101 protein-coding genes and 4 pseudogenes (2 of these 105 cut by a window edge) are annotated in these 115,343 nt (G+C 41.5%); 55 read left to right on the top strand and 50 right to left on the bottom strand.

Going from position 1 to position 115,343, the window contains the following annotated elements:
* The 4 genes and pseudogenes from FN961_RS01070 to FN961_RS01085 form a co-directional block, all read left to right on the top strand.
* On the top strand, positions 1 to 8,359 hold the 3' portion of the coding sequence (locus tag FN961_RS01070; RefSeq protein ID WP_185972679.1) for a DNA/RNA non-specific endonuclease. The gene continues 7,352 nt to the left of window position 1, outside the view; 8,359 of the gene's 15,711 nt are visible here — the last part of the coding sequence; the start codon falls outside the window, past its left edge; it ends in the stop codon at positions 8,357 to 8,359.
* Positions 8,356 to 8,745 carry a hypothetical protein gene (locus FN961_RS01075; RefSeq protein WP_143562698.1) on the top strand — a complete coding sequence of 130 codons (390 nt, stop codon included), beginning with the start codon at positions 8,356 to 8,358 and terminating at the stop codon, positions 8,743 to 8,745. Before FN961_RS01070 ends, FN961_RS01075 begins: the two co-directional genes overlap by 4 nt.
* Positions 8,746 to 8,848: 103 nt before the next feature.
* Positions 8,849 to 8,965, top strand: a pseudogene (locus tag FN961_RS26000) (transposase); the annotation flags it as partial.
* A gap of 224 nt (positions 8,966 to 9,189) precedes the next feature.
* A complete protein-coding gene (locus FN961_RS01085; protein ID WP_143562699.1) occupies positions 9,190 to 10,164 on the top strand; it encodes a transposase in 975 nt (324 codons plus the stop codon).
* Between the two features lie 469 nt (positions 10,165 to 10,633).
* On the opposite strand, the gene FN961_RS01090 is transcribed toward FN961_RS01085, so the two are convergent.
* On the bottom strand, positions 10,634 to 12,376 hold the full coding sequence (locus FN961_RS01090) for a S8 family peptidase (RefSeq protein WP_143562700.1): 1,743 nt from the start codon (positions 12,374 to 12,376) through the stop codon (positions 10,634 to 10,636).
* A 550-nt stretch (positions 12,377 to 12,926) separates the two neighbouring features.
* Here FN961_RS01090 and FN961_RS26005 point away from each other — a divergent pair.
* Positions 12,927 to 13,617, top strand: a pseudogene (locus tag FN961_RS26005) (hypothetical protein); the annotation flags it as partial.
* Between the two features lie 151 nt (positions 13,618 to 13,768).
* Here the strand turns inward: FN961_RS26005 and FN961_RS01100 are convergent.
* On the bottom strand, positions 13,769 to 15,097 hold the full coding sequence (locus tag FN961_RS01100) for an esterase/lipase family protein (protein WP_143562701.1): 1,329 nt from the start codon (positions 15,095 to 15,097) through the stop codon (positions 13,769 to 13,771).
* 542 nt (positions 15,098 to 15,639) lie between these two features.
* Here FN961_RS01100 and FN961_RS01105 point away from each other — a divergent pair.
* The 25 genes from FN961_RS01105 to FN961_RS01225 all read left to right on the top strand — a co-directional run bounded on the left by FN961_RS01105 (position 15,640) and on the right by FN961_RS01225 (position 33,684).
* Positions 15,640 to 15,903 carry a flagellar biosynthetic protein FliQ gene (locus FN961_RS01105; RefSeq protein ID WP_229814589.1) on the top strand — a complete coding sequence of 88 codons (264 nt, stop codon included), beginning with the start codon at positions 15,640 to 15,642 and terminating at the stop codon, positions 15,901 to 15,903.
* A gap of 6 nt (positions 15,904 to 15,909) precedes the next feature.
* Positions 15,910 to 16,653: a flagellar biosynthetic protein FliR gene (locus FN961_RS01110; protein ID WP_143562702.1), complete on the top strand. Its 744-nt coding sequence runs from the start codon at positions 15,910 to 15,912 to the stop codon at positions 16,651 to 16,653.
* Positions 16,654 to 16,655: 2 nt separating this feature from the next.
* Complete coding sequence (locus FN961_RS01115) at positions 16,656 to 17,714, top strand: EscU/YscU/HrcU family type III secretion system export apparatus switch protein (RefSeq protein WP_143562703.1); 1,059 nt, start codon at positions 16,656 to 16,658, stop codon at positions 17,712 to 17,714.
* Entirely contained in the window at positions 17,711 to 19,753 is a 2,043-nt protein-coding gene (locus tag FN961_RS01120) for a flagellar biosynthesis protein FlhA (RefSeq protein ID WP_143562704.1), read from the top strand. The genes FN961_RS01115 and FN961_RS01120 overlap by 4 nt, the downstream gene beginning before the upstream one ends.
* A gap of 1 nt (position 19,754) precedes the next feature.
* Positions 19,755 to 20,402, top strand: a complete 648-nt coding sequence (locus FN961_RS01125; protein WP_143562705.1) for a flagellar hook-basal body complex protein — start codon at positions 19,755 to 19,757, stop codon at positions 20,400 to 20,402.
* Positions 20,403 to 21,164 (top strand): flagellar hook-basal body protein, encoded by a 762-nt coding sequence (locus FN961_RS01130; protein ID WP_143562706.1) that lies wholly within the window; start codon positions 20,403 to 20,405, stop codon positions 21,162 to 21,164.
* Positions 21,165 to 22,022 carry a flagellar basal body P-ring formation chaperone FlgA gene (gene flgA, locus FN961_RS01135; RefSeq protein ID WP_143562707.1) on the top strand — a complete coding sequence of 286 codons (858 nt, stop codon included), beginning with the start codon at positions 21,165 to 21,167 and terminating at the stop codon, positions 22,020 to 22,022.
* Position 22,023: 1 nt separating this feature from the next.
* Complete coding sequence (locus tag FN961_RS01140; protein ID WP_143562708.1) at positions 22,024 to 22,572, top strand: flagellar basal body L-ring protein FlgH; 549 nt, start codon at positions 22,024 to 22,026, stop codon at positions 22,570 to 22,572.
* Positions 22,572 to 23,678, top strand: coding sequence for a flagellar basal body P-ring protein FlgI (locus FN961_RS01145; RefSeq protein ID WP_143562709.1), 1,107 nt, complete (start codon positions 22,572 to 22,574; stop codon positions 23,676 to 23,678). The genes FN961_RS01140 and FN961_RS01145 overlap by 1 nt, the downstream gene beginning before the upstream one ends.
* A gap of 10 nt (positions 23,679 to 23,688) precedes the next feature.
* Positions 23,689 to 24,024, top strand: a complete 336-nt coding sequence (locus FN961_RS01150; RefSeq protein WP_143562710.1) for a hypothetical protein — start codon at positions 23,689 to 23,691, stop codon at positions 24,022 to 24,024.
* A complete protein-coding gene (locus tag FN961_RS01155) occupies positions 24,024 to 24,407 on the top strand; it encodes a flagellar basal body rod protein FlgC (protein WP_143562711.1) in 384 nt (127 codons plus the stop codon). Before FN961_RS01150 ends, FN961_RS01155 begins: the two co-directional genes overlap by 1 nt.
* 2 nt (positions 24,408 to 24,409) lie before the next feature.
* Entirely contained in the window at positions 24,410 to 24,703 is a 294-nt protein-coding gene (fliE, locus tag FN961_RS01160; RefSeq protein WP_143562712.1) for a flagellar hook-basal body complex protein FliE, read from the top strand.
* Positions 24,704 to 24,726: 23 nt separating this feature from the next.
* On the top strand, positions 24,727 to 26,031 hold the full coding sequence (locus FN961_RS01165; protein ID WP_185972680.1) for a flagellar M-ring protein FliF C-terminal domain-containing protein: 1,305 nt from the start codon (positions 24,727 to 24,729) through the stop codon (positions 26,029 to 26,031).
* A gap of 61 nt (positions 26,032 to 26,092) precedes the next feature.
* Positions 26,093 to 26,338, top strand: a complete 246-nt coding sequence (locus tag FN961_RS01170) for a hypothetical protein (RefSeq protein ID WP_143562714.1) — start codon at positions 26,093 to 26,095, stop codon at positions 26,336 to 26,338.
* A complete protein-coding gene (locus tag FN961_RS01175; RefSeq protein ID WP_143562715.1) occupies positions 26,338 to 27,057 on the top strand; it encodes a hypothetical protein in 720 nt (239 codons plus the stop codon). The genes FN961_RS01170 and FN961_RS01175 overlap by 1 nt, the downstream gene beginning before the upstream one ends.
* Positions 27,032 to 28,369, top strand: a complete 1,338-nt coding sequence (locus tag FN961_RS01180) for a FliI/YscN family ATPase (RefSeq protein ID WP_143562716.1) — start codon at positions 27,032 to 27,034, stop codon at positions 28,367 to 28,369. Before FN961_RS01175 ends, FN961_RS01180 begins: the two co-directional genes overlap by 26 nt.
* The gene (locus tag FN961_RS01185) at positions 28,366 to 28,797 is read left to right on the top strand and encodes a hypothetical protein (protein WP_143562717.1); all 432 of its coding nucleotides are present in this window, start codon (positions 28,366 to 28,368) and stop codon (positions 28,795 to 28,797) included. Before FN961_RS01180 ends, FN961_RS01185 begins: the two co-directional genes overlap by 4 nt.
* Positions 28,790 to 29,566, top strand: coding sequence for a hypothetical protein (locus tag FN961_RS01190; RefSeq protein ID WP_143562718.1), 777 nt, complete (start codon positions 28,790 to 28,792; stop codon positions 29,564 to 29,566). Before FN961_RS01185 ends, FN961_RS01190 begins: the two co-directional genes overlap by 8 nt.
* The gene (locus FN961_RS01195) at positions 29,567 to 29,974 is read left to right on the top strand and encodes a flagellar hook assembly protein FlgD (protein WP_143562719.1); all 408 of its coding nucleotides are present in this window, start codon (positions 29,567 to 29,569) and stop codon (positions 29,972 to 29,974) included.
* A 12-nt stretch (positions 29,975 to 29,986) separates the two neighbouring features.
* A complete protein-coding gene (gene flgF, locus FN961_RS01200) occupies positions 29,987 to 31,165 on the top strand; it encodes a flagellar basal-body rod protein FlgF (RefSeq protein WP_143562720.1) in 1,179 nt (392 codons plus the stop codon).
* A complete protein-coding gene (locus FN961_RS01205; RefSeq protein WP_143562721.1) occupies positions 31,165 to 31,830 on the top strand; it encodes a hypothetical protein in 666 nt (221 codons plus the stop codon). The genes flgF and FN961_RS01205 overlap by 1 nt, the downstream gene beginning before the upstream one ends.
* 10 nt (positions 31,831 to 31,840) lie before the next feature.
* A complete protein-coding gene (locus FN961_RS01210) occupies positions 31,841 to 32,152 on the top strand; it encodes a FliM/FliN family flagellar motor C-terminal domain-containing protein (RefSeq protein ID WP_143562722.1) in 312 nt (103 codons plus the stop codon).
* Complete coding sequence (locus FN961_RS01215) at positions 32,142 to 32,426, top strand: hypothetical protein (protein WP_143562723.1); 285 nt, start codon at positions 32,142 to 32,144, stop codon at positions 32,424 to 32,426. Before FN961_RS01210 ends, FN961_RS01215 begins: the two co-directional genes overlap by 11 nt.
* Positions 32,427 to 33,116, top strand: coding sequence for a flagellar type III secretion system pore protein FliP (gene fliP, locus FN961_RS01220; RefSeq protein ID WP_143562724.1), 690 nt, complete (start codon positions 32,427 to 32,429; stop codon positions 33,114 to 33,116).
* 13 nt (positions 33,117 to 33,129) lie between these two features.
* Positions 33,130 to 33,684, top strand: coding sequence for a hypothetical protein (locus FN961_RS01225; protein WP_143562725.1), 555 nt, complete (start codon positions 33,130 to 33,132; stop codon positions 33,682 to 33,684).
* A 130-nt stretch (positions 33,685 to 33,814) separates the two neighbouring features.
* On the opposite strand, the gene FN961_RS01230 is transcribed toward FN961_RS01225, so the two are convergent.
* The 7 genes from FN961_RS01230 to FN961_RS01260 form a co-directional block, all read right to left on the bottom strand.
* Positions 33,815 to 34,153: a hypothetical protein gene (locus FN961_RS01230; protein ID WP_143562726.1), complete on the bottom strand. Its 339-nt coding sequence runs from the start codon at positions 34,151 to 34,153 to the stop codon at positions 33,815 to 33,817.
* 107 nt (positions 34,154 to 34,260) lie between these two features.
* Positions 34,261 to 34,914 carry a DUF4178 domain-containing protein gene (locus FN961_RS01235; RefSeq protein WP_143562844.1) on the bottom strand — a complete coding sequence of 218 codons (654 nt, stop codon included), beginning with the start codon at positions 34,912 to 34,914 and terminating at the stop codon, positions 34,261 to 34,263.
* A 395-nt stretch (positions 34,915 to 35,309) separates the two neighbouring features.
* A complete protein-coding gene (locus FN961_RS01240; protein ID WP_143562727.1) occupies positions 35,310 to 35,996 on the bottom strand; it encodes a PspA/IM30 family protein in 687 nt (228 codons plus the stop codon).
* 70 nt (positions 35,997 to 36,066) lie between these two features.
* The gene (locus FN961_RS01245) at positions 36,067 to 36,480 is read right to left on the bottom strand and encodes a YjfI family protein (protein WP_143562728.1); all 414 of its coding nucleotides are present in this window, start codon (positions 36,478 to 36,480) and stop codon (positions 36,067 to 36,069) included.
* Positions 36,481 to 36,607: 127 nt separating this feature from the next.
* The gene (locus FN961_RS01250; protein WP_143562729.1) at positions 36,608 to 38,338 is read right to left on the bottom strand and encodes a polyamine aminopropyltransferase; all 1,731 of its coding nucleotides are present in this window, start codon (positions 38,336 to 38,338) and stop codon (positions 36,608 to 36,610) included.
* Positions 38,339 to 38,443: 105 nt separating this feature from the next.
* Positions 38,444 to 39,343, bottom strand: a complete 900-nt coding sequence (locus FN961_RS01255; protein WP_143562730.1) for a DUF350 domain-containing protein — start codon at positions 39,341 to 39,343, stop codon at positions 38,444 to 38,446.
* Positions 39,344 to 39,356: 13 nt separating this feature from the next.
* Complete coding sequence (locus tag FN961_RS01260) at positions 39,357 to 40,316, bottom strand: hypothetical protein (RefSeq protein ID WP_143562731.1); 960 nt, start codon at positions 40,314 to 40,316, stop codon at positions 39,357 to 39,359.
* Between the two features lie 243 nt (positions 40,317 to 40,559).
* On the opposite strand from FN961_RS01260, the gene glnE reads away from it, so the two are divergent.
* The 4 genes from glnE (at position 40,560) to FN961_RS01280 (ending at position 45,710) form a co-directional block, all read left to right on the top strand.
* Entirely contained in the window at positions 40,560 to 43,427 is a 2,868-nt protein-coding gene (gene glnE, locus FN961_RS01265; protein WP_185972682.1) for a bifunctional [glutamate--ammonia ligase]-adenylyl-L-tyrosine phosphorylase/[glutamate--ammonia-ligase] adenylyltransferase, read from the top strand.
* Positions 43,428 to 43,609: 182 nt separating this feature from the next.
* Complete coding sequence (locus FN961_RS01270; protein ID WP_143562732.1) at positions 43,610 to 44,302, top strand: porin family protein; 693 nt, start codon at positions 43,610 to 43,612, stop codon at positions 44,300 to 44,302.
* 160 nt (positions 44,303 to 44,462) lie between these two features.
* Entirely contained in the window at positions 44,463 to 44,828 is a 366-nt protein-coding gene (locus tag FN961_RS01275) for a hypothetical protein (protein ID WP_221936083.1), read from the top strand.
* Positions 44,829 to 44,978: 150 nt separating this feature from the next.
* A complete protein-coding gene (locus tag FN961_RS01280; RefSeq protein ID WP_143562733.1) occupies positions 44,979 to 45,710 on the top strand; it encodes a hypothetical protein in 732 nt (243 codons plus the stop codon).
* A gap of 5 nt (positions 45,711 to 45,715) precedes the next feature.
* Here the strand turns inward: FN961_RS01280 and FN961_RS01285 are convergent, their stop codons facing one another.
* From FN961_RS01285 to zapE, 3 genes are all read right to left on the bottom strand, one after another.
* Complete coding sequence (locus FN961_RS01285) at positions 45,716 to 46,507, bottom strand: ABC transporter permease (protein ID WP_143562847.1); 792 nt, start codon at positions 46,505 to 46,507, stop codon at positions 45,716 to 45,718.
* Positions 46,508 to 46,615: 108 nt separating this feature from the next.
* The gene (locus tag FN961_RS01290) at positions 46,616 to 48,283 is read right to left on the bottom strand and encodes a methyl-accepting chemotaxis protein (protein ID WP_143562734.1); all 1,668 of its coding nucleotides are present in this window, start codon (positions 48,281 to 48,283) and stop codon (positions 46,616 to 46,618) included.
* A gap of 311 nt (positions 48,284 to 48,594) precedes the next feature.
* Complete coding sequence (gene zapE, locus FN961_RS01295) at positions 48,595 to 49,746, bottom strand: cell division protein ZapE (protein ID WP_143562735.1); 1,152 nt, start codon at positions 49,744 to 49,746, stop codon at positions 48,595 to 48,597.
* A 153-nt stretch (positions 49,747 to 49,899) separates the two neighbouring features.
* Here zapE and FN961_RS01300 point away from each other — a divergent pair, with 153 nt between their 5' ends.
* A complete protein-coding gene (locus tag FN961_RS01300) occupies positions 49,900 to 50,937 on the top strand; it encodes a hypothetical protein (protein ID WP_143562736.1) in 1,038 nt (345 codons plus the stop codon).
* Between the two features lie 44 nt (positions 50,938 to 50,981).
* Here FN961_RS01300 and FN961_RS01305 read toward each other — a convergent pair whose 3' ends face one another.
* From FN961_RS01305 to FN961_RS01430, 25 genes are all read right to left on the bottom strand, one after another.
* The gene (locus tag FN961_RS01305) at positions 50,982 to 52,421 is read right to left on the bottom strand and encodes an OmpA family protein (protein WP_143562737.1); all 1,440 of its coding nucleotides are present in this window, start codon (positions 52,419 to 52,421) and stop codon (positions 50,982 to 50,984) included.
* A gap of 61 nt (positions 52,422 to 52,482) precedes the next feature.
* Positions 52,483 to 54,318 carry a hypothetical protein gene (locus tag FN961_RS01310; protein WP_143562738.1) on the bottom strand — a complete coding sequence of 612 codons (1,836 nt, stop codon included), beginning with the start codon at positions 54,316 to 54,318 and terminating at the stop codon, positions 52,483 to 52,485.
* Between the two features lie 221 nt (positions 54,319 to 54,539).
* A complete protein-coding gene (locus FN961_RS01315) occupies positions 54,540 to 55,859 on the bottom strand; it encodes a hypothetical protein (protein ID WP_143562739.1) in 1,320 nt (439 codons plus the stop codon).
* A 196-nt stretch (positions 55,860 to 56,055) separates the two neighbouring features.
* The gene (locus FN961_RS01320) at positions 56,056 to 56,517 is read right to left on the bottom strand and encodes a hypothetical protein (protein ID WP_143562740.1); all 462 of its coding nucleotides are present in this window, start codon (positions 56,515 to 56,517) and stop codon (positions 56,056 to 56,058) included.
* Positions 56,517 to 57,224 (bottom strand): hypothetical protein, encoded by a 708-nt coding sequence (locus tag FN961_RS01325; RefSeq protein WP_143562741.1) that lies wholly within the window; start codon positions 57,222 to 57,224, stop codon positions 56,517 to 56,519. The genes FN961_RS01320 and FN961_RS01325 overlap by 1 nt, the downstream gene beginning before the upstream one ends.
* 745 nt (positions 57,225 to 57,969) lie before the next feature.
* Positions 57,970 to 58,443 (bottom strand): hypothetical protein, encoded by a 474-nt coding sequence (locus tag FN961_RS01330; protein ID WP_143562742.1) that lies wholly within the window; start codon positions 58,441 to 58,443, stop codon positions 57,970 to 57,972.
* Complete coding sequence (locus FN961_RS01335; protein ID WP_143562743.1) at positions 58,443 to 59,138, bottom strand: hypothetical protein; 696 nt, start codon at positions 59,136 to 59,138, stop codon at positions 58,443 to 58,445. The genes FN961_RS01330 and FN961_RS01335 overlap by 1 nt, the downstream gene beginning before the upstream one ends.
* Before the next feature lie 167 nt (positions 59,139 to 59,305).
* A complete protein-coding gene (locus FN961_RS01340) occupies positions 59,306 to 59,725 on the bottom strand; it encodes a hypothetical protein (protein ID WP_143562744.1) in 420 nt (139 codons plus the stop codon).
* A 55-nt stretch (positions 59,726 to 59,780) separates the two neighbouring features.
* A complete protein-coding gene (locus tag FN961_RS01345; RefSeq protein ID WP_143562745.1) occupies positions 59,781 to 63,842 on the bottom strand; it encodes a hypothetical protein in 4,062 nt (1,353 codons plus the stop codon).
* Between the two features lie 81 nt (positions 63,843 to 63,923).
* Entirely contained in the window at positions 63,924 to 64,613 is a 690-nt protein-coding gene (locus tag FN961_RS01350; RefSeq protein ID WP_229814590.1) for a TadE family protein, read from the bottom strand.
* Positions 64,610 to 65,104: a tetratricopeptide repeat protein gene (locus FN961_RS01355; RefSeq protein WP_143562746.1), complete on the bottom strand. Its 495-nt coding sequence runs from the start codon at positions 65,102 to 65,104 to the stop codon at positions 64,610 to 64,612. Before FN961_RS01355 ends, FN961_RS01350 begins: the two co-directional genes overlap by 4 nt.
* Complete coding sequence (locus FN961_RS01360; RefSeq protein ID WP_143562747.1) at positions 65,092 to 65,436, bottom strand: DUF192 domain-containing protein; 345 nt, start codon at positions 65,434 to 65,436, stop codon at positions 65,092 to 65,094. The genes FN961_RS01355 and FN961_RS01360 overlap by 13 nt, the downstream gene beginning before the upstream one ends.
* 1 nt (position 65,437) lies before the next feature.
* A complete protein-coding gene (locus FN961_RS01365; protein ID WP_143562748.1) occupies positions 65,438 to 66,301 on the bottom strand; it encodes a type II secretion system F family protein in 864 nt (287 codons plus the stop codon).
* Between the two features lie 9 nt (positions 66,302 to 66,310).
* Complete coding sequence (locus FN961_RS01370; RefSeq protein ID WP_143562749.1) at positions 66,311 to 67,162, bottom strand: type II secretion system F family protein; 852 nt, start codon at positions 67,160 to 67,162, stop codon at positions 66,311 to 66,313.
* Positions 67,155 to 68,894: a TadA family conjugal transfer-associated ATPase gene (locus tag FN961_RS01375; RefSeq protein ID WP_143562750.1), complete on the bottom strand. Its 1,740-nt coding sequence runs from the start codon at positions 68,892 to 68,894 to the stop codon at positions 67,155 to 67,157. Before FN961_RS01375 ends, FN961_RS01370 begins: the two co-directional genes overlap by 8 nt.
* Positions 68,895 to 68,903: 9 nt before the next feature.
* Positions 68,904 to 70,133 (bottom strand): type II and III secretion system protein family protein, encoded by a 1,230-nt coding sequence (locus tag FN961_RS01380; RefSeq protein ID WP_229814591.1) that lies wholly within the window; start codon positions 70,131 to 70,133, stop codon positions 68,904 to 68,906.
* 77 nt (positions 70,134 to 70,210) lie between these two features.
* The gene (gene cpaB, locus FN961_RS01385) at positions 70,211 to 71,107 is read right to left on the bottom strand and encodes a Flp pilus assembly protein CpaB (RefSeq protein ID WP_143562752.1); all 897 of its coding nucleotides are present in this window, start codon (positions 71,105 to 71,107) and stop codon (positions 70,211 to 70,213) included.
* 214 nt (positions 71,108 to 71,321) lie between these two features.
* The gene (locus tag FN961_RS01395) at positions 71,322 to 71,996 is read right to left on the bottom strand and encodes a hypothetical protein (protein WP_143562754.1); all 675 of its coding nucleotides are present in this window, start codon (positions 71,994 to 71,996) and stop codon (positions 71,322 to 71,324) included.
* Positions 71,997 to 72,000: 4 nt separating this feature from the next.
* Entirely contained in the window at positions 72,001 to 72,873 is an 873-nt protein-coding gene (locus tag FN961_RS01400) for a hypothetical protein (protein WP_143562755.1), read from the bottom strand.
* On the bottom strand, positions 72,873 to 74,285 hold the full coding sequence (locus FN961_RS01405; RefSeq protein WP_229814592.1) for a Tad domain-containing protein: 1,413 nt from the start codon (positions 74,283 to 74,285) through the stop codon (positions 72,873 to 72,875). The genes FN961_RS01400 and FN961_RS01405 overlap by 1 nt, the downstream gene beginning before the upstream one ends.
* 120 nt (positions 74,286 to 74,405) lie before the next feature.
* Positions 74,406 to 74,699, bottom strand: coding sequence for a Flp family type IVb pilin (locus FN961_RS01410; protein ID WP_143562756.1), 294 nt, complete (start codon positions 74,697 to 74,699; stop codon positions 74,406 to 74,408).
* Positions 74,700 to 74,764: 65 nt separating this feature from the next.
* Complete coding sequence (locus FN961_RS01415; RefSeq protein WP_143562757.1) at positions 74,765 to 75,037, bottom strand: Flp family type IVb pilin; 273 nt, start codon at positions 75,035 to 75,037, stop codon at positions 74,765 to 74,767.
* Positions 75,038 to 75,153: 116 nt separating this feature from the next.
* Positions 75,154 to 75,786 carry a response regulator transcription factor gene (locus FN961_RS01420; RefSeq protein ID WP_143562758.1) on the bottom strand — a complete coding sequence of 211 codons (633 nt, stop codon included), beginning with the start codon at positions 75,784 to 75,786 and terminating at the stop codon, positions 75,154 to 75,156.
* A 320-nt stretch (positions 75,787 to 76,106) separates the two neighbouring features.
* On the bottom strand, positions 76,107 to 77,624 hold the full coding sequence (locus FN961_RS01425) for a M16 family metallopeptidase (protein ID WP_143562759.1): 1,518 nt from the start codon (positions 77,622 to 77,624) through the stop codon (positions 76,107 to 76,109).
* A complete protein-coding gene (locus tag FN961_RS01430) occupies positions 77,621 to 78,970 on the bottom strand; it encodes a M16 family metallopeptidase (protein WP_143562760.1) in 1,350 nt (449 codons plus the stop codon). The genes FN961_RS01425 and FN961_RS01430 overlap by 4 nt, the downstream gene beginning before the upstream one ends.
* 684 nt (positions 78,971 to 79,654) lie before the next feature.
* On the opposite strand from FN961_RS01430, the gene FN961_RS01435 reads away from it, so the two are divergent.
* The 3 genes and pseudogenes from FN961_RS01435 to FN961_RS01445 all read left to right on the top strand — a co-directional run.
* Entirely contained in the window at positions 79,655 to 81,388 is a 1,734-nt protein-coding gene (locus tag FN961_RS01435; RefSeq protein WP_143562761.1) for a potassium/proton antiporter, read from the top strand.
* Between the two features lie 181 nt (positions 81,389 to 81,569).
* The gene (gene fliB, locus FN961_RS01440) at positions 81,570 to 82,751 is read left to right on the top strand and encodes a flagellin lysine-N-methylase (protein ID WP_143562762.1); all 1,182 of its coding nucleotides are present in this window, start codon (positions 81,570 to 81,572) and stop codon (positions 82,749 to 82,751) included.
* A 597-nt stretch (positions 82,752 to 83,348) separates the two neighbouring features.
* Positions 83,349 to 83,636: pseudogene (locus FN961_RS01445) on the top strand (IS4 family transposase); the annotation flags it as partial.
* An 81-nt stretch (positions 83,637 to 83,717) separates the two neighbouring features.
* Here FN961_RS01445 and FN961_RS01450 read toward each other — a convergent pair.
* Positions 83,718 to 85,037 carry a hypothetical protein gene (locus tag FN961_RS01450; protein ID WP_143562763.1) on the bottom strand — a complete coding sequence of 440 codons (1,320 nt, stop codon included), beginning with the start codon at positions 85,035 to 85,037 and terminating at the stop codon, positions 83,718 to 83,720.
* A 114-nt stretch (positions 85,038 to 85,151) separates the two neighbouring features.
* Here FN961_RS01450 and FN961_RS01455 point away from each other — a divergent pair.
* Positions 85,152 to 85,371: pseudogene (locus tag FN961_RS01455) on the top strand (transposase domain-containing protein); the annotation flags it as partial.
* Between the two features lie 392 nt (positions 85,372 to 85,763).
* Here the strand turns inward: FN961_RS01455 and FN961_RS01460 are convergent.
* A complete protein-coding gene (locus FN961_RS01460; protein ID WP_143562764.1) occupies positions 85,764 to 86,810 on the bottom strand; it encodes a DUF4917 family protein in 1,047 nt (348 codons plus the stop codon).
* Positions 86,811 to 86,852: 42 nt separating this feature from the next.
* Positions 86,853 to 86,984 (bottom strand): hypothetical protein, encoded by a 132-nt coding sequence (locus FN961_RS26115; RefSeq protein WP_268241145.1) that lies wholly within the window; start codon positions 86,982 to 86,984, stop codon positions 86,853 to 86,855.
* Positions 86,985 to 87,563: 579 nt separating this feature from the next.
* On the opposite strand from FN961_RS26115, the gene FN961_RS25715 reads away from it, so the two are divergent.
* Positions 87,564 to 87,716 (top strand): hypothetical protein, encoded by a 153-nt coding sequence (locus tag FN961_RS25715; RefSeq protein WP_185972683.1) that lies wholly within the window; start codon positions 87,564 to 87,566, stop codon positions 87,714 to 87,716.
* 462 nt (positions 87,717 to 88,178) lie between these two features.
* Here FN961_RS25715 and FN961_RS01465 read toward each other — a convergent pair whose 3' ends face one another.
* The gene (locus FN961_RS01465) at positions 88,179 to 89,102 is read right to left on the bottom strand and encodes an LpxL/LpxP family Kdo(2)-lipid IV(A) lauroyl/palmitoleoyl acyltransferase (protein ID WP_143562765.1); all 924 of its coding nucleotides are present in this window, start codon (positions 89,100 to 89,102) and stop codon (positions 88,179 to 88,181) included.
* Positions 89,103 to 89,248: 146 nt separating this feature from the next.
* Between FN961_RS01465 and hldE the strand changes: the two genes are divergently transcribed.
* From hldE to FN961_RS01480, 3 genes are all read left to right on the top strand, one after another.
* A complete protein-coding gene (hldE, locus tag FN961_RS01470; RefSeq protein ID WP_143562850.1) occupies positions 89,249 to 90,679 on the top strand; it encodes a bifunctional D-glycero-beta-D-manno-heptose-7-phosphate kinase/D-glycero-beta-D-manno-heptose 1-phosphate adenylyltransferase HldE in 1,431 nt (476 codons plus the stop codon).
* A complete protein-coding gene (locus FN961_RS01475) occupies positions 90,676 to 91,521 on the top strand; it encodes a hypothetical protein (RefSeq protein WP_143562766.1) in 846 nt (281 codons plus the stop codon). Before hldE ends, FN961_RS01475 begins: the two co-directional genes overlap by 4 nt.
* A 140-nt stretch (positions 91,522 to 91,661) precedes the next feature.
* Entirely contained in the window at positions 91,662 to 92,141 is a 480-nt protein-coding gene (locus tag FN961_RS01480; RefSeq protein ID WP_143562767.1) for a TetR/AcrR family transcriptional regulator, read from the top strand.
* Positions 92,142 to 92,170: 29 nt separating this feature from the next.
* Here FN961_RS01480 and FN961_RS01485 read toward each other — a convergent pair whose 3' ends face one another.
* Positions 92,171 to 92,437 carry a hypothetical protein gene (locus FN961_RS01485; protein WP_143562768.1) on the bottom strand — a complete coding sequence of 89 codons (267 nt, stop codon included), beginning with the start codon at positions 92,435 to 92,437 and terminating at the stop codon, positions 92,171 to 92,173.
* A 324-nt stretch (positions 92,438 to 92,761) separates the two neighbouring features.
* On the opposite strand from FN961_RS01485, the gene FN961_RS01490 reads away from it, so the two are divergent.
* Positions 92,762 to 93,349, top strand: a complete 588-nt coding sequence (locus FN961_RS01490; protein WP_143562769.1) for a hypothetical protein — start codon at positions 92,762 to 92,764, stop codon at positions 93,347 to 93,349.
* Between the two features lie 11 nt (positions 93,350 to 93,360).
* Positions 93,361 to 94,443 (top strand): rhomboid family intramembrane serine protease, encoded by a 1,083-nt coding sequence (locus FN961_RS01495; protein ID WP_143562770.1) that lies wholly within the window; start codon positions 93,361 to 93,363, stop codon positions 94,441 to 94,443.
* A 69-nt stretch (positions 94,444 to 94,512) separates the two neighbouring features.
* On the opposite strand, the gene FN961_RS01500 is transcribed toward FN961_RS01495, so the two are convergent.
* Positions 94,513 to 95,877: a MipA/OmpV family protein gene (locus FN961_RS01500; RefSeq protein ID WP_143562771.1), complete on the bottom strand. Its 1,365-nt coding sequence runs from the start codon at positions 95,875 to 95,877 to the stop codon at positions 94,513 to 94,515.
* Positions 95,878 to 96,220: 343 nt separating this feature from the next.
* Here FN961_RS01500 and FN961_RS01505 point away from each other — a divergent pair, with 343 nt between their 5' ends.
* The 6 genes from FN961_RS01505 (at position 96,221) to FN961_RS01530 (ending at position 104,648) form a co-directional block, all read left to right on the top strand.
* A complete protein-coding gene (locus tag FN961_RS01505) occupies positions 96,221 to 98,008 on the top strand; it encodes an assimilatory sulfite reductase (NADPH) flavoprotein subunit (RefSeq protein WP_143562772.1) in 1,788 nt (595 codons plus the stop codon).
* A gap of 81 nt (positions 98,009 to 98,089) precedes the next feature.
* Complete coding sequence (cysI, locus tag FN961_RS01510) at positions 98,090 to 99,823, top strand: assimilatory sulfite reductase (NADPH) hemoprotein subunit (protein ID WP_143562773.1); 1,734 nt, start codon at positions 98,090 to 98,092, stop codon at positions 99,821 to 99,823.
* A complete protein-coding gene (locus tag FN961_RS01515) occupies positions 99,801 to 100,583 on the top strand; it encodes a phosphoadenylyl-sulfate reductase (RefSeq protein ID WP_143562774.1) in 783 nt (260 codons plus the stop codon). Before cysI ends, FN961_RS01515 begins: the two co-directional genes overlap by 23 nt.
* A gap of 881 nt (positions 100,584 to 101,464) precedes the next feature.
* Complete coding sequence (locus FN961_RS01520) at positions 101,465 to 103,195, top strand: hypothetical protein (protein WP_143562775.1); 1,731 nt, start codon at positions 101,465 to 101,467, stop codon at positions 103,193 to 103,195.
* Between the two features lie 56 nt (positions 103,196 to 103,251).
* Positions 103,252 to 103,665 (top strand): DUF3010 family protein, encoded by a 414-nt coding sequence (locus tag FN961_RS01525; RefSeq protein WP_143562776.1) that lies wholly within the window; start codon positions 103,252 to 103,254, stop codon positions 103,663 to 103,665.
* A gap of 125 nt (positions 103,666 to 103,790) precedes the next feature.
* Entirely contained in the window at positions 103,791 to 104,648 is an 858-nt protein-coding gene (locus FN961_RS01530) for a PA4780 family RIO1-like protein kinase (protein ID WP_143562777.1), read from the top strand.
* Between the two features lie 47 nt (positions 104,649 to 104,695).
* Here FN961_RS01530 and FN961_RS01535 read toward each other — a convergent pair whose 3' ends face one another.
* The 5 genes from FN961_RS01535 to FN961_RS01555 form a co-directional block, all read right to left on the bottom strand.
* A complete protein-coding gene (locus tag FN961_RS01535) occupies positions 104,696 to 105,226 on the bottom strand; it encodes a peroxiredoxin family protein (protein ID WP_143562778.1) in 531 nt (176 codons plus the stop codon).
* Between the two features lie 67 nt (positions 105,227 to 105,293).
* Positions 105,294 to 105,668: a hypothetical protein gene (locus FN961_RS01540; protein ID WP_143562779.1), complete on the bottom strand. Its 375-nt coding sequence runs from the start codon at positions 105,666 to 105,668 to the stop codon at positions 105,294 to 105,296.
* An 80-nt stretch (positions 105,669 to 105,748) separates the two neighbouring features.
* Entirely contained in the window at positions 105,749 to 106,096 is a 348-nt protein-coding gene (locus FN961_RS01545; protein WP_143562780.1) for a hypothetical protein, read from the bottom strand.
* A gap of 64 nt (positions 106,097 to 106,160) precedes the next feature.
* Positions 106,161 to 107,636 (bottom strand): S41 family peptidase, encoded by a 1,476-nt coding sequence (locus tag FN961_RS01550; protein WP_143562781.1) that lies wholly within the window; start codon positions 107,634 to 107,636, stop codon positions 106,161 to 106,163.
* Positions 107,637 to 107,857: 221 nt separating this feature from the next.
* Positions 107,858 to 108,883, bottom strand: a complete 1,026-nt coding sequence (locus FN961_RS01555; protein WP_373293336.1) for a phospholipase A — start codon at positions 108,881 to 108,883, stop codon at positions 107,858 to 107,860.
* 280 nt (positions 108,884 to 109,163) lie between these two features.
* On the opposite strand from FN961_RS01555, the gene cobA reads away from it, so the two are divergent.
* Positions 109,164 to 109,985, top strand: a complete 822-nt coding sequence (gene cobA, locus FN961_RS01560; protein WP_143562782.1) for a uroporphyrinogen-III C-methyltransferase — start codon at positions 109,164 to 109,166, stop codon at positions 109,983 to 109,985.
* Positions 109,986 to 109,989: 4 nt separating this feature from the next.
* On the opposite strand, the gene FN961_RS01565 is transcribed toward cobA, so the two are convergent.
* Together FN961_RS01565 and FN961_RS01570 are read right to left on the bottom strand one after the other, a co-directional pair.
* Positions 109,990 to 110,823 carry a TIGR03899 family protein gene (locus FN961_RS01565; protein ID WP_143562783.1) on the bottom strand — a complete coding sequence of 278 codons (834 nt, stop codon included), beginning with the start codon at positions 110,821 to 110,823 and terminating at the stop codon, positions 109,990 to 109,992.
* Between the two features lie 42 nt (positions 110,824 to 110,865).
* Positions 110,866 to 112,032: an MFS transporter gene (locus tag FN961_RS01570; protein ID WP_373293339.1), complete on the bottom strand. Its 1,167-nt coding sequence runs from the start codon at positions 112,030 to 112,032 to the stop codon at positions 110,866 to 110,868.
* A 230-nt stretch (positions 112,033 to 112,262) separates the two neighbouring features.
* Between FN961_RS01570 and FN961_RS01575 the strand changes: the two genes are divergently transcribed.
* The 3 genes from FN961_RS01575 to FN961_RS01585 form a co-directional block, all read left to right on the top strand.
* Positions 112,263 to 113,648: a hypothetical protein gene (locus tag FN961_RS01575; protein WP_143562785.1), complete on the top strand. Its 1,386-nt coding sequence runs from the start codon at positions 112,263 to 112,265 to the stop codon at positions 113,646 to 113,648.
* Between the two features lie 50 nt (positions 113,649 to 113,698).
* The gene (locus tag FN961_RS01580; RefSeq protein WP_143562786.1) at positions 113,699 to 114,850 is read left to right on the top strand and encodes an imelysin family protein; all 1,152 of its coding nucleotides are present in this window, start codon (positions 113,699 to 113,701) and stop codon (positions 114,848 to 114,850) included.
* A 179-nt stretch (positions 114,851 to 115,029) separates the two neighbouring features.
* Positions 115,030 to 115,343, top strand: partial view of a di-heme oxidoredictase family protein gene (locus FN961_RS01585; protein ID WP_229814593.1) — the 5' end (the start) only. The gene runs 1,336 nt beyond the window's last position; 314 of the gene's 1,650 nt are visible here — the first part of the coding sequence; it begins with the start codon at positions 115,030 to 115,032; its stop codon lies beyond the right edge, outside the window.

Here is a 115,343-nt window from a genome sequence, read left to right on the forward strand (position 1 = left end):
TGGGAACAAGCTTTATTCACAAGATACCCGAGGTTTACGGACTTACTTCAGTTATGACATTAGTGGAAGAGTTAACCGTAAACTTGTGCCTGTCAGTGATACTCAAGGTAAAGTGATTGAGTATCACTATAACGACAGAGGTATGCTAGTAAGTGAAACTCACTACTCTACAGCTGTAAATCGTTTTGATGCTCAAGGTGCTCATTTGAGTGCAGATCAAGTGACTCCGATTACCAATACTAGTAATGGGGGAGATAGTCATCTTCGTTATGAGTATGATTCGGAAGACCGTCTGATAAGTAAAACTCATGTCGTTGCTTATTTGGACAACGTGACAGCACAAGCCAAGTTAGTGACAGAGTTCAGCTATAACCATTTAAATCAGATCACAGAGCAAGTGAGTTACAGTGGTACTTCACAAGAGCGTCGAACTCAGTTCGTGTACGACGGTGCAGGGCAACTTGTTAGAGAGGTGAAAGCGGCTGGTTCACTTGCTCAGAGTGTTATGGAATATCGTTATGATGGTGTTGGTAATCAAACTCATATTATCAGTGCTAAAGGTGTTGCATTAGCTGAGTCTGACAGTCAATGGGCGTTAGAAACTCGTCAGAGCTTAGGTTGGGTTGTAAATAGCCAACAGGGTGTTCGTCCTAAGTTTGCCAGTGAGTTAACGGAAGCCCAAAGAGAACAAGCTCGGTTAGAATATGCAGAAATAAGTACTTATGATGAACTAGGGCGAATAATTCGTGTTACTGATGCGAATGGTGCCCAAGTCAATACTGATTATAATGCTCAAGGCAGTATCATTCGTCATGTTAACCCTGCGGGTCAGCAGAGTGTCATGATATACGATGAGTTGGATCGAGTTCGTTTTGCCATCGATGCACTTGGGGTTGTTAGTGAATATGAATATACATCTCTTGGTGATATTGCAACACAGACTCGTTACCAAGTCGCTTTGGATGGAGGCTATAGTGCCCAATCAAGTGTTGATGAGATAGCAGCTTTAGTCGAACAACGCCTAAATCAAACCGGATTAACAACAAGCTATGTTTATGACAACCTAGGTCGTGTGAAAGAAGAGCGCGATCCCATGGGGAACAGCCAGTTTTATGAATATGATATTGCTGGTAATGTGACTGCGCAAGTTGATAAAAATGGCAATAGAACTGAAAAACTCTACGATACGATGAATCGTCTAGTGGAGGTTAAAAGCCCACAAGTAAGTATTATTAGTAACGCAACGACCAGAGAGTCTGTCGTCACCTCTATTGTGACTCGTTATGAATATAATATATTGGGTCAACGAATTAGTGAGACCAAGGCGGTAGGTACAAATCAAGAAAGCACGACTCAATACGAATTTGATGCTTTAGGCCGTGAAGTTAAAGTGAGTTACCCTTCTCGATTAGTTGCAAACGGTAATAATGGCGGCAAAAAGCGAGTATTCCCAACTGAAACTCGCCAGTACGACCTACATGGAAACCTGGTCCGTGTTAGTGATAACTTAGGCCGAACCCAAGTAAAACTCTATGATAATGGAAACCGGTTAACTCACTGGATTGACGCTGATAAAGTGCTTCATACCATAAGGTATGACGCATCTGGCGTTAAAATAGCTGAGCGAGTTTACGCAGACAAAATTACCAATACAGACAGTGATAGTTATATTCGTAATATGGCTAATATTGGCAATTATAAAGAAACGCGTTATCACTATGATAGCGCTGGGCGTCTCGTCGGAGAATCCAGAACTGATACACTTTATTATGATGCATCCTCAGGATTCAATCAAAGTAATGGCCTGACACAGATTATCTATAATGCAGTGGGCAAAGAAGCGATCAGTATCGATGGTCGTGGCATCTCACAATTCACATATTATGATGCCGCTGGCCATCCCGTATTGACCATTAATGGTGACGGTTTCGTTTCGACCAGAGAGTACGATGCCAATGGTAATAACCTTAAAGAAGTGGTTTATAACAATGCATTGACTGCAGTGCAAATTGCGAGCTTAACTGCGGACACTCCTGTCGCCGATATTATGGCTCTATTACAAACGAGTAATGCCAATCGAACCACTGAGTTTAGTTACGATGCCATTAATCGAGTCGTTGAGCAGCGAGTTAAAAATGTTCGCTACAGTACGCCGTCTGGCAGTAATGTTACCAATGGCTTAGCTGACTTTACAACCCGCTACCAATATGATGCGAATGGAAATGTATTACTGACTGAAGTCGGTGGAGTTAAAAACGATGTTTGGGTAGGAGAAAAGACTCAAATTGGATTTGAGTATGACGCCCTAAATCGCCAGATAAAGTCCAGTGACTCAAGCTATACCGATCATAGCAATGCCTTAGTGACACCAACACGCTTTATGTCATTTGATGCCTTGGGGAATCAAGTGCTGGATGTTCAAGATAACAGCCAAGGTGTGGTGGGTGGAATTGATAGTGCTGATAAAATTACCACCCGTTATTATGATGACTCAGGTCGTTTAGTTCGCATCACTGCGCCTGGTGATATTGATATTCACTATATCTATGATCAATATGGGAATGTGATATTTAAGCGCGAAAAACAGACATATTTAGCTTATCAGAGTACAACGCTTGGTGCCCATACTCGAACTCGTTGGTTAGTTGATAAATATAGCTACGATGATGCAAACCGTCAGGTGTGGCATCAAAACGCAGAAAACATAAGTGATACAACACGCTATAACAGTTTCGGACAAGTGGTTGCTAAAGGAACCATGGACAGAGAGCATACTTTTTATGAGTATGATGACAATGGCCGGATGATTTTTAGTAACGAAGGAGGGAAACATCGCCGTTTCTTTTATGATGAGAATGGTAATGCCACTTTAGTTGTAACGTCTACAGGTACACGTCTAGATGACAAGTCTATGGCATGGATGCTGTCAGCGAATAAACAAGATCAAAATTTCCATTTCACCGTTAATCGATTCGATGGTCGAAATAACACCATAGAAAGAATAGACCCTGAACTTGAATATCTGCGTGCACAGGCCAATGCAGCTCCACCAGTTGGCAACTCACCTAGTGCTAACTTCTCTGAAGGTGCTGCACAAGTAGCAATGGGCGGGGAGATTGATGTCAAATTTCATTTAATGGCATCAGGTTCAGATCGTAAGCCTGAACAATTCTTAAAGCAGTACGGTATGACATTCAGCTTCGATGGCATGGACGACTACGCTGGGAGATTACGCTTAGAATGGGATACAGGTTTTACTGGTTATGGCTCTCAAGGAGTCAGTGAAATTGATATCAGTAACACACCAGTATACTTTCAGGGAATTAACAGCCCCAAAAGTTATATCTCTGGTAAGGATGAGTTTAACCGCTATGGTGTAAGGGCTCATGGCAGGACCACAACAAGCAATATTAAAGAACGTGGCTTTGTATATAGTGTTAAAACGTATAAGCAAGACGCCCAAGGAGAATGGGTGTTTTATAAAAACTTAACAGGGAGCTACGGCTGGGAAGGAGAAGCTCCAGAAGTCAATCAGTATTCAGCACGTTCAAATCCTAACGATACGCATAATGTTCCCTCTTTGGTTAACTTTTCTGGTCAACCAGCAGAGGCAACACGTGTTAGCTTCTATTACCGCCCAGTAGGGAGCAGTCAGGCTTTCAGTAAGTTACTCGCTAATTTTGGTGGTAATGGACGTTTTGCTGTTGATGTCAGTGGTCTAGGCCAAGGTGAGTTTGAGTATTATTATCAGGCTACAGATTCAATTGGAAAAGTGATCAATGGTGCTACGGGTAATGTGACGCTTGGCACACAAACCCAAATCACGCATACCAATACAGCTAAACCCGATCTCTCTTTACAAAGCTTAGAGCTGTTATCACAACAGGGAGTTGAGGGGCTCAAGCAATATGCCAGCAGTAAATCTCAGGGTTACAATGCTTTCGGTCAAATAGAGAGCACGACGGACGGTAGAGGTAACACGACTAACTACCATTATGATAACCGTGGTCAACTGACTCGGCGTGCAGATCCTAGGACGTCAGTGACGACTGAAAGTGGTGTGACTCGTAGCCAGAGTGCAAGCACACGTTATGCCTATGATATTCAAGGTAACCAAATTGCTGAAATTGATGCGAATGGCAAACGCCAAGTGCGTGAGTTTCAAGCTGGCAGATTAATGTCCCAAACGTTTGCTGATGGTTCGACTCAAAGTTATGGCTATGATATCTACGGACAGATGCGTACAGAGCGTACAAAAGATAGTCGCTTTGTTAATTACAGTTACAATGATACGGGTAAGATTATAAAGGTTAACCGTGCTGGACGTAACGATGATATGTATGTTTATAACCAGCAAGAGCAACAGCTTAGACACGAAACTGGTTTTAAGAATGTAGCGACGCGTGGCGATAACGTTAGCTATTTTGAATATGATCGCCAAGGCCGTTTAATACGTGGAATTGACCCTGCTGGCAACGAAACAGAATATAACTACAGCTATCGAGGAGATATTGGAACCTTTGGGGGGTGGGAAAAACAAACCGTACATGCGACAGGAGACGTAACGTTAGATCACAGCGACCATTTAGGTCGCATGGTGTGGAAGCAAGATATGGGGGGGGAAACCTCCCATTATTACTACGGTTCAGCCACAGGGCTTTTAGATTTACAAGTGAGTAGCCGTGGTCAAGATATTCGTTATAGCTATTACGATAACGGACTGCGAAAGCAGATCGATGATATCGGCGCAAATAACTTCTCAACCTTTAACTATGACGCTAATGGTAACACCATTGGAGAGGAGTATTTTTACCTCGATGCGGGTGGTTCTGCAGTTTATAGCCAACAAACAGTGGCCGAATTTGATGAATTGAATCGCATCAGCCGCATTCACGATTCAGGTGTCGATATCCGCTATGATTATGATGCTGTAGGTAATCGTCGTCGGATCCGTAGTGACTATACTCAAGTCAATAACATCAGTGCCAACGTTGATCACTGGTACACCTATGATGCAATGAACCGAGTGGAGATCTCCAAAGGCGATTTAGAAAATGGTCAGGTGGTTCGTGGTGACGGCGTTAAAATAACGTATGACGCAGCAGGGCGTCGTAAGACGGTTGAAAATGGTGCTGGTTCGGTAGAAAGCTACACCTATAATGCCTTTGGTTGGTTAATGAAAGTTGACGTCGATGGCGATAGGCGAGTCGTGCGGAGCTATTATGACGGTGGTTACCTAAAGTCTGTTCAAGAGTATCGACCTATATCAACTCCAATTCTACGCTGGCGCACTTATGACCGCGAAAATGGCCGTTTTGAGGAGTACGGTGAACCATATATTACTTATGCTGGTAATAACCAAGGGCAAATTGCGTCAAATAGTAATTATGCCTATAACGCTTCGGGCCAAAAGATCAGTGAAAATGTTAACCGTTATGATAGAAATAGCGTTAATACAGAGAAAACGAATTCGAGCTTTACTTTAGACAAACTTGGCAATCAATTAAGTAGTCATGTAAGCACTTCAAACTGGAGTGACAGCCAGTGGCATACAACCAGTCAACATACCCGTTATACCTATGAAAAATGGGACAGTTATAAACAAGTCAAAATTGAGGTGGCAGGGCAAACCAATGGTGAGCTCAGGTATGACTGGGGGAATGGTTTATCTAAGTTGCAATACGATGTTAATGGCAACTTAGTCACAGCAACAGACACTTATGCTGGCCGTTTACTTAATTATGTCAACAGTTTCGATGGTAAAGTGCTTGTTCGCACCGAAGAAACTCCCCGATACACTAAGCAGCACAGTTACTTTTATTTCAATGGTGTAGGTGTTGGAGATATTGGTGATGATGGCCCTAGTTATCGTGATTACGCCACGGTATTAGCCGACGCACAGCGTAAAAAATCCTCCAGTAATGAACAAGAATACCGCCCTGTGATGTCCGCTGATTTCGACGCAAACTATGTGCCTGTAGGCCGTCAAAGTGGTGTTAGTAGCGGTCGTTATGCGGTTCAGGCTGGTGACTCTTTAATGAGTATTGCTGGTCAGTTGTGGGGGGATAAATCGCTTTGGTATTTAATCGCAGACGCCAATGGTCTACGTGGTACCGAGCGCCTTGCGCCGGGTACAACGCTGACGCTACCGAATGTGACTAGTACCAACTTACATCACAGTACAGAAACCTTTAGGCCTTATAACCCAGGGGCTGCGATGGGGGATGTCAATCCAACATTGCCGGAAATTCCACCACCACCAATTCCCCCACAGAAAAATGATGGTTGTGGCGGAATAGCCATGATCGTCATGGTCGTGGTAGCTGTAGTTGCAACAGTATTTACCGCTGGCGCGGCGGCAGTGGCCATGGGAGGAGTAGTCAGTGCAAGTACGGCAGCGGCAGGGACTTGGGCTGCAGGTATGGCAGTTATGTCAGGTGCTGCAGGCTTTGGTTTGGGGGTGGCGGCAGCTGCCTTTGCTGGTGGCTTTGTTGGTAGTGTCGCAAGTCAGTTAGTGGGTAAAGCCATGGGGGTGGTCGACAGTTTTTCACTACGAAAGGCGGTCGCAGGTGGTTTGACGTCTGTTGCTACAGCAGGGATAGGTGCAGGTCTTAGAGAATTTTCAACGCTAACTGAAGCGGGCAATAAGTTGTCCAAAGCGGGCAAAATTTGGCAAGCGGGCTTAAGCGTACCTGCTAATGTGGGAACGAATCAATTAGCAGGCATTGATACCTCTTTTAGTTGGGGCAATGTCGCTGTATCCGTGTTGTCGACAGCCGCCATGACCACTGATGTCATGTCTGATTTGATGAGCGGTATGTCATTGGCTGGCAGTGATACAGGCAGTTTTGATTGGAGTAATACCATCAATGCTACTACTGCTGGGGTTGTCGGTGCTGGAGTGAGCTATGGCCTAGGCAAGGCACTGCTCAAAGGGGCTGATGCGCCATCCTGGAACTTCAGGCAAGTGGCCATGAGTGCTTTTGGTAATGCGGTAGGTGGAGAGATTAACCGCAGCCAAGCGAAAGTCGGAGTCGCTAGAGTTGCGCGTCAAAAATCCCTCGATGCACAGTTAACTAAATTAAACCAAAATGTTAGCCGTAAATTGAATGACACTGTAGCAGCTCAAATACAAGCGTCATCGGCCATTGCACAAGGGCGAATGACACAAGAGTTGTCAGCAAATGCTGATAGCAAGGTCGCTGCAATGAATGATGTCATAGCAGCAAGTAATGATGCCTCTCTTGAGGCGATGCAGAGTAAGCGTCAGAGCCTAGCAGAGCAAGCCAATGCGATAAGTGCGAGCTATGCAGAGAAAGGTGCCGCTCTACAAGCCCGCTTTGATACTCAAATCTCAGGGATAAAAACCAGAGTTGCCGATTCATGGAATGCAGGTATCGCACGTGGTGAAAGTATGTATGCAGCGGGTGTAAGAGACCGCGTTTCCATAGGAAATGACTTTACTGATTTTAATCGCCAAGCAGAGAGCTATATTCAATTTAGGGAAGGGCAACGGGCAAATATGCTTAGTGACCTAGGACTAAGTTCTGGGGCTGAAAATGGTAACTTTACCGATGCTGCATTATGGTATGGAGCATCGGTAGTGAATGAATCATGGCAAGGTGTTCAGTTCTTCGGTAAGGCTGCTATGAATGGATTAACTCTTGGCACGATGAACGATACCTTTAGCCCATTAAGTAGTGGCTATCATTCCCTAATTGGTGATGGTAATGTATTTGGGTTCCCTATGACGGTAGCGGGCGCGGTAGGGCGTGATGCTGGAGTTGTAGGTAGTTACATTATTGATCCTCTTGCTGCGGCAGGGGCAGTGAGTAAAATGAGGCATGTTTCAGGGGCGGGGAGAGTTGTTCCAAACAATCCAAACGTAATTAGCTCTACAGTTGGGAAAAATAATGTGCAGTGGGTCACTGACTCTAACGGCCTGCCATTAGAATCTTCAGGCACCTTAAAAGAATATTTTAAGGGAGCTAAAAGAAGTTCGGCTGAAGTTAAAGCTCAGGCCGCAGCAGGCCAGAGAGGTTTAACTGATGATCATGGTGGGCATTTGGCAGCTCACAGATTTGTTCTTGATCAAGGAGATAAGAACCTTTTCCCTCAAAACAAGAATTTTAATAATTCAGCGTTTAAGACTCTAGAAAACGACTATGCTCGATTCATCGAGCAAGGTCATAGTGTTGAGTTTAAACATGTTCTGGGTGATTTTAATTCTGTGACGGGAAGACCTGAAACGCTTCGTGTTAATTATAAGGTATTTGATAGTAATGAGGATTTGGTCTACAAATACTTTAACAAGTTTAATAATCAACACGGCGAAGTATATAAGAGAGCAAGTCAATGAATGAAGAAGCTAGTGCATTAGTAATTAGCATTGCCAAAAAATTTATAGAGTATGCATCAACCGCAGCATCTAGCTGGGATGAAGCATTCTTAAGGTTTGAAGGCAATAATGAAGCAACGGGTTTGACTAGTATTTATAGATTCGGAGAAAAGTCATCGTATTTTGATTATGACGATGAACTTGAATTTGATTTTTATTCAGATGTTGAAAAAGATTTCGTTAAACTACAAAGTCTTATTTTGAGTGATAATGGTAAAGAGTTCTGTGTTTGCCTAGCTCGAATAGATTCTGATTACAATTACAAGCTCTACTATGAATATGAAGACAGTAAAAAATGGTTCATAACAAAAATGGGTGGTGAGTCCGGAATACCTGTTTTAGATTAACCTCTTTATTGATTGTTAATAAGAAAATAACTAAGACACCCACAATTGTGGATACAGACTTCCTCTACTAGGCTTTAGTTAAGGCTGAAGAGAGGAGTTTGTTATGCCGACACCAAGAAAGGCGCTTGTCAGTTTAGAGGATACGCCGTTTTATCATTGTATCTCACGTTGTGTTAGAAAGGCTTTTCTGTGCGGAGTTGATAAGCACACTGGTCAATCTTAATAACTAAGACACCCATAATTGTGGATGCAGACTTCCTCTACTAGGCTTTAGTTAAGGCTGAAGAGAGGAGTTTGTTATGCCGACACCAGAAAAAATAACTAAGAGAAAAATAACTAAGACACCCATAATTCTGGATGCATAAAAATAACTAAGACACCCATAATTGTGGATGCAGACTTCCTCTACTAGGCTTTCGTTAAGGCTGAAGAGAGGAGTTTGTTATGCCGACACCAAGAAAGGCACTTGTCAGTTTAGAGGATACGCCGTTTTATCATTGTATCTCACGTTGTGTTAGAAAGGCTTTTCTGTGCGGAGTTGATAAGCACACTGGTCAATCTTATGAGCATAGGCGTGACTGGGTTGAAAGTCGATTGTTGCACCTTGCTGAGGTGTTTGCGATTGATATCTGTGCGTTTGCGGTGATGAGTAATCACCTGCACCTAGTATTGCGGGTCGATGCGGAATTAGTGAAGAGCTGGTCGGATATCGAGGTTGTCATGCAATGGCAAAAACTGTTCAAAGGTGACAGCTTGAATCACGATTTTGTTAAAGGTCAGCCACTTGAATCCTATCAGCAAGCCATCATCAATAAACGGGTTAAAGAGTATCGTATAAGGTTGATGGATATTTCCTGGTTTATGCGGGCATTGAATGAACCTATTGCTCGAAAGGCTAATGCAGAGGACAAGTGTAAAGGTCGCTTTTGGGAGGGGAGGTTTAAGTCTCAAGCTCTGCTTGATGAGGCTGCAGTCTTGGCTTGTATGGCCTATGTCGATTTAAACCCTATAAGGGCTAAAATGGCTGATACGCCAGAACATTCGGACCATACGAGTATCCAACTTAGAATCAAGTCAGCGATTAAAGGTGAGCAGCCTACTGCGTTACTGCCTTTTGTGGGGAGCGAACATCAAGATATGCCCAAAGGACTGATGTTTAATGCTAAAGATTACCTTCAACTGATTGATGATACTAGTCGTATCCAGCGTCATGATAAAAGAGGGGCAATCAGTCACTCCTCAGAGCAACTGTTGTATCGTTTGAATATTCCCGCAGAAAACTGGCTTAAAATGACTGCTGAGTTTACTAAAATTTTCAAAGGTGCGGTGGGCAATACACAGGAGTTAACGACTTACTGTGAGCACCTTGAACGTAAACGACGTCAAGGTGCAGCTAATTGTCACCGATGGCTAGATTGAAATTAGTCTAATTTAAACCTCTCCATTGTTTTTCTCGCCACCAAACAGATGTTTGGTGTTTCTGTTGTTTGATTTCTACTTCAGTTGCCGATAGTTTACTCATAAATCATGTTTAACTCGTGATAGTGGTGCTGATACCAAAGCTGTAGGTATTTGAGTTGAGATAGAAGATGCGAAGTTCAACGTCATATTCAACCTCGCTGTGCAACAAATTATTATGGATGTCTTAGTTATTACCTCGCTGTGCAACAAATTATTATGGATGTCTTAGTTATCTTTAATGGATGTCTTAGTTATCTTCTTAGTTATCTTAGTTATCCTTTTTTAGTTATCACTTTTACAGTGACTAAAGTTTAGCTATGGATTTTATAATTAGAATAGGGGTGTTAGTTGATGTTCTACTTAGCCCATCTAGGCTATCAATATTGAATGATAAAGTGAGGCGAAGCCTCACTTTTAAATAATTTAGTTAGTAACACTCAGATGCAGATGAATATCGTAACGTGACGTTATTTGAATAATCACTACAGGATGAGGCATTACAAGCTTTTACTGTCGCAGTGCCATTTGAGGTTACGTTTAAAAATGAATTACTAGATGAGGTTGATTTTAAATAATTACCATTAAGGTAAATTTTGTAGAATGTTGCACTGGAAACAATGTTCCAAAAGACAGAGTTTGCTCCATAACATCCTTCCCAAAGAGATGATAACCTTGGCGCAGAAATAAAGTCCTCTGAGTTGTCTAGTAATTGAATCGCATTTTTCAAATTAGGTCTAACACCTACCTCGACTCCTGCAGGCTCTTGAACACCAGTAGAAGTCAAAATGCTTTTTATAGTGTGTGCATTAAGTGTCAAATTCTTACTGTTCTTGCTATAGCCTTGTAATGCAGCTACCGCGCCAGCTACAATTGGGCTTGCAGATGAAGTACCCGAAAATCCATCACCATACCTTTGATTGATCCCACCGTTAAAAAGAGTATTTCCATATAACCCTGCTGCTGTAACATTATTTCCCCAACCATTAAAATCAATGCGCGTTCCATGATTCGAAAATAACGAACGAGAAATTGAAGAGGAAGGAGTTGTTGCTGCAATTAAGAAGGCTCCAGAATCTCTAGTATTTCTATTGAAGCTATTTTGGTATATTGAATTGTCTAGGTTTTCATTACCATTTCCCGCGGCTTCGATTACAATAATACCTTCATTAGTAATCGATAAAATCGCATCAAATACCGACCTACTCCATTCAACAGGCACACATTCACTTTGATTTTGTGAGCTACAGGTATCACCATTATTGATGTTTCTATTTATTTGAGCTTCCAATAGAATAATGTCGCCAGTTGTAAGGTAATCAGCTGAGTTGAGTATTGCTTGAGCGATATTCGGTGACCAACCATGAAAGCCTAATTGTGCCCCGTGAGCTATACCTGTGACACCTTTATTATCTCTTTTCGCACCGATAATACTCATTACAGCAGTACCGTGGTCACTATTATTTGCATCAGCTCTGAGAACGAAAGTATTGGGCAAGTCTTCATGATTTGAATTGAAACCATTTTCCATATCAATAATTTTAACACCTAGTCCATTACCACCAGTTCTTGTCCATGCATATAAGGCATCAATACCGAGTGGGCTTTGTCCTAGGTATGTTTGGTAGCTTTGTAGATCAGGTGTATTACCTGAAGAACCACCTCCCGGTGGGAGATCTGGCTCACAATTTAGAGCTGGGCAATGTTGGAAACCAGTACTGATTGGTGGCGTTTCTAGTTCTACGATGGAAATAATGGAGATATCTATAAGTGAATTGTAAATATCTAATATATCCTGATGGGTCATTTCCTTAGTAATATCAATTCGATACCAGTTTTCTAATTGAGGGGCGGGATTATTCGGTTGCTTAAATTTTTCCGTCCTTTCTCTAAGCTCCTTATAAGACTTATTATGTAGCCGTTTTATTTTTTTTAGAAACCTATTGGTATTTATTTGGTAAGCGAACTGATTGGAAACTGTACGGCGTGACGTAAAAACTCCCTCAGCAAGTTCGAAATCAGTGATCGATTCATCTATTTTAAAATTGATACCCGTATATTTAATATCGTTTATAAAGCTTTTTTTTGCAGTTTTTGCAGCGACTTCCATTGAAGTTGTACTGAGTGAGAGTAACAAGTATGCTGAGATAATTAATGTGATTTTTAAATTCATCAAAATATGTCCTTATTTTTTATGCATTATATATTTCAAGTTGATTAGAATGTTAACTTCCTTCCTTTAGCTAACTGCTTGATGGTAACAAAAAATCGTGAATGTGTTTAAACTATATTCCAGTGTATAAAATTAAAGATTGCTAATGGTACGATTTGGTCAATGTGTCAGTTTTATTTTAGAGGGTTTTACGAAGAGAGCACAGGTTGCAACGAAATATCTTGTTGTTAGAGTTTAAGTAAGGTTGACTGTGAGTTTTATAGAAAGCTTATATGATATTATATATATATTTATTTTATAGATATTATATTGTAATATTGGTTGGTAGACTTTTACATTGATGATTTTGTTATTTTATCTGTTTTTCTAATTCAACGTGGATTTTTAATATGGAATATAAATATTTAATACTGTGTTCTAATCATAATTATAGATTTTTTGATTAAGGCGGTGCTTTTCTGTATCGCTAGGGGGCGACTAAGCTTACCTTATTATCTGAGTTTTGTAATCGGTGAGTTGTTATGCCAACCCCGAGTACTCTTAATCCAGAATAGGGAAAGTTAGTATCGAAGACGCGCCCGCGCACCATTGTTGCAGTAGGGTTTCTAGACGTGCATTTCTCTTTGGAGATGACAGATATACTGGCAAAAACTATGCCCACAGACAAGGTCGGGTAGAGTCACAGTTATTTAATCTAGGTAGTTTTTTACAATAGACCAAGCGGCTAAGCTGTAATGTCTAATCACCTACATGTCGTACTTCTAGCCGATATCTATCAAGCAAATAGCTGGACTGATATAGGTGTCGTGATTCGCTGGCATCGATTGTTTAATGGCACTGACATCACTCAGAAGTTTGCTAGAGGGTGAAGTGGCCGCAGACCATGGCGTCACTGAACTGAAAAACTCAATCGTAATATATCGAAGTCGACTGAGCTATATCTCTTGCTAACGCCTTCAAAAGAGTTGCGTTGCCTCAATGAGCCAATCGCGCGCATGGCAAACAAAGAAGATAAATGTACTGGTCGCTTTATTCGCTACAATCCATGGCGCTCACCCTTCGAGTCAGCTAAAGCTATTCTAATTCATTCCAGATGAATTGGTGGGGGCAAGTCACAGGCCTTGCTTGATGAGATAGTCCTATTAGTGTGTATGGCTTAAGCCGACCCAAACCCCATTCGCGCCAAGATGGCCAAAACGCCAGAAGGTTCTGCACACATGAGCATCACAGTTTTCATTAAACACTACATTCAGGTTGGGCAAGTTTGCATGGCTGGTTTTTAATAAAGATATTGTTTTTGAAGGTACTGTAAACTTTTCTAATTTAAAGACAACATGTCTGGGAAGACTACAAACTTCCCCAGCATGATATAGTAAAATATTGAGCCGTTATTTAGTGCTGATAGGTATCCAGCCACTGTCTAATTTTGTACCTCTTGGGATATGACAGTGTCATATGTGCCTCATTGGAGTCAGCAAAAAGGACTTCGCTAAAATTATTCTCATTGCCGTCTATTGCAGAACTGCTTGGGACAAATGCGTGTCGTTGTCCGGTGAATACGTAAGGGGTGATAGGATGTGGTTGGTCCATAATCATATTGGAGAAGGTTTGATAAAAATCAGCATAACCACCATTTACATTATCTAAACTTGGCTTTGTATTGATTCGGAAATACTTGCTTCCCCCGTTATACCAAGCTCTGTAGAGCTTGAAGTATGTCGTTTGCTTTTGAGTCGGATATCCTTGAGTTAAGTTTCTTGAACCATTGGCAAGTGCAAGTGTTGGAATTGAATCCACATGTCCAACAGAATTTAATTGTGATTTAAGGTAGTCATGCCTACTCGAACCGATTGTGAATACCAATTCTTTAAAAGTTAACGTATTCATTTTGGAAATGATTGATTTCAGCTCACGTCTTGCTTGTCTACAATCAGCGCTTAAACCACATAATGTAGTGTCAACTTTATCTAACAGAGAATGAGTCGTATCCAGAATAGTTTTAGGGAAGTTAATACCTCGATAAGGGGCGTCGAAAGAAATGAAAGTCGATATTTTGTAGTCATTTAATTCGTTAGTATTTTCTAACTTGGCAAGTGCATAACGTGATACAACGCCTCCCATAGACAGCCCTACAACCGATGTAGATGTTACGGTATTTACATCCTTAAGCATTTCAAGGAGACGCCTAAGGCCTTTGGCGTTGTATGTTACACCAGAGTCTTGCTTATCGTATCTGTATAGTATGACATCGTACCCAGCTGTTCGAAGGCTACTTAATAGACCACCATTATTTACGTCAGAATAATAATCGGATGCACTGTAGTTAGTATCTGATAGTGAGAATTTATAGGGCTGCACTACGACTACAGGTTTATCAAGTATATTATCTCCACTGCGATAGATGTTTGCTGTGCCATATTTAGTCGTATATTCTATCTCCTCCCAACTTGCACACCACCCTCCCCTAGAGTTTATCCTGGGACTACCTCCTTCTGGCACCCATTCAGTGCATACCGTTTCGCTTCTTGTTATCGAGATATTCCAAATATTGCTATGGTTGGACCTTGTCGTTAGCTCGTTACTTTCTGGCAATGAATTGTGAAATAAATTAATGGCCGAGTTTGATTCTTTATCTAAATGGTACTCATCCAATATTGTAGTAGCAGTTGCGAATTGAGATAAAAATAATGAAGTTAATAGTAAACTTTTCCCTGAACTCATATATTCCCCTTGGTTTTATTTTAAATTTATCTATTGTTGTTTTTAAATGTCTTGTCAAGATTTACTATATTGGCATTTTTTACACTTTGATAGGGCAGTGGTTAATATATGTAATCTTATTTAATTTATATATTTATAATGTTATTTTTGCAAAAAAAAACAAATGTTTAATGAAGGGAATAATATTTAGGAGCGAGAGGGGGGGGGCTAAGGGAGACTACTCTATTGATAATTATGCATTATTAGAGCTGGTGATAATCTATAAGTAGTTAATGTTAGGGAAAGGATTGCCTGAACTAGGTTAAGCATTAAAGCTTATCATAATCACTATAATAAATGGAGGTGTACCTTCATAACTGATTATTTTTATTGTGTTTGTTGTTTTTTTTAATTTAATGCTGGAGTAATTTACTTATTTTTGATATTAATAGGTTTCAGAGTGTTCCATTTCTGTTAAGTTGCAGTTGTTTTAAAGCGTGGTAAATGTAAATGGATGTTATGTTGTGTCTCAATGGAAGCAATTCAAAAAGGGAGATCCGTTAATGGAAAACTCCTCTATGTTAGCTTATCTATCTGAATTTTTTTGGGTTTTATCTAAGCTAGCTATGCCAATACTCGCCACCGCTTTGGTGGTAGGCCTTTTAATAAGTATTTTTCAAGTTGTTACACAAATCCAAGAAATGACACTGACATTTGTACCTAAGCTGATTGTTGTATTACTGGTTGTAGGCGTATTATCAGGTTGGTTGTTAGAAACTATAAAAATCTACGCTATATCAACGATTAGCCAAATTTCTGAGTTTTAAAAAGTAATGGAATATTATTTTAAAGTATTCTTTTTGTTTTACTTCCGAGTAGGCGTTATTTTTTGGTTGCCATTGGTTGGCCCTATGTCGAGAATACCTAAAACTGTCAGGTTTATCGTTGTTAATGTGTTGGTTATTGCTGTTTTTCTTCTACAAGGGAGTCAAGGAGTAAGAAACCCAATTTTAGATACTCATCCTTATATTTTGTTACTTGGGATGGAGTTTGTGACTGGGTTAGTATTCACCTTGATATTAACGGTACCAGCAGTCGTATTATTGTTTTTAGGTCGAACTGTTGATATGCAAATAGGCCTAGGTGCTGCAGGTATATTTAATCCGACAAGTAAAACGCAAGATTCACTTTTAGGGGCATTGTTTTCTTTTTCTGCTCTTACATTGTTTTGGGCACTAGGGCTACATCTAGATGTCATTGAAATACTTATAGAAAGTACAAAGGTGTTACCGTTAGGTCAGGTATATAATGTAAGTTATAAGGTTTTTATGGAATATTTTTCAACATCTTTTGTTTTGGGCCTTATGCTCTTCTTTCCTGTTATTACTTCATTATTTATTGTCGATGTTTGCTCGGGGATTGTATCTAAAAGCATGCCACAAATGAGTATCTATTTTGTCATAATGCCTTTGAAAATATTGATAGGTTTTATTGTATTAGCTATAACGTTGACAAATTTATCGTCGCATTTTGAAATGCTAGTTAGGTCACCTGTTAAATTTCTGGTAGGACAGTAAGTATGTCAGATGAACATAAATCAGAGGAAGCTTCTCAATATAAACTTAAGGAAGCACAGAAACGCGGGCAGATCCCTAAGAGTATAGAGCTGAATGGTTGGCTTTTAGTTTTGATTTCTTTGGCTTACTTTTTCCTATTTGCGGAACAATTAGGTACAGAGTTAATGTCTAATATTAGTCATTACTTACAAATACTTAGTTATATGGATATTAGTAATGATTACTTGTTAATCGCTAAAGAGATATTTTATTCTCTAGCTGTGTTACTTGTGCCATTTTTTTTAATTCTTATTCTTTCCACTGTAATCATAAATGTTTTGTTTAACGGATTTATTTTTAGTTTTGAGCCTCTTACACCTAAATTTGAAAAGATGAATCCCATAAAAGGTTTGAAAAAAATATTTTCGAAGAAAAACTTATTTGAGTTAGTAAAACAAACGGTTAAGTTAAGTTCAGTGGCAGCCTGTTGTTATTTATTATCTTTTGGTGTGATAGAAAAATTACTCTTTGCTAGCCAGACACTTGTATCGTCAATGCTTGGTCTGACTTTATCACAGGAGGCACTAAGGCTTGGTTTCTATATCTTAGCGGTTACCTTGCCGCTTGTTCTACTTGATGTGTTGTTTACTCGATGGGATTTCAAGAAACAAATGATGATGAGCTCAAGAGAGGTCAAGGATGAATACAAAAAGAAAGAGGGTGATCCTCAAATTAAATCCAAGCGTAAAGAAGTTCAGAAGGAACTGGCAAAAAAATTAATTGCTCTAGGCAAAGTTAAAGATGCTGATATCGTTATTAATAATCCAACTCATATTGCAGTTGCGATAAAATTCGATCCAAAAACGATGATAGCACCAATTGTTGTTGCCTCAGGTCGTGGCATTTTAGGTAAGTTTATTCGCCGTATTGCTGTTAAGCATTCTTTAATGCAGATAACTAATATTTCTCTTGCTCGGCGCTTGTATAAACAAGTCGGAATTGGCCAGCCTTTACCTGCAGAGTATTTTGATGAGTTTGCACCTATATATCGAAAAATCCTTGGAATGGATGAAACTAAATGAAGATTAAACTGAGGGATTACGGCTTTAGAGGTGATGTGTTTTTTGCCATAGGCGTCATTGCAATTTTGATGCTTCTGTTTGTACCCATTCCTGCAGTAGTGCTTGATGTTTTGATTATTCTTAATATTAGCTTTGCTTTGTTAATATTACTTTTGACCTTTTACTCTGAACGCCCATTAGATTTCTCAACTCTGCCTTCTGTTTTACTGCTAGTGACCCTCTTTAGGTTAGGGTTAAATATATCATCTACGCGACTTATTCTTACTGATGGTAATGCAGGTAAAGTTATATCTTCTGTCGGTTCATATGTTGTTGCAGGGAACTATGTAATTGGTTTGGTAATATTTTTTATTTTGGTTGTGGTGCAGTTTATTGTCGTTACTAATGGTGCTCAGCGAGTCGCCGAAGTGACAGCTCGTTTTACTCTTGATTCTATGCCTGGTAAGCAAATGAGTATCGATGCTGATTTAAATATGGGAATTATTGACGAGAAGCAGGCTCAGGAGCGTAGAGCTTATATTGAAAAAGAAGCTAACTTTTATGGTGCAATGGATGGTGCTACAAAGTTTGTAAAAGGAGATGCCATTGCCAGCATTATAATTATTTTAATTAATATTATAGGAGGGCTTGCTATTGGAGTAGCGCAAGCTGGACTGTCATGGCAACAAGCGTTACATATATATACTTTGCAAACAGTTGGAGATGGCATTGTAACTCAAATTCCCTCATTAATTATAGCTGTGGGAACGGGCATTATTATTACTAGAGCCGCAACTCAAGGTAATCTCTCCGAACAATTATTTAGCCAGATCATGACTCATCCACTTACGTTGTTTATTGTTGCCGTAGTGATTGGCTCTGCTGCTTTGCTCCCAGGCCTACCAGCTCTGACATTAGTATTTGTGGCGTTAACTTTTTCTGTTCTTGGATATTTTGCACATCAAAAAAACAAACTGAAATCCAGTAGTTTAAATGAAACTGATGCTAAGGACGAAATTAATAATAGAAATCAAGATAGTATGCTTGAAGTTTCATTTGAGTCTAAGATATGGGAGCAGTTACAGCCAATTCAAGATGAATTACTGCGGCAGTTTGTACGATTTAAGTCTGAGTTTGAAAGTAAGTATGGTTTATTTTTACCTGAATTAAGAATGACCGAAGATAATAAATTGAAGAGTCATGAGTACTCTATTCGGATTTCCAATATAGAGCTTGCTTCAGGTTCCTTGCACCCAGATAGAATGATGGTGATAGATTCGCAGAATAAGCTCGATAAAAATATGGGAATTGAAGCAAAGGAGCCGGCATACGGTCTAAGTGCATTATGGATTTCACCGGACAAAGCTAAGGACGTTAAGCAAGGGGGAATGACTGTAGTAGAGCCAATCACTGTGCTGATGACGCATGTTTCCGAGTTTGTAAAGTCTCATGCTGAGGAGTTTGTGACTCGCAGTTTTGTTGATCAACTTGTAACTGAACAACGGGAGTTGAATGAAGCACTCGTTTCTGAAGTTATCCCTACTCAGTTAGCTATTGCTGATATCCAGCAGATTTTCACTAAATTAGTTCAAGAAAAAGTGTGTTTACATAATGTTGCTCATATCTTTGAGGTTCTAGCCGACAAAGCTCGTCATGAAAAAGATGTTTTAGCATTAACTGAGTGGGTAAGGCATAGATTAAGAAATCAAATAACGAGCCTGTTATTAGATGATAATAGAACACTGAATATTATTTCAATTGCACCATTGTTGGAACGTTCTTTATTGAATGGCACAAATAATTTGGTTGAAAAAGGGCTTCAGATAGCTCCAGCTGACTTAGAGAATTTAGTACAGCAGACCGTATTCTTTGTGGAGAAAGCAATATCTATTGGAGCCGAACCAGTATTATTGGTTAACCCTGTTATTAGACGCCCATTATGGCAGTTATTAAGTCGAACAGTCCCTTTGTTACATATTATCTCTGTAAGTGAAATACCCCACCATATAAAACTTAATAGTCTTGGTATTATCCAAGCCAATAATCAGCAGGCGGCTTAGTATGATAGAAGCTGTAGTTATTGATGGAATAAATTCACAGTTACAAAGTCTTAAGGCTACCGGCAATAATGTAGCCAATGCCGGTACTCCTGGATATTTGAGGCAAACTAGCTTTAGTCAGGTTTTAACTGGCCAAATAGAAACAAAGTCTCAAGTCAGTAGTGAACAATTGGTAGGGTCTATTAGACAGACTGGCAATTTATATGATTTTGCCATTTTGGGAAAAGGTTTGTTTGTTGTTGAGCAGCAAGGGGAACTAAGACTAACTCAGGACGGTCGTTTCAAGTTAAACGATATCGGAGAGCTAGTACATATCTCTGGAGCTAAAGCTATGACGCCTGATGGATCTCTCGGGATTAATATTGAATCAAATCAAATAGCACAAAGCCTTTGGACTGTGTCAACTTCAAAAGCATATGTTGATCTACAGCCGATGGAGATGGGCCTTTATCTTGCGAATTGGAGTGATTGGGAGACTAATGATGGCAGTAAGGTTTTGGCACAAGCAATAAATTATACCGAACATAATGCGACTGCAGATGTGCTTGAAATGATGCGAATTCAACGCGCAGTTGAATCCTTACAAAAAGCTTATCAAACCTATGATGCAGCGATTGGTTATGGAATTTCTGAATTAGGGAGAAGGTAAATGATAGACGCTTTATACATTGCAGAATCAGGGCTGGATGCAAAACAGAAACAACTCGATGCGATAGCTCATAATATCGCAAATGTCACTACGCCTGGTTATAAGGCTAGCCAAATTAATTTCTTAACTGTTGTCCAGGAAGAGCGGAATAACGCTGGGGATATACAGAGTTCGCAAGGTTTGGGTGTCATGGGGCGTCAATCTGCTCTTGATATGACTGCTGGAAAAATGGAACAAACTGGTAGAGCTCTTGATATTGCAATTAATGGTGCGGGTTTTATTGAAGTTGAACAAGTAGGTGGAAAGCTTGTTTATTCAAGAGGTGGTCGTTTAGCTACTGATTCACAAGGGTATTTAAGTACTGGGAATGGGCTCAGGTTAGCTGCGATGTTACAAATACCACCTGATGCCGAAAATATAATTATTTCTAATGATGGGGTGTTAAGTGCAAAATTGTCCGGAAATAACACGATTGAAATAGGTCAAATTCAGTTAATTAATTTTACTGATATGTCAGCAGTTAAAGCCATCGGTAATAATTTATTTGAAGCAGATAAAAGTGCTTTAAATTCTGCCTATTATGGAAATGTTGGTGAGGCCGGAATGGGAATAGTTCAACAAGGTATGTTGGAGTCTTCTAATGTGTCGATGAATCAAGAGATGATGAATATGATGATGGCGCAACGTAGTTATCAGTTAAATGCTAGGTTAGTCCAAGTATCAGACCAGATACTAGAAACTTTGAATAATTTAAGACGTTAGATGCGACTTTTAGTCATTCTTCTTCTTCTTTCTTTCAACACTCAGTCACAAGCGGTGGAGAGAGTGGTGCGCGGGTATTCTCCGCTGATGCTATCTGATTTATTTCCTGAAGCCAAAGAGCAAGATAGAACTTTACTCCCTGAGCCTGTAAAAAAATGGATCCGTTTAGGTGAATACCTTACATCCGAGGAACTAAAGCGCTATTCGGCCTCAGGAAATAGCACTGTTTGGGTTGATAAATGCGAGCAAGTTGATGGAAAAATATTGAGGAATAAGATCACCTCTTGGTTGACTAAACAAGCTTGGTCGAATTCATTAAGAATAAGCAAAGTCACCTTAACGGATAAAAGGTTGTGTAGTGATTGGTTGAGCGTGGACCAATTTTCATTATTAAACTCACAGTATATTGGAAGAAAAATTTCATTAATAAATACAGATAAACCGTCAAATGTTTTAACTATTTATTTATCAGCTGAGTATCGTGTTTGGATAAGTGAAGTAGGAATAATGGCTAATACATTATTACGTAAGAATACTTTGGTAAGTAGTTGGAAAGTATTAATGAATAGTGTCAGCTTAAATGATTTAACTATAGATCTAGCACTTGATTGGAAGACTCGTAAGCCAATCGAGGCCGGTCAAATAATCTCCGGTAATATGTTAGTACAATCGGCAATAGTGGAAGTGGGAGATCAAGTGACTGTCTTTCTTGTTAAGGGGGGCTTAACCATTGATGTCACAGCTAGAGCATTAGGTCGAGGTTATGTGGGGGATCAGGTCCTAATTTTAGTTGATGGAGCTAAGTCGCCAATTAAGGGGGAAGTTGTGCATAAAGGAGTAGTGAAAATTGGTGCTTAGAATGTTGTTACTATTATCTTGCTTTACTTGCTCTGCAACAGATCTTGTAGAGGTCGATAAACTTAGAGCTCTTACTGCGGATAAAAGAGCCGTAGGGGTTGGTGATGTAGTAACCCTGCTTGTTTTTGAAGATGCTAAGGCGGGTTCAAGTGCTAATTTAAAGGAGCAAGGAGAATTTGAAATGTCAGCTGGTGCTAACCGAGACGAGTTAGCTTGGCAATATGGCTTAGGGGCTATGTCTTCTAATAAAGGAGATGCTGCAACTCAGAGAAACGGTTTTATAAAGGCATATATCACCGTTGTCATTCAACATGTTGACCCTAACGGATTATTTTTAGTTCAAGGAACTCAAAGATTACAAATAAATGGTGAAGAGCAGGTTATTTCAGTAAGTGGAAAACTAAGAAAGAATGATATTGCCGCTAACAATACAGCACTTTCATCAAGACTGTTGGACGCCAGTATTAGTTTTACGGGTCAAGGTACTGTAAGTACAGGACATGATTCTAATCTCTTCAGTCGTTTTTTCCGTTGGCTTGGGGTGTTGTGATGAATTGTCGTAAGTTGATTATATTATTGCTTTTATTTTCTATTCCTACGTTTGGTAGTGCAAGCCAAGTGACGGTTAAGGATGTTGCTCGTATATATGGTGTGAGAGACACAGCTTTGGTTGGTTATGGTCTTGTGACTGGCTTGGCTGGGAGTGGGGATTCCGCTCGATTCTCATCTACGTCTCAGTCACTTAAAAGTGTGCTGCGCTCCTTTGATGTGAATATTGAAGATAAAGAAGTACAAAGTCGCAATGTTGCTGCTGTGATTGTAACCGCTTCAATACCTGCTTTTGCGGAGATAGGGGACAAGTTAGATGTACAGGTAAGTTCTTTGGGAGATGCACGGAGTTTGTCTGGTGGTACATTATTATTAAGCCCCTTGAAAGCTCCAAATGATGTGATTTATGCGCTTGCCCAAGGGCAAATAACGGTTGGGGGTTATCGTTTTGAGGAAGATCAAAATGTAATGGCTAAAAACCATGCGACCGTAGGTAACATAACTCGTGGAGCCACGACTGAACGTTCAGTCGTGGCAAGTATTTTTTCTCAAAATGGCTCTGTTTCATTAATACTCAATACCCCCGATTTTACAATGTTAGATAATGTGACAATGGCATTAAGGCATGAATTCCCGAGACTTAATATCCAGCCAGTCCATGCCGGGAAATTAGATATTGGCGGTGATGGTTTATCGTTAAGCCATTTAGCAAAAATAGAGCAAGTTAAAATAAAAGTTGCACAGTTTGCCAGGATCGTAGTGAACGAAAGGTCAGGTATTATTGTTTCAGGTTCTGATATACCAGTTTCAAGTGTTGTCATTAGCCACGGAAATCTTAACTTGAAAATAAGTTCAACCCCCAGAGTTTCACAACCAGACAGTGTTTTTTTTGGTGACCAATCAAATATTAAAACAGTAACAGTTAGAGATACTGAAATTCAAGTTAATGAGCAGCAACAAGCCATTTATATTAATAAAAATACGACAACTATTGCAGAGGTTGTTTCTTCGTTACAGAAACTCAATATATCGACTAGAGATATGATCTCTATTCTAGAGGGACTTAAGAGAAGTGGCGCTTTACATGCTGAAATAGTGATCCAGTAAGGAATTAAGTATGCAAGTTAATCAAATTTTAATGGAAGCGATGCAAGTGGCTAAATCTCAGCACAAGCATACAGCTATTCAGATTGCTCAATACAATAATCTAGAAGTTGAGCACTTATCTAGGGTTGATTTTGGACGAGTGTTGAGCGACTCCCTACAACAACCGCAAAAGAGTACTGATAGTTTGATTATTCAAAATAGCCAATATGTTAGTCGAGATTATATCTCTTTAGATCAACTTACTGCGGAGGCTTTAGATTCTAGTGGGAAATATAAGGTTTTGACAGAGATGCTCAATCGTCGTCTTGGATTAATGTCTATCGCTGTGTCTGGGCAGGAAAGATAATGGCTGAACTAGACGTAAAATCAATAGTACAAACTGGTATGGCATTCGAAAGAGTCAGAATTGAAGCTGCCTCTTTAAATATTGCTCGAGCAAATGCGGTCTCTGCAAATACATCTCAAGTGGAGCCTCTTTTTATGGCAACGCTGTCAAGTAGTGAGCTATTACCTGAGAACGTAAAGTTGACCAGTTACTATAAAAACAAAGCCATTTACCAACCCGCTCATCCGCTTGCAGATAAACAAGGATTTATTTATAAGCCCGATATCGACTTAGCACATGAAATGGTGACATTAAGTAGTGCAAAGAGAGCTTATGAAGCCAATATAAAAGTTTATAACAGTTATAAAGAAATGTCTGCCAAAGCATTAGAAATAGGGAAATAACAGTGGAAGTTGAAGCGATTGAAATCATAGGTAGCCTCTCTGAAAAGATGCAAGTCACATCATCTCAAGTACCAGAGTCTTCTTTTGTAGATCTTATTGGTGAAGGAGTCAATAAGGTAAGTAAAGATTTGAATTTAGCGAGTGAACTGGTGGAAAAGTATGCTCGCGGTGAACAGGTCGAAGTAGATGAAATCATGATTGCTATGGAGCAAGCACAGTTGTCATTGAAATTAGCTGTAGAAGTCAAAAATAAGTTGACTGCTGCGTATCAGGAATTATTCAGGATGCAGGTTTAGAGCCTAAATAAGAGATGAGCAGTATGGATAAGATAACAAATAAAATAAGATTTTTGATTATTAGTGTGAGCTTGGTATTTATTACGTTAATAGCATTATTTTGGGTACTTCAGGATTCTAAGCAAGTGCTCTTTTCTGGTTTATCTCAAACGACATTAATGGAGTATGTTGCTAAATTGGAAGCCGAAGGAATAGCTTATCAGGTTGAAGGGACTTCAATTTTTGTTGCGGCTTCTGATAGTAATCAGGCTAGAGTTGCAGCTATGGAAGATAGTATACAAAGTAATAAAATTACAGGTTTCGAGCTATATGAAAATAGTGATTTAGGTGCGACAGAACGAGCACAGCATGCAAATTATATTCGTGCTCTTCAGGGAGAGATTGAACGTACACTAACAGGTTTTAGCTATGTAAAAAAAGCGAGGGTGCACTTAAGTTTGCCTCGTAAAAAATTGTTTATGAATGAAGAAAAGTTAGTTAAAGCTTCAGTTACTTTGTTTTCAGTAGATAATTACCAGCCTAGAACTGCTGATATTTCAGCTATAAAACGACTAGTAGTGTCTGCTGTTGAAGACTTAAAGATAGAACAAGTCGTAGTGATTGATGGAGCCGGTCAATGGGGAACTTTTGATTCTCAAGCAAGCACTGATGCACTTACTTTAGTTCTTCGTAGAGATACTGAGTCATATCTTGAACAAAAAATATACCAAGTATTAAGTCCTTTTTTCCCAACTTCGAGTATATCCGCTTCAGTAGCGGTTAAGTTAAATACTAATACCGTTAAAATACATGAGACTAAGGCGATAAAAGGAGAGAAAGGCCCAGGTTTGATTAGTTCTGAAATTAGATTCGAAGAGACTCAGCTGAATGCAGAAAAGAAACCAGAGTTAAAGTCGCTACGTAGTGAAGTTAACTATGCACATGGCGCATTGACGCAGGAAATTGAACAAGCACCAGGAGAGATCCTTAGGTTAACAGCTGCAGTTTCTATTAATGCTAAAGTTGAACCTGAGTTTCAGGCAGAAATTTCACAACTAGTCGAAAATACGATCGGTTTCGATACAGAGCGTAATGATAGAGTTTTAGTTAGTTTTTTCTTTTTGCCTAAAAAAGAACAAGCGGTAGTGCTCCCAGTTATTGCAGAGCCTGTAGTCATTAAACAGGTTGTAGATCATCGTTTGTGGATTTTTAGCCTGATTGGATTAGTGACTCTATTGTGTATGGCTACAGGCATCTTTTATTTTATCAATAAAAGAGAAAAGACGGATCAACGTTTATTAAGCCAGATTGATTATTTATTTGACGATAAGGTTAATCAGAATGCGTGAGGTTGTATGGAAAGCTGCCGTGATCTTATTGTCCGTAGATCGCACTAAGCGGTTCAGACTGATGAAGAAGATGACTCCAGATCGTGCAAACGAAATCAAACTTGCATTAAAAAAAATTGAGCGGTTAGAGCTTACTTTTGATGATTTTACCAAGTTGAAGTTGCCGATCTGTGCGTTTGAATGTGAATCCACTGATGAGGTCAATTGGTTACGAGCTCATGCCCGTGATAATGGAAACTTAAAAACTAAAGAAAAAGCCAAGAAAGCTTTTCTAAGTTTACTTAGTGAAAATAGAGGGCAGGCGTAATGACTAAAGTGCAGAGCTTCCCTTGGGCAATAGAGCCTATATCAAAATCAGAATGTGAAAATAAAGTGGCCAAGCGTACCACTGAATCCATGGTTTTAGAGATAGAAGCGAATTTGAAGCAATTGCCACCGGAGGTGAGCTCACTCTTACTGCAACCTTATATTGAAGAGTCTCTTTCGTTTCATCGGGCCAAGTTAGAAACTTGCTTAGCAGAACAAATGCAGGATAAATTGGAAAGTGAATTACAAGTTAGAGTGGATTTAGCTGTAGCGCCATTAAAGAAGAGTATTGAACTTGAAGAAGGTAAACGTAGATATAAAGTTGAACAGTTAGTTGAGCATTTTATGGCTCCAGAAATTGAGAGTACTCAAATAGAATCAGAACACGTACTAGCATTGGCGCTAACTATTTCTGAGAAAATATTAGGTCAAAAAGTTATTTCAAAACCTTGTTACAATTCATGGGTTGATAGCATACTTGGAACGGCTCAAGGGCATTTAATGCCTACATTAAGTATTAATCAGCAAGACTACGATATGCTATTAGAATATGACTTAATAGAGAAAATTAATAAAAAAGTTGAAAGTATTAAGGTTGTGGAAGTCGCTAATTTTAGCTTTGAAATTGAGTCTATTCGTGGGCAGAGTGGCCATGATTCATTAGCCATATTGTTACAGCTGCAAATTTGGTTAAATGGCCAAGGAAATTATAGTGATTAACCTTACTCAATTACAGGATGTAACGACAAGGTATCATAGCGGATACATACTATCTAGCGAAGGACTTATGCTCGTGGCTTCTTTACCACAAGCATTTGTTGGTGAGCTTTGTACTATAAAACGTGCAAATGAATCACTCCCAGATATTTATGCTGAAGTTGTCTCAATCTCAGAGACCCAAATAAAGTTAATGCCCTTTCAGTCTGTGAGTGGAATAAGCTTTGGTGATAAGTTAGTTGGTAGAGGTACTTCTATTAGTTTACCCATGGGATCGAGTATGTTAGGTCATGTTGTTGATGCTTTTGGTGATCCTCTAGATGGTCAGAAATTAAGTAAAGCCCCCATGAAAACAGCAGCTTTAGCGTCACATATTAATCCATTAAGTCGAACTGCTATTGTAGATACCTTGCATACGAGAGTGAAAGCTTTGGATAGTTTTATTCCTATTGGTAAAGGCCAGAGAATAGGGATATTAGCTGGTAGCGGAGTAGGGAAGAGCACTTTACTTGCAATGTTGAGCGAGAGTTGTGTTCGGCAAAATTCAGTGGCTGTGATTGTACTGGTTGGGGAGAGAGGCCGTGAGGTTGAAGAGTTTGTTAACCTGCATATGTTTGATGCGATGCGTGATCGTGCTGTTCTTATAGCCGCAACTGCAGAAGAAATGCCTGTTACAAGAGTACTTGCTGTTAAATATGGTTTAGCTTTAGCCGAGTCTTTGTCACATGAAGGTAAAGAGGTCGTTTTCGTTGTTGATTCGCTTACTCGAGTTGCTATGGCTCAAAGAGAAATCGGTTTGGCTATTGGAGAGCCACCAACCGCGAAAGGATACACACCTTCTGTTTTTTCTTTATTACAACGTATCGTTGAGCGATGTGGTGCATTTCGTGAACGAGCTTCGATTACTGCTTTATTTAGTATTTTGGTCGAAACTGATGATTTTGATGATCCAATAGTAGATACCTTAAGAGCTGTTTTAGACGGTCATATCGTGTTGGATAGAGAGTTAGCTGAACAAGGTCATTTTCCTGCAATTGATGTGCTACGAAGCGTAAGCAGACTAACGACTAACTTATTTGATTTGACAAAGAAGCAGTTAGCACGTGATGGGAGAGTGCTTCTGTCTGAATACAAACAAAAGAAGATGATGATAGAGATTGCTGAAGCTGAAGGTAGTTTAATTGGTAAGTTCAAACATTTAAAAGATAGACATGATTTATTGATTAAATGGTTACAACAAGAAGAGTTAAGTCAAACACCGGTGAAAGAATTGGACCGACAATTGATGGATATTTTAGAAGTAAAGTTCACATGACGGTGAATCGGCTTTGGAAATTGAAAAAATATCGAGATAATCGACGAATTAATTTTGAACTGCAAAATTTGAAGTCATTTATTGAGATAAAAGAGCAAAAACTGATGACTTTGTGTATTCAGCAGAAGTTACTGGGTGCCGATCATGAAATTAAAGATCACGCTAGTTTACAAATTGCAGCAGTTAATTTAGCTTGGCTAGAAGGCGTTGAAAAAAATATTAATGTTTTACAAGAAGAATTAATTGGACTGAACCTTAGTAAAGTAGATAAAGAAAAGTCGCTGCACCTTTTAGAGCATGTTATAGATGAGATTGATAAATTAATCGACCGTGAAGATAAGGTTGTTTGTCGTAATGATTTAAAAGTAAAAGACAAGCAAGTTCAATCTTGGTTGTGTGAAAGTTTAGCTAGGAGATTGTATGATTGAGTTTGAACCTGTTAATCAGACCTTAAAGTTTCCCGAAAAACCTACTGGTGAGTCTAAGGATAATAATCAATTTTTTATCACTCGATTAAATACTAAACCATCGAGCCAAGACATATTGGATAAAAGCAGTATTGATAGAAAAGCAGTTGTGGATGTTTTACCTGATAATGGCCCTTTGACGACAGAGTTGTTAGAACAGTGGCAAGATTCAACAGATATAGCCTCCTCAATGTTGCCTTACGCTTTATATGGGGGTCAACAGGGAGATGTTAAACCAGGTTTAGGCGGTACAAACGATGGGGTAAAACAAACTCCTGTCTGGCTTGCTGTTGGTAGTTATCAGATTCAGACATTTAATGCGGTAAACACCGCAAACGAAGTGATATATAAATTTGGAAATGACATTAGTGGTCATAGTACTTCAGATACAGTGAGTCATTATAAAAATGTATGGTCTGAATTTCACAGTGGTAAATTTAATGGTGTTTTGACAACTAATCTACAAAGCCTTGGTGTCAATGGCGTTACTAATAATCAATCTAAAAATCATAAAGCTATTGAAGTATCAGGTATCAATTCATCTTTCTGGAAAGCATTAGAGCTGACTTCTGTTCGAAGGTTCACAGTTGCTGAGCACTTAGGGGTTCGTACTGCAAGGGTCAGAGATTACTTTAGCGCTGATGTTAATATTGAATATACAGAAGTGTTTGAAAGTTTAAATATAGATAGGTTGATTATAAATGGTAATTTGCATAGGGAGAGGAAATAAATGGATATTCAATCTATCGGTGGGAACTCATCTACTGCTAATAGCACACAAAGTAACATCAAATTAGATGACTTTTTACAATTGTTTGTTGCTCAATTGAATTATCAAGATCCACTGGAACCTGTTAATAACAGCGAGTTTTTAGCTCAGTTAGCACAGTTTTCTTCACTTGAGATTAACCGACAGAGTAATGATAATTCCTTATCTCTTCTAGCCATAGGGTCCTCTGATCAGGCACTAGGTTTAATAGGAAGAAGTGTTGAAGTTAGTACTCAAAGTGGTCAAGCATTTATTGGTGATGTTACTGGAGTTAATTTTACTCAAGAAGGTCCCATGCTAACTGTCAAAGGGGCTGACAATTCTCTTTTAACTGATATTAAGTTAGGCCAAATTACTGTAGTTAAATAAAAGGAAATTAATATGTTACAGGCTTTCTATACTGGCCTTTCAGGTCTCAATAGTTATTCACAGAATTTAGATAATGTGAGTAATAATATCGCAAATATGAACACAGCTGGGTATCGTGGAACGGATAGTTTTTATCAAGCTTTAGGTGGAGACAGTGGGAAACCGGGTTTAGGGTCACAAATATCAGGTTTAGGGTATCGCTTTTCTGTGGGTGACATAAGGCAGACTGGCAATGACTTTGACCTAGCAATTACAGGTACTGGATTTTTTGCGTTGTTGGATAATGACCAGGTCTTTTATACGCGAACAGGCCAATTTGAATTTAATGAAGATAATGTATTAGTTGATAAGAATACTGGTTTTAAAGTCGCTGGTATTGATAGTGATGGGCAATTAAGTGAAATTAATCTTAGTAGTTATCTAGCTATAAAACCAACAGCAACATCCAAACTGACACTTACTGGAAACTTGTCTCCTTTAGATGATGTGCATCAGATCAGTAGCGCTAAAATGATTAACGCCTTAGGTGAAGAAGTGGACTTGAGTATTAAGTTTACTAACGAAAAAGCAACCTTTCCTAACCAGTGGAAAATCGAGATACTTGATGATACTGGAAATGTGCTTCATACCGATTCAGTAAAATTTGGACCTGATGGCACACCTGAAGTTGGAAGTGGTAAATTCATTTTTAATCTTGCTGATAGCACTGGTAGCACGACTCCTGTAAATATAACAGTGGGCACTATTGGTGACTTTTCCGCAGTGACTCAAACAAGTGCGACAGGGTCTGACTCTAACGTATCATTGCATGCAGTAGATGGTAAGGGAATAGGTCAGTTACTTAAGCGTAGTTTTGATTCAGAAGGAAAAATAACATTAAATTATAGCAATGGTGACAAATCTACTCCACTGACTATAGCTATGGTTGATTTTGATGACATTAGAACTCTGGAAGTGGACTCAGGAACATTATTTAAAGCCAATGATACACAAAGTCGAGTCGTGGGAAAAGCTGGTGAAGGGCGCTTTAAGCAATTTGCTACATCGAGTATAGAGATGTCAAATGTTGATCTTTCACAAGAGTTTGCTGACATGCTTGTTATTCAAAGAGGATACCAAGCAAGTTCTCGTATATTGAATGTAGCAAATCAAATGATTGAACAATTGTATGAAAACACTCGAGGGCGCTAATGATTGCTTTGAGGCTACCAAATTGCTGGTCTAAATTTGAGCGAGAGAAGACTGAGGCAAGTTGTACTGAAGAGATTTTTCATTGGTCGAATGAATGGTTTTTAGAGCCTTTATGTGAAGTCAAATGGCATTGGAATAATACACTTTTCAGTTGTGCAACACAGCATTTAGAGGTTGAAGACCTTGACTGTCAGTGGTTGAACCTGGCTCATTATGCTATCACAGGGAAAAGCTTAGCAGTTTCTGCAACGAAAAGGCTATCTTTGCTTGCTGACCAAATGCAGAAAGAGTTGTATCAATCGTGTGGTGTCCTTGAGCCCCATCATCAGTGTGCAGCAATAATAGAGATTCGGTTATATCAAGATTTGACTTTGTATATGTCGATATCAACAGAATACATGCCAAGAAAAACTATTGAGGAGCAAGGAGCTGTTTCTGGTGACATCATAGATAAAATGTTAGGTGAACAACGAGTAACGTTACATTCTAGCTTAGAGAGCTTACCTATGAATCTTGAGCAAATAAACTCCCTTAAAAATGGAGATAGAATTATGTTGAAACATCGATGTGACTCTGAGGTGACGTTACTTAATAAATCTTATAAAACTAACGTTAGTGGTTTTTTAGCCAGTGTTATGGGTAATAGGGCTATAGTCGTAAAATGAGAGGTATAGAATGTCAGAAGCTTCACCATTTGAATTGACAGAGGTTGTCGATTTACCTATAGGAAAGCCTATAGAAACATCGTTAGATCAAACTATATTAGAACAAACTCAAGTTGAATTGAACGTATATTTGGGAGACGTTTCGGTAAGTATTTCAGAACTTAAAGATCTTAAAGTTAATAGCATAATTCAACTATTACAAAAAGTGGATTCAGAATTTGATCTTAAGTGGAAAGAGGTTGTTGTAGCCAAAGGTCGGTTGGTGGCTGTAGATGAGTATTTAGCACTAGAAATTACTCAGGTGATGCCAAATGAAGAATGAGCTGGGATTAAGAGTGGATGATCCCGTTAGCCCCGTTAGTTGGATAATATTAGGTGTGATCTGTTTAATTACTGTCATTATCTGGATATATATCAAGCAAAAAAAATTAGATCCGTCAAACTTATCTACATCGCATCAACGATTTCCTTTAGGAGGGCAATGTTATCTCATATCTATAGAGACTGAAGGAAAAAAGTATAAATTATATGAAACGCCAAGAGGGCTAATTAAATTAGATTTAGATTACCAACAACCTAATGATTTGGAGGTTTAAGTGGTAGCGACTCAATCATTAAATGAATGGCTACCTCACATTCTTGATAAGCCTTGGTTAGATAGTTTAGCACCAGAGTTAAGAGTTATTCTTACTGTAAGTAGTTTAACTTTAATACCTGTAATAGTCATATCAATGACTGCTTTTACACGAATAATAATAGTGCTTTCTTTATTGAGACAGGCATTAGGACTACAACAAACTCCTCCTAATAGTGTCTTAATAGCTCTGAGTCTGTTTTTAACTGTTTTTGCTATGAGTGGCGTGTTTGAGCAGATTAATAAAAATTCATTTGTCCCCTATACCAACAATTCTATTGAACTTAGTGCTGCAGTTAACAATGCCATTGAACCTTTGAAAAGCTTTATGTTATCTCAAACCGATGAGACTCATTTTGTTCGAGTGTTAGATATGGCTAATGTTGCTGCTCCTAAATCTCGTGATGATGTCTCGCTCATTCATTTAGTACCTGCATTCATGTTATCAGAGTTAACGTTAGCTTTTAAAATGGCGTTTCTTATTTTTTTACCATTTCTGATGATAGACTTATTAGTTGCAAGTAGTTTAATGGCGTTGGGTATGATCATGGTACCTCCCATTACGGTGTCATTACCATTGAAAATAATGGTTTTTATTTTGATTGATGGTTGGACATTAATTGCGGGATCATTAGTGCAAAGTTTTTTATAACGTCGAGAATGTAATGAATAATGAACTGTTAGATTTGATTGAAAATATTCGTTCACTGCCATCAGAAGAGGCTCTGAGCGTGCTTGAAAATACTTCAGTGAATATGGAGGGTGATCCTGATTGGCTTTTTTTAATTGCATGTTTTCAAGCTGATAATAATAGAGTTTCAGATGCGAAAAATAACTTTTTTACTTTACTTGATCAAGACCCTGATAATGAACTAGCACGAATACAACTTGCTTGTATTCATCTTTCACTTGGCGAATTCAAACAGATTTTATATTTGCTTTGTCCTTATTTAGTTTGGCAAAAAAACACAACCTGTATTGCATCTCTGGCACATGCTTTGTTATCTTTTGTACAGAATGATAAAGATAAGGTTGAGTATTATCTAGCTGAGGCTAAAGAGTCTGGTGATGCTCCTAGCTTACAATTAGTTATTCAGCAGTTGGATGCTCTATTGAAAGAAGGGATTATGAATATGGGGAATAAAATAGTAAGTGCAGAAGAGTCTAAAAATAATACAACTAGTCATTTGTTGAATAATCTATACAGTAAAAAATATTAACCAGGTAAATAAATGAACAATATACCTACCTTGTTCATGTATATTAATTACTAGATTAGTATACAAATTAAGGGGTAATTATTCTGTATAGATTACTCATTTTCTGACTCTTAAAGCTACCTTTTTTAAGTCAGTCTTGTTTTTTTTCATCACCAAAATGTATCAAATCATCTAAAACAAATTTCTTTATTTCGAGCTGATTTTCAGGAGATAAATTATATTTTCCAGCAAGTTGGGCATAATCTTCAGGGCTAAGTGAGACTGTGAGCCTTGGACGCTTCGGTCTTTTGGTGACTGAAAGGCCTAAAATGGTGCGGATCTGATCCGATGGGCTAAGCCCTGAATCTAATGCTGCTTTGCGGATAGAGTATTGAAATTTCTCATCGAGATCGAAAGCCACCTGTGTCGCCTTTGCCGCTTTCTGATTTTGTAACCATTGTTCCGGTAGTGGGTGTTTCGGCTTAGTCATTCCGTTTACCTTTAAATGTTGATTAAGCGACGAGTGACGAGCTCGATTAGACGTTCAGGCCTTTTTGCCTTGTCTTTATATCGCAGCTCGTGACTACAGGTTATGCGCTATTTTGCTGGCCAATAATCTCTTATATCAGATAAGGGACGGTATAAGGTTAACATGACATCGGTTTCGCCACCGTCATAGACTTCAACATCGACAGCAAATTTTTCGTCATCATCGAGTAAGAAGTACGACTCAAATGCGTCACCTCTGGCACCATCTTCATCTTGAGGCGGCTTCTTGTTGCGGTAGTCTTCTCGATGGAAATAACCAAACTGAGCAAAATTAACTTGATGGTATTGCTGACCTAACCATTGTTCAAATTGCGTGGCTAATTCATTAGGTAAATCTTGGGTGGTGAGCATGGCTTGCTCATCTTCTTCAAAAATAGCGCCAAACTGGTCGAGATCGAAGATCTGTTCAACCTGACCACGATTGACCTTAATGGAGAAAGCAAGATAGGTCTCATCATCTTCATCAAGTGACAGAAAAATAGTGTCCTGCCCATGGCCTTTCAATACCCATTCAGCCTTTTGGCTGCGTTCATACTCATAGGTATTGACTGACTCAACTCTGAGTTGTTGGCCGCGAAGCTGTGGCGGCAAAGCAAAGCTGTCATCAAGAGAGATCATATCGCCTGTCATTAGATGCGAAGGGTGATCGAGTTGACGTTTTGGCGCCTCTTTTTTACCGAAAAGGCCTTTTAAAAATCCCATCATCGACTCCTGTTATTTGAACTTTTAATACCAATCAGTATAAAGATGTGATCGCTCAGCGAGAGTTTAGCGCTTCTGGGGCAAGGCAACGAGTGAAGAACATAGTTGTTCTACGTTTAAGCTCGTTAACACCGCATCAGATGTGCTAAAACTCGCCTGCAAGGAGTGTTTTTGGCTGCCTACTTCTGCGTTGCATGAACTCACAAGGGAATAACCATTCCATTATCCATTCGCCTTGAATTAGTTTGCCAAAAAACACTCTGAGTAGATCACTTTCTTATACTGATTGGTATAATGCAAAAGAGCGCTTTTCTTAAGATTAAGAAAAGCGCTACTTGTTAGCTATTGAATCTATTCAAGCGATTTTCGTCGAACATCTTCATTGAGCTTAATGGTTACTTACGCGCTTTAAGGCGGTCAAGTACGGCGTTGGCATTAGACTTTTGCTCACCAATGCCTGCTTCGGCAAGTTTAGCGTGCAGTGACTTGTCACTGTTTTCATCAGCAAGTTGCTCAGAAGCAACCAAACGGTCATCAAACTGCTGCTGACGTGCCTTGATACGCTCTAGTGAATCTTTAGCATTTAATAACTTAGAGTTACTGCCTGCAAAAGAGTCAGTGATACTAGCCGTTGCCTTTTGAACACTTTCAGTGGTTTTCACCATGCTCAATTGACGTTGGTAATCAGTTAGTTGACGCTCTGTCTTACGAACAAGATCTTTAAGACGAGTAGCGTGTGCTGTGAAGCTAACGTTTGCCGTTTCTTGCTCTGAAAGCTCTTGGTCTAGTTGAGAAATTTTCTCAGCAACTTCCATTGCTAAAGTTTCATTCTCTTTCTCAAGTGCTTGAGTTGCATAACCTTCATGTTCGCTGATAGAGCGCTTTAGACGGTCAACTTCACGGCTAGCTTGCATCTCTTTAGCCATAACGTCAGTTAATTCACGTTTTGCTTTCGTTAGGTGATTTTCAGCATCACGGATCTCTTGCTCGAAAATACGAGTAGAGTTTGCATCGACGATGCTTTGACCAACTTCAGTAGCACCACCACGAAAAGCGGTTAAAATCTTATTTAGTATGCCCATTATGTGGCTCCTTTTACGTTGTCTCAGCGAGTAGATCCAAGACCAACAAATTGATTAATTAAGTTAAAACTTACTTCAAGAAGTTGCTCATCTCATCGATGACTTCTAGGCAGTTATCGGAAAGAACTGACAGCTCTTGTTCGATCTCCTGCATATTTGACTGAACAGAAAGTGCTCCGTAAACCACATATTTATCATCAATTTTTGCAAATGATGACAGTGGCATTGGGATGTTGAGCTCTAACATTGTCTCAAGCATCTCTAAGCGACGTTCCTGATTAACTTCATCTTCGCCCCAAAGGTAACTGATGCAGAGAACTTGGTTTTCTGTCACCGATACGAATACAGGGATCTCTTCACGTCCAACGATATTGACCTGCAATACCTCAACTTCACCACTGATTGGATAGCAATCAAATTGCAAGCCTGTGTGGCTCTTGTCACAAAGATCATTAAGATGGTTAGCAATAGTGTGAATATTCATATTTGTCCTTATGACATATTATGTCTGGGGTTAAAGATAGCACTACGACATAATATGTCAAGTGCTATTTTTCATAAAAGTAATTCGTCCTGAATTCTGTGTTTTTACTCTTTGCTCTATGTTGAGGTCAGAAGAGTGTGACTCCCTGATTCTCAGACCAAGCCTTTTGGTGATACTGGTACAGTTGCATCGAGCCTATTCGATTTGCTTTGATGTTGTCTATCTCTTGATAGAAATTTCCTGGAAATTCGAAAGACCCTTTGATAAGCCCAGGTGTTAACCAGTCATCTTCTATCGATAATTGTTCGATATCACTTAATCTTGTTTTAGCATCTTTACCTGATACCGTCGCAATACTCCAGCCCCACTCACCAAAGCTAGGCACATTATGATGATACTGGTTGACATCAAAACCTGCTAGCGCCAAGGTTTTCCCTACCGATATAAAGGCGTTAGGCGCGTGGTAAGGTGACGTTGACTGTACGGTTAGAGCACCGTCAGCACTTAAGAGTTCCTTTAACTTTTTATAAAAGAGATCGGAATAGAGTTTATTCAAGTCAGGATGGCTAGGGTCGGGAAGATCGACAATGATAGTGTCGAACTTTTTACCGTCTCTTAGCAGATCATCTACCCCGTTAAAGGCGTCATCAACGACAACATTGACCCTAGGCTCATTGAGTGCATCACCGTTTAATTTGAGTAAGGTTTGGCTTAAACGTGTTGGCATGTCGGCATCGTGAGAGGTGAAAAGCTCAAGCAAATCTTTATCAAGATCAATTAAGGTCACGGCTTTAGGGTTCCATTTAAAAACTTGCTTTAAGCCTAAGCCGTCACCGCCACCAATGATCAAAATATTATCATGGCGTGCACTTGCTTCCATTGTAGGGTGAACCAGAAAAGCATGGTAAATGTGCTCGTCTTCACTGGAAAATTGCAGTCTTCCATTGATATATAAAGAGTAAACTGGCGCGATACCGTTGCCTCTTAAGCGCTCGGTAAAAGTGAGCTGTTGAAAACGCGTCGATTTAGCATAAATAACATTGTCTTTATAGAGCAAGTTATTAAAGTTCTGTTCCCAACTCGGCCCATGCCACGCTAGCAAGAGTAATATTGCTGAGGCGATAAAGTGTCCAACCAGTAGGATTTTGACGAAACGAATTCGATCCCAAAAACGCCAAATAAAGATGAAACCAGCCAGTAGGTTAAAACTGGCTGTTAATGCCGCTGCCAACTGAATATCAATGGCGAGCATAAAGCTTACCCAGATGGCCGCACCTATACCTGCACCAACATAATCAGCGCCATAAATGGTACCTGCGTTATGCATTAAATGTTCGTCACACAGAGATTGGCGCACGCGGGCAATAAGAGGGATCTCCATGCCGATCATTAAACCGAGTATCACGCCCCAAACATAGGGTAGATATTCGCTTAGATGCTGCATGAGGCCGATAAAGCCACCTTCAGGCAGTAGATCTGGCGGCAAGCCTAGCGTGCTGGCGATAATGAGGGGAAGTTGCTGACCAAAGCCAATAATGGCGGCGGTGATTAAGATTGCAAGTGAGCCACACAGGGCAACGCTGAGTTCAAGTATGGCAAAACCTGTATAGGCGCAGCGTATTTTTCGCGCGGCAAAAGCACCAACACCCATCGACACAATCATGAGGCCGATCATGGTGTAGATCGCGGCTTCCAAGGCGCCGAGAATACGTCCTGCATAGTGGGAAAGCAGGTATTCGTAGATTAACCCACATCCAGCAAGTACAGCCATGATGCCAAGCAATAACGTGTCGTCAAACCAGCTTAGTTTTTTCTCTTTGGTGCTTCCAGCTAATGCTGGCTCGGTTACTTCACTCACTGAATTCTCACGATTTACAATTTGAAGGAGGAATAAAGAAGAACGGCTCCAAGAGCCGTTCATTGATTGCTAATATTGCTAAACAGCAGCAATATTAAGGGGCTATTAAGCCATTAGGCTGGTGAGGATTAAGGCAATCGCCACACTTAATGCCAGCTCAACGGTTGCAACACCGATGTTATTTTGTTGCTCAACTTCTTGGGCTAAATTGATGTTTGCCAGTACCACTTTCTTCACTATTTTAATCAGTACAGTCAGTGCGACTAGCATGATAATTGAGAAGGTTAACCAGCCGACTAAGTTAGCGAGGTAAGCTTCTGGATTATAGATAATGAAGTGGCTAGCGGCATTAAAACTCAATGCCATGGCAAGCATGTAGCCGCTGTGACGGATGGCTACGGCTTTATGTTCCTGAACTAAAGCTGTTTGCATCGAAGCATTTTGATTGCGTTTAGCGTAGCGGAACTCGCGAAAACGCGTCAGCAATACGAGCATCAATTGAGAAATGGCAAAAGCACTGAAGATGGCGATAAAGGTATTGAAAGTCAGATCTTCAGCCCACAGCAATACCGAGCGAATGATGATAGCGGTGGCTATCGCGGCACTGGCATCGACGATGGCGACTGAAATATTACCTTTGAGGATAAGCTCGTTTTTGTTGAACTCGTTAAGCGCAATTTTATCGTGCAGGTATCGACCTAGTTTGATTAACACCAGACCGAACAAACCATAAGCCGTCATACCAATCGCTTCAACTAGATAGGAATGAGCTGCTTCCCCTGTAATGGCGCCAGTAAGGACAATACCCAGTCCAGCAATTGCACCAGCGGTGCTAATGCCGAAGGCAAAGTTGTCTCTTTCAGAAAGCTCAACCCGACTGTCGACTTTAATGCTCCAACCCTGAAGGTAACGCATAAAGGTTAGTAGAATAATCGCTATGGTTAAGTCTATGGCCAGTATGATGACCAAGTCTTGCGTAATACCGAAGTTTTGAAATAATGTCATGAGCGTTCCTTATCTATTTTCCTCGGCGTACACCGCGAGTAGTACGACTGTTTGAGTTACGGAAGTTACTGTTCTTTGAGTAATTAGAACGGAACTTGCTGCCACTCTTACTACTGTTGCCTACTGAACTAGCTTTAGGTGCGCTAGTGCTTTGGCGGGATAAACTTGTCGAACCTGTACGCGTTTTGGCATAAGGGCTATCGAATTTTTTACCCTGAGAATTAAACTGCTTCTTAGTTTTCTCAAACGTCTGTTTCTGGGCTGTAGCCTGTTTAGGTGAGGTATAGCGAGAACGACCAACATCATTGTAATAGCTATAATTTCTTCGGCTAGACCAGCGATCGTAACCAATAGGCCCACGCATCACATTAGAGAACATGGAATACATGCCATACCATGCCCAAAAAGACATGCCATTAGAACCCGTTTGCCAGCTGCCATAACCAGGGTTACCGACAAGTTGGCTGCCTGCACCGAGATCTTCAGCGCCATTGGCGAGTGCCGCCGCTTCACGACTAATCGAGTTTACTCGGCCTAAAGCACCTTTAGACATGTCGGCAACCACGTTGAGTGGATCCGATAGCATATCGTTGTACAGACTAGGGTCTGCTGCTTGGTAGATATTTTCAGCTTCAGCTAACTGTTGATCCAAGTCGACATAGTTTTTGGCATCTCCTAGTTCTTTATAGCGGCGAACCAAGGATGTATACATAGGTCCTTTAGTGGTTCCATCTTTCGCTAGTTCATTGAGTAGTGGTACCAGATCCGGTTGCTGCTTAATCAATACACTTGTGTACTGCTTAAGCAAAGTCGCGTTTCGGATCTGACCGTTATCCAGCATTTTTCCTAGGGTATCGATTCTCTGGCCGGCTAATTGCTGAAACTGAGCAATTCGATCAGGCCTGTCATCACCACAACCTACTAAGGTTAATAGCAATGTTAGTGTGAGAACACGTATAAGCATCGCTGCCATGTTTTCTCCATTTTTAGGGTAGAGGCTAAATGAATTTTTCTAGCTATCTATTTCATAACTTAAAACATTTGGAATTAAGTTATAGTAACCTCTAGATTGAATGAAAAAGTAATCTTTTTTTATTTAACTTGTGTCAGGCGGCTCAAAAAGCCAAGACAGTTTACATTTTGGTTACCACCAAGACATATTATGTCTTAAATGATAATAAGTCGATTGCCATAATTGTTAGGGATTATTATTACCATGGAAAATATCAGTAACAAGCCATTATCTGCCATTATTTCAGACGTTGCAGATCGTTACTGGCAACGCATGAATGAAGCATGGCCTGAACTTGCTAATGAATTAACTGAAGATCAAGCCCAAGAACTATATCGAATCATGGGCTTGAGTGATTTTATTGCGGAGCAGTTATGCCGTCACCCAGATTGGGTTCTCCCCCTTTTTAATGGCGAACTTGAAAACCTTTCAAGGCAGGAGTTCGACAAAGATCTGCACGAATTATTGAGTGACTCTTCGGGTGAAGATGAAGTTAAAGCGCTTTTAAGACGTTATCGCAATCGGCAGATGGTTCGCTTAGCTTGGCGAGATTTTTTCAGTTACACCTCTTTAGAAAACTCTTTGCTCGATCTATCTGCACTGGCCGAAGCGTTGATTATCTCTGCTCGTGACTGGCTTTATATCCAAATGTGTAAGCAGTATGGCACTCCGATTGATGCAGAGGGAAATCCTCAACCTCTTATTATTCTGGGAATGGGAAAGCTGGGGGGAAGAGAGCTGAACTTCTCCTCAGATATCGATCTTATTTTTACTTTTCCTGAGCACGGAGAGACACAAGGCGCCCGTCGTGCCATTGATAATCAACAGTTCTTCATCCGTATGGGGCAACGCTTAGTTAATTTATTACATCAAGTGACGGTGGATGGATTTGTCTATCGTGTCGATATGCGTCTTCGCCCTTATGGTGATAGTGGCCCTTTAGTTGTCAGTTTCAGTGGTCTTGAAGATTACTACCAAGAGCAGGGAAGAGACTGGGAACGTTATGCCATGGTGAAAGCGAGGGCGCTTGGTCCTTGGACAGCCCATTCTGATGAGCTTCACTCTATGCTACGACCATTTGTTTATCGTCGTTATATCGATTTCTCAGCGATTGAATCTTTACGGAAAATGAAACAACTCATTACCCAAGAGGTGAGGCGTCGAAAACTGACCGACAACATTAAGTTGGGAGCGGGGGGAATTCGTGAAGTTGAATTTGTTGTTCAAAGTTTTCAGTTGATTCGTGGTGGGCAAGAGCCTGCATTGCGTCAACAAAGTTTGTTTGCGGCAATCGATACTTTATATAATTTAGGCCAGTTAGAGTACCTGGCTGTCGATGAGCTTAAGCAGAGTTATGTATTGTTAAGGCGAGTTGAAAATTTGCTGCAGGGGATCGGCGACCAACAAACACAAACCTTGCCGGATGATGGCTTAAATTGGTATCGCTTATGTCACTGTATGGGAATGGCATCAGAAGCTGAGCTGCGTACTCATATTGAATCTTCAATGAGTAAGATCCATCGTCATTTTCTCGATACTGTTGGTGGTCGGATTGAGGATGAAACTGCTGATTTGTGGACTCAACAATTGTGGATAGCCTACGAAGATGATGATGCACAAACACTGATTAAAGAGCAGATGATTGAAGACCCTGCGCTTTGGCCGCTGTTGAAGTCGTGGCGTGAGACCGTCACAAATCGAAGTATTGGACCTAGGGGACGAGATACATTAGACAAGTTGATGCCTTGGTTGTTGAATGAATTAACTAATTTAGAATCTCCTTCAAGTGCTTTAGCTTCAGTGACTAAAGTGATCGATCAAATCCTAACTCGTACAACTTACCTCGAGTTGCTTTATGAGAATCCTGGTGCGCGGCAGCAACTTGTGAGCCTGTGTTGTGCCAGTCCTTGGATTGCGAGTCAGCTTGCTAAGTTTCCGATGTTACTTGATGAGCTTATTGATCCTTCTCAGCTCTACGACACCACCTCATTGGATGATTATGGCAGTGAGTTACGCCAATATTTACTGCGTGTTCCTGAGGAAGATATGGAGCAGCAGATGGAAGCCTTGCGACAATTTAAGTTATCCCAACAGCTTAAAATCGCCGCTGCAGACGTGACTGGAGTCTTACCTGTGTGTCAGGTGAGTGATCATCTTACCTTTTTAGCTGAAGCTATTATTGAGCAGGTTGTGATGCAAGCGTGGCAACAGGTGAGCAAGCGTCACGGAACCCCTGCATATTTAGCAGAAGGGGTGACAGGTTTTGCGGTCATTGGTTATGGCAAAGCGGGTGGGATAGAGTTAGGTTACAGCTCAGATCTTGATCTGGTGTTCTTGCATAACTTTTCTCGTGAAAAATACCCAGAACAAGGTGAAACAAATGGGGATCGTCCTATAGAGGTTGGACATTTTTACCTCAAGTTGGCCCAAAGAATCCTCCACCTTTTCTCAACTCGTACCACATCTGGCGAACTCTATGAAGTGGACATGCGCTTACGTCCATCAGGCTCCTCAGGCTTGTTGGTGAGTGAAATCGAGTATTTCGGACAATATCAGCGTGAAGAAGCTTGGACGTGGGAGCACCAAGCCTTAGTTCGTGCTCGATTTATGTTTGGCAGTAATGCGCTGTCCAGCCGGTTTAGCGAGCTAAGAACTCAGGTCTTAGAGTTGCCAAGAGAGAGAGCTAAGCTGGCAAAAGAGGTGAGAGATATGCGCACTAAGATGCGATCTCACTTGTTAAAGGTAAAGTCCGGTTTGTTTGATTTAAAGCAAAGTGCAGGGGGAATTGCCGATATTGAATTTATTGCTCAATATTTAGTGTTAGCAAATACCCATGAGCATAAGGAGCTATCGACGTGGTCTGATAACCTTCGAATCTTTGGAACCTTAGGTGAGTTAACTCTTTTATCCAATGCTGATGCTGAAGCCTTAATACGAGCATACCTGTTTCTACGTGATGAGAGCCACAGGCTGACATTGCAGCAGAAACCGAGTGAACTGCCTGTAGAACTCGTTGAAGAACATGCTAACCGGGTGATGGAGATTTATCAGAACACGTTAATGCAAGATTGAAAATCAAGCCGAGTTTAGTGTGATTGCTGTTGTGATGTTATAAATATGGTTTGCATTATGCAAAAAACGGGATGCTTTTGGAGGGCTAGTATACCGTAAGATGTTGAATATTTAATGGGTGTTATGGTTGGCTCGACTATTGCCTTGTACTTAGTACATCTGCTTTAGTCTTGGAGTTGCCCATGAAACCCATTTCAAATTGCGCCTACTGTGGAGTTGTTGCTCCAGATCGCATGACTTTATGTATTCCTTCTCTTCCTTTGGTGGAAGCACACGCCCCGTACTCAATTCTTAAACCAGTCAAAAAAAGAGCGTCGTTTCCTGTTTTATGGGGAGTTATCTTAGGTTGCTTAATGGTGTGTAACAGCGCCCAAGCTGACGATGTCAGATTGAAACTAAGAGATTACTATCTTCAACAGTTGGCTGAAAGTGATAACCAAACGCTTGATGAAAATAGAGTCGATAGTGGGGTAGGGTTTAGGGTCAAGGGAGAGGCTAATCAATTTGAGATAGGTTATACAAGTCAGTCAAACTGGCAAGTGGGCTTTGAGCAACTTGTGCTGGGTGGACAAAACGCACTATTCACTGAGGTGGTCAGTTTGGATTCCGATCTTCAGGAGAGTTTTACTCAAGCTGTAGAGCAATACTCTGGCTGGGGAGCTAAATTAGGGTACCGTTATGTGTTGGAAGGCAACCTCTCATATTCCATTCATGTTGGTGGATTTAACTGGGAGCAGGTTACTTTTAACTCCAGTGAAGAGCAAAAACAAGCTGGGATTGGTGAAACTGGGATCTCTCCTTATGTTGGTGTCGGAGTGGAATACAGGCTCAGTGAGCAGGCTAGTTGGAGCCTAAATTGGCAGCAGTTGAACTGAGAGATAATAGTTTTGATGATCTCGCTGTCACGCTTGCTTACCGATTTTAACGTGATGTCATACAGTGATACGATTTGTTTCAGATATTCATACGCTTAAGATTTTACTGTATGGCGTTTTGGATTATATTGGTAGCTTGGTATTCGCTTAGGAAATGAAAATGATGGTTGGAAATATTGGCACGGCAGTTTTGCTGAATGATCCTAGTCATCTCATGTCACCTCCGGCTAAAAGTGCTGAGGTGGTATCACCTAAACCCGCAAACATGGTTTCAACCAAGGTGGAGTTATCTCCTGCTGGAATCAGTCTCAGTCAAAAAGAGGCGAGCGGAGTTCAAGCGGGAAATCAATTAATCTCAAAGCAGGGCGACACCGAAAAATCCGATGGGATCAAATCTTTCGCATATGGTGCTTTAGGTATGGATCATCCTGACAAGGTTGGTGAAGAGGAGGATGATTCCTATACAGCTGGCCAATTCTTAAAAGCGGCTGCGACAGTGGGGAGTGTTATTGCCCTGTTTATTTAATGTATTCTCTATTTAGTCTCTATTTTTACCTGTTAATTATCCTTTTTATCTCGATTCGAACTTTAAAGTTAACCATTTAAGCTTTGGTGGCTTGTCCTCATTATTTCTGTTTGCTAATAATAATTTTTTAAACTTGTTGATGAAATCATTATGAGTGGAATCAAATTTTTTATTGCGTTAATTCTAGCGAGTCTCTGTGGTGCTTTCCTTTTCAACTTAACGGTAGAATCTGGTGTATTCAGTGACGATAGTGCTAAGAGTCATTCAGATAAGCAGCCTAGCTTTACAAGGTCTGAACGGATAGAAAGAGATACAGAATCTTCAGCTGTGCCTAAGAGGAGCCTTAGGGAGCAGAGAGAAATTGATAAAGCGAATATTGCCGATCTTGAGTCTCGATTGGAACAGATGACAAATGAGGTAGGCAGACTTAATGCACTAGTAGAGACAAAGTCTGTGATCATAGAGGAGTTAACTGCTGAGTTGAAAGTGGGTTTGACTGAATATGCGAAATCTCACATGGAGAAGCAGTTAGAAGAGAAATTAAAGACACAGCTTGTAGAGCTGCCAGGGGCAACCTCACCTGAAGGGATTAAAAAATTAATTGAAACAGAGCGTAGAGATGAGCAGTGGGCCTATGATGTCGAGACACAGCTTGCTGATTTTATTCAAATGTCAGAGGCCAGTGATGAGCTCACTGTAGAAGAGATTAATTGTCGAAGTCAAAGCTGCAAATTTAGCTTTACTCATAATGACTCGTTCGTGGGTTGGGATCAGTTTAAAGGTGCACTTGATGCACAGGAGTGGTGGACGTTTAAGACTACAATTGTTTTCAAAACGTCGAACAATATAGAGGTATTGGTAACCAATACAAACCCTAAGTAAGTCCCTTAGAGTTGAGTCGTTTTTATCTTTATAAAGCCTGTGTGAGTGATGCTTCGCTTAATTGATAATATTAATGAAGTGGTGACAGAGAGACTCAAGGCCACAAAAATAGCGACGAGAATAATGAGCTGATATTTCACTGCTAACATCGGATCGCTCCCTCCTAAAATTTGCCCTGTCATCATTCCTGGTAAGGTCACCAACCCCATGCTGGTCAAAGAGGCTAATATGGGCGCTAAAGACTGAGACAATGCAGATTGCAAGAAAGGAAAAGCGGCTTGATAAGGTTGTGCGCCCAGTGCTAGAGCTCCCTCATACTCCATCTTTTTTTCATCAAAAGCTGTAAATAATCGCTGCAGGGCAACAATATTACCGCTTAAAGAGTTTCCCAATAACATGCCAGCAAGTGGGATGAGATATTGAGCGCTATACAGAGGCTGGGGTTGAAGTAGTAGCAAAAGTAAAATGAACATCAGGGGGATAACCCCGATGATAAGGCCTGACAATACCGGGAGGTAGAGAACTCGCCTTGGGAGTTTTGCACCAGTGACAATGGCACTAGTCCCGATGAGAACCATTACGCTTAACCATAAGATATTGATCAGTAAACTGTCGAGAGAGAAAAGAAACTCCAGATAGAGACCAACCAAAATGAGCTGACAGATCATACGGGTGACAGAAATGGATATTTCGCGGCCCAGATGCAGCTTTAACTTAAGGTTTATCGCTAAAGGGACTATCAGCACTGACATAAAGACAGCGAGCTGCCACCAGGCAATATCAATACTCGATCCCATTGTCATTTCTGCTCTTAATTGTCTCCAGAAGAAGACTGGAATTTTATGCGTAATTCATAAGCAGGTCAAAACCTTATCCAGAAGGGCCTAGGGCCCCTTCTGCCAGAGTTAGGTTTGGAACTGGTTTACCTGAGTTTGTAATCGAATACTAATTTCAGCCAACTCTAAACCTGCTTGTGCAGTTTGAGTTGCACCGGTTGAGAGTTCAATAGACATATTATGAATCTTATCGATATTACGATTAACCTCTTCTGATACCGCGCATTGCTCTTCAGAAGCAGACGCTATTTGCGCACTCATCTGGTTAATATTATCCATCGCTTGGGCAATTAAGTTAAGGGCATCACCAGAGTTACTTGCATGATCGACTGCTGTTTTTGATTGCTCTTGGCTTCTTTCCATCACAGAAACAGCCTTACCTGAGCTGGTTTGTAACTTCTCAACTATCTCATTTATCTCCTCAGTGGATTGCTGGGTTCGCGTAGCGAGTGTGCGAACTTCATCGGCAACGACGGCAAAACCACGACCTTGCTCCCCAGCTCGTGCTGCTTCAATAGCGGCATTGAGAGCTAATAGATTTGTTTGCTCAGCTATTCCTTTAATGACCTCAAGCATGGAAGTGATTGCACTGCTTTGGCTCTCTACCTCTAAAATTGCATGGGCAGACTCTTCTAACTGATTAGAGAGCTCATTAATTTGTTCAATGACTTGTTTGACGACTTTGGTGCCTTTCTCTGTGTGTTCTGAAGCTTGACTTGCTGAATTCGCTGTTTGCGCGATATTGGTGGCGACATCTCTGCTAGTGGTCGTTAACTCATTCATTGCTGTCGCGACCTGGGCTGTTTCATCACGTTGTATCTCAATTGTCGTGCTGGTTTGAGCCGTGACGACAGAAACCTCTTCTGCAGCTGTTGATAGCTGTACTGTCATCTCTGCGATATCTGAAAACAGGTTTAACAATTTCTGTCGCATTTCATTCATCGCAGTTAAGAGTTCGCCGATCTCATCTTTACTGGTAATTTCTATACTCTGGCTAAGATCGCCCGAGGCCGTGTTAATTGCAGAGCGAATTCCGCTAACAATGGTGCTGGTGGTAATCCAGCTTGTGATGGTACCAAATAATATACTGACGATGGCGATGACAATGAGCATCAATATTGCTTCATGCTCGTAAGCTTCTGCATGTTTGGCGCTTTTTTCGGTAAATTCGCCAATTTCATTAAGCAGTGCTTTTAATTCATTATCCAACTTTTCCTCTTCAACCTCTACTTGTGCTGCAATCTCCTCTGCTGCATGTCTTTGGCCTTGATTGAGTAAAGTAAATACCTGATGTGCATGTATAACGAAGCTTTTATGCTCTATGTCTATTTGTTTAAGACCAATATTTAAAGACTCAAACTCTTTTAAGGCCTCTCCTGTAGCACCTAGCATAGCGTTTTCACTCATGCTCTGTGCTGCTGAGAGCTCCTTTTCAATCTCTTCAGTACCATGATCAAACTTCCCGATTACAGTCTGTAATTTGGCCGCGGCGTTTTCTTCTAGTTGTAGAATACTGCCGTAATGCATAGCGCGTTCAAATTGAATGACTTGCTCAAGTTGTAGGGTAGTGATGGAAGCGAGCTTTTTAGTCAAAGGGATATCTTGTTCTGCAATGGTTTCAAGCTCGACACCAATTTTATTCATTGAGTAGATAGCAAAGCCAGAGCTGAAAATAAGCAGGAATATCAATAAGCCTGCACTTCCTATCAATTTAGCTTTAAGAGAAAGATTGTTCATCGGTGTTTCCTTTATTCTGGTTTATCCTACGGCTTTCCAAGTTGTGATTAGTTGGCAGGCAATTCAGTCTTTAAGTTTGATTATTGGAAAGGATATAAGTAAGCGTAACTGCTATCTAGCCTTTGTCCACTCACAAGCCTTAAAGGCTGTAAATTCTGTATCTTAGTATTGAAAAGGTTTTGCTATAAAGGGAACTTAATAGGTTTTGCTAAGAAATATTATTGTTCAATATTAATAGGTTGGAACTTACTCCTTTTTAGTTTGATGATGTGGGATAGCGTTGGGTGCAATCAAGTCTCATTTGACTTTGGTTAAGTCACTTTATTATCTGTAACGGGCTGCATTAGCTTGTCGAAATACTCTAAAGACTGCATTTCAGTTAAACGGCTATAAGTTCGTTTAAATTCGAAACTAAGGGCACCGCCAATATAGAGATCTTCCAAGGTGACTGTGGCGCTAAGATAGAGGTTTACGCCTTGGTCATAAAGCTCATCAACTAGGCTGATAAAACGTCTGGCAGGATCATCATTAACGGCATACTCCAGTTGCCGTTCACCAGTCTTAGTCGCTATTGAACCATCTTCAGTGCCACGTGCGCGTATCCAGCCCTTGAGTTCTCCACCAAGAGGAGGTATGCCACTGAGTAAGATGGTGTCGAAGCGACTGGCCAATTCAATATAATCGAGTTGTGAGCGTGGACCATTACAGAGGGCGTTAAAATCGAACCAAGCGATATTTTGATTGGCTTTCACCACCTCAATAGACCTGCCTAAGATCATTAACGCTTGGTTGTGGTTAAGTGCACCGCAACTTAATTGATCGAATAAAGCTGTAAAGTTTGCTTGAGACTTAAGAAAATAGGTTTGACGATAGCTAAGGTGCCGTAGTCGATGGTCTTGCGGCCCATTTAAGTGGATCTGCTGAGTATGTTGTTGCAGTAGTGCAATTGCGGGTTCGAACCTTTGTCGCTGTAAGCCATTTTCATATAAGCGTTCGATGGGAATGTTTGAGGTTGCAACGAGCACGATATCGAGTTCAAAGAGGGCGTTAAACAAGGTACCTAAAATCATGGCGTCACCAATGTCGGCAACAAAAAACTCATCGAAGCAGATCACTGTTGATTCGGCAGCTATGCGTTTAGCAATCCGTTTTAGCGGATCTCGATTGCCAGATTCTAGCATCATCTCTTTATGGATCCGCGCCATAAAACGGTGAAAATGCAGCCTTAGAGGCGTGTGTCCAGTGAGCTCTGCAGTGGCGTTACAGAAAAGATCCATGAGCATGGTTTTTCCTCTGCCTACATCTCCCCATAAGTACAGGCCTAGCATCTGCTGTTTTGTGGGGTTTTTTAGCTGTTGATAGAGGGTTTCTAGTTGAATCAAAGCCTGTAATTGAACGGAATCATTGGCAAAGTTGGATTGTTCCAGTTTTTGGTAGTAGCGCTTAAGCGGAGAGAAACTCATAGACGAAGCTAGATCTTATTAAGAGGGAATAACGTGTCAGTATACCCTAATTTAGAACAGAGCATCAGCAGGTCATAGACTGGTAAATGAGCGATTAATCCTGTAGCTTAATGGTTGTTTATTGAGCAACTATATAGTTGAGGTAAGTAAATTGTGATTAAACTTATACATATTTTATTACTCGTCAGTTTTTCTACGATGAGTTTGGCTGATGAGCCTAGAGATGTGGTGTTTGGTTTGTTATTAATCAGTGATGATTCAGCAGATAATAAGTTAGCAGCCAAAGACCTTTACCACCTCCCTCCTGAAGACCCTAAGCTTTTAGACCTTGCAGCATGGGTATTGACCAACCAAGCACCACTGAATAACGATGAGCAGGAGGACACGTTGTCCTGGTTAGCAAAAGCCTTGGGTGCTTCTAAGAAGGCAAGGTACAGAGATTTGTTAACTGAATTGAATAGCCAAACCTCCTCCACAAAACTAAAACGTTATATTAAAGGCGCACTGACAGAGATTGGTGAGGTGCAAGGGCAAGCGTTTGCGCTTGAAAGTTATGATGCCGATAAGGTGAGTCAAGAACTGCAGGCGCTAGCGATTGAAACCCAGATCTCTAAAAAAGATTTTTCACAGGTGAGTGTGGGCTCGAGTCTTAAGGATGTATTACAAGCCTTAGGTCAACCAAATACTGTCGGACAATATGTTCGCAGTAGTTATAAGCTTTTTCTCGGTAATATAAAGGTGCAAAATTTACGTTTAACCTACCTAAATGCTGGTTCAATGGAGTTCAGCTTAGACAGTAATGTTTGGGTGCTTAAAAACGCGTTTACTCAATCAGATATTGATACTACAGATGTCGCACCGACTGAAGTGGCTCTGGTTTCTCAATTACTTGGCAGTGATTATATTTTAGTGCGTAAAAGTGCCCGTGAGGCTATAGCAACAAAACTGACCAATCCCGCGGCATTGGATCAGGTTGCACAAAGGGTATGGCAGCTTAAAGATATTGATGATAAATACATGGGGGATGCAATGGCATGGCTATGTAAAGTGTTAGCTGCCAGTGGCAATGGTCGTTACCATGATGTTCTCAATAAAATACATGAACAAGCTGGCAATAAAAAAATTGCTAAATATGCAAAATCTTCCAGAAAAGAACTAACAAGATCTGAACCTAGCTTTCAGGTTCAATAGCAATACGGCTTAAATTGATGAGTGGCTAATGCCACTCGCTTGTTTTATAGCTTGTCAGATCTCAGCACCAGCTCAACACGGCGATTGAGTTTCTGCCCCGCTTCATTGCTATTGTTAGCCACCGGAGAATACTCGCCAATCCCCTTAGGAGTGAGCTGGGTTTTAGGGACTTGATATTCAGACACTAAGAGCTTAACAACGGCTTTAGCACGTTTATCTGATAGTATCTGATTGTAACTCTGCTTACCTTTATCATCAGTGTGACCTATGACATAGAAGCTTTGTTTTGGATGAGATTTAAGATAGGTAGCCACAACTTCAACAACCGATTTCGCCTCTGGTAATATCTGGTCACTGTCGAATTTAAACAGTAATCCATCCAGTGCGACATGGCCGGTTTCAGCCATCTTATCTGTTAATCCATCGAGATCAATGTTGACTCTATCGTCGACGAGTTGTGTTTCTTCGACCACTCTCAACTCGACCCAAAGGCCATCACTGTAGCCGATAACATAAACCATGGCATGCACTCTGCCTTCAGGACGATCTAGCGTGTATAAACTGTAAAATTGACTCTCATCTTGGCCGTTACTGGCTAAGGTTTTAATATTCTGGTAAACCTTAGTTCGTCCACCACAATCCTTTCCCTGACAGTTAAATACTGATGTAAAACCTAATTGTGAGAGTGCCGCTTTATAGTTAGCATTCACTTCATACTCTGAGTAATTACGGGGTAGATCGTAACTTATGTCTGTGATCCGTCCTTCAAGCTCTTCAAGTTGGTACTTTTTTTTATTGATGGCACTTATCACTTTGATTTGGCCAAAATCGAACTGTTTATAATCATTAATATATGCACCAGGCAACCGATCAATCATAGGATGGTCTTTACTGTTGCGTTGATCCTTGTGTGATCTGTCTTCAAACTGGTTCTGAATGATTTCAGTGCCAAGGTATGCTTGATTTACTTTGACCAAATCCAGAGGTTCTGGCACCACTTCAACTATGTCTAACTGTAAGCTTGCACTTCTCTTCCAGTTGGCGGAATAGAGTGATAGAAAAAGTAACTTTTTATCGAGCACTAATTTAGCAGTTACTAGCGCAGGGTGATTTTTTGGGGTCGTGTTCAGAGGGCTAATTTGTTGTTGTAATCGATTTTCTTTACCGCATTGTTCTGTCGCACACTCAAAGAGTATCTCACCACCTAGTTTGGTAATTTGTGCTTTGTAGTTATTAATTATGTGAGTAGGTTCATAGCTCACTGGTATTTCGTAAGAGATCCGAGAGAGTTTTCCGCTAATATCATCCATGAGGTACTTTCCCTCATCCAGCCCTATTACAAGTGGATAATAAGTAAAGTGACGCTCAAGCTTTTTATCGATTTTTGCTTCAGATAATGGGGCAAAAAGTTGCTCTTTGGCATTCACTTGCGCGCTCAATACTATACTTGTTGCCAATAGTAGGCTAAATCCAACACGTAACATGATTGTACTCACTCCATGAAGAAACGGATGGAGGGCAGAGCCCTCACAAGCTCACTGTGACCTATTTACTTGGTAAAAGCGAGATTAGGTGCTGATAATATCTCTGACCGAAACTGTCTTCTTCACCGTTATAAGTGAGTAGAAGAAAGTCATTCATGTCATCGAAACTGATGGCCTTATTCATCTCTATTTCAATAATTTGATCATCATTAATTAGATAGTTATCTGGTATGACTTGGGCTGCAATTTCTTGTGGGACATTAATTTCAACAATATGTATCACAGGTAGATCATTGGGACTGGTTTGCAGTGACCATTCGAACGTGCTTATTGTCCCAAATGTTAACTCAATCGATAGCTGCTTTTTCGTCTCATTAATGGTTACTTCATCAGAGGAGAATGTTGGCCAAAACAGGCGAGCCATATCCGCAGTTGTGAGCAGTTCCGGATCATTATGAGTGGGCATATCCCAAGTCGAATAGTTAGCTTCAATACGGCACATCACATCCTGAGTTTGCTCGATATTGTAGCGATAGATGTATGCGGGCCAGTCGAGTTTATTTAGTTTAAATGCAATGGGTGTAGCCTCGATTATAGCGCTCCACTCTTCACTGTCTCTATGGTGTTTCTCGACGCTAAAGTTAATGGGTACATCAGTACCATCGTAATGGGTTGTGATTGTATTGTTGTGATACACAGCTGCAACTGGTTCATAGCCTTGATTATCACGATTAACATTGATCCATGTTTCAAGCTCACCATTCCAACACTCAACCGGAATGGGCTGCTCGTTACTTGAGTCGATGATGGAACCGCTAGGTTGATTGTCGGTGACAAAACCCGCTAGAGTGAGATTTGGATTTCCGTAGTCTAGTGTGTAGAAGCTGTTAAGGTGCACGGGTGCCAAAGTGAACTGGTGAGGAGTTAACCCATCATCCATGATATTGGATTTTAGTATCTGCCAATCATCCCCTGACATGATTTTTTCATCAAATGGTGTGTCGATATAACCTTGTGCAAGTAAGGTATTGTTTACCAAAAAACGTACAGCGATGGGATCTGAATTTAGATACTCATCGACAGATAGACCTGAGCCTTCAATTAACGCCATAAGCGCCGATTTACTGCTTGAGAGCACTTCATCAACGCCCAAAATAGCAGTGAGATTGTCATCGATTAACGCGGTCAGATGGGAGTGTAACTTTTGGGTATTAACGAATGCTTCGGCTTTACTTTGTTCTGTCGATAACTGATAAACATCACTGCCTGAGTGTGGGTAAAGAGAGTTAAGAATGACTGCCAGTGCCTGTTTCTTTATCACAATATCACTGCTCGATAAGGTTTGTGCGTGCATCTGTTCATAACGTTGGAATTCGATGTGAGTTAACGCATTAATGGCACCATCATGCTCGCTTAATGACATTAACTGAGCGGCGGCATTATTGATAATGGTGTTGGTTTTTTTTGGTGCCACTGAATGGGTATTGTTCGGTGAAATAAACTGGGGAATGTTAAGGCGTGTCGATTTGTATTTAACAGATAACTGAGTCGGAACGGCTAAGATTGATGTATTAGTATCAGTCCAATTTGCGATCAGGTAATACTCGGGAGTTTCTGTACTGTCCGTCCAGTTAATGAGGTAGCTGCCGTCTGGTTCAGTGGTAGATTGTGGGTCATCGGCATCGCAAAGTTTGTTTATGTTTAAGTCTACGCAGACATCTGCCCCAGCAATAGCACCTGAATAGGCGACAATACCACTTACCTTGTGGTCAAACTCATCAGTTGCTGGTGGCACGATAACAGGGGGGACAATATCGGCAGGATTTGAATCAGATCCCCCACAAGCACTCAGTAATAATGATGAGAGGAATATAAGACCTAACTTAGGTTTGAGCATATCTGTATCCTTACAAATATTGAAGCAAGATGCTGAATCGAATAATTATCCTGTTTTTTGGCTGGTGGGCTATTCCCCGAAAGGATGTATTTAAGACGAAAGAATGATTATCTCAAGGATATGTACCCAAACGGCTTAGGAGTGCTCGCTTCAGAGGCCTTGTACTAGCTCAATTGCAGATGTGTTTCCAAGTAGCTTGAGCCATTATAAGGTTATCTGCTTTATTGTTCGGGGCAATCAGTTAATACCATGAGTTGCTTTGCGCCGGAATCCAGCTGTTCCATGACGTCAACCTGTTGGCTTGAGTTCATTCCTTTATATAAAACGGCAACATTTTGGTGGGTGAAAAGTGGCGCTAATGGATCACAGTCTTTCGATTTATGAATTGAGAGTGTACTTGGGGTCGCTAGGGCTAGATGCTCCCAATCCTGAGTCTCAACATTTGTGAGATTCATTGAGCCTTTAAATGAAGACAAATTGCCAAATGTGTTCAGTGTGAGAGAACTCAGATAAAGGGTCTCTAAAGAGGAAAGTGTGTTAAGAGGGGATAAAGAATCCAGTGTACCTCCTTTAATATTAATCATGGTTATCTGCTCAAAATTGACAAGGTCGTCGAGCTGGCTATGGCTACCTTCAGGTAAATCGCAAGTGAAAAAGATCACTTGATGGGTCAGTGTCGCTTGAGAAGTGGCTGCCGATTGCTTGATACAAGATTCGATATGTTTATCGCTAAAGTTCAGATCGGATATGGAGATAGTCGGTTTACGTTTGATGGTGATATTAATTTCAGCAACATCGTCAGCCGTCTCGACTCTTCCGCTTATGTTGGCGTTTGTTTTAACCAAACCTTCTGAGGGATAACGGTCGTCAATAAACTCATCATCTAACATCTGTTTATGGGATTGTTCCCCTTGCTGAGTGGACATGTGGTTTAGTTGACTATCCAACGCATTGAAACCTTGGTTAAGTGGACCTATTGCTTCTGTCATATAGCAGAGCTTAAACATCTCAAATAGGTTCACCGTCATCGCGACTCTGGATTGATTTATATTGATCTCTGTTAAGGCGGCAAATGCCTCTTCTTCGCTTGAGGTGGCAGCGAGGGATTTAATGTTATTGACGTACTTTTGTAACTCCGTAATGGTTTGCCTAAACTCGGCTATCTGCTGTGGTTGATAACAGCTTGAATCTCGACTGATGGAGTAAACAAAAGTGTGATAATGACCAAGATAAGTGTTGGCAATTGACAGCATCTCTTTTGCATCGAGCTCTATTTTTCCCATTAAGCCACTTTGGAGTACAGCTTTGGCACTTTTAGTTTGCTCTAAAGTCTGATTTAAGCGCTCAAAATGGCTGGCATGCTGCTGATTGAGTTTTCGAGCTTGTTTGAGGATATCATCAGTATTGAGCTGAAATGTATCGATAGCGTCTTTGGTACTGCTTAGCTGGGGCGAACTTTCATTATTTGCTTGTGCTGAAAAATGGATAGCACAGAGAAGAATAGCGCTTCGTAACAGGGGGGATTTTAATGACTTCTTCACTCTATATTCTCCAATTGTGCCATTATCCATAGTGACAGAAAGCGGTGACTCCATCATGACTGAATTTCAGGTTTGCTTCTACGCTCTAGGTTTTATATTTACAGCGAAAGCTTACCTCCATCCATAGAGGAAATATATTATTCTTAGGGAGGGGTTAATAGCAAATAATGAAACCAAGTCAAATCTCGCGTCTATATCATGTTAAGAAGGGTTTACCGCTAAACTTTGCGATTCTATGGCCGAGTCTATTCATCTCAGCTTGGCTTCCGAAATTAAACTTAAAGGGCTTGTCTTTTAAGCTTGATATGATCAGTAAATTGTAATGGTTAGTTTTTTTCGGATCAAAATCAAGGCTAAAAGCTTTGATGTTATCCATTGGGATATCTTGTTTGGCTACTGGGTACACTGAATTAATCTGTGTGCTAATTAATCTTTTATTTAAATCAATCTCAATGGACACCTTAACAAATAGTAGGTGCCAAGTTAATAAAGCGGCTAATGCCCAATAGATGACAGACAGGTCACTGTTACGTCCAAGTGTTAATCCAATAACAATTGTTATTAATACGGTGACAGCACCTATTATTTTACGACTAACAAAGTTCACACTTGTATGGGTGATAATAGCTTTGGTCGAGGATATCTTTTTAAATAACATTAGTCAGATCCTAATTGTTTTAATAAAAAACCAAGAGTAATAAAGACTGGAAGCGGGAGAAGTATTTTCAACCACACCATCGAATTCCAAAGAGGTTGAATAGCATGATTCGAGGCAACAGTATCAGCCATTTTACAACTTAATAGCCTAGTGATACCACTGTTGTTAAATGGTATTACATCAGGATACTGACTCACTTGCTCAAAGGTTTGCACTTGAAAAAGTCTCATAATGAATAGTAGTGTTTCCTCTGCCTCTTCAACTTTTCCTATCACATAATTCTGCTTACGTATAATGAGTTGATAAGTGTTTTGTTTGTGTATTGAAGGGGTGAGAATGATGCTGGTTTTTGCTAACAGCTTCTCTTTCGTTCGTCTAAGTTTGATACCGAATAAACGGAACTCAAAATAAGAGGTTGCTGTAATGCTATCTAACACGAGTGTTTTTGTCGCCGCCAAACAAAAAATAATGATGGCCATCATAAACAAACTGGCGTAGAGATAAACGTTCTGTTGTGAGCCATAAAGAGTGATGTGTATAAGTAAGGCTTCGATCATAGGGAATATCAAAATAAAAATGATGGTACGCCTGAATAATCGGGATTCAGTTGCCAAAATTAACCTATCTGGCAATCCTTTATTGCTGATGTGTACCTTACTCTTTTTTGATAGAGCTGAGTAATTCAAAGGTATACCCTTCTTATTCAAACGAATCACCGTTTTATTTATATTTTTTAGTTACTAATGCGAATTAATACCATAGCTATCATGTCAAAACTATTATCACTTAGTATAATAGAATTATCGATATGATTATTAATAAGTATTATCTATCATTCTATTTAACGTGTATTCCCTCTTCGTCTGATAATGACTATGCTCCAAGTGTTTTCGTATAGAATGCATTTACTTCACCGGTTGTTCTTTATTAATTTGTATGTTTGGTGTTTATTGTTTTTTTTATGTTGCTTGTTTTCTTGATTATATTTTTAATTGTTAATTTACATGCTATTTGTTGACTAATGCTTTTTTAGATGTTTTCTTGTTAATTCATTTATTTAATTATCATTGGTAAAGGTAGGGTTTTATTCTGATGGATTAAATTTTATGATTATTTATGTTGGTTGTTAACGTTTTATTATCTTTTTTGTGATTATAATGTTGTTGCTGATTTTAATCACGAAGTATGATTGGTTATTTGGATTTATATTATGTACTCCTACATGCGTAGATAATAAATTAATATCTAGGACAATAATTGTCTGTATATTATGCATAAGGTTACATACCCAAAGGTATGTAACATGTCGTTATAAATGTTTAAACATTAAGTCATGCAAATGTGTTAATTGGAGTATGACATTGCTCATTTACGGTGTTGGCTGATTGTGAGGGCTGAGATCATTCTTGTTCTATTATCAGACATCATTTCAATATTATTCGATGAACAACATCAATATTTTGCACTGTTCAATAAGGTCTTATTGCAAAAATCTGACAGTTTTTCAGCTAATATATTCATCGATTGCAGGCTGCCGAATTCAAGCCTAATGGGCTTCAACCTTTCATCCATGATGATTGAAAGCTTGTATTGATGTTGTCTTGTCGAGTCTTTATCGACTCTAAATGCCTTTATGTCAGCAATGGAGATATCTTGCTGTGCAATTAGGTAAATAGAACTTACACGGGTGCTAATGGTTTGATTAGCGATATCAATATGGATCTGTTTTCTTGCAAAAAGTAAGTGCCAACCTAAAAGTGCACCAAAAGCCCAACCGATAACCACACCATAATTTTCATCTCCAAGGCGAGTTGCCATAAAAATAGTGAGTACAGCAAGAATAGCGCTGATAATAGTTCGGCTAATCTTTGAGAAGCGAGTCGTTGTAATCTTTGCTTGTGTAGGACTAAGCTGCTTAAACACCATTATAGCGCTCCTCCAAAGAGTTTAATGCCAATACCTATCATCAACAAATAGGGTAAAGGCAATAATAATCGAGCAAAGTTAATTGGCTGCCACAGAGGTGGGTATTCCTGAATGGGGTCATTTGCAGCACAAGGATGCTTAATCAACATAGATGCGGCTAACTGTGCTTCATCTAGTTTACAAGTTTGCGGAAAATGACTTATTTGCTCAGTGGCTTGCAGATCAAAGTGATTGGCAACAAATAATGTGGCTCGAAGTGTTTCTGTGAAATTGCCGATGGGATAGCTCAGTTGATCTATTTTTAACTCAAATTGCTGATGATCTTTGCTGAAGCGACGAAGTAGTAATTCTGTAGTGCTGAGCGGAAATGGGTCAGTCTTGGATAGATGCTTACCCATAAAACTCAGCTCAAAATAACGAGTGTCACTTTCTTTATCTAACACTAATGTGTGTGTTAATAACCACAGTACTAGGTCTAAAAGGATCAAGAAGCCGGCGACAAATTGGTAGAAGGTTTGCTCCATGCCATCCAAAGTGACAGCCATTGTAAGGGATGCAAGCAGGGGGGCTAATAAAATCAAAGCCAGTGCCCGTATGTAAGATTGCTTCTTGGTGGCGAGCTTTAGCCTTAATGGTAAATCGGTCGCTTTAATATGTACTTTTGTATTCTCGGATAGTTGTGAATATTGGAGCATGTATTATTCCCTTTTCGAACTTATCCCTTGTTCGCATTTGCTTAACAGTGCCATGCATTTCAATCAAATTGAAAGTATTGAGTACAGGTAGACTTAAGATTGATGACCGTAACATCAATCTAGATGAGCCAATAGGTATCCTCATTGATGGGAACGGCAGGTATGGGTTAAGGCAGTGATGATAAAAACCATCCTTTGGGGGTTTGAATAAACTTACAATTCATCGTTGAGCGGTATTTCTCACCAATAATGAGAAGATCTACCTTGGCTTGTTTTTGAGCCTGATACCTCTCTTTCTTAATCTCTGATGGTGCTTGGTAGCTCACTTTGACTGGTTCAATACTGATGATTGTTTCTTTGATAAACCAGCGCTTATGAGCTCGTTCTAATACCTTCATCGAACGTTTTTTTTCAAAGTCTGATGGGGTGACAGGCATTTGGGCTAAAAACGTGGTGAGATCTTTTTTCTCAATAAACTCAAAAGTGTCTAAACATCGTTGAGTTAATGTTTTATCCAAATTTGGTGATGTCTCGGCCATGCTGGTGCTTAGCCACAACAAAGGTGTTAAAGCGAGGTAACGTAACATTATTATTCCTTATTAGAATGGAGAGTGGCAATACACTCTCCATTCTATTCATCGTTTACTCATGCTGTAATGCGTTAAGTGGATTGATTTTACTGGTCACTTTTAGATTTGTGGGACCGACTTCAACTTGGAAGGTTTTCACACTATCCTTGAGCAGATCTCGTCCTTCTAAAGCATCTCCACCCACCGAAATAACATTACCTTCAAATAGGATGTAATAGGTTCCGATTTCATCCTCAGCACGAATACCAACAAGCTTAACGGTATGAGAACCTGCATTTAGCGGGACTGAGATCGGGCCAACTTTTCGTTGAGGGCTTGAACCATCAGTAATTACTTTATCATCAACCACTAATTTAAAGATATCATCATTAAAGTTACCATTGTCTCCAAATGTTATATCTAAAATGAACGGGATCGTAAACACGAGTCCGTTACTTACTTCATTATTGACTTCTACTGTTACCTCACCGGTAATGACATTATTAGGTACTGTCACTGTCAGCTTTCCTGCTTCAGACTTCCTGACACTTGCCACAACTCTAAGGCCATCTTTACCCGCAAAAGTGACACGGTTTTTAGATTTAAGTGTATGAAATCCGATACCTTCAATAATAATAGTGTCGCCTGGCTGTCCAGTATTTGCTTTAAGGCGAGCTATCTCTAATCCATCTCCAATCTGAATTTTGACTGGGGAGTTTGCTTCCTCGCCTCGATGTTCGACACGAACAGCAATAGGCCCGACGGCAGTTGCAAGTAGCGTTCCCGGTACAGTGATCTCCAGTAATGTCCCTTCTGGTGAGACAGTATCATGAACTCTTTGAACTTCTAAGCTGGATGCACCTTCATCTTTTAAGTAAGTGATTGGTTCTTCATCGAACCAATACCAACGTTCGTTGATACCAAAGCCAGTACCAATAATCGATAAGGGTTTATCGACAGCCTCTGCTTTCATGATGCTAGGTTCTATATCAACAATGGTTAATCCCCAAGTGACGGTAAAATCAGACTTTATTGGAACAAAAGCCATATCTTTTATTGTCTTAACTTGATCGATTAATATGTCAGCAACTTGTGCACCAGTGATAATGGCTTCTATTTGTCCAACAAATGGCGTCCATTTTCTTAATGCTGCTCCAGCGGCCATCACTGCAATATCTTGAGGACTAACACCAAGTTCTTGAAGTACAGCTTTAGTGATTGGACCAAGCTTTCCTGCGTTGGCTGGATCGGCCAGCAGTTCAACTTCATTCTTATAGAATTCAATCGCTATCTCTTTAACAAAGTTGCCAATGTCTTCATTGGTTATGTCTTCATCATCGTATAGCTTCTCAGCTTCTTCAATGAGCTTTGGCGAGAATTGAATGACTAACTTGGTGATAACGACAGGATCAAAACCTTTGGGCTCATAGCCTATTCCGGTTAAAATAAGGTCGAAAAACTTAAGTAAAATGCCATCAACAATGGTTCTTATTGCAATGCTTTTACGGGCTTGAGTGATGGCACGATCATAGTCGCTACTGCCGTTATGAGTAAAAGGAGATGGCCCCAATGGTGCGCCAACACCTGGTGCTATCACTTGATATAGACAATTTTGGTAAGGACATTCATTGTAGTATTGATCCTTTGACCAAAACTCTAACCCTAAAAAAGTACCAGCTTGTGGGCCTAAAATATTGCCGTCCCAACCATTCTTTATGTGCTTTCTTAATGGAGAATCGAGCTGAGCTGGATCATATTCACCGTCTTCACCTAAAGGGATAATCATGGTGCTTAGGTATAATTTTGTTCTATTTTTCAGTTCGACACAGCCGTCATAACTAAGCTTACTTTTTTGGTCGTCATTTATGTCACCGTTATCTGGGCAACTTGGGTCAGACGGAAGCCAATTATCAAGAAAGTTAGTTGCATCAAGTGAATAGTCAAAATGATCGGTACCATAGCTAACGATGGTAGGTTTTATGTTGTTTGAACTTTGTTGTTGATTTTGAACCGTCTCACTCTGGAGCTGTCTTGGCTTTTTTGAATTGGCAGTGAACGATTTATTGTTGCTGTATTTGCTAAAGATCGCGTTACTTTTATTGATCAGTAAATTTGTTGTCTCTGAGCTTAGTTTATCTAAGGCAACGGGAGATTGTTCCAGCAAGGATGTTAAATACGTATGTATGTCTTCAAATTCAGGGTAGGTAACAATCGTTTCTTTAAACGTATTTAGTTGCTCCTTCGGGATTTTATTGACCCCGATAAAATCTAAAATATACCTAAAACTGGTACTGTTAGTATCGAGTGTAAAGTTGGTTTCTTGAGGAAGAATATAACCACTCAGGTAAATTTTACCATTGTGTGCATCTTGAGAGTCAAAGAAGCTTGTGACAGGTGTAAGTTGATTTTTAAAGTGCTCAACTTGAGTGTTATTGGATGCATTGAGTGAATAGGTTGAACCAAGCAAGGTCTCTATGTTGAGATCGTCGGAGTCTATATCGCCCACCTCTACCAACTGAACTGCAATTTGCTTCGTGACATAATAGGTAACCGCATTACTTTGACCGATGGCATTATTAACTTGCAACTCTCCATCAGTGAGAGTGTTAGGAGTTTTGACTGTCAGTGTTGAACCTGTATTGCTTACGATCTCAAGGGCTATGCCATTGGCAGTGATAGTCATGTCATCTGAAAAATCCGCGCCCACGAGTTGATTTTGAGCATCTTCTTTTAGCAATAGCGCCCCAGATGCGCTGATCACTGGACTGTTCTTTGGGTGTAGCGTGATATTTCTGCTGTTGGTTTTGTTGATGCCGTCTGAAATAAATACACTGCTTGTGTTAGCTGGAACATTAGCTTTGGCCACACCATTAAAAACAGATATTGGTAGGTTAATTGGCTCGAGTCCTTTACGTTTAAAGACTAAGTAATGCTGTCCGGCGCTTAATGATTCATCAATGGCAATCTGTAATAGATCGTCTTCACGGAGAAAGTTTGTGGGGATATTATTATGCGTGACGTATGGGGCGCCAGTCAGCACATCTTGATTCTCTGTTATGTCTACAAGCCTTTGTTGATCATAGATATCAAGTAGCCCATCATTATCATCATCTAGATCAAGATAGTCAGGCGTGGTGTCGAAATCAGTGTCTGTTGGTTGACTGGCATCATTACCGTACTCTTGAACATCTAGAATGGTATTACCATCGGAATCATCGTCTAGAAAATTACCGATGCCATCGTTATCACGATCGTCAGATCCTTCGATCCGATCAGATAACCCATCGCCATCACTATCAGTATCTAGCCAATTGGGAAGCGCATCGTTGTCTGGATTAAAACTGATCTGGTCAGAATATAACGGGTACAAAAACTCTTCGGTGTCCGCAATCGTATCTGAATCCGTATCGTGAGTTAAGTTATTAATTTCTAATGCTATCTCTCTAACATCATCAATAGCGTCACCATCTTGGTCCTCGAAGATCTCGGCATGGTAGGTGAAGCTCTCTTTGCCATCAAAATTAATATCGTTTATACCAATATGATGTAAACCGTCATCTAAAATTTCAACATTAATTGCAATGGCTTTTAATGCTGGGTCGATATCAATCACCCCAAAGTTTAGTGCGTTACCATTCTTGTCTGAAAAATATATATTCGGTTTAAAGTCAGGATCTTGGTATTTCAGAATTAGCGTATAAAATTGCGCTTCATCTGCGTTAAAAGAGAAGAGGTCGCCATTATCTGATTTTTGTGAAATAGCACCACTAACAGCAAAGGGTGGTTTCAATCCCACCGTTGTGGCGATGGAGGGATTATCGTTAGGCTCCACCTCAGTAATAAGATCTATCGATTGTTTTTCAAGGTCAAATGGGTAGCCATCAAACTCATCTAAAACACCATCACCATCTTCATCCCTGTTCGCCCACGTGCCGGCTAAATCAATGGGATCAGTGGGATCTGGATCCGGGTCGGGTGTTGGAGGCGGAGTAGGGGGCGTAGGATCTGTCGGTACTTCAGGATCAGTGCCTTCGCCCTCTTCAAGCTCACTATTACAGCCCGCGAGTCCAAGGGTTGCTGCGAGTAATGTGGCTAACCAAAGCTTCTGGGTTAGCTTGAGTGTGTTGTATTTCATTTTCATACTTCCCTTTGTCAATTCTTGCAGTTTCCTACTGCTTTAAACTTGTTGAACTCACCGTTATTGAGTCATTTATATTTACATTCTAAATGGGGTTTGCATTCGCATTAGCCCTTGAGACGTGAGTGCTAAAAAAATATCTCCAGTGGCAGCACCAAGCACATTGCAAGCAATTTGATCTGGACTTGGGGCGTATAACAATGAAGTAACGATCTCTTTAATTACATAGTTTGCGAAGGGAACGATGAGCTTCTGACACCAACGAACTTCGATTTGTAATAAATTGGCGTCTTGGATATTCAGTTGGCGATTGTTGCCGACATTTTTTAATATTGGATTTCGATACATTAAGTTGTTGTTGGGAATTTCAGAGATATATCCACTTGTGTATTTATTGCGTACTTTAAAGCGACTGAACGTCTGGCTATCAGGGCTCAGAATACGAATCTCACTTTGCAGAGCGGTAGCGATGTTAGCTTTAACAACAGCTGCTAACGTGTCACTGATGTCAGTGCCATGAGCGAAGAGGGGCATCATCCCTTGGGCGAGTCCTTTGCGGATCTCAGTCTTGCTACCATGGTTTAATGTGCCTGCTCTAACCGCTTGCGCTGTTGCAGCATCTAAGGTGCTTTTACTTGAATAGATAAACCCCCATTGCGCTATCATCATCATAGAAACGAGAATGACAGGCATTAAAAAAGGCAAGGCAAGATTAAACTCAAACATGCTTTGCCCTTTTTGAGTGCGGTTTAGCATGGTGATCTTCATCTGGCCGCTTGCTCACTCGGTAGGCTGGGCTTATGAGTTTGGCTCTGTATGGTATTGAGTGCATGCAGTAGTGCTTGAATCTGACGACCGACAGGGCTGTTTTGGTCGCCCTGTTTGTTCGCTGATGTGAGTACTTGTGTCGATTGTTTTATTCTCACTAAGCTCATGTTATACCAAGCTTTCTGATTCGCAGGTTCAAGTTCTAAGCAGCGCATGTAGGCTGCTACTGCGGCATTATGACGACCGGTTCGAGTGTATATGTTGCCCAGACGAAACCAGCCTGGAGCATAGTTAGGAACACTGGCTAATACCTGCAAATATAAGCTTTCAGCTTGATCGAGCCGTGCCATCTTATAGGCTTGTTCGGCTTCAGCTTGCAGGGTCATTATCTGCTGATTTCCTTGGGGCTTTTTCTCTTGATGAGAGGAAACACATCCGGATAGGTTTATTAGGCTGGCCATCAAGAGGCTTATGATTATTAGTCTTGCCATGACAGAGTGTCTCCTTGTTTTATATTTTTATTTTCTGTGTTTCCAGCGGCGAGCTCCAACACTTGGGTAGCACCTCTGCACGCGCTACTGCGCCAGGGTTTTAGGTTTTTTGTGATTTTGAGAACTTTGTTATTATTGTTGAGGTAAACAATATCGAGTGAATACTTCATCCCTATGGTATGAACGGAATTACAAGGTGAGATCAGCAGGCCTTGTTCATTGGTAAGGCGTTTCCGTCCCAGTAGACCTCGGAGTCGTAGCCAAGGGGTATTTGCAAGAAAAACCTGCTCAATCTGGGTACCGTTGTGATTGTTGATACGGGTATTTTTCATGTTATAGCTCATACATAAACTTCATTGCGATAGGGAAAGCCAAAATCATGAAGGTGACGGGGAAGATGAAAATAATCAGTGGAAAGACTAATTTGACCGGGGCTTCTAAGGCCTTTTTCTCTGCGCGTTGAAAACGCTCTACACGGCGCTGATCTGATTGAACTCTTAATGTTTGTCCTAGGCTGGCACCGGTTTTTTCTGCTTGCGCGAGTGCACTGACTAGGCTGTTTATTTCTGTGATCTGAACCCGTTCAGCCATGTTTCTAAATGATTGTGCTCGTGACATACCGGCTCTCATGTCGCGAATGACTTTTTCAAATTCGATTTTTAATGGTCCATTGGGGCCGCGTTCTACAGCTTGTCCTATCGCGCCTGTCATGTTGAGGCCGGCTTCTATTGACATGGTCAAGTAATCTAAATACACAGGTAAAGATTTCACGATAAGCCCTTGGCGTTTCTTCCGTAAATCGTTAAGTGTCATGACGGGCAGGAAGTAACCGATGACAGCGGCAATGAATAGGTATTTTAGGTTGATTTCATCCAGCAACAGGCTGCAGACGACCGTTAAACTTAATGCGAAAAGTGTGCTGATGATCCTGATTGCAAAGTACTGCTCTGCCGTCATCATGTATGAGACTCCAGACACTTGCAGTTTCTTAGAGATCCTTTCCAGATAATCGACACTCAAATTTTCACTAATGTAAAAAGCGAATAATCTGATCGATGGCCATAGCATTTTGAGTCCCGGAGAGAGAGGATCCATAAACTCACGATTAGTCTTAGGGACTCTTCGATATATACGGATACAACTCACCGTAAGAAAGATGATCGCGATGGTAAAAAACGCAACAATTAAATTGACCATGTGTATTACCTATACATCGATTGCGACAATTTTTCGTATGGACAGATAGCCGCTCGTTAGCATGATAAATATCAATGCCATAAGCGCCCAGCCCATCGGCTCTGTGAAGATCCTACCCATGGATCTTGGTTCCATGTGGTACAGGACAATGCCGATAAAAATTGGCAGTAGTGTCATGACGACTCCCTGCATTTTTCCCTGAGAGGTGAGGGCATCAATTTTCCCCTCCATCTCAATCTTTCTTCTCAAGGTAGAAGATAATCTGAGCAAGACCTCTGCTAAGTTTCCGCCGACCTCTCTTGAGATTTGCATACCAGCGGTAACCAGTTGAAACTCATCTTCAGGGATGCGCTTGAACATGTTGTCGAGTGCGGTATTGAACTCGACACCCAGTCGTTGCTCTCTTTGAAATAGTTGAAACTCTTGCTTGATAGGCGCTTCCATCTCTTCTGCCATAAATTCGATAGCACTGCTGATGTTGGCACCTGATTGCATTGATGACGCGATCATGTTGAGCGCATCAGGAAGTTGGTGAACAAATTTTCGACGGCGGCGAGTATGGAGATATTTATAGGCAAATCTTGGAATGATCGAGAGGATGATGCTGATAATAATGCCGACTATCCAGGAGCCGAGGAATATTCTTACCAGAAAAGGCACCGACAGTAGCGTGAGCATATTGAGCCAAAATAGCTGACGAGGCTCAATGAACAGGAACATATCAGCGAGATTAGTTCTTGCCGATGAGGTAAAGGTTTCCTGATATTTTACTGCAAGTTGTGCAGATAAATGTTTCAGTGCCCATACCATTATCGCGACAGTAAGAAAGGCAAAAATAGCCGCAAAAATAGAACTAGTCATTTTTTGCATCCTTATCGAAAATATCGAGTTTAACTTTTACGCCTTGTTTACGAAGTTGCTCGTAAAACTCCGGCATAGTGCCCGTTGCCGTGTAGTAACCTTGTACCTTGCCTTCGCTGTTAAAGCCTGTTTGTTCAAACTTAAAGATCTCAGATAGCTGAACGATGCTGCCTTCTATGCCTGTGAGTTCACAGATGCTGGTGACGCGCCTTGAACCATCGGAAAAACGGGATTGTTGAACGATAATATTCACCGCGGAGGTGATCTGTTCTCGAATCGCTTGTACTGGCAAGTTCATTCCAGCCATCATGACCATGACTTCTAAACGTGAAATACAATCGCGTGGAGAGTTGGAGTGAGCGGTGGTTAATGACCCATCATGGCCCGTATTCATTGCTTGGAGCATGTCTAACGCTTCACCGCCACGGCACTCACCAATGACCACTCGGTCAGGTCGCATTCTGAGACAGTTTTTCACTAAGTCGCGGATCTCAATCGCCCCTTTTCCTTCCTGATTTGGTGGACGTGCTTCGAGTGAGACTAAGTTAGGTTGATATAATTGAAGCTCCGCTGCATCTTCGACGGTGACAATGCGCTCGTTATCGGGAATGAAGTTAGACAGTACGTTTAGTAGCGTTGTTTTTCCTGAGCCAGTACCACCAGAAATGACGATATTGCGCTTTTGATTGACGGCAGTTTCAAGAAATTCAGCCATGGCATGATTCATTGAACCAAAATTGACAAGATCGTCACAGCTAAGCCTTTGCTGCATAAATTTTCGGATCGTGATGCAGGGGCCTTTAAGTGCTAAAGGAGGGATAACGGCATTGACGCGTGAACCATCTTTTAATCGAGCATCAACCATCGGAGAGCTTTCATCGATACGTCGGCCTATTGGTGTGACGATGCGCTCTATTGCGCCTAAAACGGCTTGGTCATCTGAAAAAACCACGTCAGAAAGATAGAGTTTGCCTGCTTTCTCATAGAAAATTTGGTCATGGCTATTGACCATTATTTCGGTTACATCATTATCTGCAATCAGCCCTTCCAGAGGGCCAAGACCTATGGTTTCGTCTAGCACTTCTTTAATTAAAGATTTGATCTCAATCTCTTTAGGAAGTTTGAGATTAGAGATGATCTGATTAATCAGTGATTCGCTTTGGCTTCTAAGCTCGATATCACTCATCTCATTGACGTTAACTCGGCGTAAATCCATCTGTTTAAGCAGCTCAGTGTGGACCTTACGACGCCAATCATTTCGTATTTTTATGTTCTCTAGTTGTTCGTCCGATAGCGTTGGCGGTGAGTTCGCTGATATCACTTTTTTCTCTTGTGCGGGCTCAGGTACACTGCTGTCAGTTTGAGTAGGTAAAGTCGGTTTTGGACTTACTGGTTCATTAAATGTCTCTTGAGTTACTGATTTTGAAGAGAACTCAGGGTCTGTGCTGTGTACTCGTATTTGGTAATCACCGACCTGTATTTTGTCCGTCATGACCAAGGGACCGTATTGGGTTACCTTCTCATTATTAATTTTAATTCCGGTACGGCTTTTATTATCTTCAATAAAGATACCTTGATCATTCTGAGTCAAAATCGCATGATGTTTAGATACTTTTAATCCTCTTAATACAATAAGTTGCTCTGGATCTTTGCCAATATTACAGTGAGGGTGAATACATTGAAATTCACCTACCTTTGTTCCTTTTGTGGTGCTAACGACGACGTTAAACATCTCACTCTCCTAATCCAGAATATAAAAAGCTTCAAGCTTATTGGTTTCTTCAGCCATCTCTAAACCTCGGGCTAGCTGTTTATCGTGGCTCTCTTCACCTGGGAAGACGATCGTGGGAGTGACAAAGATGACAAGTTCAGTTTTGTTATCTTTAAAATCTCTGGATTTGAATAACTCACCTAAAATAGGAATGTCGCCTAAGAAGGGGAACTTATTGACCACTTTCGACATTTCGCTGTTAACCAATCCTGAAATGACGATGGTTTCATTATTTTTTACATTAATGACAGACTCTGTTCGGCGAGTCAGTGTTCCTGGAATACCATCGATGGCAACGGAGGGATCGATAGAACTAACCTCTGCCATAACACGACTGATGATATTGTTATTGCCATCAACGACAGGCTCGATGTCGAGCTTTATGCCGTACTCTTTAAACTCTACATCCACAGAACCAAGACCACTGATACTGCGGATAGGAAATTCACCACCGGATAAAAAGCTTGCGGACTCACCGCTACGAGTAGTGAGGTTTGGTTCGGCCAGCATGCGGGCATCGCCCTTTTCTGAAAGAAGCTGGATTTGAGAGCCTATGCCCGTGACAATGCCAAAGTAGCTCCAGCCTCGAGTGTCTAACACACCAATACCGTCAGTTATCGCGCCACCAATCGCTTCGGCGTACTGCCCTGGAGATGCCACATTAAATAGAGGGTTTGAAGTGAACGCTTTAGCCGCGCCAAAAGCTGGCCCTGACATGCCGGTTTCCCATTTGATGCCGACGTTATTGAGTGTTGATTTATTAAATTCAACAATCTTGACCTGCATCTTGATCATGGGAGACATGGTTTTAGCAAATTTTAAATAATTAACTAGTGAAACAACATTAGGAGCTTCGCCGATAATGCTCTCTAACTGCTGTTTCAAGGCCAGATCCGCTTCACCTTGCACTATGATTAGGCCGTCGCTTTCTGTGACCGATATTGAGGGGAATGCAGCTAGCATCTTCTTTACTTTGTCGCTGGTCCGTAAGCTATTGTCGTTGGTCACAGTGATGCTGAGCTTGATTAGCTTTCCATTCTTTTGCCACAACTGTAGATCGGTATTTCCGTTGCCTTCTCCGATAAGAAGCACGCCTTTATCATCAATAACCTTGGCGCTAATAACCTTGCTATTACCAACGACGATTCGTTCTACATCTTTGGCTTTATAAAGCTCAACAGCCCCAACATATAACTTCATTGGTTTATTATTATGAGCAAAGCTTAGAAAAGGAATTAATAGTGCTATCCAAATGATTCTTATAATTTTATTATTTTTCATAATGCTGTTTTATTCTTAAGTTGGCTCAGTTGCTCTAACATTTCAATAGGAAGAGGATAGGCTTGAATGGACGTTTTAATGCCGTTGCCTCCGGTTATAATCTCTACTTCTCGCGTTAGCACATCGTCAGACTGGTTAAAAAGTTGGCCCTCATGCAGAGAGACAAACTCAAGTGGTAATTTTTCGTTTTTATTACGCAGTAAGGTGACAAATTTGCCTTTCTCTTTTGCTACCGTGACCCTTGCAGCGTCGGTGACGCTGAGGGCTAAAGTGACGGTGTCATAGGCATTGGGGTTATCGTAAAGGGTGTCTACCAGTTCAGGATTGATGTCTATGCTGCGTTTGCCTGTTGCAATGACTGTAATATCTTCGAGTAATAGCTGTAGCCTATTAAGATCGCTGCCTGTATTTTCGTCTTCAAACGAAAGAAGCAGATCAATGTGATCTGAGGGAACCAACATTCCCGCAGTAGAGTTGAGCTCATCTATATTGATGGTGACGGCACGTTGACCCTCTCTCAGCATATCTGAGAACTTCTCTATTTTATGCCCTGGCAGGTAGGTGCTAATTAAGGGGCGACCAGGAGAAATTGGGGCAAGTAGCATTTGCCCCACTATGAGATCAAAATCCCTGGGATGAATAGCATCAAGGGGTAAAGTATCGGCGCGTATTTGTCTGACGGACATATTTTGTTGTGAAATTATATCGCCAGTTCTGAGCTCTTGGGTTGCCACAACAACATCTGCCATAACGATATTATCTTTTGATAGTTCAGCCCTTAGTTCCTGTTCTTTAGTGATAAAGTAATTATTAGTTGCCCAAGCTGCAATGCTACCAAGTACGATGGCAATGACGAGAAGAACCCAGTTGAAGTCTATTGATTTTATTTGCATTTTTAAGACCAAATTTAATTAGGTAGAGCGGGCAGTGATTTGCTATATGCAAATGCGGAATACCAGTCCCTTAGTGAATCAAGACACAGTTCCATGACGTTGTTACTGTCCTCGATCGGCGTCAATAACGCGGCTATCAGCGCTGAGCATACGACCAAGTATTCGACACTTGCTTGTCCTCTTAGATTGGATTTTCTTGAGGGCTTATACATATCTATAATCCTTCCGTGACTTGGTTAGCGACAATGTAAACTTTTGATTTTTTGATGTTAAAACTAATATCAATGAGATTGGTGCCTTGGCTCATTTGCAGAACAGCTTTACCTGCATTGGTGTCTAAAATGGCTGAGTTTTCTATCCAGCCTCGCTGTTGAAAGTGTCGGCGGTAGTAATGGTAACTTGCTGATAAGCTCTGGGGACTGCTCAAGACTAAGGTTCGTCCCTGTTTGAAAAGATCCTGTGATTGAATGTCCGAAATAACCGTTGCACCGTGTGGTTTGGGAAATTTCTGTTGATTAACTCTGGCAAGTTCAGTCTCACTAATGTCTTTAGTGATGCCGACATAAGTGACCACACCATCATAAGTTTGACTGATACGGGCCGTCAGTAGGTAAGGGCGTTGCATGCTATTGATAACATAATCACCATCGAACATTCTGGCATCGAAACGTTCGCTTTTTTCTTGCCATTGTTGTTTAAAGAAGTTAGCCATCATCATTTGGCTTTGCTTATCGGTTACTACCCAGGTTTTCATGGGATAGCCTTGATAACGCATGTCATCAGCCACGACTTCAACTTTAGCGGTTTCTGGAAATTCAATTTCAGGCCAATCGGAAGCATATGACTGAGTTGAAAATAGGGTAAGCAGTACAAGTAAAATATTTTTCATCCAATTAGCCTCCACAGTTAGTTGTGCCATAGGTACAAAGTCTATTGAGTGGGAGAACATCAGGATCGACATGCCCGAGTCTTAATCGACTTGGGCGCAACTCTTTACCAAAAGGAAGGATGCTTAATAAGCGTTGTGCGGTACGTATTACGCCGTTGTCCATATAGTTAGTGAGTACTAAGCGTTCAACTCTGTTTTTAACGTGGTAGGGCCCACCCGCATTCCAGCCTGAAGCCAATAAAGCGCTATTGCTCTGAAAATTCAGATTAATGTCATCAAAAGGTTCTATATAGAGGTTTTCGACATTAGAACTTACATTCGTGCGGTAAAACTGATCTCTTTCTAATGAAAATCCAGTAAAAGAGAGCAGGCCTATGGCGCGTCCTACTGCACTGCCTATCGTGCCAGGTAGCCTGCCGCCAGAATGTGTTCGAGTGAATCTATCGAGCTCGTTACCATTGCTTGGACTCTGCCGATTTGACTTAAGCATGGTTTCAGCATTTCGATTCTGACGTACTTGGTGCTTTAGTGTTGGATGAACCTTGTTTACCCAATCCCATTGCGCCGTTGTTCGACTGGTCAGCTTATTGCCGTCATCCTGATAGAATCGCCAAGGGATCTGTTTCGCTGTTTCAACTTCACTTTTTTGGGCCAAATATAGACCGCTTCTTCTGGGGAGCCGACTTGGACGACGCTCCTTCCACACGGTTCTTTCCCATGCAGAGTAGTGAGACGCTTGCTGAGCTTTATGTTTTACGACCCCCATTTTCGCCATAAATGGCAAAAGGATGAGCAGTGGTATAACGACAAAACTGATACCAATAGCACTCTCAATCAGTGCTTGGCCTCGCTGTCTTATAAATGGTTGCTGTTTCATTACAGGAACCTAGTTATGGCTAAGACGATATTTCGTTCAGAGTTAGTGGAGTCTGATAATCGAGTTTGCCAAAAAGGGTTGTAGAGATTGCCATACTCATGACGGCGATCGCTGCGGCGCCATGCTGATGAAGATATCATCAGATCGTAAGGTCTTGAATAATAGACTTGAGCAGCAGATAGTGCTGTCATTCTATCCCCTAACATCTCTTCATTTATAGCTGGGTTCGTGTTGGCTTCTCCAACATCAACGGTTTTACTTGTCCGTGTGTTTTTTTGTGATTTGGACACGACAACGGCAATGTTTTGAGTCGTGTTTTTTGACTTTGCCGAATTTGAAAGTCCATAGAATGGCTGTACGCCGTTATAGCCTCCTCGGGTTTCTTGCTCATATCCAGCATATCGAGAGGCTGAACGATTGGTGCCTCGACTTGAGCCCCAATAGCTCTTGCTGCCAATGCTTCTTATATTGGCTCTACTGTCTGAACGTGTTGCTCCCCAACCTAATGGGGTTTCTCTGTAACCTCTCCAGCGGCAACCTGACCAGCTGCAACGGAACTTTGACAGGTGAAAGCTGATTGTATCCATAGAGGTCCAAGTCTCAGCTTGGTATTTACCATTAGAAATCAGTTCGCTACCGCCTGTTTTATAGGTTTTCCAGCGAAGTGGAAATAAACTGACAGACCAAGGACCATTTAATTTATAACTGCGAGATTTACTGAAAGAGTCACGTGAATCTAAGGATACGGTAAGAAAGTCTTGGAATTGATTGGTGCCTTTTTGGTTTGGTTTTTGATTACTTCTGCTATGCCGCTTTTGAAAATCGACCCATAAATTTTTAACATCCCCCAACATTTGTGGGTTCTGTAATAAGTCTAATTTAGCTTTGGGGTCATTCGCTTTGACAATATCGCCAGCCGTAACGACGGTCGATACTAGGCCTGCATAGTGCACAATTTGTTGTGATACGGATAAGGTTTGTAAAATAATATCTTCAGCATAAACCAAGGCTTCGAAAACCGGCTGTGCGACACTATTGATGGAACCAACGGCGGACTTTATGCCTGATAAAACTTGCCCTAAATAGGGAACCCAACATAGAAAATTACACGCGTTTTGAGCGAATTTATCGGTCATGTTAAACCAAGACGATAACCCGACCATTTGAGCGACAGCGACTTGATTCGCGACCGATGCTCTGTTGGTGTAAGCTTTAAAATTAAAATCTCGAGCGGCAATAGTGGCAATACTGTAGGCAGTGTTGTCAGCGGTGTTTTGCAATTTACTACCGTGTAAATTGAGTTGGGATGCGTTAAAACTAAATATCACAACCATCAAAGCAAATGACATTAGAATTAATGACAAGGCCATTGCTTGGCCTTTATTTTTTGTCAGCATTCGTCCATGTCTCATTGCTGTATTTTCCATATGCTTAATCGCATTTTATTGATTAGAAATTATCGCTATTGGTATTCAAATCCGTGAATCGTTTTATTGAATAGAACGTAAGTGGGCGTGAATATTAAAAACGAATTAATCTACACCGCCTCCGCCACCTGTTCCATCACTGGCTTTATTGGCCCCTTCATTGTAATTACCGAGGTTGTAGTCTTTATTCGCAACGGTGGTTGCTTCTGTCGCAGAGCCTTTGGCAGCAGTGATTTGTGCAGAAGAGTCAACGCCTGAGACTTCCGATGATATGCCTGCAACTTGATTACGGACTGTTTGACCAAAGAAGCTATAAACACCGATTGCTGACACTGCAATGAGTGCAACAATGATAATGTACTCGGTCATACCTTGACCTAGATGGTTAAACTTTCTCATCACTTAATTCCATTTGTGATAAAAGCAAGAAAAGAGAGTCTTTTCTTGCTTAGATTGGGGCGGAATTAGTTACCAGCAGCACTTTTATTTGCGGCTTCGTTGTAATTACCGAGGTTATAATCTTCTTTTGCCACGTTAGTCGCATCAACAGCTGATGCTTTAGCTGCCGTGATTTGTGCAGTAGAGTCCACACCTGACATTTCAGAAGAGAGCCCTGCAACCTGGTTACGGATTGTTTGACCAAAAAAGCTGTACACACCAATTGCTGAAACAGCAATCAATGCCACAATGATAATATATTCAGTCATACCTTGACCGCGTTGTTTATTTTTTAACATTCCATCTCTCCTTGAGAATATAATACAGTTAACGGTATATTATACTGAATGTGATAAGTCTCAATTATTAGAAAGGATAATTTTAACATTCCGAATACATTCTTTGGGGTGGGTTCTTAATTGATTTCTTTGCCTTGGTTATAAGCAAGTAATAAATGACTGCGGTTTCTTATATTGGTCTTTTTGTAAATATTTTGCATATGCATTTTTATTGTGTTAATGGAAACGTTTAATTTGTCTGCCACTTGATCGTTGCTGAGCCCATTGCAAACTAAAGACAATACCTCTTTTTCTTTTTTTGTTGTCGATGTCATTAATAACACCTGACCTTTAGATAAAGTTTGGTTTTGATAATTTAAAATGAATTTAGATAATGACTCATTACTAAAGTAAAGATTGCCATTTAAAATATTTGTGATTGTCTCTAATAAAGTGTGAGCAGGTGACTCAGAAAGGATGGCAGCTCTAAATCCAAGTTTTATAAGGAAAACTTCATCATCTATCGATAGTTTATTGCATATTGCAATATGCAATCCACTGGAGAAAAGTATCTCGTCTAAATATTTTACATCATCTATAACTGAGTTTAAAAAGTGTAATAATATTTTTTGTTTTTCTTGTGAATTATTCCATGCACTCGTAATGTTTTTACTTTGATTAACTTTTAGGTTTAATAATCCCGCAGTGTTTTTTAGTTTTAGTAAGTTATTATCTGTGTGATTAAGGGTAAAAATTTCACCATCATACATCCCATTTCCTTATGACATCCAACAGATGTAATGCTTTATTACTCGCTTCTTAGTACTACAAATCTATCTTGTAATATCGTAATCATCGTTCTTTTTCAGTTATCTTGATTGTATCTGTTTGCACAGCGATCGCAACAGTTGATTAACCTATTCGTCGTCCATTTCGTCGAGTTTGCATCTGGGTGGGTTTTGTTTTGGGTTCTTTTTGTCTTATTAGTGTTATTTTTTAGTATTTAATACTAAAGGCTGATGCAGAGTGCTTAATATTTCGGATATAGCGATGTTTTATTCTGCAAAGCTTAATTGTCATATTATATGAATTAATATTTAATTGGTATTATCTCCCAATGTGGTAATTTTTCATGGAGATCTTTTTCTATTTTATCCATATCACCACGGATCAATATTGTAGGCGTACTTAAAAAGACATGTTGAGCCATGTGTTGCAGTGCCAGTGGGGTTAACTCACTAATGACATTTTGTTGAGCCTCACTTGAATCTACTTTTTTTAGTGCTAGCTGCTTTAGGTAATACGCAAATGCTGAGTTGATGGATTGCGAGGTTAATAGGTACTTACTTTTTTCATGTATTTTAAGTACTGATAGTTCAGCTTCTTCTATGAGTGTTTCACTGGCCAGATCGAGGTGATCTAAAATTCCTGAGATAAACGCGCCAGTATGTTGCAGTTGAGTACTGCCATAAAATTTTAGCGTGCGAGCCAGTGGATTGTTGAAACACCTTCCATATATGCCGTAAGTGAGACCGCGTTGCTCCCGTAAATCATAATAGAGCCTACCGGAAAAGCTGCGCCCCAACCAACTTGCCAACAATTGACAGCTAAGTGGGCCACTTTTTTCATTAAGCACCATCTCTTTATCTGAGTATGTTTGAGATGTGGATGTTGAGATGGGTAAACGGTAACCGACTCTGACTTGAGTTTGTACTGCGCCTGGTGCATCGATGATATAGAGGCGTTTTTGTGGATGCTGAGTGACAGTCGGCAAGGGGTCATGTTTCAGACTGGCGGCGCTGGTCTCTTTACTATTGGCAGGGGGGGGATTGGGCAACTCCAGCGCTAATCTCTTCGGTAGCTCAATCAGCGCGTCTTCCTTTGCTGAGGTTAGCAGGTGCCATGTCGAGCCCGTTAATATAGCTGACTGTAGTTTGATCAGGTCTTTATCGGTGAGTTCATCTTGCAGGGCTTGATTGCGTAAACTTAAGTTATAAGGGTGTTGTTCGCCGAGTATCTCCTTTGCCCATACTGTCTCTATCTCACCGCCGCTGTATGCATTGATATGCTTATTCAGTTTTAACTGTCGGCGAACCGTGTCTAGATCTAAACCCTCGAAAGCTTCTGCTTGCCAACTTCTGGCTAACAAGGTTATGGCTGAGTTGACTTCTGCACTTGGGCAGGCCATCTGTAGGCTGATGCTGTGCATACTGGCGTTAATGCGTAAACTCTCAATACATGTAAGACTCGATGTTGACGCTAGCCTGTAGGCTCTTTGATAGAGCGCGATATTAAGGACATCAATATTGTTAAATGGTCGCTTGGGATTGATCAAGCTTAGGTTTAGATACACTAACTCCGATGGGCTTGACGGGTACTGATGTAAAGTGAGATTTTCAGCTATTTTGCTGACAGTCCACGTCTTATGTTTACCCTCATTAAAATTGACCTTAGGTGCACCTTTAAGTGTGGTGAATTCTGACACAATAGGTGCTTGACTGTCAGTGAATACTAACTTTGTTTGTTGGCAGGCTGAAAGGCCAAGTAATAACATGAAGCTGAAAGCGAGTGGGGTAATTCTTGGTGTTAATCTGGTTAGCTGTCTCATAGCACACTCTCCTCCAGAGTATCGCTCACTCCTTCAGGTAAGACTTCGAGTAGGGATTTTGTCCACCTGATGTACCAAGAAGGCAGCAGATCCAGTCGAACCAGATTATCGGCAAAATACAGCCTTGCTACCTGTTGAATTTGCGCAGTCGTCACAGTGTTAATGCGTTCCCAAGGCCCAGTTAATGGCGTTAATGTATCTCTTTGTTGTGTTGCTGAGAGCAATCGCGCAAGTTGGGACGGTCGGTCGAGTCGTTGCAGCGCTTGATTAAGCCAGTTGGCTTTTAATTGGTGCAAAGACTCGTCATCAATACCATTATCGGCGATATCAATAATCATCTTTTGTACGTTAGTCACCAGCTGGTTGAGTGAAGTTTTAGCTCTGGGCACCATGACTAAGTTACTGACACCCATAAGATCCATTGAGAGAGGGATGGAATAGGTGAGCAGTTGCTCTGGATCGGTTAGCCCGCTCTGTTTCATTAAACTGGCTCTATTTTGAAACAGGTAGGCCTCAAGTAATGCGATTGCTGCGGCATCTTGATGTTGCTGACCAACGGTATGCCAAGCAAGTAGCACAGCAGGCCAAGGGCCTCTGGCGTCGATGATCTCACCATGTACCTGTTTGTTTTTCGGTGCAAGCGGGGTAGCCGTGGCTAAAGAGGGAACCTTCAATGCTGGTTGCGGATTCTGCCATTGGCCAAACTCAGCATCGACCCAAGCATGGGTATTGTCGGAGTAGGTTCCCACTATGCTCAGTTGTGTGGCATCGGGTCGGTAATGGCGTTGATGAAACTGATTTAGCTGCTCAACGGTGGCACTGCTGACATCCTCTTTACTGCCTATGACAGAATGGCCATAAGGGGTTCCGTCCGCCTGTGAAAGTAGGAACTCCATTGCATCACGTACATAGGGTTGATTATCGATAGTGGTTGCCATCTCTTCCAGTACTGTTGCTTGTTGGTTTTCTACTGTTTGCTGACTCAGTACCGGACGAATAAAGCGATCAGCCTCTAGCCAAAGAGCAAGTTCAAGCGCTTCAGATGGCAGAGTGAGGTAGTAGTTGGTGAAATCGAAAAAGGTAGAAGCATTAAACTGGCCGCTTAGGGCGCTCATGGTTTGCGCGTAGCTGTCGCCGGGAGCATGTTGGCTGCCTTTAAATAGCATATGTTCAAATAGGTGAGCATACCCTGTTTGTCCTGTTATCTCATCTCTTGAACCTACCCTGAATTGGGTGGCAACAGACACACTGGTACTGAATGGGATCGGCAAAAGCCTAAGTTGTAGGCCATTATCAAGCTTTCTGTAGACAATGGTTTTTTCTATCGAATAGAGGGGAGCGGCCATCTGTTGCAGAGTTTGCCCGCTAGCCTGATTTGAGAGTAACGCGACCAAGCCAAGTAGGAGATATTTTTTCAGGGGATAGGTCCTTATTTATACCAGATATCGTTGGATCACTTAGTTATTTTATATCAGCTTTGCTAGGAGCATATCTAGGTATGTTCCCAAAATACCTGAGAATGTTTGTTTCAGGGGTCTTGTTTAAGCTCAATTCTTGGCGTGTTTTTTATGCAGGTAGTTTCAAGATGCTGATAATTAATGATTTTAATGTTGTCCAGTATCCAAAAATATGATCAAGACACTTATGCTTGCTTGTTACTATGACAGGGGGTGTCTTTATGACATGATGTTGTAGCGCATCAAGATGACTTGAAAATAGACAAATATGTGCTTGGTCATAAAACTGCATTGTATTAGCGGTAATATGGAGATTACTCTGGAACTAGCCTTATATAATTCTCATTATTTTGTTTTTTATGTTTTTATTGTTATTTGATTTTGTTGGTTTTTAATTTAAATTAGTGAGTCATTTAGGTTTTTTGGTATTAATTGGTGTAGATGGGCTAAATTTAATCTTATCTTCCCCTGAAGATAGGCTCGATAATGTATAATGCCTTAACTTTATAGGATTGAGAACATCCTGTTAGTTTGGCACTTTGAGATACTGTTATCACGTTTAGGGAGTTCATTATGAATGCAGAAACCATTAACCACTTTTTTCTAATTGGCGCATTCTTAATCGCGGTGAGCGTACTGTTAAGTGCAGTTTCATCTCGTGTTGGCATTCCTATTCTCTTGGTATTTCTTGGTGTGGGGATTCTTGCCGGAGAAAATGGCCCCGGTGGCATCCACTTTAATGACTACTCCGTTGCTTATCTCGTCAGTAATTTAGCGCTGGCGATCATCTTACTTGATGGCGGCATGCGCACCCGAGTGTCCAGTTTTCGTGTTGCTCTTTGGCCAGCGCTTTCGCTTGCCACTTTTGGTGTGGCGATAACAACAGGGCTCACCGGCTTAATGGCGGCTTGGCTGTTCGACCTCAACTTGCTTCAAGGTCTCTTGATTGGGGCGATTGTTGGCTCGACCGATGCAGCCGCGGTGTTCTCTTTGCTCAAAGGTAAACGGTTAAACGAGCGTGTTGGCGCCACACTTGAGATTGAATCGGGCAGTAATGATCCAATGGCGGTCTTTTTAACCGTAACCCTTATCGCCATACTCGCCAGTGTGGGCGATGGCTTGTCAGCAAGCTTTATGGCCATCAGCTTTCTCAAGCAGTTTGGCATCGGCGTGATGATGGGGGCGGGAGGAGGCTGGCTGTTATGGCAACTGATAAACCGCACGCAATTGGCCGATGGCTTGTATCCTATTTTGGCACTCAGTGGCGGCCTGATCGTATTTGCCACCTCAAATTACCTCGGTGGCAGTGGCATACTGTCTGTTTATCTGGTCGGTCTACTGCTGGGGAATAAAGCCACCCGTGGTCGTCATGCCATATTGAATGTGTTTGATGGTATGACTTGGTTAAGTCAAATTGGCATGTTCTTGGTACTGGGGCTGCTCTTAACACCGTCCGAGTTGACTGATGTCGCTATCCCCGCGTTGGCACTGGCGTTTGGTATGATTTTAATCGCCAGACCAATCTCAGTCTGGTTAAGTTTGCTTCCCTTTAAAAGTTTTAGCGCCAAAGAGCGCTGGTTCATCTCCTGGGTTGGCTTACGCGGCGCGGTGCCGATTATTCTGGCTGTATTCCCCATGATGGCGGGTTTACCTAATGCGCAGCTCTATTTCAACGTGGCTTTCTTCGTTGTACTGGTATCGCTATTAGTGCAAGGCTGCTCTTTGGGGAAAGCATCACGCCTAGCAAAAGTGGATCTGCCTCCAGTCCCTGGCCCTATCTCCAGAGCTGGCGTCGAAATCTATCCTAAGAGTGAATGGGAACTGTTTGTTTATCACCTCAGTGAGAACAAGTGGTGTGTGGGCGAGCCATTAAGAAAACTGAATATGCCAGAGGGCACTCATATTGCGGCCCTGTATCGCAATAACGAGATGTTGCACCCCTCGGGAAGTACGATGCTGAACACCGGCGATATTCTTTGCGTGTTAGGGCATGAAAAGGATCTTGATGGCTTAGGCAGGCTATTTAGTGAGCCACCTTTAACTAAGGTATTACCACGCTTTTTTGGTGACTTCTTCTTCGGTGTTGATATTGAACTGTCAGCGCTTGCGACTATGTATGGCTTAACGTTGGATGAGAAAACCATCAGCATGTCGGTAGGCGAGCTACTCAATGATCATTTGGCCGGTGAGCATGTGTTAGGTGATCAATTTGAGTGGCAATCACTGCACTGGATTATCTGCGAGCTTGAACAAGGCGTAGCAACCAAGGTCGGCATTCGTTTACCCTCAGAGATGACCCTGTCCTGAGTAGTACAAAGTTAAATCGCCCTAATGGTTATGTTTTCTTCAATGTATCAATTGTGTCGTTGTTCATAGAGATAAACAATTGAAGTGATAGAAGTAATTTTATCACTTCAGTCCTTATCCCCAATTGACTAACCCGCTGACCTTGTTATCTTATGACTATATTTCATGTGTTGGAAAGATAATGGCTAGCGGAATTGTTACTCCTAAATATGTCAGTGATTTCAGCTGTATAGGCCCTGATTGTGAAGATAGCTGCTGTATCGGTTGGAACATCTATATCGATAAGCAAAGCTATAAAAAGACAATGGCCCATCGCGAATTGAAAAGCTTGGCTAAAACAGCCATGAAAAAGATTAAGAAAAGTGATGACCAGTGGGCGATTATACGCTCAGACGCCCAAGGCGCATGCCCCTTTTTGGATGGTAAGAAACTGTGTAAAGTTCACTCCTTAGCCGGTGAAGATACCCTGAGCGAAACCTGTAAAACCTACCCTAGAACCTGCTTGGTGAGAGACAGTGACAAGTTTCAATCGCTCTCGTTATCTTGTCCGGAAGCGGCGAGATTAATCCTCTTTAGTCCCGATGCGTTTATGTTTGATCATAAACTCAGTGGTTCAAAAATCACACCCCATGAAAGCCCGCTTTGGCTCAGTAAATCCTACGACAACAGCATCGAGCTGCTGCTCAATGAGCATCTTAATTGGCAGGAGTCGTTACTGGCCATCGGCCTGTTAATTAATACTGCGGATAAGGTTTGGGGAAATGAGGTCGATGCTAGTCAGCTGGACGTTCGCTTAGAGCAACTCACCTTGTTAGCTGAGAAAGGTATGCTGCAAGAGCAGTATAAAGCCTTGGCTTATGCCGACGGACATCAGGTACAAGCATTCGCATCCATTCATGGCATGTTTATCGATGAGCACCCAAGACGTGATGGGGTCAGATTTAAAACGATTAATGATGCTATCAGTGCATTGCTTAACGATGACAGAACCGTGGATGTCGATAAGATTAACCATGCATGGAACACCATCGCATCCCCCGCGTTAGAGGAGCATGGCGATCTGTTTAAGCGCTATATACTGTATTACATTTACCATGAATACTTTCCTATCACCTTAAACGAAGCCCCCCAGTCAGCCTTTAGATTACTGGTACTCGATTGCTTCATGCTCCGCTGCTATCTAGCCGTGATAGCCCATAAAAACAATGGTCTGTCTGAGAGTGATGTGATCCTCTGTTTTCAGGTTTACCATGTTGTACGACAACATAAATCGACCTTTATTAAAGGGGCAACCGCCATCATGGATAAGTTTAACTTCTCCAGCGTAGCAGGGATCATAAGCTTGTTAAAAACTGGAGGGTAATACTTGTGAAATAACAAGTTTTGAATATTTTTTTGATGGGTTCATTGGGCGGTTTTGGTGTTTAATAGGTTTGCTGGATACCATTACTGAATTGGTGTTTATTGCTTGCAGCAGGTGCCGTGCAGGGATGCACCAATGTCGCAGTGGCAGGATGCCAAGGAGCTACCCGTCATATGTAAATACTTCTGCGGGACGCTGCAAGTACAATTCCTGTAAGCTCGACGGTGGCATCTGACCTATATGGATATAGGAAATGCCGGAAAATGTAGGGAACATTTTTGGCCTTGCCACCAACGCCCTCAGCCGCATTCACACCTGCTTGTTTATCTCTTCGATTTGGGTTAATTGGCTACGACCCCTTTGTTAGATATGTGGTGGGTTCATTGTGCTGTTTTAGTATTTGGTAGATTTTCTGAAGACCGTAGCTGAATAGGTGTTTATTGCTTGCAGCAGGCCGATGTGTAAATACTTCTGTGACACAGCACTAGTATGTCCCTATAGCTTCGGCCATGACATCCATGTCATGGACGGTCACAGCCGCATTCACACCTGAGTGTTTATCTCTTCGATTTAGGTTAATTGGCTACGACCCCTTTGTTAAAAATGAATGATAGTGGTACTCGGATCTCGAGCAGGCTAAGTGTATTGTTACTCATTGCCTGCTTATCTCAATTTGTGCTTTACCTGCTAGGTCTAGCCGTTAAAGTGGCTGGAAGACACTGGCAATATCAAGCTAATTCAATAAAACATCGCAATGTGCTCTCAAACCAATTTATTGGCTTAAGGGCTTACAAAGATAGGAAGTTGAAGCTGCTAAAATCTCACTGGCGAGCCGCTATAATGGCGCTGAAAGATTTAGTTAGGGATCCACAGGCATACTATTAAATTTGTGGGGATCCCTCAGACACTGACCCCACATATTCTGTTAATGGTTTGACTGTGTTGTGCTATCAGTTACTAGTAGGTTTAATTAAGCGATGTCATTGTATGTGGATTAAATCGGGCATCAACTTCATGACGGTTATAACCTGACTCTATCAGCCTACTTTCAAACTCTTCCTCGCTAAAGCAAATTCCAGTTCTTGATAGAAAGTTAAAGATATTATCGATGTAGAAGTTGTTTTGTTCATGTTCCTGAAGGTTTTGTGATATTTCATCAAGATCTAAGCCTTTATGTTCTGGTATCTCTATACAGTTCAAGAAAACCCTATAAATTTCTGAGTTGTTTTCATTGTACTTAAGATGTAGAGATATTACCTCTTCATGAAACCGAGAGTAATCGTTGGTATAATAGGGATGTTCGATAGCTAGCAGCCAACTAGTGTATTCTCCAAGTCTCACCAAGCTTTCTAATGTTTTACTTCCACTAATTGCTAAAGATTCAAAAAAACTAATTTTGTTATTGTCTGAGTTATTTTCAAAATAACTATTTAAAATGGAAATAGTCTCTTCATCAGAAAATGGCTTAGACATTAGAATATATGTTAAATCAGACTGTGAGTAGAGGTTGGTAAAAGGTCCATTTAATTTTTTTATAAATAGTAATCTTTCAATAAACGAGTAATCAAGGATTTCGTCTAAGTATACTATTTTTTTACTTGCTAGAGATAAGATCACATTTCGAATGATGTCAGTATTCTTTAGTAGTATAATGCTGTTAAACCATGACTTAATCCATGATACGTCATCTTTATTATTCAAAATATTTTTGTGCGATGAAAATATTTTGTATCTAGAATCCTGAGATAACCAACAGTCAAAATCAAATAAGTGTGATGAGTTGATAAAATCTAGATAACAAGTCACAGAAACAATTGCATCAGCTGAAAGTTCTGTGAACTCAGAAAACAATGTGGCTGGAGTTTTGAACTTTATTAGAATATCAAGCAGGCTGCTCAACTCATGATCTGAGTTAAATTTTAGATGTTGAAAATGTCTTTTGAATAATAATCTTTCATCAGTATTCAGAGCATGTTCAATTATCTGTATATCAACATTTTGGCCTATATAATCGTATGCGGATCTTGCGCTATCTGCGAAATCTTCCAAAATTAAGTGCTCATTTAATTTCAGTAACTCGGGTAGTACTTTATGCATATGATGAACCTCACACGCATAATCCATGGCTAGGAACCTTAGACAATTAAGGGAGTTATGCTCTATCGCCAGTAAGAATACCTCATCAAAATCTAGACGAAAATGATGGTTTTCTTCACTTAACTCACTATGGAAAACGTCTAAATTGTCTGTTTTAACTAAGTCTAAAGCTTCTTTCTGCTTCAACATGGATGTAACTGCCTAAACAATAATCTGATAGTTAGAGGTTATCATGAGTGTATACAGTTGTATAGTGTGTATATATGCATTTAAGGTACATGATTGTATGGAGTAAAAACTAAAGGACGTAAAAACTGGTTGTTCAACCACAACCATCAGCGGTGCTGAAGCCAGCGCTATTTTATACAGCATCATAGAAACCGCTAAAGCTAACGGTCTTATTCTGTTCGATTACATCGAATATTGTTTGGAGCAGTTATCTCACCCTGATTGCGACTTCAATAGCCTCTTACCCTGGCTCGTCAAGTTGAGCAACGAACAAAGGCGAACAAAGGGGTCGTAACGAATTAACTAATGGTTAAATCGAAGAGATAACCTTCTTGTAAATCAGTAAGTGTAGATACGGCTGCGAGCTTCGACTTCAGGGATAAAGTCGTAGAGCGTATAGGGATTTTACAGCACCTCGCAGAAGTGTCCGTACACACCACGCTGGAGGCGATAGATAACCTTAAAGGTACTATCTTCAAGCACACCAGCAAATATCAAATCAGCCAGAAGCTAAATAAGACAATGTAATTAGTCTTCATTCAAACAGAATTTAACTTGCCACCCACAATTAATAACATAGGCCGCGTTCACACCTTATTGCTTATCTCTTCGATTTGAGCCAATGAGCTACGACTCCTTTGTTAGGCTAGTGAAAAGTGAGCTTGATTATATGGCAGTCCTCTGAAGTTAAATATTTGACGACGCTCCCCATACATCAACTGACGATGAATCATAAAACTCAAATGTTTTTAAGGGGTAGGATTTACGCCACTTTTCAATTTTACTAATTATAATCTGGTTATGAGGCTCGGTTGGACTTCCAAAGAGACCTATAAATATTTTTAGTTTTCTGTTATTCCTATTAATAAAATCAAATACATGATCATCTTCATCCCGGATAGAATGTCCAAATATAAATAGGTTTCCAGTGATGCTTTTTAAGGAAGAGAATGTTCTTGATAAGTACCCATTCTTTTTAATTCTAGCTAGCTTGTGTTCAGTTGTTCCCTCAGAGATAAAAACTGGAAACCTATCTTGGCTAATTGCATTTTTAACTTGATCAGCTAGTGGTACGCCCAAGTTTGCATAGGATAGTTTTTCAATATCTGAGCCATCACTAAATATATGCATTGCTCCATGAATGTAGTATGTACTTTGGCCATTCTCTCTACCTATTTCCCAATGTAACGAAGTATCTCGTTCTTCCTCCGGAATGTATTCATCAGAGTGAGGGTGGCGAAAACCGTCATCACATGGCAATCTCAGCGCCTTATCTTCATTAAAATGCATTAAGACCCAGTATAGAATTAGATCGTAGTTAAATGTGTAAGTTTTTCCCGTTTCAAAGTTAAGAAGAAACCTACGGCAGCTTTCATACTGATGATCTGTTATTTCTGAAGGTTTCGGCGGATGAGATTTGGATATTACGTGTATCAAAGTTCTTTTAAGCTCTTCAATATCTGAATGAATATGATTAGTAATACCCTCAGATGAATCATAGTGTTGAACAATATCCACTGCTTCTAGTAAACGCCTCATGACAAATTCAAAGTCATGTGTATCTATAGCATCAAAAAGCATATTGATACGTTCAGATTCAATATTTTCGGCCAGTTGTTTGTAGTTAAATATTGAGGGAAATAGTGAAACACTAAAACCGTTACCAAGCATTAAGTGCTTCTTAGTGCTTCCTGCTTGGGCGATGCACTCTTCGAAAGTTTTTATTTGTGTCACAGGTTTCGTCCCCTATAAATATTTATTGCTAAATCAAAATGACTATTTACCCTTTTTGTGTTTATGGACATCTAAATCGGGGTGCTTTGGCTTATTTTCTGGTGTAACACGTCGTCTTTGGTCCGTTTTACCTGTTGATGGTGCGATTGGTTTAGGACCTGGTTTGATACTCACAATAAACTCCATAAAATAAATGTATTACTCACAGTCAAATCTAGCTGATTGGGTGTTTCTGGGATATGCGTGTTCGTCACAAATTGTGATAAAAATATTGGGGAAGGCTGATTTAAATCAACTAGTTGTATTGCTCGCTGGAGTAAAGCTTACTCTTAGTACCTTTGATATTAAGAGTGTTGAGCTTGGTTCTTCCCTAATTGGCGGTCTCTCTGTCATCTGCTTACCGCATGTTAAGACGAGTTCAGCCTGCATTCCCTAGCTGTTTAGATAATACCCTACATATTCTATGGTATTCAATATGCATTGAAGTAATACACTGAAATATAAGTGGTTGCACTAGATTTTGTTGGTGGGAGGAGATAAACACTGGTTTAATGGTTTTAGCCAGCTTTTCTCTCTGTTTCTCTTGTGCTTTTGCTCCTCTCCGTGTTCCTCCGTGCACTCCGTGGTGAATCGCTTTTATCTCTAAAAACAAAGGGGTCGTAACGAATTAACTAATGGTTAAATCGAAGAGATAACCTTCTTGTAAATCAGCAAGTGTATATGCGGCTGCGAGTTTCCAAAACAGGGCTGAAAATGTTCCCTCCATCTCTAGACATTTCCACCACCCATGGCGGTCAGATGTACTGGCAGCATGCCACAGAAGTAACTGTGCATACCTCGCTGGAGGCGATAGATAGTCATGAAGGGGTGGCATTCAACAACCCAACTCAATACACATTCAGCTAAAAGCTTTCAGCTAGATCCTACTTTATAGCAACAAGAGCAGTTCAGGATGACGGTTAGCGCATAAAAAATGTCATCAGCCTTCATTCGAAGGCTGGGTAACTTTGGGCTGAATGAGTTAGTTCTTCCTGCCAATAAATCCAAATCGAAGAGACTGATGAATAGGTGTAGATGCGGCAGTGACCGTCCGTGACATGGCCGTTCTATGACATCCATGTCACCACGGCATTCGTGAATCCATTCACATCAGATGTCACGGCCGAGACTATAGGGATATACTGGTGTCGTGTCACTGAAGTAGCTGCACATACCTCGCAGGAGGCGATAAGCAGCAATGAAGGGCTGACTTTCAAAAACCTACCCAATACCAAACCAGCCAAATGAACCAGATCAGAAAATGTAATCAGCCTTCATTCGAAGGCCGCACAATTTTGATGAAGAGAGCCAACTGTGACGATTCACCAGTTAATATACTGATGGGTCACTCTCATTAGGCCGTGTCTTAAATCGTCTGTGTAACCACATATATTGAGCGCGATTCTTGTTGATGATCTGCTCAATAATGTGGTTGCCTCGTTTGGCATCTTCGACTTCATCTTTGGTTGGGAAGTCATTTAATGGTGGCGATATTTCGATGGTGTAACCCTTATCATCAGCATTGCGCACCACGCTAAATGGCAGCACCTTTGCTTTTCCAAGGCGGGCTAACGTCGTGGCACCCGTGATGGTTGCCGCGTCTGGCATGGCGAAAAAGGGGATAAAAGTGGCACTTGAACGTCCGAAGTCTTGATCGGCGGTATACCAGATCACATCAGGGGTTCGAAGACAACGAACCATCTGACGCAGGTCGCGTTTAGAAACAAGCGCCTTGTTAGATCTAAGTCGTCCCTTTACCTGAAGGTATTCCATGACGGGATTATTGTGTGGGCGATAGACGCCGACGCCAGGTTGAAACTGTCCAAATATTCTAGCGCCCATCTCTAGAGGTAAACAGTGTACGGCGAATAATATCACCCCGTGCCCGTCGTTGAGGGTCTGCTGCACATGTTCTTGGCCTGTAATGCTCATGTGGCGCTGCACTTTTTCGTCTGACCACCACCAAGCATTGATGGTGTCGAAGACTGCCTTGCCGGTTTCTTCAAAATTTCTAGTTAGCAATTCATCTTGTTCTGCTTGCGGCATATCGGGGAAGCAGAGCGCTAAATTTCGCTTTGCTGTGTTGACGCGACCGCCGATAAGCTTCTTCGCTATTCGGCCTATTGTCGCCCCTATTTTCATCTGAATGGCTAAGGGAAGTAGCTGGGTTAAGCGCATTAAGCCGACCCCAAGCCAGAGTAGCCAGAATTTTGGATGATATAGATGATTTGAAAATTGCGCTTTTTCTACCACGGTGAACTCGAAAGATTATGAACCTGATGGGCTATTCTAACGTAATTTTATTGTAAATGGCTGCAAAATTACTGCTGAACTTGGCTCCAATTAATCACAAAATTAGGTACAATCAATGATTAATTTTGAAAACAGATATGAGCGTTATGAAGGTTTCTCTGCCAGCATTTGAAAAAGCTAAGGTTTTAGTCGTCGGTGATGTGATGTTAGATCGTTACTGGACTGGCCCTACCGGCCGTATTTCCCCAGAAGCGCCAGTACCTGTGGTACAAATAAAACAGATAGAAGACAGACCCGGCGGTGCGGCAAACGTTGCCTTAAATGTGGCAACCTTAGGTGGGCAAGTGTGCCTTGCTGGCATTGTGGGTAATGATGAAACCGCTCAAGCGCTCACCAAAGGGATTCAGGCGTTAGGTGTTGAGGCTAACTGGCATTGCGTTGAGGGCAAACCTACCATCACTAAACTTAGAGTGATGTCTAGAAATCAGCAGCTTATCCGTTTAGATTTTGAGGAAGCTTACGCAGTTGAAGAGAGTGTCGCTCTGTTTAAGAAAACCGAAGCGCTGCTTGATGGTGTTGGTGTGGTGATTCTTTCTGATTACGCCAAAGGTGCAATCACCGACCCCCAGAACTTTATCAAGCTCGCAAAATCCAAAGGTGTAAAAGTCTTGGTTGATCCTAAAGGCAGTGATTTTTCTCGCTACCGAGGTGCTTCGCTACTCACGCCTAACATGAGCGAATTTGAAGGTGTTGTTGGTGCGGTTACCTCTGAAGCTGATTTAGTGGAAAAAGCGCAAGCCTTGTTAGCTGACTTTGAGATTGACGCTATATTAGTGACGCGCTCTGAAAAGGGCATGACCCTTATTACCGCACAAGGGCCTGAACTGCATATTCCAACAGTGGCTCGTGAAGTCTATGACGTGACGGGGGCTGGTGACACTGTGATCTCGGCACTGGCAACCGCGTTAGCGGCGGGCAGTGAACTGCCTCAAGCTTGTGCGATTGCAAATACAGCCGCGGGCATTGTTGTGGCCAAACTTGGTACTTCAACAGTGAGCCGTATTGAGTTGATTAAGGCGTTGTCTCTGAGTCATGGAGAATCGGGTTTTGGTTCGGTGAGCGAAGATCAATTAGCCTACGCGTTAGAACAGGCAAGGCTTAGAGGCGAGCGTGTTGTGATGACCAATGGTTGTTTCGATATTTTGCACGCCGGCCATGTGAGTTATCTAAAACAAGCTAAAGACTTAGGTGACCGTTTGATCGTTGCTGTTAACGATGATGCGTCAGTCAAACGCTTGAAGGGCGAAGGACGTCCTGTTAATCAGGTTGATCGCCGCATGGCCGTATTAGCTGGGCTCGCCTCGGTTGATTGGGTGGTTCCTTTCAGTGAAGATACCCCACAGCGGATTATCGCAAGGCTGCTTCCGGATCTGCTTGTTAAAGGCGGAGACTATAAGATTGAAGAGATTGCCGGTGGTGAAGAGGTGATGGCATCGGGTGGCAGCGTGATGGTGCTAGGGTTTGAAGATGGTATTTCAACTACTAAGATTATTGAAAATATCATGGCCAATCAGTGAGCTGGACGGCATTTGCGCTAACGACTAGCTTACTGTTGGCTCCGGTTGACACTAAGCAGGTGGTGTTGTGTGAGGCGTCGTTACTCAAGTCGTGCCTGAAAAACCTTTCTGTTGACGTTCGCGGGCAGTTGCCCGCCAGTGTTAATGATATTAAACAGTTATTAGGTCAGCGCGGCGCGATGGTATTGCCCCTTGACGATAAACGCGTGGCTGGCGTGGTTCTGCTTGCTCGTGATCAGCTGCCACAATCGCTTTCAATTGAGCTGTCTGGTTCACTGCATTCATTTACCTTATCAGAACAGTTGGCGGTCACTCTTTGGCATGAGGTCGGTCACCTTGAGGCGATAAACTTGGTGGCGTTGGGCGTATTTGACACTCTCTCCTCCTACCGTCATGAATGGGTCGCGGATTGTTATCTTATCTGGCGTTCAGCCAAAGAGGGCAAAGGGCTGGATTTGGCGTGGCAGCAGTATCATCGCCGCAACCTTAATATGATGCAAAACGCTGATAACATCAGCCACTGGACCGTGCCTGTGATGGCGCAAGTGCTTCAACACTACGACGCTGAACAGTTAGCTAGCTTTCATCGTTTTAGTGATTTCATGCAAGATGCGCTACCTCGATTGTTTGAAGAGGAGCAAGATACGTTAGATGAGTTTGCCAGCTTGTTTCATCGAACATTCAATACACAGGCTATGCAACTATTGCCAGATTATATGTTTTGGCGTAAACCTGTTTTAGCGCAACTGCTGGAACCCACACTTGTGTCGTTACTGGGTGAGTCAGCAGCCAGAGATTGGATGCAAAAACAGAATCTTCCCCTCCAAATCAGCCATCTTTAGGTTTTAAACTGAACCTTAGCTGAACCCTTCCTCATTAGTCGTCTTATTGGGCAAGTTACTAAAGAATTCCCTAATTTGGTTTGATAGCATCTGTGATGACTGTTTAAAACAATAACGATATCGAATAGGGAGGCGCTCAAATGGCCAAGCGTTCTAAAATAGAAACAGAGCAAACGATTAATAATATTATGGAGGAGGCGCTTAAACAGCTGCTCAATCTTGGTTACGATTCCATGTCTTATACGACCTTGTCACAAGCGACAGGGATAAGCCGTACTGGAATAAGTCATCACTTTCCTCACAAAGCTAATTTCCTTATGCGTCTGGATCCGCAAATCTGCCGTCTGTTTCAAGATGAGTTGGATTTTACCAGTTTAGCAACCCTTGAAGACTCATGGGTCCGATCTCTACAACAACCAACCAGTCGCATGGTGCTTAGATTGTTTTTTAGCTTATGTGGTGATTTAAGTCGGGAAGTGGTTCAGTTTAAGGCGGTGGATTTAGCAAAAGAGAAAGCTTACGAAGCATTTGGCGCTGATGGCGAGAAGCTGATAAGTGTGCTTCTCGGACAAAGTGCTGTTCTACTTTTATCACTACCGACTCAGGTTCAAGCGGCATAATTTTTCTAAAGCAGCCTTGTTGCTGACTGCTAACGATTCTCTCGTAGTATCAATGCTGGGGCAAAGTCGATATCACCCTCACTATCGATAGTTACAAGTTTATCGTCTTGCCTGGCGACCGCGGTTTTCTCATGGCTAGATTGCCTAACAAAAAGAAGCTGGTATCCAAGTTTTGCAAGTGTATAAAACGCAAATCTTTGTGCTGTAGAAAGCCTGTCCCAATGTTGATCGATATGAGGCTGCTCTAGCCTTCTGTCATCACAACCTGGCGTCGTATTAATAGCGGCAACTTGCATCGTTAAACCCCTGTCAAAGATTTGAGAAATCTATAGTGGTGTCACTATATAAGCAGATGTTTAACTATCATGCAAGTTTGGCTTGTTCATTAGCCCAGTATAGAAAATGGCTAATGAAAGGCTTGCTCTCACCTTATCTCTGACATTGATGATTACTCATTACTTTTCCTCTACTTAATGACCTCAACTCTGGCAGGATTATCTGTGGTCAGGTATTATCCCAGCAGTGTTACACTGCAATGCAATGTCGTTACATTTGCGGGTATAATTTAACACTGCCCTGAGTTGGGCATTATGTGCAGAAATTAAGGAGTATGACAGGATATGGAGATCTCTCCACCACCCCAAGCTAGCAGAGAATCTGTTAAACGTTTTCCCCAGCTAGATAATCAAGAGTTGATAAAGTCGAGTTTTTGGATAAGCCAAGTCTTTATGATCATAGCAACGGTGGCGGGTGTATACCTTGCCGCACAAGAGGGTCTATCTCAGGCTATCACCTTTGATACATTAACTAACAAGCAAAATAACTACTATTTGCGTCATGCACTTTATGATGAACTTAGTGATAATGTTAAAGAAGTTAATAGTTATGCTGATGTCATTGTTGCGAAGTCAGCATTTGAGAGGAAAAACTTTCATCCCAATATGGCTACATTTGTCTGGGAGAACATGCGTTATTCTCAATACACTTTGGAGACGCCTTCGGCTATTTTATCTGATACTCGCCGCTTTTATATGCAAGCAGAAGATATCGTCAATAAAATCGAGACACGTTTTTATGGGGCAAAATATGGTAGCGGTTTATTGAAAGAGTTGACCGAAAAGGTCTCAACTCAAACCTTACCTGCATTAAAAGCGAATTACACAGAGCTCGCTGCTGAACTAAGCCGAAACGACATCATAGTCGAGTAAAGGAGATTAACATGATTATGACCTGTCCAAGCTGTAATAGTGGTGGCATGAAAGAGTACGATTTTCATGGTGAAGAGGTAGATAGTTGCCAACATTGTGGTGGTCTCTGGTTTGAAAATGGTGAGCTAAATAGCGCGCTTTCTACTGCTGATAATGGCGACAACTGTGTTCGTGTTGAGGAGAACTTAGGTCAACACTTAGGTGTTTCTAAGCGTCTTTGTCATGATTGTCATGAGAGTATGCAGCATTACCATTTGATGGATGGCTATCAAATTGAGGTCGATGTTTGCCATAGTTGTAGTGGCCTATGGATCGATGAAGAGGAGAGAGTGAAAGTTGTACAGTCTCCTACTGTTAAGGCTTTACTTGCTGATTTAGACGCCAAAATTAGCGTTAAAACTTGGGTCTTCCAGTTCTTGTCGCAAATGCCTATCGAGTTCAACCTTAAACCTAAATCTCGTCCTGTGGTGACTTACATGCTGCTGGCGTTAAATATCCTGATCTTTTTAGCGTATGGTTTTGACCTACAAACAACCGAAACCGTGTTCGACAGTTTTGCTATGCGATCGAATGAAGTGCTCGCGGGGAATCAACCTTGGACGTTAATCAGTCACATGTTTCTCCATGGCGGCTTAATGCACCTTATTGGAAATATGTATTTTCTCTATGTGGTTGGCGATAACTTAGAAGATGCATTGGGTCGAATGACGTTTTTTGGTGTGTATATTATCTGTGGTTTAGCGGCCGCTGCAGCGCAAATCGCATCAGAGCCGGGCTCGGGTGTTTACATGGTGGGAGCAAGTGGTGCGATTGCTGGCTTGTTCGGCATGTACCTAATGTGGTTCCGTCATGCTAGCTTGACCTTCATGTTTGTGGTTTATCAGAAAAAGCTAAGCCCTATGGCGTTTTTTGCTATCTGGTTAGCCTTTAACGTTTTAGGCTTGTTTATGGCTGGAGATGGCGTGGCTTACTGGGCACACATTGGTGGCTTTGTTGCTGGGCTGATTATCGGTGCTGCATTAAAAGAGCAAGTGATGGCGTCAAATCCTATTCTTGCCATGATGAATGAGCCTGAGATTAAGATTGCTCGCTAGTTTGAAAAACGAATTTAAAAAGTAATAAAAGGCTGCAGTTGCAGCCTTTTTATTGTTTAACTTATACCATTAGAAATGCCATTGAAGATAAACACTTTGGTAGTTACTGCCACCGCCGATTCTACCGAACGCGGAGCTTTTCTCATAAATACCAGAACGATGATGAATACTGTAGCCAAGCCATAGGTTGCGCATATCATGACGCTTAAAAATGTCGCCTAAATTAACGTCCAATGAGAAATCTAAATAGTTGAGTAGTTTAGAGGGAGCGTATCCTTTCTCTTCTAACTCAGTCCCTTCGATGTGGCTCACTGTGCTGATGTAAGATAATCCCTCTGCCACACCCAAGCGCCATCTAGGGCCAAACTCGAAGGTGTAGAAGGCTTTGATTGCAATGACAGCCTCGGCCAGATCACTTTGCACTTCAGAATCATGATGCCAAATGGCCCCGGGGGTGAAATACAGTTCGATAGGCAAAGTAAATAGCGTGTCGGTTAAACGGACACCGTAAAACAACGAAGTGAGCTGATTATTGTAGGGGTCTGTTCGTGCATGACCTGTCATTATCTCATTGAGATTCGACGGCGTGGCCCACCCGTGCGCTAAACGTAAAAACTCACCGTCGTCATTGCCCTCAGGTGAAGCTGATTTTTGTGCCATCGACTTTCTGCTTTTGCTGTCGGGATAGAAAGCAAAGCCGAAATAGGATTCATACTGATATTGACTGTCCATCGTGGGTAGATGGGCAATATCATCTTCGAGACGACCTAGGCCAAATTGACCTAGCAGGTACAGATTACTGGCGAGATGATAGCGCGCCTTAACGCCAGCTTTAAACTCAATCCCAGCCCCTACGTCATACTGATCTAAGCCGTAATAGTATTCGTTGAAATCGGCGCTCTTCCAGTGAAACTCCGCATAGGGGTTGATGTAAAAATCTCCCTCTTCCCAGTGATACTGGGTACGGGTAAAGCCGTAGCTGCGTTTGTTAGAGTCCGACAGTATGGCTGCATCAGCTTCCCAAGGCCCTTTTAAGAAGCGATATTGCAGGCCAAAATCGAATGCTTGTGATTGCGACTCATTTTGCAGACTTTGGGGAATATCGACAAATCTGAAACGGGTGTAGGCGTTAACCTGATGGAGATCGTTTTTCCAAAGATGAACACCAGCTTCCATCCCCTCGATGAAGAAATAGTCATTCCGATATTTGATCATCGGTAAAATATCATACACTTCGTCATCTTCTGTCGCATAGGGAATGTCACCGCGTCTCATGCCTATCCCTAAGCCCCAAATATCGGTTTGATATTGAGTTTCATAGAGCGTTTCGTGTTGCGACTCAGATGTGTTGGTTTCACTGCTTTCTGAGGCTGTACAAACGTGAGGTAAAACTAAGGCGGTAATGACAGATATGATGCGAGCGTGATATTTCATAGTCTCATTGTTTTAAGCAAAACTTAGCAGCAAGTATAGAATGAAACAACTCAGTTAAATATAGGTTATTAACTTAATAGACAATTTAATAGTGGGTGCCTAAGTTAAATCAATCCATATGTTTGCAAACGTATAATTTACTACTTCCACTCTACTTATTAATAGGCTGTTAGTCTGTGTTTTTGTGATTATCCAGTGTGATGAACTGAGGCTCGTTTTTTGCTAAACAAGGGGCTCTCTTTTTCCTATATTCCAAAAAAGCATTAAAAATCAGATTTTATTCTTTTTTGGTTTTGCTTATAGGGGCTAAGCTAACAACATTACACTGAATAGGGCTGTTCCCATGTTGTTAAAAGAGCTTTCATCATTCGCTTCTCCTTTGTCTCAAGGGCAAGTAGAAAAGTTAAAACAGCTTACTTCTGAGCTGAGTGCCGTTCAACTAGCTTGGGTGAGTGGTTACTTATCTGCTACGGCAGAGCAGGGAACTGGCCAAGTCGGCGTTGAAGCCGCTGCTCCTGCACAAACGATCACTATTTTATATGGTAGCCAGACCGGGAATGGCAGAGGTGTTGCCAATGAGTTGGCCGCTAAAGCTAAAGCTCAAGGGTATGCGGTTAACTTAGCCTCTATGGGTGAGTACAAGGTACGCCAGCTTAAGCAGGAAACCTTATTATTAGCTGTGGTGAGTACACATGGTGAAGGTGAGGCGCCGGATGATGCGCTTGAACTGCATAAGTTTTTGGCTTCTAAGCGAGCCCCTAACTTAGAAAATTTACACTATTCAGTGTTGGCCTTAGGGGATTCAAGTTATGAATTTTTCTGCCAGACAGGTAAAGATTTTGATGAAAGATTAAGTGGTCTTGGTGCCAAAGCTATTCAGCCACTTGTCGAGTGTGATGTCGATTATGAAGAGGCAGCTGAGCAGTGGCAGTTGGATGTGTTGAAAGGCGTTAAACCGCTGATACAAACATCAAGTGCAAGTGTTGTCTCTATCGGCTCCTCAGCAAGCGTTGGCGAGAGCCAGTTTACCAAGCAGAAGCCTTATACAGCAGAATTATTGGTTAGCCAGAAATTAACCGGTCGTGATTCTGATCGTGATGTACGTCATGTAGAGATTGATTTAGGTGAATCTGAGCTCAGCTATCAAGCGGGTGATGCACTCGGAGTTTGGTTTAGTAACAGTGCCGAGTTGGTTGAAGAGGTCCTCACTAAGCTATCTTTGGATGGCGATACAGAAGTGACGGTGGCTAAAGGTTCACTGTCGTTGAAACAGGCATTAATTGAAAAGAAAGAACTCACTCAACTTTATCCAGGGTTAGTTAAAGGCTGGGCTGAATTAAGTGGTGATGCTGAGCTGCTTAAGATTGTTGAAGATAAGGAGCTGACGCGTCAGTTTGTACTTAATCATCAACTGGCAGATTTGGTTGCTCAATATCAGGTCAATATTACTCCGGTGCAGTTAATTGAACTGCTTCGTCCTATTACTCCACGCTTGTATTCAATTGCATCTAGTCAGTCAGAAGTTGAGTCAGAAGTGCATTTGACTGTGGCGTTGGTTGAAGACGAACGTGATGGTGCAGCCCGATTTGGCGGTGCATCGCAGTTCTTGGCGCAAGCAGCTGAGGGCGCAGAAGTGAAGGTATATGTTGAACCAAACAATCACTTTAGATTGCCTGAAAACCCCGATACACCAGTGATCATGGTTGGCCCTGGAACCGGTGTTGCGCCATTCCGTGCCTTTATGCAGGAAAGGGCTGCCCAGGGAGTTGAGGGCGATAGCTGGTTATTTTTCGGTAATCCTCATTTCGAACAAGATTTTCTCTATCAAACAGAGTGGCAGCAATACATTAAAGATGGCTCTTTGACACGCATCGATCTGGCTTTCTCTCGTGATCAAGCTCATAAAATTTATGTTCAAGACCGCATTGCAGAGCAAGGACAAGAGTTGTGGAAGTGGTTAGAGGCTGGAGCTCACCTCTATATTTGTGGTGACGCCGAGCGTATGGCCAAAGATGTCCACCAGGCACTGCTTGATGTTGCGGTTAAATTTGGTGGTAAAACCAGCGATGAGGCCGATGCCTTTTTAGAACAGCTTCGCACTGATAAGCGCTATCAGAAAGATGTGTACTAAGAAAAACTCTTAGCTACAAACCCTATAAAGAGGCAGCGCCATGATGCGTTGCACGAGTGAAGAATGAGTGAGGCTGTGGTCATGTCAGATGATAAAAGTGTAGAGAAAGTTGAAGAGTTATCGGTAAATGAATACCTGAAAACAGACAGTGATTTTTTGCGTGGAACGATTAAGGAAGGATTAGATACGGCGGTTACCGGATCTTTTAGTGAAGGCGATCAGCAGTTAATTAAGTTTCATGGTTTCTATCAGCAAGATGATCGTGATCTGCGTAATGAGCGTAAAGAGCAGAAGCTTGAGCCTCTCTATAGCTTTATGTTGCGTGCACGTGTTGCTGGTGGTGTTTGTACGCCTGAGCAGTGGTTGGGTGTTGATGAGATTTCATCGACCTTGACCAGCTCTAACAGTATCCGTTTAACCACGCGCCAAACCTTTCAATACCACGGGATCTCTAAGCGTAACTTAAGAACCCTGATCCAAAGTTTAGACAGAAAAGCACTGGATTCAATTGCTGCTTGTGGTGATGTAAACCGTAATGTGATGTGTAACCCTAACCCTGTCGAGTCTCGTCTTCACGAGCAGGCGTATTACTGGGCTAAGCAGTTATCGGATACTTATCTTCCCCACACTAAAGCCTATGCAGAGATCTGGTTAGGTGACGATAAAGTGATCACTCATGAAGGTGACACGGTTGAGCCGGTATACGGCAAAACGTATCTGCCACGTAAATTTAAGATGGCCGTTGCTGTACCGCCAGATAATGACGTTGACGTGTACACCAACGACTTAGGCTTGATTGCCGTTGCTGAAAAGGGCGAGCTAGTTGGCTTTAACTTGGTTGCTGGTGGTGGCATGGGCTCAACTCATGGTGAAGTGCAAACCTTCCCACGCCTTGCTGATGATTTTGGCTTCATTAAACCTGAAGATGTTTTGAAGTTTGCCGAAGCGGTGCTAACCGTGCAACGTGACTGGGGTAACCGCTCTAACCGTAAGCTCTCAAGACTTAAATACACCATCGTTAAATATGGTTATGAAGTCTTTAAAGCTGAAGTTGAGAAGCGTGCTGGTGTGAATTTTGAGCCTAAGCGTGATGTTGTGATCGGTGATCGCGGCGATCGATATGGCTGGATTAAAGGGGTCGACAGTAAGTGGCATTTAACGCTATTTATCGAAGGTGGCCGAATTAAAGATCTGCCTGGTCAGCCTCTGCAAACAGGATTAAGAGAGATCGCCAAAATACATAAAGGCGATTTCCGCATGACCTCTAATCAAAACTTTATCATCGCCAGTGTGGCAGAAGAAGATAAAGCAGAGATTGAAGCACTAGCAAGAAGTCACGGTTTGATGGGTAAGTTGATTACCGAAACCCGTGGTCGCTCTATTGCCTGTGTAGCTTTGCCGACATGTGCACTTGCCATGGCTGAAGCTGAACGCTACTTCCCAGACTTTCTGACCAAGGTTGAATCTTTGCAGGAGAAGCATGGCTTTCTTGATCAGGGCATAGTGATCCGCATGACGGGTTGTCCAAATGGATGTGCGCGTCCATTTGCTGCTGAAATAGGGTTAGTGGGTAAGGCGCCTGGTCGTTACAACTTGTACTTAGGTGCGAGTTTTGAAGGAACACGTTTAAATAAGCTATACCGTGAAAATATTCAAGAAGCTGAAATTCTGTCAGAACTCGATGGCTTGTTTGCCCGCTATGTGGCTGAGCGAGAGGAAGCAGAAACCTTCGGTAACTTCACGGTACGCATTGGTGCAGTGACAGCGGTAATTGATGCCGCTAAGGATTTCCATGAGCAGAGCAATCATGCCTGAATCAAGCAGTATTGATTCAATCGTCTCGAGTGATGAACTGCTAGCACTTCTCAGTGCTCCAGAAGTGGAGCAAAAGGGAGAGCTTGAGCGTATAAATGCTTTTTTAGCTGAATTAACACCAGCGCAGCGTGTTGCTTGGGCGCTTGAATATCTGCCGGGAAATCACGCGCTTTCATCCAGCTTTGGTATTCAAGGCGCGGTGATGCTGCACCTTGTGAGTAGCCAAAAAGCCGATATTCCAGTGATATTGACTGATACTGGTTACCTCTTTGCTGAAACGTATCGATTTATTGATGAGTTAACAGAGCGCCTTAAGTTGAATGTTAAAATCTACGCATCTGAGCTAACTCCAGCATGGCAGGAGGCAAGATTTGGCCTGTTATGGGAAAAAGGTTTAGATGGGTTAGATCAATATAATCGTATGAACAAGGTCGAGCCTATGCAGCGAGCGCTGAAGGAAAATGAAGTCGGCACTTGGTTTGCAGGTTTACGTCGTTCACAGTCAAGCACCCGTGAAGCTTTGCCTATTCTGGCGATTCACGGTACTCGTTTTAAAATATTACCTATTTTAGAGTGGAGTAACAAAGAGATACATGAGTACCTGACTGAGCATGACTTGCCTTACCACCCTCTGTGGGAGCAAGGTTATGTATCTGTAGGCGATACGCACTCTAGTAAGCCTTTAGAACTAGGGATGACTGAAGAGGAGACTCGCTTCAACGGCTTGAAGCGAGAGTGTGGTCTGCACTTTGAGATCTAGTTTCTAGTGAATACAATCGAACCACTTTTCTGTTGCAGATCAGTGGTTTTTTTATGTGATAAGTATGATGACTATTTCTGAAATTGTGGATAACTGGTCTGTTCAGTTAACCTTTCATTCGCTTGCTGCATAAAGCCTTGCGATTAAAATGTAAACTTTAGACTTAAATTTACGAATGTTTATACACTTTTACCCACAATGTTATGCACACTTGATCATTATGGTCTATAGTCATCAGTTCCCGTAGGTGGTTTTAGTATGCTGTTCTGTTTGGGTCCTTATGTGACCTCGTGATAACAAGGCCTTCCCGATATTAGTTGGCTTGGTTTCTGACCTTTAGGTCTTATAGAAATAGTCGATAGATATGACTTGTTATCACACGCAGAGCTGTCAGCAAACATAAGCTGCGTGTTGATTGACTTGTTAGCGCTTGTTTAATCGCAAACTTGGACCCCTGAATAGTCCGCTGTGGCTATTCAGGTAATATAATTAAATCCCCCCATCAACTTCCCTGTTAATGATTCTCGCTCATGAAGCGCTTTACGTCGTGGCTGAATTCAATTTGCAGCAGAGTCTTGTATGCTCCATAGAGATATGGAACATGTCTTTAAAGCGTATAAACACTTATAGGCCATGGAAGTCAGGTTCAGGAGGTAGGGTAACGCAGGTGCTGTTGCCGAGGAGCTTTTAAGAGCCTTGCTTCTGACGTGCTAAATTCTCGCTGAGCGATCACATCTTTATACTGATAGGGATTATCCTGCTCAGTGCTCCCCTCCCTTTTAGGGACTTGATATAGTATATTGAACCGTTAATGCCTTTAGGAATGGAATATCTAAGTAGAGCTTAGATATAAGAATTTTAATTTAAATGGAGTTTGTTGGATGAAGAAAATATTAATTGCCGCTGCAGTGATTGCAACGGGTGCTGCCGGATATTGGGTTAGTCAGGATATGGGATCAAATGGTGAACAGAATGCCATATTAACGTATGTTCCAGCCGATACGCCTGTTTTTTCTGGTCAATTAACGCCATTTCCTATTAAAGCTTATATCAACTCAGTTGCTCAAAGTTACCAAAACTACCCAGATGATATGTTCGCTGAACTCGAAGAGTCCGATGATGCTAGGGCTAAGTTCATGTTGAGTTTGACTCAAACTTATATGGAGAGCTTGGAGAGTGGTGATAAATTTATTTCTACTTTTGGTCTTCCTGAACAGATGCGTAGCTACTTTTACAGTTTGGGTCTCTTGCCTGTGGTTAAGCTCGAAGTTGAAAAACCTGATGCGATATGGGCTGTGTTAGATAAAGCAGAGAAAGAGAGCGGCTTTACTCACGAGAAAAAGAGCATAAAAGGTCAAGAGTACCGTGCATATACACTGACTGATCCGGGTGAACCCGAAGCGATTAGCTTACTGTTTTCTATCAGTAAGGGGATTCTAACAGTCACATTGGATAGTGCTTTTAATCAGCCAGAGACCGTTGCAACAGCACTGGGTCTTGCGCCAGTAACCAACTCTTTAGCCGATTCAGGCATATTGCAAGATATCATGAAGACCCACGGTTTTAATGGTGACGGTATTGGGTATATAAATCATCAAGAGTTGATAAAAGCGATCACGACGACAGATGGCAATCAATTAGCAAGACAGCTTACTGCATTGGCTGAGCTGGAAGGGGAAGACCCTTTCGCGATTGTACGTTCAAATGAGTGTCATACAGAGTTATCGGCAATGGCTGCTAATTGGCCTCGCACTGTATTTGGTGTCAGTAATGTCTCTATTAGCGACACACAGAGCCACATGGAATTGGCCACTATTGTTGAGAGCAAAAATCAGGTGATGCTCGACGCATTGTCATCTATGCGAGGTTTTATTCCAGAGTATATTCGCAATAACAATGATTCTGTGTTCTCAATGGGGCTAGGTATCGATGTGAGTCAGCTTGTGCCTGCATTAACTTCTATCTGGGATGACATGCTAACACCGCAATATCAGTGTGTGGTGTTGCAAGAGGTACAAGAGGAGATGTCAGGCCAGAGCCCTGCAATGCTAGGCATGTTTACCGGCATGGTCAATGGCGTAAAAGGGGTGGCGGTTTCACTTATTGGCTATAAGTTTAGTGATGACCAAGATAACCCTGCACTTGATAGTTTGGATGCGATAATCAGTTTATCTACCGAGAACCCAAGCATGCTGTTTAATATGCTTAAGCCTTTTGCCCCGGAATTAGCGGATATTCAATTAGCTGATGGAGGCGAAGCCGTTGATCTCTCCTATTTGTTGCCTCTTCCGCCTGAGTTTGCAATAAAACCTATGATGGCAGTTAAAGGTGATCACTTAGTGATTTACACTGGAAAAGTTGGCGAAGAGAAAGCCAATGATCTGGCGAATGAAGCATTAAGTAATAATGGGCTTTTCTCTCTAGCAGTCGATTATGGCAAGATGCTCACCCCTGTGATTACCTTTGCTGAGATGAGCGGAGAGCCATTACCTGAAGAGTTGTTAATGATGGAGGACTATAATATGCAGGCTAAAATGGGTATAGACATTAATCCAACAGGTATCATTTTCGATTCTATTGTGGATAGCAAAGTGACAGTAACAACTAAGTAAATACGTTAATATAGCCAGCTAAGCTGGCTTTTTTAGACATTAGGAACCGTTAAGCTATGCCGATAGCAGGTATGTTTTTAAAAGCAAATGAAGTGCGTGTTGTGACATTGTCAGGTTCACGTTCAAGTCATCAGTTAGTGTCACCTAAAGTAAATAAATTGGCCTTGATAAAGAATCCAAGTCAGAGTGAAGTCATCCAGTTTGCAGAGACTATTCGTGCCTATTGTGTAGAGCATAAGATTGAACAGATTGTCTTGAATCGTAGAGCGACATCAGGGCAAGGCGCTGGTGGTGCAGGAACCTTCTTAATGGAGGGGGTTATTTTAGCCATGGCGCCGACAAAAGTAGACTTTGTACATCCGGCAACAGTCAGGGCAACAGATAAAAAAACTGCTGAGTTTAAAGGTTTAAAGCCTAAAACGGTCGATCTTGGTAAAGCTTACGACTTAGCATTTGAATTACTTACTTAATTTTTTTAGTTTATTGCATTTTAAACTCAGTGAAACTTGAAATTTACTGAGTTTGAGCTCATTTTTCTTTAAGGATTAATGGGTTTGATATTCCATCTAAGCCTTAAGTAAGGTATAAGAGCGCTATGAAAATTCCAAAACGTATCCAGCCTCTCGTCGATGAAGGCTTAGTAGATGAAGTCCTTCGTCCATTGATGAGTGGCAAAGAAGCCGATGTCTTCGTTGTCCGCAGTGGTGGCGATGTGCGTTGTGCAAAAATTTATAAAGAAGCTGAGAAGCGCAGCTTTAAGCAAGCGGTTCAATATCGCGAGGGGCGCAAGAGCCGTAACAGTCGCCGCTCTAGAGCGATGGAAAAAGGCTCTAAATTTGGCCGTAGTGAGCAAGAGTCTGCTTGGCAAAATGCTGAAGTGGATGCTCTGTATCGTTTGGCGAATGCCGGAGTGCGTGTTCCACAACCTTATGGATGCTTCGACGGTGTGCTCTTAATGGAGCTTATCACCGATGATGATGGTTTTGTCGCACCACGCCTTAATGACGTTACTTTAACGTCTGAGCAAGCGCTTGAGCAGCATGAGACCGTGATGAAAGACGTACAGCGTATGTTATGTGCTGGGTTAATTCATGGTGATCTTTCTGAGTTTAATGTTTTATTGGACAGTTCTGGCCCAGTCATTATCGATCTGCCTCAAGCTGTTGATGCAGCAGCCAATAACAACGCAAAACGTATGTTAGAGCGTGATGTGAATAACATGACTCAATACTATGGTCAGTTTGCGCCTGAGTTGCTAGAGACTAAATACGCTAAAGAGATGTGGGCTTTGTTTGAGTCAGGAAAACTAAAACCTGAAACTGAGCTAACGGGTGTGTTTGTCGAGAGTACTAAAGCGGCCGATGTTGACTCTGTTCTTGCTGAAATTGAAGCGGCTTTCGATGAAGAGCAAGAGCGTAAAGAGCGTATTAGAGAAGCGTCTGAAGAAAATTAATTGAGTTCTCCCTAGGGCTATCGTTAGCCTTCGGGAGAGACTTTATGCTATCCCTTTTGTTTTTCAACTCCCAGTTCAGCTAAGTTTGCGGCAATATCTTCGGCCGCAGTTTCTGCATTAATATCCTCATCTATTTTCAAAATCTTGCCATCTTTATCGATGTAAAACGTCACTCTACTTGCCACGCGAACAAAGTTAAGTACGTCATAGGCTTTAGCCGTTTCTTTTGTCGGATCGCTTAACATGGGGAAGTCAGCTTTTTGCTTCTTGGCAAAATCTTGGTTGTCTTCTAAGTCATCGACACTGGCCATCATATACACCGCATTATACTCACGAATTAAATGACCTTTTTGAACCAGAGAGCGACACTCTAACGTGCAACCATGGGTGTTTGCCATCGGGTACCAGGCGAGCACTAATGCTTTTTCACCAGCATAGTCACTGAGTTGATAGAAATCACCATCGGTTGATTGAAGTTTAAAGTTTGGCGCGGTATCGCCGACTTTAAGATCGGTGGCCATTAAGGTTAAAGGACTGATGGATATCATGACTAATAGTGTTTTTAGAAAAGCTTTCATGTGAGCTATACCTGTGAATTCTAATGTTATCTCACTAGATTAGCATATTTGCTTATTTATATCGCAGTTAGGAGAGGTTAGCGCTAAGGGTTAATTGTATTTTGCTATCACCTTCAACGAGTGTGGTGAGTTGCTCACCAGATTCAATCGTCATGATCTGTTGTGCTGTGTGAATTGAGTTAGTCTGGTTTATGATGACTAAGCTATGAACTTGAATGAGGTTAGCAGAGAGAAGGGTTGGCGTAAGTGTTATTGCGACCTTATCATTTTTGATAAGCAGCTCATTATCTATCAAGATTTGATCGCTTGTGTCGATTAAACAGCTGCCCTCGAACAGAAGTTGAAGAGTGAGAGCCAAGTTTGGCTTGTTTTCTAACTCAAACTTCTCTGCTTGCTTCTTGAATTGTGCATTGAGATAAAACCCGCCAATCGGACTGCTCATCTTGCGATTCCATATGCTTTATGTGCCATTCAAAAGCTGAACTGGCAATAACTTATTTCCCATTATTCACACCAACTCTACTATGCATTTTTGTCATTTTCTAGCTCAATGAGCATATTCGCATAATTAATCCAGTCTATAACCAAGGACTTAATCAACATTTGAGTGCCAGGATCTACATTTGGATGTATCTCTTTAGTCTTTAATGTTTCGATAATGTACCTAACTTCTAATGGGACAATGTTGACCCTGAAGTTATCTCTTGGACTCGGATTATTATCGACTTGAGGGTTAATGGGGCCGGACATCTGATTTTGAACAACCAGTGCCAATGCAGGGTTCACATCTCGTAGCATGGCGACCGTCATACGAAGTGCGCCGCGATTGAAGGTATCCGCTCTTGGTATAAATTTGCCCTTATTTGGCATCGTTAATATTGCTCCTTAAGATAAGGCCAGAGTGCTTAGGCCCTTTGTCTGTAAGTATATCAATTCAGTTCTTTGTGGCAGTAACATAAGACTGAGATAATTTGCCCTTATTCTGATTGATCGCTTGTTCATTAAGCAGAGTGTTCAAAGTTTGCCAATGAAGCGGCTCATTTTCTGTGTGCTGAATGTCTGGTTGAGTACCAACACCTGATATCAACTTGCCTTGGTTACTGTAGTTAAGGCTGGTTGTGAGCTCGATACTTAGCTTACTGTTGGGCAAACGGAAACGATAGTGTTTACCGATATCCCCTAGCGTTTTTTCACCGACTAAAGTGACTCTGGACCAGTTTCTTGCTAGATAAGCCACCCATTCGCACTCTTGTCTACATTGGGGGCCAATCAGCAGGACAAGTTGATTGGATCGTGAGTGTTTGCTAGGCAAAGCTTGGTTTTTTCTACCGTAGAGTTGACTAAAATGATCAGTGTGCTGACGCTCAATCTCTTTTTTCACTTCAGAAATCTGTATCTGTTCAAAGAAGGTGAGTTCATCTAATGGGCGAAAGTAATCAGGCCTTAAATAGTCACTTTTGAAGTCGATAGAGCGTCGATATTGGGCGAGGGTGAAAACGGGATTAACAGCGTTCTGGCTGACCCTATTTAAGGGCGTAGGATCTGCAAATTCGTTTATCAGCATGTTTAATAATGTGTTGCTGACTCCACTCGCTTCTCTTAGATCTAAGAGGGTTAATGGATTCTCAAATGCGAGTTTAAGTTCGGATTGCATCAAGTTATCTGTCGCGAGATTGTTTAAGTCTGTGATCTTAATTGGGACGGCGGTCTTATCTAAACTTGTGAGTGACAGCTCCTGATAAACAGGTGCTAATTTGAGAGGAATCGTTAGTTCAAGCTGTGATTTGGAGTCTTCTCCATTGCTAAGCGAAAGGGTGAGGGTTTCAGCTGACTCTATGCCCATTTCTGTCCTTAATATATCTATCTGTGACAGCCATTGACGTTGAAGTCTTACGCTCCCTTGCTGTGATTTAGGCATAAAGTGTTTAGCGGTGCTGAGCCAACGGGAAATAGGAATGCCATCGATATGAGTGACAAATGGGTGCTCAAGCGCTAGTGGGTTATCGAACGTATCAAGTGCAAGCCAGAAGTCACCCATAGGCCTTAATGTAAAAGGAAGTTGGCCTGTCGGCGTTATATCAGGAGAGAGGTAAAGCCCAGGATCGTCTAGTTGAGCTAATAATTTCACCATCTCTGTATGAAATTGATTGGCGTCTATTTGGACAGGGTAACGATAGCAAAGGTAGTCTATTTTTTGCTTAATTTTTTGCAGGCGTGAGGGGTCAAGACTTGTAAACGCCGAATGCCGTTCGATCTCATAAAATAATGAGTCGAGATCTTGTTGCATTTGGTTATAGCTTAAGCTCGTTTTTAAGGTGTTATCTACTAGCATAAAACGTGAGAGCTGCAGAATACAAAGGAGTAAGCAGATACCAAATATGTTAACTATATCTTTAAACCCAAAGGTCATATCACTCCTTGATATGCTAAGCAATATTGAGAGTTCTCAATTGAGGATGAAAGCTGGCACATCTTTAAAAACCAGCTTAATACACTATAGCCCATCTACGCTTCTTTGAAGGTCTAATCTCTGTGTTTACAACTCTATTTAAGCTTGCTTTCTGGGGTAAGTAAGTACTTAATCTTTTCTTGAAAAAGCACTTGTCTTATCCCATTGCTAACACATTACTTTTAAAGAATATCGTTTATCGATACACCAATGCCTATTCGTTGTGTGTGGGCGTTGTAATCGATTAAGCTTTCGCCGTAACCATTAAAATACTGGGTGTAAATCCTTAGCTGACCAATGATAGGGTAGCTCCAAGTGGCTTCGAATGCGCCATAATTCGGGCTGGATAAGTTGTTTCTTAGCATCATCGTAAACCTATGCTCGTCGATCCCATAGATGCCAGTCAGCTCAAAGTTACCCATGTAGTCTTCGATATCTGGATTATCATCACCTTCAGGAGAAGTAGGGGTTTCTTTTTCATCTTCAGGTAGGCGCCACCAAACTTTTGCAGCCAAGGCGAATGGGCCACTATCAAATACCATGGTACCGTAGAGTCGATTCCAACTACGAGAAAGGCTACCTGATTTACCGTTTGATTGGTGGGCTGCACCCACTCCCCAGAAGGAGTTACGTAATGGACCTAGCTGCCAATCATTGTTGAACATCATAAATATCTCAGGTTCATGATTGGTTTCACGAAAAGGTGAGGAGATATCCTTGTTGTAGACCTGCCAGTAGGATTGGTTCGTGTAGGCAACAAAGAGGTGACCATTGTCACCGAAGACGTTGTACATCAAGGGAAACTTAAAGCTGACCTGAAATTTAGCCTCTACGTTATCTAGCCCTAATGAGCGCTCAGCCATATCTTTATCGAAAGGGGCTGTATTCGGACTGGTGTTATAGGTTGCCGGCAAAATATAGTTGACGTTATGGGGCGTCATTACAAAAGGGAGTTCAGAGGTGGCCAGTTCATCATGTACGCGTTCATCGACGAGCGAGGTTTTATGTACTCTCTCAACTGAACTGTCATCCTTTTTAGTGTTAACAGACTTTTGCGCTTGGGGGCTTTCAGTTTTTTGTTTATGTTCTTTAAAATCGTGCTCTTTAATATCATGAGCATAAACAGATGATGACAAAGCAAGACTGGGTAGGAGGGCCAACAATAAACGGCTTAATGGTATCTTCGGTAGGTTTTTCAGTGTCTTCATAAGTCATCCATGAAAGATCATAATTATTTTTATTGTGGCGAATATTACCTTTCTATTGCGCTTTTTAATAGGCGTCTATAAACAGTTGCTTAATATAGTAACAACTATTTCCTTACACTGTAGTACTGATAAACAGGCATTAACCTGCTGTTATCGAGTTAGATTTCGTTTATTTTCTGTCTTAAATAACTAAAAGGAATAAAGAGTAAGAAATAACTATTTATTAAGTTATAAGTAGGCAGGTATATTTTACGGTATAGAGTCATGTGTGGAGTAAGAGATGGACATCGTAAAGTTACCCGGTCAAAGAGCTGGTGGAAAGGTATGGTTAGTCGGAGCGGGGCCTGGAGATGTTGAGCTATTAACGCTTAAAGCATACCGGATCCTGAAAAGTGCCGATGTCGTACTTTACGATGCGCTCGTCAGCGATGACATTATGGCCCTCGTCCCTCAAGATGCCGAAAAAATAGCTGTGGGCAAACGTGCGGGTAAACACAGCGCGGCACAGGATGAAATTAATCAATTACTGGTGACGAAAGGCTTCACTCGTAAGAATGTTGTTCGCTTAAAAGGAGGCGATCCTTTTATTTTCGGACGTGGTGGAGAGGAGTTGCAAAGCTTGGTCGAAGCAGGACTTGAGTTTGAGGTGGTACCGGGTATCACAGCTGCAAGCGGCACATCAGCCTATGCTGGGATCCCGCTGACACACAGAGATTATGCTCAGGGTGTTTCATTTATTACTGGTCACTGCCAACTAGAAACTCGTCCTATGGATTGGAACGCTTATGCCAATCCCAATAATACCTTAGTTATTTATATGGGGATCCTGAATGCGGGTTTGATTAAGACAGGGCTAATGGATGCGGGACGCGGGGCTGATACGCCAGTAGCCATCGTATCTAAAGCGACGACAGCCGATCAACGACGCTTTATCGGTACTCTAGGTGAGTTGGATGCGCTAGCCTCGAATCCAGAGCTTAAGATGCCCGCTTTGATGATTATCGGTGAAGTGGTAGAGCTGGCGGATACGCTACATTGGTTCAACCCCAACGCCGATAGTGAACTTATGGAGATGGGTGTTGAACTGGAAGACAGGCTTTAAAGGGTTATTCAATTCTAAAATCTTTAGCGAACAGTGCACGAAAGGCTTTAATATATTCCGAGTCCGCTTTAGGCTGAATAAGTTGAGTTAATTCATCACCAATGGGCGTTAAACGGTAATAGGTCAATAATAGATGCCCACTCTTAGGTGTGAGTTTCATCGTTTCTGATAAGAGCGTGAAGCTGATAGAGTTTTTGCTATTGAGTAAACCCGTTTCAAACTCTCCGCGATGCAGTATTCCTGCATCCACTAAGGTCAAAATGCTTGAGTAAGGCATGCCGAAATTAGAAAAGCCGATATTAATAGGGGCTGACTTACGAAATAGCTGTCCTATTCCTCCCGTATAACGATAGCCATTAATCAGTTTTAATCGTGTTTCCCCATTTACTTTTATGGCCATTCCTAACGCTTTTTCAAAGGTTTGGGCTTCTTTATGGGTGAGCTGTTTCAAAATAGAGAGAGTACGTAAGCTAAAGTTACCGGGTTTGGTGATCTCGTTGGCTAAGATACGTCCCCACAACTCTTGCATTTTTCGATTATGTATCTGTTCGGCAAGCTGAAAAAATTGATGAGCCCAATCGGGATCGAGATCAACTCCAGTGACGTCCGATGGCGTATGGGTTAGAGCGATAGCGTAGATTGTTTCAAGGTTTGCTTGGTAGCGGCTCAGTAACTTATGTTGTCTGTGCTGAGCGCGCTCGACAATTGAAGAGTTACTTGGTCGGTACTCATCTTCACTGCCCAACCCGAGTTGATGCCCTAATAACAGGGCCTTTTTACGGGCCGATACATCGGGTTGAGCCGATTTTTTCTCGCTTACTTTTACCAATTCCGCCATCGCTGTCTCTGTACTATTTTTATTATTGTATTAAATATTAACTTAATCTGCTTGATTGATAGATTTTTTGTCTCGATTTTTTGAAGTTAAGCTCCAAATGACTTCATTTCCTTGGGCTGGTGCGCTGGGGATATTTCTCGCTAAAATCAGTGAGCAGATGGCAAAACCAGCACCGATATAGAATACCGCTTCAGGTGAATGTAACCAGAGTAAACCAAGTAAAGCTGGGATCACTACAGCTGCGATGTGATTAATGGTAAAGCTGACGGACATCGTGGCGGCGATATCTTTACCGTCGGCTATCTTCTGGAAGTAAGTTTTAATGGCAATAGCCATAGCAAATAATAAGTGATCAATAACATAAAGCGCAGCAGCCATTTCAGGCTGTTCTACTAAGGCGTAGCTAACAAAGATGAGGATTAAGCCAATGTATTCTATTGTCAGTGCGTTTCGCTCGCCTATGCGGCCGATAAAGCGACCGATAGCCGGGGCAAACAGCAAATTAACCACATAATTGATGAGAAAAAGAGCGGTGATCTCGCTGATACTATAGCCAAACTTCTCTACCATCATAAATCCGGCAAAGACCATAAAGATCTGTCGTCTGGCTCCAGAGAAAAAGGTTAGCAGGTAATAGAGCCAGTATTTCTTTCTTAATATCAGTTTTTTATGCTGAACCTCACCCACCTCAAATTTCGGAAAGTAGAGCGTAATGGTGATCACCATGATGAGCCCTAAGCTGCCAATAAGTGCGTACATCCAAACATAATCTAACTGAAGCCAAGTCATCACTATCCAGATACTGGCATAACCTGACAGCGCAGCAGCAGAGCGCCATGCCAAGGCTTTGCCCAAGAAACTGGCGGTCTCTTTTTTGTCGATCCACTGTAAAGTCAGCGATTGGTTGATGGTTTCGAAATAATGGAACCCGATCGACATAATCACGGTGGTTAAATAGAGCCCAAGTACGCTGGGGTAAAAACCAGTGATCGCAACGCCAACACACAGTATTGCGAGTGACAGTAAAGCAAAAGATTGCTCTCGGATCAGAATAAGAATGAAGATGGCAGTGAAAGCGAGAAACCCTGGAACCTCACGTAAACTTTGTAAAATACCTATTTCTGCACCGGTAAACTGGGCTCTTTCGATGACAAAGTTATTCAGTAGCACCTGCCATACAGAGAAAACCAATGACATGATAAAGGTCATCCATAGCAGCAGTTTTTGTGGGTTTTTACTCACTTGAGGATCCATCTAGTAATTAATGACTGTTATTCATGCGATTGTATCATTATCTAGCCCCTATTTTTCACACATCTGTGACGTGATTGTGAACTTATTGCAAAAAGTAATGTAAATTTTAATGAAAATGATTCGCATTTGAGTTAATTTGTTCCGCAAATTCAGGGGAAGCTGTTAAATCAGTGCGGATAAAATTGATGAAGACCAAGTTAAGTTTACTGGCTATATGCATTGCCAGTCTGAGCAGTGGCTATGTTTCTGCAGCGCCAGATCCAGTTAAGTTGCAACAGGCTATCGAGAAACAAGAACGAGAGCTTAAACAGCTTAAAAAGGACTTGGCTGAACTGGCTGCTCAGCAAAACATACAGCGTGAAGCGCAAGCAAAACAAGCTGAAGTGATAAAGGGGGCTAAGCAGGAGATCGCTAATAACAAATTCAGTAAGTTCAGCTTTTCATCCTACGGCAGCGTCAATTACACCAGTGATGAGTATTATGAAAATGTGCAAGATACCTCTCCTGAGCGCCGTGGTCGTTTTGATCTAGAACGCATAGTCACAGAATTTGGCTACCAGTTTAATGATGAATGGGACATGGAAGTTGAAATTGAGTATGAGCATGGTGGCACCGGTGCTTCTCTTGAATATGATGGTTTCGATGAGTTTGGTGAGTTTGAGTCAGAGATTGAAGCTGGCGGTGAGGTGATGATTGAGAAAGCACAACTTCGCTACCGTCCAAGCGATGCCTTTGGGGTTAAGTTCGGTAATATTCACCTCCCCATTGGCCTTTCCAGTATTTTACATAAGCCAGATCAGTATCTGACGGTTCTGCGCCATCGCAGTGAAGCTGCAGTGTTGCCTGCGGTTTGGAACGAGACCGGTGTTGGAATTTTTGGTGAAGTGGCTAATTTCCACTATCAGGCTCAGGTTGTTAGCGGCTTAAATTCAGAATATTTCAGAACCTATGATTGGGTGGCATCAGGTCATCAGAAGCGGTTCGAGCATGTTAATGCCGATGACCTTGCATATGCGGTACGTCTAGATTATGGCTCTTTTAAAGAGGGCACAGCCTTAGGTGTGGCGTATTACTACGGTAACACGTCAGGAAATCGCCATAAGAGCAACAAGGTTTCTGGCGATGGTGTAGTGAGTATTCTTGCCCTGTCTGGTGCATTTGTACAAGGTCCATGGATCCTTCGTGGCCAATACCTAAATGGAAGTTTGAGCGATTCAGATGCGATTACTCAAGCAAACAAAACTACGCCAGGACTTAAACCAGGTAATTTTGCGCAGCTTGGATCTAAGTCAGAAGCTTTCTTTGTTGAAGCGGGTTTTGACTTAAGTGAGTACACCTCTGTGCCAGTCACAGTGTTTGCCAATATCGATTATTCAAATCCCCTAGCCGAAGTTGAAACCGGCACAGCCACTAAGCGCTATGAAAATACTTGGACTAGCGTGGGTGTTAACTATTCCCCTATTCCGGAAATAGTGATCAAGGCTGAAGCAGGCAGACAACAAGTTGCTGTTGCTTCAATACCTGATACGAACTTTTTTGCTCTTGGTGTCGGCTATCAATTCTCGCTGTGATCTCACAGCAACACAAAAATCATAATAAATTAAGTTATTTGGAGTTTTACATGAAACAGGTTAAATACTCAGCCATTGCAATTGCACTTATCACAACACTCGCAGCCTGTGGTGGCTCAGGAAGCGACAGTTCTACTCCTGTTGTACCTGACAATACCTTTAGTTTTGCCGCGACTGAGATGATCACCAATTTGACCGATGATGTCATCATCAGTGGCTATAGCAATTTAGCGGCTAAAGGCGAAGCCATGCTACTTGCAACTGAAACGCTGGTCGCAACGCCAACTCAGGCGAATCTTTTGGCTGCACAAGAAGCGTGGAAGGCTGCACGTCAGCCATGGGAGCAAGGTGAGTCTCATATCTTTGGTCCTGTTGATTCATTGGGTATCGATCCTCATTTAGATAGCTGGCCTTTAAATACAACGGATTTAACGACAGTTTTAGCCACTAATTCAGGCTTCGATCCTGAGACCATTAAAGGCTGGAATGATGATGTACAGGGTTTCCATGCGATGGAGTTCCTGCTGTTTGGTGATGGTCTTAACGATAATGAGAAAGATATTGCTGAGTTGTCGGCAACTGAACGTGATTACCTAATGGGCCTTGCGGGTGTGTTTCGTGACTATACCAAGGTATTGGATGATGCGTGGCAGATAAGCCACGATGGCCAAGCTGGAAGCCAGCCTTATGGTGAATTAGTTAAAACACCGGGTACGGCTGAAAATACCTTCTACAGCTCTCAAGTGGGTGTCATTGAAGAGTTGGTGAACGGCATGATTGGCATTGTCGATGAAGTCGGTAACGGTAAAATTGCAGATCCGTTTGGTGCTACGTTAGCGGCTGCTGATACGTCTAAAGTGGAGTCTCAGTATTCTTGGAACTCGTTAACGGATTTCAGTAATAACATTATTGGTGTGCGTAATGTTTACCAAGGTGAGTTTTCTGGTGCTGCTGACAAGCAAGGCATCGTGGACTTCGTTGCCGCTGGCGATTCAGTACTTGCTAGCAGAGTCACCGCTGAAATTGATGACGCGATTATTAAAATCTTAGCTATTTCAGGTTCTAACAACATGCCTTTCCGTCAAGCTATCTCAGATGTCGATGGGCGTGTCAGAGTTCAAACTGCTGTTGATGCCCTAACTAAACTGCAAGCAAGCCTAGAGTCTGATGTTCTTCCGCTGCTTAAAAAATGGAAGGTGTAAGCAACTCGACCTTACCTCAAGTTAAGGTCACGTAGTGGTTAATTAATACTGCAAAGTAACAAAACATATGGAGGCGTTGGATAGTCTCCATTTTTTGACTTTAAAAGCCTTACAAAAAGAAAGGACTAGCTCAGGATAGGGCTAGGCTTTCATCTTTAAGACAGTTGTGTGAGATGACAATGAAAAATATTAAAAGAGATAGATTGAGTCTTAGATTTTCTTCTAAACCTTTAGGTTTAACCTTGGCAGCCTGCATCGGGCTCACCGCCTGTGGTGGCTCAGGTGATGAAGTTGTGACACCCAAGCCCGATGAAAAAGTATATCCAGCGTATACCGACATTAAAGCCAGCGGCGGTGAGACCACCACATTTGATGCATCAGAGTCGGGACATGGTTTTTCAACGCCAGCTCCTAATCTGTCCACTGCTGATTTAGCGCATCATTTGGAAGGGGATCTTGGTTTCGAGACCGCTTTTACCACAGCCCCTAATGT

Origin of the sequence: Shewanella hanedai, assembly GCF_007197645.1 — a bacterium.
GTDB classification, from domain to species: Bacteria; Pseudomonadota; Gammaproteobacteria; order Enterobacterales; family Shewanellaceae; genus Shewanella; species Shewanella hanedai.

Excerpts from the sequence above, each read along its gene's own strand:
- FN961_RS01075 (WP_143562698.1), top strand. The coding sequence starts at position 8,356 with ATGAATGAAGAAGCTAGTGCATTAGTAATTAGCATTGCCAAAAAATTT.
- FN961_RS01085 (WP_143562699.1), top strand. The coding sequence starts at position 9,190 with ATGCCGACACCAAGAAAGGCACTTGTCAGTTTAGAGGATACGCCGTTT.
- FN961_RS01090 (WP_143562700.1), bottom strand. The coding sequence starts at position 12,376 with ATGAATTTAAAAATCACATTAATTATCTCAGCATACTTGTTACTCTCA.
- FN961_RS01100 (WP_143562701.1), bottom strand. The coding sequence starts at position 15,097 with ATGAGTTCAGGGAAAAGTTTACTATTAACTTCATTATTTTTATCTCAA.
- FN961_RS01105 (WP_229814589.1), top strand. The coding sequence starts at position 15,640 with ATGGAAAACTCCTCTATGTTAGCTTATCTATCTGAATTTTTTTGGGTT.
- FN961_RS01110 (WP_143562702.1), top strand. The coding sequence starts at position 15,910 with ATGGAATATTATTTTAAAGTATTCTTTTTGTTTTACTTCCGAGTAGGC.
- FN961_RS01115 (WP_143562703.1), top strand. The coding sequence starts at position 16,656 with ATGTCAGATGAACATAAATCAGAGGAAGCTTCTCAATATAAACTTAAG.
- FN961_RS01120 (WP_143562704.1), top strand. The coding sequence starts at position 17,711 with ATGAAGATTAAACTGAGGGATTACGGCTTTAGAGGTGATGTGTTTTTT.
- FN961_RS01125 (WP_143562705.1), top strand. The coding sequence starts at position 19,755 with ATGATAGAAGCTGTAGTTATTGATGGAATAAATTCACAGTTACAAAGT.
- FN961_RS01130 (WP_143562706.1), top strand. The coding sequence starts at position 20,403 with ATGATAGACGCTTTATACATTGCAGAATCAGGGCTGGATGCAAAACAG.
- flgA (WP_143562707.1), top strand. The coding sequence starts at position 21,165 with ATGCGACTTTTAGTCATTCTTCTTCTTCTTTCTTTCAACACTCAGTCA.
- FN961_RS01140 (WP_143562708.1), top strand. The coding sequence starts at position 22,024 with ATGTTGTTACTATTATCTTGCTTTACTTGCTCTGCAACAGATCTTGTA.
- FN961_RS01145 (WP_143562709.1), top strand. The coding sequence starts at position 22,572 with ATGAATTGTCGTAAGTTGATTATATTATTGCTTTTATTTTCTATTCCT.
- FN961_RS01150 (WP_143562710.1), top strand. The coding sequence starts at position 23,689 with ATGCAAGTTAATCAAATTTTAATGGAAGCGATGCAAGTGGCTAAATCT.
- FN961_RS01155 (WP_143562711.1), top strand. The coding sequence starts at position 24,024 with ATGGCTGAACTAGACGTAAAATCAATAGTACAAACTGGTATGGCATTC.
- FN961_RS01165 (WP_185972680.1), top strand. The coding sequence starts at position 24,727 with ATGGATAAGATAACAAATAAAATAAGATTTTTGATTATTAGTGTGAGC.
- FN961_RS01170 (WP_143562714.1), top strand. The coding sequence starts at position 26,093 with ATGAAGAAGATGACTCCAGATCGTGCAAACGAAATCAAACTTGCATTA.
- FN961_RS01175 (WP_143562715.1), top strand. The coding sequence starts at position 26,338 with ATGACTAAAGTGCAGAGCTTCCCTTGGGCAATAGAGCCTATATCAAAA.
- FN961_RS01180 (WP_143562716.1), top strand. The coding sequence starts at position 27,032 with ATGGCCAAGGAAATTATAGTGATTAACCTTACTCAATTACAGGATGTA.
- FN961_RS01185 (WP_143562717.1), top strand. The coding sequence starts at position 28,366 with ATGACGGTGAATCGGCTTTGGAAATTGAAAAAATATCGAGATAATCGA.
- FN961_RS01190 (WP_143562718.1), top strand. The coding sequence starts at position 28,790 with ATGATTGAGTTTGAACCTGTTAATCAGACCTTAAAGTTTCCCGAAAAA.
- FN961_RS01195 (WP_143562719.1), top strand. The coding sequence starts at position 29,567 with ATGGATATTCAATCTATCGGTGGGAACTCATCTACTGCTAATAGCACA.
- flgF (WP_143562720.1), top strand. The coding sequence starts at position 29,987 with ATGTTACAGGCTTTCTATACTGGCCTTTCAGGTCTCAATAGTTATTCA.
- FN961_RS01205 (WP_143562721.1), top strand. The coding sequence starts at position 31,165 with ATGATTGCTTTGAGGCTACCAAATTGCTGGTCTAAATTTGAGCGAGAG.
- FN961_RS01210 (WP_143562722.1), top strand. The coding sequence starts at position 31,841 with ATGTCAGAAGCTTCACCATTTGAATTGACAGAGGTTGTCGATTTACCT.
- FN961_RS01215 (WP_143562723.1), top strand. The coding sequence starts at position 32,142 with ATGAAGAATGAGCTGGGATTAAGAGTGGATGATCCCGTTAGCCCCGTT.
- FN961_RS01225 (WP_143562725.1), top strand. The coding sequence starts at position 33,130 with ATGAATAATGAACTGTTAGATTTGATTGAAAATATTCGTTCACTGCCA.
- FN961_RS01230 (WP_143562726.1), bottom strand. The coding sequence starts at position 34,153 with ATGACTAAGCCGAAACACCCACTACCGGAACAATGGTTACAAAATCAG.
- FN961_RS01235 (WP_143562844.1), bottom strand. The coding sequence starts at position 34,914 with ATGGGATTTTTAAAAGGCCTTTTCGGTAAAAAAGAGGCGCCAAAACGT.
- FN961_RS01240 (WP_143562727.1), bottom strand. The coding sequence starts at position 35,996 with ATGGGCATACTAAATAAGATTTTAACCGCTTTTCGTGGTGGTGCTACT.
- FN961_RS01245 (WP_143562728.1), bottom strand. The coding sequence starts at position 36,480 with ATGAATATTCACACTATTGCTAACCATCTTAATGATCTTTGTGACAAG.
- FN961_RS01255 (WP_143562730.1), bottom strand. The coding sequence starts at position 39,343 with ATGACATTATTTCAAAACTTCGGTATTACGCAAGACTTGGTCATCATA.
- FN961_RS01260 (WP_143562731.1), bottom strand. The coding sequence starts at position 40,316 with ATGGCAGCGATGCTTATACGTGTTCTCACACTAACATTGCTATTAACC.
- glnE (WP_185972682.1), top strand. The coding sequence starts at position 40,560 with ATGGAAAATATCAGTAACAAGCCATTATCTGCCATTATTTCAGACGTT.
- FN961_RS01270 (WP_143562732.1), top strand. The coding sequence starts at position 43,610 with ATGAAACCCATTTCAAATTGCGCCTACTGTGGAGTTGTTGCTCCAGAT.
- FN961_RS01275 (WP_221936083.1), top strand. The coding sequence starts at position 44,463 with ATGATGGTTGGAAATATTGGCACGGCAGTTTTGCTGAATGATCCTAGT.
- FN961_RS01280 (WP_143562733.1), top strand. The coding sequence starts at position 44,979 with ATGAGTGGAATCAAATTTTTTATTGCGTTAATTCTAGCGAGTCTCTGT.
- FN961_RS01285 (WP_143562847.1), bottom strand. The coding sequence starts at position 46,507 with ATGGGATCGAGTATTGATATTGCCTGGTGGCAGCTCGCTGTCTTTATG.
- FN961_RS01290 (WP_143562734.1), bottom strand. The coding sequence starts at position 48,283 with ATGAACAATCTTTCTCTTAAAGCTAAATTGATAGGAAGTGCAGGCTTA.
- zapE (WP_143562735.1), bottom strand. The coding sequence starts at position 49,746 with ATGAGTTTCTCTCCGCTTAAGCGCTACTACCAAAAACTGGAACAATCC.
- FN961_RS01305 (WP_143562737.1), bottom strand. The coding sequence starts at position 52,421 with ATGTTACGTGTTGGATTTAGCCTACTATTGGCAACAAGTATAGTATTG.
- FN961_RS01310 (WP_143562738.1), bottom strand. The coding sequence starts at position 54,318 with ATGCTCAAACCTAAGTTAGGTCTTATATTCCTCTCATCATTATTACTG.
- FN961_RS01320 (WP_143562740.1), bottom strand. The coding sequence starts at position 56,517 with ATGTTATTTAAAAAGATATCCTCGACCAAAGCTATTATCACCCATACA.
- FN961_RS01330 (WP_143562742.1), bottom strand. The coding sequence starts at position 58,443 with ATGGTGTTTAAGCAGCTTAGTCCTACACAAGCAAAGATTACAACGACT.
- FN961_RS01335 (WP_143562743.1), bottom strand. The coding sequence starts at position 59,138 with ATGCTCCAATATTCACAACTATCCGAGAATACAAAAGTACATATTAAA.
- FN961_RS01340 (WP_143562744.1), bottom strand. The coding sequence starts at position 59,725 with ATGTTACGTTACCTCGCTTTAACACCTTTGTTGTGGCTAAGCACCAGC.
- FN961_RS01345 (WP_143562745.1), bottom strand. The coding sequence starts at position 63,842 with ATGAAATACAACACACTCAAGCTAACCCAGAAGCTTTGGTTAGCCACA.
- FN961_RS01350 (WP_229814590.1), bottom strand. The coding sequence starts at position 64,613 with ATGAAGATCACCATGCTAAACCGCACTCAAAAAGGGCAAAGCATGTTT.
- FN961_RS01355 (WP_143562746.1), bottom strand. The coding sequence starts at position 65,104 with ATGGCAAGACTAATAATCATAAGCCTCTTGATGGCCAGCCTAATAAAC.
- FN961_RS01360 (WP_143562747.1), bottom strand. The coding sequence starts at position 65,436 with ATGAAAAATACCCGTATCAACAATCACAACGGTACCCAGATTGAGCAG.
- FN961_RS01365 (WP_143562748.1), bottom strand. The coding sequence starts at position 66,301 with ATGGTCAATTTAATTGTTGCGTTTTTTACCATCGCGATCATCTTTCTT.
- FN961_RS01370 (WP_143562749.1), bottom strand. The coding sequence starts at position 67,162 with ATGACTAGTTCTATTTTTGCGGCTATTTTTGCCTTTCTTACTGTCGCG.
- FN961_RS01375 (WP_143562750.1), bottom strand. The coding sequence starts at position 68,894 with ATGTTTAACGTCGTCGTTAGCACCACAAAAGGAACAAAGGTAGGTGAA.
- FN961_RS01380 (WP_229814591.1), bottom strand. The coding sequence starts at position 70,133 with ATGAAGTTATATGTTGGGGCTGTTGAGCTTTATAAAGCCAAAGATGTA.
- cpaB (WP_143562752.1), bottom strand. The coding sequence starts at position 71,107 with ATGCAAATAAAATCAATAGACTTCAACTGGGTTCTTCTCGTCATTGCC.
- FN961_RS01395 (WP_143562754.1), bottom strand. The coding sequence starts at position 71,996 with ATGAAAAATATTTTACTTGTACTGCTTACCCTATTTTCAACTCAGTCA.
- FN961_RS01400 (WP_143562755.1), bottom strand. The coding sequence starts at position 72,873 with ATGAAACAGCAACCATTTATAAGACAGCGAGGCCAAGCACTGATTGAG.
- FN961_RS01405 (WP_229814592.1), bottom strand. The coding sequence starts at position 74,285 with ATGAGACATGGACGAATGCTGACAAAAAATAAAGGCCAAGCAATGGCC.
- FN961_RS01410 (WP_143562756.1), bottom strand. The coding sequence starts at position 74,699 with ATGAGAAAGTTTAACCATCTAGGTCAAGGTATGACCGAGTACATTATC.
- FN961_RS01415 (WP_143562757.1), bottom strand. The coding sequence starts at position 75,037 with ATGTTAAAAAATAAACAACGCGGTCAAGGTATGACTGAATATATTATC.
- FN961_RS01420 (WP_143562758.1), bottom strand. The coding sequence starts at position 75,786 with ATGTATGATGGTGAAATTTTTACCCTTAATCACACAGATAATAACTTA.
- FN961_RS01425 (WP_143562759.1), bottom strand. The coding sequence starts at position 77,624 with ATGAGACAGCTAACCAGATTAACACCAAGAATTACCCCACTCGCTTTC.
- FN961_RS01430 (WP_143562760.1), bottom strand. The coding sequence starts at position 78,970 with ATGGCCGCTCCCCTCTATTCGATAGAAAAAACCATTGTCTACAGAAAG.
- FN961_RS01435 (WP_143562761.1), top strand. The coding sequence starts at position 79,655 with ATGAATGCAGAAACCATTAACCACTTTTTTCTAATTGGCGCATTCTTA.
- fliB (WP_143562762.1), top strand. The coding sequence starts at position 81,570 with ATGGCTAGCGGAATTGTTACTCCTAAATATGTCAGTGATTTCAGCTGT.
- FN961_RS01450 (WP_143562763.1), bottom strand. The coding sequence starts at position 85,037 with ATGTTGAAGCAGAAAGAAGCTTTAGACTTAGTTAAAACAGACAATTTA.
- FN961_RS25715 (WP_185972683.1), top strand. The coding sequence starts at position 87,564 with ATGTTCCCTCCATCTCTAGACATTTCCACCACCCATGGCGGTCAGATG.
- hldE (WP_143562850.1), top strand. The coding sequence starts at position 89,249 with ATGAAGGTTTCTCTGCCAGCATTTGAAAAAGCTAAGGTTTTAGTCGTC.
- FN961_RS01480 (WP_143562767.1), top strand. The coding sequence starts at position 91,662 with ATGGCCAAGCGTTCTAAAATAGAAACAGAGCAAACGATTAATAATATT.
- FN961_RS01485 (WP_143562768.1), bottom strand. The coding sequence starts at position 92,437 with ATGCAAGTTGCCGCTATTAATACGACGCCAGGTTGTGATGACAGAAGG.
- FN961_RS01490 (WP_143562769.1), top strand. The coding sequence starts at position 92,762 with ATGGAGATCTCTCCACCACCCCAAGCTAGCAGAGAATCTGTTAAACGT.
- FN961_RS01495 (WP_143562770.1), top strand. The coding sequence starts at position 93,361 with ATGATTATGACCTGTCCAAGCTGTAATAGTGGTGGCATGAAAGAGTAC.
- FN961_RS01500 (WP_143562771.1), bottom strand. The coding sequence starts at position 95,877 with ATGAAATATCACGCTCGCATCATATCTGTCATTACCGCCTTAGTTTTA.
- FN961_RS01505 (WP_143562772.1), top strand. The coding sequence starts at position 96,221 with ATGTTGTTAAAAGAGCTTTCATCATTCGCTTCTCCTTTGTCTCAAGGG.
- cysI (WP_143562773.1), top strand. The coding sequence starts at position 98,090 with ATGTCAGATGATAAAAGTGTAGAGAAAGTTGAAGAGTTATCGGTAAAT.
- FN961_RS01515 (WP_143562774.1), top strand. The coding sequence starts at position 99,801 with ATGAGCAGAGCAATCATGCCTGAATCAAGCAGTATTGATTCAATCGTC.
- FN961_RS01520 (WP_143562775.1), top strand. The coding sequence starts at position 101,465 with ATGAAGAAAATATTAATTGCCGCTGCAGTGATTGCAACGGGTGCTGCC.
- FN961_RS01525 (WP_143562776.1), top strand. The coding sequence starts at position 103,252 with ATGCCGATAGCAGGTATGTTTTTAAAAGCAAATGAAGTGCGTGTTGTG.
- FN961_RS01530 (WP_143562777.1), top strand. The coding sequence starts at position 103,791 with ATGAAAATTCCAAAACGTATCCAGCCTCTCGTCGATGAAGGCTTAGTA.
- FN961_RS01535 (WP_143562778.1), bottom strand. The coding sequence starts at position 105,226 with ATGAAAGCTTTTCTAAAAACACTATTAGTCATGATATCCATCAGTCCT.
- FN961_RS01540 (WP_143562779.1), bottom strand. The coding sequence starts at position 105,668 with ATGAGCAGTCCGATTGGCGGGTTTTATCTCAATGCACAATTCAAGAAG.
- FN961_RS01545 (WP_143562780.1), bottom strand. The coding sequence starts at position 106,096 with ATGCCAAATAAGGGCAAATTTATACCAAGAGCGGATACCTTCAATCGC.
- FN961_RS01550 (WP_143562781.1), bottom strand. The coding sequence starts at position 107,636 with ATGACCTTTGGGTTTAAAGATATAGTTAACATATTTGGTATCTGCTTA.
- FN961_RS01555 (WP_373293336.1), bottom strand. The coding sequence starts at position 108,883 with ATGAAGACACTGAAAAACCTACCGAAGATACCATTAAGCCGTTTATTG.
- cobA (WP_143562782.1), top strand. The coding sequence starts at position 109,164 with ATGGACATCGTAAAGTTACCCGGTCAAAGAGCTGGTGGAAAGGTATGG.
- FN961_RS01565 (WP_143562783.1), bottom strand. The coding sequence starts at position 110,823 with ATGGCGGAATTGGTAAAAGTAAGCGAGAAAAAATCGGCTCAACCCGAT.
- FN961_RS01570 (WP_373293339.1), bottom strand. The coding sequence starts at position 112,032 with ATGACCTTTATCATGTCATTGGTTTTCTCTGTATGGCAGGTGCTACTG.
- FN961_RS01575 (WP_143562785.1), top strand. The coding sequence starts at position 112,263 with ATGAAGACCAAGTTAAGTTTACTGGCTATATGCATTGCCAGTCTGAGC.
- FN961_RS01580 (WP_143562786.1), top strand. The coding sequence starts at position 113,699 with ATGAAACAGGTTAAATACTCAGCCATTGCAATTGCACTTATCACAACA.